89 protein-coding genes, 1 pseudogene and 1 riboswitch (2 of these 91 cut by a window edge) are annotated in these 115,343 nt (G+C 71.7%); of the genes and pseudogenes, 65 read left to right on the forward strand and 25 right to left on the reverse strand.

Going from position 1 to position 115,343, the window contains the following annotated elements; translation table 11 throughout:
• The 3 genes from ACFYZB_RS28615 to hflX all read left to right on the forward strand — a co-directional run.
• Positions 1 to 2,067: the 3' portion of a RelA/SpoT family protein gene (locus ACFYZB_RS28615; RefSeq protein ID WP_388763579.1), read on the forward strand. The gene continues 189 nt to the left of window position 1, outside the view; 2,067 of the gene's 2,256 nt are visible here — the last part of the coding sequence; its start codon lies beyond the left edge, outside the window; the stop codon is at positions 2,065 to 2,067.
• A 211-nt stretch (positions 2,068 to 2,278) separates the two neighbouring features.
• A complete protein-coding gene (locus ACFYZB_RS28620; RefSeq protein ID WP_388763581.1) occupies positions 2,279 to 3,817 on the forward strand; it encodes a M1 family metallopeptidase in 1,539 nt (512 codons plus the stop codon).
• 162 nt (positions 3,818 to 3,979) lie between these two features.
• Entirely contained in the window at positions 3,980 to 5,470 is a 1,491-nt protein-coding gene (gene hflX / locus ACFYZB_RS28625; RefSeq protein WP_351209014.1) for a GTPase HflX, read from the forward strand.
• Between the two features lie 86 nt (positions 5,471 to 5,556).
• Here the strand turns inward: hflX and ACFYZB_RS28630 are convergent, their stop codons facing one another.
• On the reverse strand, positions 5,557 to 6,780 hold the full coding sequence (locus ACFYZB_RS28630) for a hypothetical protein (RefSeq protein ID WP_351209013.1): 1,224 nt from the start codon (positions 6,778 to 6,780) through the stop codon (positions 5,557 to 5,559).
• A gap of 400 nt (positions 6,781 to 7,180) precedes the next feature.
• Between ACFYZB_RS28630 and ACFYZB_RS28635 the strand changes: the two genes are divergently transcribed.
• The 4 genes from ACFYZB_RS28635 to ACFYZB_RS28650 all read left to right on the forward strand — a co-directional run bounded on the left by ACFYZB_RS28635 (position 7,181) and on the right by ACFYZB_RS28650 (position 13,802).
• Positions 7,181 to 8,647, forward strand: a complete 1,467-nt coding sequence (locus tag ACFYZB_RS28635) for a diaminobutyrate--2-oxoglutarate transaminase family protein (RefSeq protein WP_388763583.1) — start codon at positions 7,181 to 7,183, stop codon at positions 8,645 to 8,647.
• A gap of 176 nt (positions 8,648 to 8,823) precedes the next feature.
• Entirely contained in the window at positions 8,824 to 10,779 is a 1,956-nt protein-coding gene (locus ACFYZB_RS28640) for an IucA/IucC family protein (RefSeq protein ID WP_388763585.1), read from the forward strand.
• Positions 10,780 to 10,846: 67 nt separating this feature from the next.
• The gene (locus tag ACFYZB_RS28645; RefSeq protein WP_388763587.1) at positions 10,847 to 11,641 is read left to right on the forward strand and encodes a GNAT family N-acetyltransferase; all 795 of its coding nucleotides are present in this window, start codon (positions 10,847 to 10,849) and stop codon (positions 11,639 to 11,641) included.
• A 169-nt stretch (positions 11,642 to 11,810) separates the two neighbouring features.
• Complete coding sequence (locus tag ACFYZB_RS28650) at positions 11,811 to 13,802, forward strand: ATP-dependent DNA helicase (protein ID WP_388763588.1); 1,992 nt, start codon at positions 11,811 to 11,813, stop codon at positions 13,800 to 13,802.
• 150 nt (positions 13,803 to 13,952) lie between these two features.
• Here the strand turns inward: ACFYZB_RS28650 and lexA are convergent, their stop codons facing one another.
• Positions 13,953 to 14,732, reverse strand: a complete 780-nt coding sequence (lexA, locus tag ACFYZB_RS28655; RefSeq protein ID WP_055710152.1) for a transcriptional repressor LexA — start codon at positions 14,730 to 14,732, stop codon at positions 13,953 to 13,955.
• 576 nt (positions 14,733 to 15,308) lie between these two features.
• Between lexA and nrdR the strand changes: the two genes are divergently transcribed.
• Together nrdR and ACFYZB_RS28665 are read left to right on the forward strand one after the other, a co-directional pair.
• Positions 15,309 to 15,860 (forward strand): transcriptional regulator NrdR, encoded by a 552-nt coding sequence (nrdR, locus tag ACFYZB_RS28660; protein WP_388763590.1) that lies wholly within the window; start codon positions 15,309 to 15,311, stop codon positions 15,858 to 15,860.
• A 164-nt stretch (positions 15,861 to 16,024) separates the two neighbouring features.
• Positions 16,025 to 18,919 (forward strand): vitamin B12-dependent ribonucleotide reductase, encoded by a 2,895-nt coding sequence (locus ACFYZB_RS28665; RefSeq protein ID WP_351209008.1) that lies wholly within the window; start codon positions 16,025 to 16,027, stop codon positions 18,917 to 18,919.
• A 68-nt stretch (positions 18,920 to 18,987) separates the two neighbouring features.
• Here the strand turns inward: ACFYZB_RS28665 and ACFYZB_RS28670 are convergent, their stop codons facing one another.
• Entirely contained in the window at positions 18,988 to 19,524 is a 537-nt protein-coding gene (locus ACFYZB_RS28670) for a TerD family protein (RefSeq protein ID WP_351209007.1), read from the reverse strand.
• A 155-nt stretch (positions 19,525 to 19,679) separates the two neighbouring features.
• On the opposite strand from ACFYZB_RS28670, the gene ACFYZB_RS28675 reads away from it, so the two are divergent.
• From ACFYZB_RS28675 to ACFYZB_RS28685, 3 genes are all read left to right on the forward strand, one after another.
• The gene (locus tag ACFYZB_RS28675) at positions 19,680 to 20,285 is read left to right on the forward strand and encodes a YdbC family protein (RefSeq protein ID WP_388763592.1); all 606 of its coding nucleotides are present in this window, start codon (positions 19,680 to 19,682) and stop codon (positions 20,283 to 20,285) included.
• Between the two features lie 152 nt (positions 20,286 to 20,437).
• A complete protein-coding gene (locus ACFYZB_RS28680; protein WP_388763593.1) occupies positions 20,438 to 21,121 on the forward strand; it encodes a histidine phosphatase family protein in 684 nt (227 codons plus the stop codon).
• Positions 21,111 to 22,016 (forward strand): ADP-ribosylglycohydrolase family protein, encoded by a 906-nt coding sequence (locus tag ACFYZB_RS28685; RefSeq protein WP_388763594.1) that lies wholly within the window; start codon positions 21,111 to 21,113, stop codon positions 22,014 to 22,016. The genes ACFYZB_RS28680 and ACFYZB_RS28685 overlap by 11 nt, the downstream gene beginning before the upstream one ends.
• A gap of 359 nt (positions 22,017 to 22,375) precedes the next feature.
• On the opposite strand, the gene ACFYZB_RS28690 is transcribed toward ACFYZB_RS28685, so the two are convergent.
• Complete coding sequence (locus ACFYZB_RS28690) at positions 22,376 to 23,908, reverse strand: hypothetical protein (protein WP_388763596.1); 1,533 nt, start codon at positions 23,906 to 23,908, stop codon at positions 22,376 to 22,378.
• A 196-nt stretch (positions 23,909 to 24,104) separates the two neighbouring features.
• On the opposite strand from ACFYZB_RS28690, the gene ACFYZB_RS28695 reads away from it, so the two are divergent.
• From ACFYZB_RS28695 to ACFYZB_RS28725, 7 genes are all read left to right on the forward strand, one after another.
• Positions 24,105 to 24,491, forward strand: a complete 387-nt coding sequence (locus tag ACFYZB_RS28695; protein ID WP_351209002.1) for a hypothetical protein — start codon at positions 24,105 to 24,107, stop codon at positions 24,489 to 24,491.
• Between the two features lie 132 nt (positions 24,492 to 24,623).
• Complete coding sequence (locus tag ACFYZB_RS28700) at positions 24,624 to 25,118, forward strand: nucleotide exchange factor GrpE (RefSeq protein ID WP_388763598.1); 495 nt, start codon at positions 24,624 to 24,626, stop codon at positions 25,116 to 25,118.
• A gap of 112 nt (positions 25,119 to 25,230) precedes the next feature.
• Entirely contained in the window at positions 25,231 to 26,805 is a 1,575-nt protein-coding gene (locus tag ACFYZB_RS28705) for an Hsp70 family protein (RefSeq protein WP_388763599.1), read from the forward strand.
• A 27-nt stretch (positions 26,806 to 26,832) separates the two neighbouring features.
• Positions 26,833 to 29,460: a hypothetical protein gene (locus ACFYZB_RS28710; RefSeq protein ID WP_388763600.1), complete on the forward strand. Its 2,628-nt coding sequence runs from the start codon at positions 26,833 to 26,835 to the stop codon at positions 29,458 to 29,460.
• A gap of 12 nt (positions 29,461 to 29,472) precedes the next feature.
• On the forward strand, positions 29,473 to 30,564 hold the full coding sequence (locus ACFYZB_RS28715; RefSeq protein WP_388763601.1) for a hypothetical protein: 1,092 nt from the start codon (positions 29,473 to 29,475) through the stop codon (positions 30,562 to 30,564).
• A gap of 5 nt (positions 30,565 to 30,569) precedes the next feature.
• The gene (locus tag ACFYZB_RS28720) at positions 30,570 to 32,027 is read left to right on the forward strand and encodes a hypothetical protein (protein WP_388763603.1); all 1,458 of its coding nucleotides are present in this window, start codon (positions 30,570 to 30,572) and stop codon (positions 32,025 to 32,027) included.
• Between the two features lie 3 nt (positions 32,028 to 32,030).
• Positions 32,031 to 34,286, forward strand: a complete 2,256-nt coding sequence (locus ACFYZB_RS28725; protein WP_388763604.1) for a hypothetical protein — start codon at positions 32,031 to 32,033, stop codon at positions 34,284 to 34,286.
• Between the two features lie 30 nt (positions 34,287 to 34,316).
• Here ACFYZB_RS28725 and ACFYZB_RS28730 read toward each other — a convergent pair whose 3' ends face one another.
• Both ACFYZB_RS28730 and ACFYZB_RS28735 read right to left on the reverse strand, forming a co-directional pair.
• Positions 34,317 to 36,905: an NACHT domain-containing protein gene (locus ACFYZB_RS28730; RefSeq protein ID WP_388763606.1), complete on the reverse strand. Its 2,589-nt coding sequence runs from the start codon at positions 36,903 to 36,905 to the stop codon at positions 34,317 to 34,319.
• A 67-nt stretch (positions 36,906 to 36,972) separates the two neighbouring features.
• The gene (locus ACFYZB_RS28735) at positions 36,973 to 37,875 is read right to left on the reverse strand and encodes a hypothetical protein (protein WP_388763608.1); all 903 of its coding nucleotides are present in this window, start codon (positions 37,873 to 37,875) and stop codon (positions 36,973 to 36,975) included.
• Between the two features lie 229 nt (positions 37,876 to 38,104).
• On the opposite strand from ACFYZB_RS28735, the pseudogene ACFYZB_RS28740 reads away from it, so the two are divergent.
• The 3 genes and pseudogenes from ACFYZB_RS28740 to ACFYZB_RS28750 form a co-directional block, all read left to right on the forward strand.
• Positions 38,105 to 38,534, forward strand: a pseudogene (locus ACFYZB_RS28740) (TetR-like C-terminal domain-containing protein); the annotation flags it as partial.
• Positions 38,535 to 38,631: 97 nt separating this feature from the next.
• Positions 38,632 to 39,333 (forward strand): ribonuclease HII, encoded by a 702-nt coding sequence (locus tag ACFYZB_RS28745; protein WP_388763609.1) that lies wholly within the window; start codon positions 38,632 to 38,634, stop codon positions 39,331 to 39,333.
• A gap of 68 nt (positions 39,334 to 39,401) precedes the next feature.
• Positions 39,402 to 40,034, forward strand: coding sequence for a hypothetical protein (locus ACFYZB_RS28750; protein ID WP_351208991.1), 633 nt, complete (start codon positions 39,402 to 39,404; stop codon positions 40,032 to 40,034).
• Positions 40,035 to 40,517: 483 nt separating this feature from the next.
• Here ACFYZB_RS28750 and ACFYZB_RS28755 read toward each other — a convergent pair whose 3' ends face one another.
• Together ACFYZB_RS28755 and ACFYZB_RS28760 are read right to left on the reverse strand one after the other, a co-directional pair.
• Complete coding sequence (locus tag ACFYZB_RS28755; protein ID WP_351208990.1) at positions 40,518 to 41,138, reverse strand: hypothetical protein; 621 nt, start codon at positions 41,136 to 41,138, stop codon at positions 40,518 to 40,520.
• A gap of 266 nt (positions 41,139 to 41,404) precedes the next feature.
• Positions 41,405 to 43,561: a RecQ family ATP-dependent DNA helicase gene (locus ACFYZB_RS28760; RefSeq protein WP_388763611.1), complete on the reverse strand. Its 2,157-nt coding sequence runs from the start codon at positions 43,559 to 43,561 to the stop codon at positions 41,405 to 41,407.
• A 143-nt stretch (positions 43,562 to 43,704) separates the two neighbouring features.
• Here ACFYZB_RS28760 and ACFYZB_RS28765 point away from each other — a divergent pair, with 143 nt between their 5' ends.
• From ACFYZB_RS28765 to ACFYZB_RS28795, 7 genes are all read left to right on the forward strand, one after another.
• Entirely contained in the window at positions 43,705 to 45,273 is a 1,569-nt protein-coding gene (locus tag ACFYZB_RS28765) for a DUF4192 domain-containing protein (protein ID WP_388763613.1), read from the forward strand.
• 752 nt (positions 45,274 to 46,025) lie between these two features.
• Positions 46,026 to 47,993 (forward strand): glycogen debranching N-terminal domain-containing protein, encoded by a 1,968-nt coding sequence (locus tag ACFYZB_RS28770; protein WP_388763692.1) that lies wholly within the window; start codon positions 46,026 to 46,028, stop codon positions 47,991 to 47,993.
• 131 nt (positions 47,994 to 48,124) lie between these two features.
• On the forward strand, positions 48,125 to 48,883 hold the full coding sequence (locus ACFYZB_RS28775; RefSeq protein WP_351208985.1) for an NUDIX hydrolase: 759 nt from the start codon (positions 48,125 to 48,127) through the stop codon (positions 48,881 to 48,883).
• Between the two features lie 163 nt (positions 48,884 to 49,046).
• Positions 49,047 to 51,620 (forward strand): ATP-binding cassette domain-containing protein, encoded by a 2,574-nt coding sequence (locus ACFYZB_RS28780; RefSeq protein WP_388763615.1) that lies wholly within the window; start codon positions 49,047 to 49,049, stop codon positions 51,618 to 51,620.
• Between the two features lie 162 nt (positions 51,621 to 51,782).
• A complete protein-coding gene (locus ACFYZB_RS28785; RefSeq protein ID WP_351208983.1) occupies positions 51,783 to 52,670 on the forward strand; it encodes a FadR/GntR family transcriptional regulator in 888 nt (295 codons plus the stop codon).
• A gap of 439 nt (positions 52,671 to 53,109) precedes the next feature.
• Complete coding sequence (locus tag ACFYZB_RS28790; protein ID WP_388763617.1) at positions 53,110 to 54,651, forward strand: RNA polymerase sigma factor; 1,542 nt, start codon at positions 53,110 to 53,112, stop codon at positions 54,649 to 54,651.
• 121 nt (positions 54,652 to 54,772) lie between these two features.
• Positions 54,773 to 55,633 carry a serine protease gene (locus tag ACFYZB_RS28795; RefSeq protein ID WP_388763619.1) on the forward strand — a complete coding sequence of 287 codons (861 nt, stop codon included), beginning with the start codon at positions 54,773 to 54,775 and terminating at the stop codon, positions 55,631 to 55,633.
• A gap of 98 nt (positions 55,634 to 55,731) precedes the next feature.
• Here ACFYZB_RS28795 and ACFYZB_RS28800 read toward each other — a convergent pair whose 3' ends face one another.
• Entirely contained in the window at positions 55,732 to 55,962 is a 231-nt protein-coding gene (locus ACFYZB_RS28800) for a hypothetical protein (RefSeq protein WP_014675476.1), read from the reverse strand.
• Positions 55,963 to 56,403: 441 nt separating this feature from the next.
• Here ACFYZB_RS28800 and ACFYZB_RS28805 point away from each other — a divergent pair, with 441 nt between their 5' ends.
• From ACFYZB_RS28805 to ACFYZB_RS28830, 6 genes are all read left to right on the forward strand, one after another.
• On the forward strand, positions 56,404 to 58,527 hold the full coding sequence (locus tag ACFYZB_RS28805; RefSeq protein WP_388763621.1) for a type IIA DNA topoisomerase subunit B: 2,124 nt from the start codon (positions 56,404 to 56,406) through the stop codon (positions 58,525 to 58,527).
• A gap of 640 nt (positions 58,528 to 59,167) precedes the next feature.
• Positions 59,168 to 59,689 (forward strand): DUF1453 domain-containing protein, encoded by a 522-nt coding sequence (locus ACFYZB_RS28810; protein WP_388763623.1) that lies wholly within the window; start codon positions 59,168 to 59,170, stop codon positions 59,687 to 59,689.
• A complete protein-coding gene (locus ACFYZB_RS28815; RefSeq protein ID WP_388763625.1) occupies positions 59,686 to 60,837 on the forward strand; it encodes a histidine kinase in 1,152 nt (383 codons plus the stop codon). Before ACFYZB_RS28810 ends, ACFYZB_RS28815 begins: the two co-directional genes overlap by 4 nt.
• Positions 60,834 to 61,532 (forward strand): response regulator, encoded by a 699-nt coding sequence (locus ACFYZB_RS28820; protein ID WP_388763626.1) that lies wholly within the window; start codon positions 60,834 to 60,836, stop codon positions 61,530 to 61,532. The genes ACFYZB_RS28815 and ACFYZB_RS28820 overlap by 4 nt, the downstream gene beginning before the upstream one ends.
• Positions 61,533 to 61,592: 60 nt before the next feature.
• On the forward strand, positions 61,593 to 62,141 hold the full coding sequence (locus tag ACFYZB_RS28825) for a DUF485 domain-containing protein (protein WP_388763627.1): 549 nt from the start codon (positions 61,593 to 61,595) through the stop codon (positions 62,139 to 62,141).
• Positions 62,138 to 63,730 carry a cation acetate symporter gene (locus ACFYZB_RS28830; RefSeq protein ID WP_388763629.1) on the forward strand — a complete coding sequence of 531 codons (1,593 nt, stop codon included), beginning with the start codon at positions 62,138 to 62,140 and terminating at the stop codon, positions 63,728 to 63,730. Before ACFYZB_RS28825 ends, ACFYZB_RS28830 begins: the two co-directional genes overlap by 4 nt.
• Before the next feature lie 27 nt (positions 63,731 to 63,757).
• Here the strand turns inward: ACFYZB_RS28830 and ACFYZB_RS28835 are convergent, their stop codons facing one another.
• Positions 63,758 to 64,450: a response regulator gene (locus ACFYZB_RS28835; protein ID WP_388763630.1), complete on the reverse strand. Its 693-nt coding sequence runs from the start codon at positions 64,448 to 64,450 to the stop codon at positions 63,758 to 63,760.
• 158 nt (positions 64,451 to 64,608) lie between these two features.
• Between ACFYZB_RS28835 and ACFYZB_RS28840 the strand changes: the two genes are divergently transcribed.
• The 3 genes from ACFYZB_RS28840 to ACFYZB_RS28850 all read left to right on the forward strand — a co-directional run bounded on the left by ACFYZB_RS28840 (position 64,609) and on the right by ACFYZB_RS28850 (position 67,416).
• Entirely contained in the window at positions 64,609 to 65,424 is an 816-nt protein-coding gene (locus tag ACFYZB_RS28840) for an ABC transporter ATP-binding protein (protein ID WP_388763632.1), read from the forward strand.
• Positions 65,414 to 66,292, forward strand: coding sequence for an ABC transporter permease (locus ACFYZB_RS28845; protein ID WP_388763634.1), 879 nt, complete (start codon positions 65,414 to 65,416; stop codon positions 66,290 to 66,292). The genes ACFYZB_RS28840 and ACFYZB_RS28845 overlap by 11 nt, the downstream gene beginning before the upstream one ends.
• A gap of 65 nt (positions 66,293 to 66,357) precedes the next feature.
• Positions 66,358 to 67,416: an ABC transporter substrate-binding protein gene (locus ACFYZB_RS28850; RefSeq protein ID WP_388763635.1), complete on the forward strand. Its 1,059-nt coding sequence runs from the start codon at positions 66,358 to 66,360 to the stop codon at positions 67,414 to 67,416.
• A gap of 21 nt (positions 67,417 to 67,437) precedes the next feature.
• Here ACFYZB_RS28850 and ACFYZB_RS28855 read toward each other — a convergent pair whose 3' ends face one another.
• The 4 genes from ACFYZB_RS28855 to ACFYZB_RS28870 form a co-directional block, all read right to left on the reverse strand.
• A complete protein-coding gene (locus tag ACFYZB_RS28855) occupies positions 67,438 to 68,118 on the reverse strand; it encodes a response regulator (RefSeq protein ID WP_351208970.1) in 681 nt (226 codons plus the stop codon).
• Complete coding sequence (locus ACFYZB_RS28860; RefSeq protein ID WP_388763637.1) at positions 68,115 to 69,794, reverse strand: ATP-binding protein; 1,680 nt, start codon at positions 69,792 to 69,794, stop codon at positions 68,115 to 68,117. The genes ACFYZB_RS28855 and ACFYZB_RS28860 overlap by 4 nt, the downstream gene beginning before the upstream one ends.
• 120 nt (positions 69,795 to 69,914) lie before the next feature.
• Positions 69,915 to 70,856 (reverse strand): sucrase ferredoxin, encoded by a 942-nt coding sequence (locus ACFYZB_RS28865; protein WP_388763639.1) that lies wholly within the window; start codon positions 70,854 to 70,856, stop codon positions 69,915 to 69,917.
• A 69-nt stretch (positions 70,857 to 70,925) separates the two neighbouring features.
• On the reverse strand, positions 70,926 to 72,203 hold the full coding sequence (locus ACFYZB_RS28870) for a citrate synthase (RefSeq protein ID WP_388763641.1): 1,278 nt from the start codon (positions 72,201 to 72,203) through the stop codon (positions 70,926 to 70,928).
• Between the two features lie 113 nt (positions 72,204 to 72,316).
• Here ACFYZB_RS28870 and ACFYZB_RS28875 point away from each other — a divergent pair, with 113 nt between their 5' ends.
• Together ACFYZB_RS28875 and ACFYZB_RS28880 are read left to right on the forward strand one after the other, a co-directional pair.
• Positions 72,317 to 73,483: a citrate synthase gene (locus ACFYZB_RS28875; RefSeq protein ID WP_388763643.1), complete on the forward strand. Its 1,167-nt coding sequence runs from the start codon at positions 72,317 to 72,319 to the stop codon at positions 73,481 to 73,483.
• A gap of 65 nt (positions 73,484 to 73,548) precedes the next feature.
• Positions 73,549 to 74,661 (forward strand): CobW family GTP-binding protein, encoded by a 1,113-nt coding sequence (locus ACFYZB_RS28880; protein ID WP_388763644.1) that lies wholly within the window; start codon positions 73,549 to 73,551, stop codon positions 74,659 to 74,661.
• Here ACFYZB_RS28880 and ACFYZB_RS28885 read toward each other — a convergent pair.
• A complete protein-coding gene (locus ACFYZB_RS28885) occupies positions 74,658 to 77,117 on the reverse strand; it encodes a DNA topoisomerase (ATP-hydrolyzing) subunit A (RefSeq protein ID WP_388763646.1) in 2,460 nt (819 codons plus the stop codon). The genes ACFYZB_RS28880 and ACFYZB_RS28885 overlap by 4 nt on opposite strands.
• Before the next feature lie 259 nt (positions 77,118 to 77,376).
• On the opposite strand from ACFYZB_RS28885, the gene ACFYZB_RS28890 reads away from it, so the two are divergent.
• The 4 genes from ACFYZB_RS28890 to ACFYZB_RS28905 all read left to right on the forward strand — a co-directional run bounded on the left by ACFYZB_RS28890 (position 77,377) and on the right by ACFYZB_RS28905 (position 82,176).
• The gene (locus ACFYZB_RS28890) at positions 77,377 to 78,771 is read left to right on the forward strand and encodes a pitrilysin family protein (protein ID WP_351208963.1); all 1,395 of its coding nucleotides are present in this window, start codon (positions 77,377 to 77,379) and stop codon (positions 78,769 to 78,771) included.
• On the forward strand, positions 78,768 to 80,156 hold the full coding sequence (locus tag ACFYZB_RS28895; RefSeq protein WP_388763647.1) for a M16 family metallopeptidase: 1,389 nt from the start codon (positions 78,768 to 78,770) through the stop codon (positions 80,154 to 80,156). Before ACFYZB_RS28890 ends, ACFYZB_RS28895 begins: the two co-directional genes overlap by 4 nt.
• 217 nt (positions 80,157 to 80,373) lie before the next feature.
• A riboswitch (cyclic di-AMP (ydaO/yuaA leader) is annotated at positions 80,374 to 80,537 on the forward strand.
• Between the two features lie 12 nt (positions 80,538 to 80,549).
• Positions 80,550 to 81,293, forward strand: a complete 744-nt coding sequence (locus tag ACFYZB_RS28900; RefSeq protein ID WP_388763648.1) for a M23 family metallopeptidase — start codon at positions 80,550 to 80,552, stop codon at positions 81,291 to 81,293.
• A gap of 196 nt (positions 81,294 to 81,489) precedes the next feature.
• Positions 81,490 to 82,176, forward strand: a complete 687-nt coding sequence (locus ACFYZB_RS28905) for a GntR family transcriptional regulator (protein WP_388763650.1) — start codon at positions 81,490 to 81,492, stop codon at positions 82,174 to 82,176.
• A 149-nt stretch (positions 82,177 to 82,325) separates the two neighbouring features.
• Here ACFYZB_RS28905 and ACFYZB_RS28910 read toward each other — a convergent pair whose 3' ends face one another.
• Positions 82,326 to 82,607, reverse strand: a complete 282-nt coding sequence (locus tag ACFYZB_RS28910) for an HPr family phosphocarrier protein (RefSeq protein WP_003993478.1) — start codon at positions 82,605 to 82,607, stop codon at positions 82,326 to 82,328.
• Positions 82,608 to 82,785: 178 nt separating this feature from the next.
• On the opposite strand from ACFYZB_RS28910, the gene ACFYZB_RS28915 reads away from it, so the two are divergent.
• The 5 genes from ACFYZB_RS28915 (at position 82,786) to ACFYZB_RS28935 (ending at position 88,722) form a co-directional block, all read left to right on the forward strand.
• A complete protein-coding gene (locus tag ACFYZB_RS28915) occupies positions 82,786 to 85,620 on the forward strand; it encodes a GNAT family N-acetyltransferase (protein WP_388763652.1) in 2,835 nt (944 codons plus the stop codon).
• A 35-nt stretch (positions 85,621 to 85,655) separates the two neighbouring features.
• A complete protein-coding gene (locus ACFYZB_RS28920) occupies positions 85,656 to 86,069 on the forward strand; it encodes a hypothetical protein (protein ID WP_388763653.1) in 414 nt (137 codons plus the stop codon).
• Position 86,070: 1 nt separating this feature from the next.
• Positions 86,071 to 86,667, forward strand: a complete 597-nt coding sequence (locus tag ACFYZB_RS28925; protein ID WP_351208957.1) for a DUF5998 family protein — start codon at positions 86,071 to 86,073, stop codon at positions 86,665 to 86,667.
• On the forward strand, positions 86,667 to 87,857 hold the full coding sequence (locus tag ACFYZB_RS28930) for an alkaline phosphatase family protein (protein WP_388763655.1): 1,191 nt from the start codon (positions 86,667 to 86,669) through the stop codon (positions 87,855 to 87,857). The genes ACFYZB_RS28925 and ACFYZB_RS28930 overlap by 1 nt, the downstream gene beginning before the upstream one ends.
• A gap of 214 nt (positions 87,858 to 88,071) precedes the next feature.
• Positions 88,072 to 88,722, forward strand: coding sequence for a thymidine kinase (locus tag ACFYZB_RS28935; RefSeq protein WP_351208955.1), 651 nt, complete (start codon positions 88,072 to 88,074; stop codon positions 88,720 to 88,722).
• A 621-nt stretch (positions 88,723 to 89,343) separates the two neighbouring features.
• On the opposite strand, the gene ACFYZB_RS28940 is transcribed toward ACFYZB_RS28935, so the two are convergent.
• The gene (locus ACFYZB_RS28940) at positions 89,344 to 90,135 is read right to left on the reverse strand and encodes a VOC family protein (RefSeq protein WP_388763657.1); all 792 of its coding nucleotides are present in this window, start codon (positions 90,133 to 90,135) and stop codon (positions 89,344 to 89,346) included.
• Positions 90,136 to 90,456: 321 nt separating this feature from the next.
• Here ACFYZB_RS28940 and ACFYZB_RS28945 point away from each other — a divergent pair, with 321 nt between their 5' ends.
• The gene (locus ACFYZB_RS28945; RefSeq protein WP_388763659.1) at positions 90,457 to 91,308 is read left to right on the forward strand and encodes a sulfurtransferase; all 852 of its coding nucleotides are present in this window, start codon (positions 90,457 to 90,459) and stop codon (positions 91,306 to 91,308) included.
• Positions 91,309 to 91,406: 98 nt separating this feature from the next.
• Here ACFYZB_RS28945 and sepH read toward each other — a convergent pair whose 3' ends face one another.
• The 4 genes from sepH to ACFYZB_RS28965 form a co-directional block, all read right to left on the reverse strand.
• The gene (gene sepH / locus ACFYZB_RS28950; RefSeq protein ID WP_388763661.1) at positions 91,407 to 92,447 is read right to left on the reverse strand and encodes a septation protein SepH; all 1,041 of its coding nucleotides are present in this window, start codon (positions 92,445 to 92,447) and stop codon (positions 91,407 to 91,409) included.
• A 764-nt stretch (positions 92,448 to 93,211) separates the two neighbouring features.
• A complete protein-coding gene (locus ACFYZB_RS28955) occupies positions 93,212 to 93,553 on the reverse strand; it encodes a hypothetical protein (protein ID WP_388763662.1) in 342 nt (113 codons plus the stop codon).
• A gap of 23 nt (positions 93,554 to 93,576) precedes the next feature.
• On the reverse strand, positions 93,577 to 94,896 hold the full coding sequence (locus ACFYZB_RS28960; RefSeq protein ID WP_388763664.1) for a D-arabinono-1,4-lactone oxidase: 1,320 nt from the start codon (positions 94,894 to 94,896) through the stop codon (positions 93,577 to 93,579).
• Entirely contained in the window at positions 94,856 to 96,094 is a 1,239-nt protein-coding gene (locus tag ACFYZB_RS28965) for an MFS transporter (RefSeq protein WP_388763666.1), read from the reverse strand. Before ACFYZB_RS28965 ends, ACFYZB_RS28960 begins: the two co-directional genes overlap by 41 nt.
• Positions 96,095 to 96,266: 172 nt before the next feature.
• Here ACFYZB_RS28965 and ACFYZB_RS28970 point away from each other — a divergent pair, with 172 nt between their 5' ends.
• Positions 96,267 to 97,394 (forward strand): ferrochelatase, encoded by a 1,128-nt coding sequence (locus ACFYZB_RS28970; RefSeq protein ID WP_388763667.1) that lies wholly within the window; start codon positions 96,267 to 96,269, stop codon positions 97,392 to 97,394.
• An 8-nt stretch (positions 97,395 to 97,402) separates the two neighbouring features.
• The gene (locus ACFYZB_RS28975) at positions 97,403 to 98,218 is read left to right on the forward strand and encodes an inositol monophosphatase family protein (RefSeq protein WP_351208944.1); all 816 of its coding nucleotides are present in this window, start codon (positions 97,403 to 97,405) and stop codon (positions 98,216 to 98,218) included.
• Between the two features lie 102 nt (positions 98,219 to 98,320).
• On the opposite strand, the gene ACFYZB_RS28980 is transcribed toward ACFYZB_RS28975, so the two are convergent.
• Positions 98,321 to 98,494: a hypothetical protein gene (locus ACFYZB_RS28980; RefSeq protein WP_023546087.1), complete on the reverse strand. Its 174-nt coding sequence runs from the start codon at positions 98,492 to 98,494 to the stop codon at positions 98,321 to 98,323.
• A 418-nt stretch (positions 98,495 to 98,912) separates the two neighbouring features.
• Here ACFYZB_RS28980 and ACFYZB_RS28985 point away from each other — a divergent pair, with 418 nt between their 5' ends.
• The 4 genes from ACFYZB_RS28985 to ACFYZB_RS29000 all read left to right on the forward strand — a co-directional run bounded on the left by ACFYZB_RS28985 (position 98,913) and on the right by ACFYZB_RS29000 (position 102,527).
• Entirely contained in the window at positions 98,913 to 99,566 is a 654-nt protein-coding gene (locus ACFYZB_RS28985) for a response regulator transcription factor (RefSeq protein WP_351208943.1), read from the forward strand.
• A 6-nt stretch (positions 99,567 to 99,572) separates the two neighbouring features.
• On the forward strand, positions 99,573 to 100,820 hold the full coding sequence (locus tag ACFYZB_RS28990; RefSeq protein WP_388763670.1) for a sensor histidine kinase: 1,248 nt from the start codon (positions 99,573 to 99,575) through the stop codon (positions 100,818 to 100,820).
• Positions 100,821 to 101,302: 482 nt separating this feature from the next.
• On the forward strand, positions 101,303 to 101,599 hold the full coding sequence (locus tag ACFYZB_RS28995) for a DUF4193 domain-containing protein (RefSeq protein ID WP_003997302.1): 297 nt from the start codon (positions 101,303 to 101,305) through the stop codon (positions 101,597 to 101,599).
• 13 nt (positions 101,600 to 101,612) lie between these two features.
• Positions 101,613 to 102,527, forward strand: a complete 915-nt coding sequence (locus tag ACFYZB_RS29000) for a hypothetical protein (protein ID WP_388763672.1) — start codon at positions 101,613 to 101,615, stop codon at positions 102,525 to 102,527.
• A gap of 17 nt (positions 102,528 to 102,544) precedes the next feature.
• Here the strand turns inward: ACFYZB_RS29000 and ACFYZB_RS29005 are convergent, their stop codons facing one another.
• Positions 102,545 to 103,009 carry a DUF3093 domain-containing protein gene (locus ACFYZB_RS29005; RefSeq protein WP_388763674.1) on the reverse strand — a complete coding sequence of 155 codons (465 nt, stop codon included), beginning with the start codon at positions 103,007 to 103,009 and terminating at the stop codon, positions 102,545 to 102,547.
• A 58-nt stretch (positions 103,010 to 103,067) separates the two neighbouring features.
• Here ACFYZB_RS29005 and ACFYZB_RS29010 point away from each other — a divergent pair, with 58 nt between their 5' ends.
• The 7 genes from ACFYZB_RS29010 (at position 103,068) to ACFYZB_RS29040 (ending at position 109,755) form a co-directional block, all read left to right on the forward strand.
• Entirely contained in the window at positions 103,068 to 103,652 is a 585-nt protein-coding gene (locus ACFYZB_RS29010) for a PaaI family thioesterase (protein ID WP_351208939.1), read from the forward strand.
• Positions 103,649 to 104,200: a dUTP diphosphatase gene (gene dut, locus ACFYZB_RS29015; RefSeq protein ID WP_351208938.1), complete on the forward strand. Its 552-nt coding sequence runs from the start codon at positions 103,649 to 103,651 to the stop codon at positions 104,198 to 104,200. Before ACFYZB_RS29010 ends, dut begins: the two co-directional genes overlap by 4 nt.
• 1 nt (position 104,201) lies before the next feature.
• Positions 104,202 to 104,966: a DUF3710 domain-containing protein gene (locus ACFYZB_RS29020; protein ID WP_351208937.1), complete on the forward strand. Its 765-nt coding sequence runs from the start codon at positions 104,202 to 104,204 to the stop codon at positions 104,964 to 104,966.
• Positions 104,967 to 105,253: 287 nt separating this feature from the next.
• A complete protein-coding gene (locus ACFYZB_RS29025; RefSeq protein WP_388763677.1) occupies positions 105,254 to 107,812 on the forward strand; it encodes an ATP-binding protein in 2,559 nt (852 codons plus the stop codon).
• Entirely contained in the window at positions 107,809 to 108,495 is a 687-nt protein-coding gene (locus ACFYZB_RS29030; protein WP_388763678.1) for a response regulator, read from the forward strand. Before ACFYZB_RS29025 ends, ACFYZB_RS29030 begins: the two co-directional genes overlap by 4 nt.
• A 90-nt stretch (positions 108,496 to 108,585) precedes the next feature.
• Positions 108,586 to 108,984 (forward strand): OB-fold nucleic acid binding domain-containing protein, encoded by a 399-nt coding sequence (locus ACFYZB_RS29035; protein WP_079048543.1) that lies wholly within the window; start codon positions 108,586 to 108,588, stop codon positions 108,982 to 108,984.
• A gap of 3 nt (positions 108,985 to 108,987) precedes the next feature.
• The gene (locus ACFYZB_RS29040; protein WP_388763680.1) at positions 108,988 to 109,755 is read left to right on the forward strand and encodes a DUF3159 domain-containing protein; all 768 of its coding nucleotides are present in this window, start codon (positions 108,988 to 108,990) and stop codon (positions 109,753 to 109,755) included.
• Positions 109,756 to 110,270: 515 nt separating this feature from the next.
• On the opposite strand, the gene ACFYZB_RS29045 is transcribed toward ACFYZB_RS29040, so the two are convergent.
• Together ACFYZB_RS29045 and ACFYZB_RS29050 are read right to left on the reverse strand one after the other, a co-directional pair.
• Entirely contained in the window at positions 110,271 to 110,948 is a 678-nt protein-coding gene (locus ACFYZB_RS29045) for a TrkA family potassium uptake protein (RefSeq protein ID WP_153543699.1), read from the reverse strand.
• Positions 110,948 to 111,619 carry a TrkA family potassium uptake protein gene (locus ACFYZB_RS29050; protein ID WP_055704256.1) on the reverse strand — a complete coding sequence of 224 codons (672 nt, stop codon included), beginning with the start codon at positions 111,617 to 111,619 and terminating at the stop codon, positions 110,948 to 110,950. The genes ACFYZB_RS29045 and ACFYZB_RS29050 overlap by 1 nt, the downstream gene beginning before the upstream one ends.
• A 404-nt stretch (positions 111,620 to 112,023) precedes the next feature.
• Here ACFYZB_RS29050 and ACFYZB_RS29055 point away from each other — a divergent pair, with 404 nt between their 5' ends.
• Both ACFYZB_RS29055 and ACFYZB_RS29060 read left to right on the forward strand, forming a co-directional pair.
• The gene (locus ACFYZB_RS29055) at positions 112,024 to 114,075 is read left to right on the forward strand and encodes an APC family permease (protein ID WP_388763683.1); all 2,052 of its coding nucleotides are present in this window, start codon (positions 112,024 to 112,026) and stop codon (positions 114,073 to 114,075) included.
• 148 nt (positions 114,076 to 114,223) lie between these two features.
• Positions 114,224 to 115,343 carry the 5' portion of a class I SAM-dependent RNA methyltransferase gene (locus ACFYZB_RS29060; RefSeq protein ID WP_388763685.1) on the forward strand. Its footprint extends 209 nt past the window's final position, so 1,120 of the gene's 1,329 nt are visible here — the first part of the coding sequence; the start codon lies at positions 114,224 to 114,226; the stop codon falls past the right edge of the window.

A 115,343-nucleotide genomic window follows, 5' to 3' on the forward strand; every position in this document is an offset into this window, starting at 1 on the left:
CATGTCGTGGAGGCGCACCGGGCCCACCATCCCGACGCGAACCTCGACCCGCTGCGCCGCGCCTACGTCCTCGCGGAGTCCTCGCACCGCGGTCAGATGCGCAAGAGCGGTGAACCGTACATCACCCACCCGCTCGCCGTGACCCTGATCCTCGCCGAACTCGGCGCCGAGACAACGACCTTGACGGCCTCCCTGCTCCACGACACCGTCGAGGACACCGATGTGACGCTCGACCAGGTGCGGGAACAGTTCGGCGAGGAGGTTCGTTATCTCGTCGACGGCGTCACGAAACTGGAGAAGGTCGACTACGGAGCCGCCGCCGAACCGGAGACCTTCCGCAAGATGCTCGTCGCCACCGGCAGCGACGTGCGCGTGATGTCGATCAAACTCGCCGACCGCCTGCACAACATGCGCACCCTCGGCGTGATGCGCCCGGAGAAACAGGCGCGGATCGCCAAGGTCACCCGCGACGTCCTCATCCCGCTCGCCGAACGCCTCGGCGTGCAGGCCCTGAAGACCGAGATGGAGGACCTGGTCTTCGCCATCCTGCACCCCGGGGAGTACGAGCACACACGCCGGCTCATCGCCGACAACGCCGCCCGCCCCGACGACCCGCTCGCCGAGGTCGCCGACGAGATGCGCGGGGTGCTGCGCGAGGCCGGCATCCAGGCCGAAGTGCTCATCCGGCCGCGGCACTTCGTCTCCGTGCACCGCGTGGCCCGCAAACGCGGACAGCTGCGCGGCACCGACTTCGGCCGCCTGCTCGTGCTGGTGAACGAGGACGCCGACTGTTACGGCGTCCTCGGCGAACTGCACACCTGTATGACGCCGGTCGTCTCGGAGTTCAAGGACTTCATCGCCGTACCGAAGTTCAACCTGTACCAGTCGCTGCACACCGCCGTCGCCCGCCCCGACGGCCAGGTCGTCGAAGTCCTCATCCGCACGCACCAGATGCACAAGGTCGCCGAGGCCGGCGTCGTCGCCCTCGGCAACCCCTACGCCCCGGCCCCTGACGCCCCCGCCTCCGACGTCCCGGCCTCCGGCACGCCCGCCGACGGCGAGCGCGCCGACCCCACCCGCCCCGGCTGGCTCTCCCGACTCCTCGAGTGGCAGCAGGCCGCCCCCGATCCCGACACCTTCTGGTCCACCCTGCGCGAGGACCTGGCCCAGGACCGCGAGCTCACCGTCTTCCGCCCCGACGGCGGCACGCTCGGCCTGCCCGAGGGCGCCACCTGCGTGGACGCCGCGTACGCCCAGTACGGCGAGGACGCGCACGCCTGCATCGGCGCCCGCGTCAACGGCCGACTGGCCACCCTCAGCACCGTGCTGAAGGACGGCGACACCGTCCAGCTCCTCATGGGCCAGGACCCGGCTTCCGAGCCCTCCCGCGAATGGCTGGAGCACGCCCACACCCCGGCCGCCCGCATCGCCATCCAGCGCTGGCTGGCGACGCACCCCGGCGGCGGCACCAGTACGGAGGACATGACCGGCACCCGCGCCGAAACCGCCGAGGGGACGGCCCCCGCGCGGCGCGCCGATGCGCCACCGGGCACCCTTGCGGCCCGCCCGGCGGACGCGGCCCCCGTCGAGGGCGGCCCGACGGCCCGGTCTCGCGGCGCCGACGTCCTCATGGACCGGCCAGGAGCCTCCGTACGGCTCGCCCGGTGCTGTACGCCCGTGCCGCCCGACGAGATCACCGGCTTCGCGGTACGCGGGGGAGTGGTGACCGTGCACCGGATGGAGTGCGCCGCGGTGGCGGACATGAAGGGCAGGGGACGCGGGGAGATCGGCGTGCGCTGGGGGGACACCACCGAGTGCCGGGTCACCCTGGTCGCTGAATCGTTCGGCCGCCCTCATCTGCTCGCCGACCTCACCGAGGCGATCTCCTCGGCGGGCGTCGACATCGTCTCGGCGACCGTGGAACCGCCCAGCCAGCAGCGGGTACGGCACACGTACACCCTGCTGCTCCCCGACGCGGCCCGCCTCCCGGCCCTGATGCGCGCCATGCGGGACGTCCCGGGCGTGTACGACGTGGCCCGTGCCCAGCACCAGGCCCCGGGCTCCTGAGGGCGCGGGGTGCGAGCGTGGAGCGCCGGACGCGAGTGAGGACCTCCCGCGCGATGGAGGAGCTCAGGCGCGATGGAGGAGCTCAGGCCGCCGCACCTGGGCCATGGAGCCCGCCGGGCTTGGATCAGAAGGCCCTCGGAGCCGGACCCGTTCGGGTGGGCCGGGCGCGCGTCGCCGTCGTCGTGCGGGAACGCACTGGTAGCGGTGGTGCATGCTGCTCAACCCCCGCGTCTGCCTGCGCGCCTGCTCCGAGTCCCGGACCCCGTCCCGGACCCAGCCCCGGGTCTCCTGGCACCGGAAGGCGGCCCTGCTCGCCTCCGCCGTCTCCGTCTGCCTCCTCGCCGCCGCGGCCCCGCCCGAGCCCCTCGGCGTCGGCGACCGGCTCTTCCCGTACCTGGGCAACCCCGGCTACGACGTGACGTCGTACGACCTGTCGTTCACCTACCCCGGCAGCAACGACAAGCCGCTCCAGGCCGTCACCACCATCGATGCCCGGACCACCGCCGACCTGGACCGGATCAACCTCGACTTCACGCACGGCAGCGTGCAGTCCGTCGAGGTCGACGGGCATCCCGCGGCCTTCACCAGCGCCGGCGAGGACCTGGTCGTCACCCCGGCCCGAAGCCTCGCGGAGGGCAGCCGGACCCGGATCACGGTCAGGCACACCAGCGATCCCGCCGGCGGCAAGAACGAGGACGGCGGGTGGGTGCGCACCTCCGACGGCCTGGCCATGGCCAACCAGGCCGACGCCGCCCACCTGGTCTTCCCGTGCAACGACCACCCGTCCGACAAGGCGATGTTCACCTTCCACATCACCACCCCGAACGGCTACACCGCCGTCGCCAACGGGCTGCCCGCCGGAGTGCACCGGGCAGGCCGTGCCACCACCTGGACCTACCGCACCGAGCACCCCATGGCCACCGAACTCGCCCAGGTGTCCATCGGCCGGTCCACCGTGCTGCACCGCGAGGGACCGCACGGGCTGCCGGTGCGCGACGTCGTGCCCAGCGCCGATGCCAAGGCCCTCGAACCCTGGCTCGCCAGGACGCCCGACCAGATCGCCTGGATGGAGAGCAAGGTCGGGAAGTTCCCCTTCGAGACCTACGGCGTGCTCATGGCGCAGGCGTCCACCGGGTTCGAACTGGAGACACAGACCCTCTCCCTCTTCGAGAAGAACCTGTTCACCGAGCCCGCCTACCCCAAGTGGTACGTCGAGTCGATCATGGTCCACGAGCTGTCCCACCAGTGGTTCGGCGACAGCGTCAGCCCCCGCACCTGGTCCGACGTCTGGCTGAACGAGGGGCACGCCACCTGGTACGAGGCGCTCTACGCCGAGGAGCACGCGCACCGGTCCATGGCGGACCGCATGAAGACGGCGTACGGCGCCTCCGACCGGTGGCGCGCGGCCGGCGGGCCGCCGGCCCTGCCCAAGGTGCCCGACGCCGGCCAGAAGATCAGCATCTTCCGGCCGAACATCTACGACGGCGCCGCGCTCGTGCTCTACGCCCTGAGGCAGGAGATCGGCCGTCCGGCGTTCGAACGCCTGGAGCGGATGTGGGTCGGCGAACACCGGGACTCCACCGCCACCACCGCCGACTTCGTCCGGCTCGCCTCCGCGGTCTCCGGGCGTGACCTGAGCGGCTTCTTCAAGGCCTGGCTGTACGGCGACAAGACCCCGCCGATGCCCGGCCACCCGGACTGGAAGCCCACGTCACCGCCCAAGGCGGCCAAGCCGCGAACCCACCGATAACACGGTGACGAGACGGGCCGCCTCGTGCGACCATCTTCGGGTCGGCGCGGGACGGGCGGCACGGGAATCTCCCGGGGTACTCGTACGTTGACGACATAAGCGCAGTCCGTCAGGACCGCCCCACCGACGCCCCAAGCGGCATCCCATCGACGTAAGGATCCAATGACCTCCTCTTCTTCCCCTTCCCAGGACACCAAGCGCCTCGCGTACGACTATCCCGAGGGTCTTCGGGCCGATGCCCTGATGGAAGAGGACGTCGCCTGGAGCCACGAGATCGACGGCGAGCGGGACGGCGACCAGTTCGACCGCTCCGAGCGCGCGGCCCTGCGCCGTGTGGCGGGTCTGTCCACCGAGCTGGAGGACGTCACCGAGGTCGAGTACCGACAGCTCCGCCTGGAGCGGGTCGTGCTCGTCGGGGTGTGGACCACCGGCACCGCACAGGACGCCGACAACTCCCTCGCCGAGCTCGCCGCCCTCGCGGAGACCGCCGGCGCGCTCGTGCTCGACGGCGTCATCCAGCGCCGCGACAAGCCCGACGCGGCCACCTACATCGGCTCCGGCAAGGCCCAGGAGCTGCGTGACATCGTCCTCGAAACGGGCGCCGACACGGTCATCTGCGACGGTGAGCTGAGCCCGGGCCAGCTGATCCAGCTGGAGGACGTCGTCAAGGTCAAGGTCATCGACCGTACGGCCCTGATCCTGGACATCTTCGCCCAGCACGCCAAGTCCCGGGAGGGCAAGGCGCAGGTCGCGCTCGCGCAGATGCAGTACATGCTGCCGAGGCTGCGAGGCTGGGGTCAGTCGCTGTCCCGGCAGATGGGTGGCGGCCGCGGTGGCCTCGCCACGCGTGGCCCCGGTGAGACCAAGATCGAGACGGACCGGCGCCGGATCCGCGAGAAGATGGCGAAGATGCGCCGGGAGATCGCGGACATGAAGACCGGCCGCGAGATCAAGCGCCAGGAGCGCCGGCGCAACAAGGTGCCGTCCGTGGCCATCGCGGGCTACACCAACGCCGGCAAGTCCTCCCTGCTCAACCGCCTCACGGGCGCCGGTGTCCTGGTCGAGAACGCCCTGTTCGCGACCCTGGACCCGACCGTCCGCCGCGCGGAGACCCCGAGCGGGCGCCTGTACACGCTGGCGGACACCGTCGGGTTTGTACGCCACCTGCCGCACCACCTGGTCGAGGCGTTCCGTTCCACCATGGAGGAGGTCGGCGACTCCGACCTGATCCTGCACGTGGTGGACGGCTCGCACCCGAACCCGGAGGAGCAGCTCGCCGCCGTGCGTGAGGTGATCCGGGACGTCGGCGCCACCGACGTGCCCGAGATCGTCGTGATCAACAAGGCGGACGCGGCCGACCCGCTGGTCCTCCAGCGGCTGCTCAGGGTCGAGAAGCGCTCCATCGCCGTCTCGGCCCGCACCGGCCGGGGCATCGAGGAACTGCTCGCCCTGATCGACAACGATCTGCCGCGCCCCTCGGTCGAGATCGAGGCCCTCGTGCCGTACACGCACGGCAAGCTCGTCGCCCGCGCCCACACCGAGGGCGAGGTGATCTCCGAGGAACACACGGCGGAGGGCACCCTGCTCAAGGTCCGGGTCCACGAGGAACTGGCGGCGGACCTGGCGCCGTACGCTCCGGTCTCGGCGGCCTGACCACAGCTGCACCAAGGCCCGCCCCCTGTCGAGGGGGCGGGCCTTCGGTGCTCCTTCAGGGGCGCGGGGAGGCGTGCTCCCCGCCCTTACTGCCCGGCGAACTTCTTGCTGACCGACTCGTACACGCCCTTGGCCACAGGACCGAACCGAGGACCGGCCAGCCATCCCGAAGTCACCGGGCCGATCGACGTGTTGGACACGAGCGCCGGCTTGCCGTCGGAACCCGTCTCCACCCAGCCACCGCCGGAGGACCCGGCCGTCATCGTGCAGCCGATCCGGTACATCGTCGGGGCCGACTGGTCGATGGACAGCCGACCCGGCTTGTCCTTGCACTGGTACAGCAGCTGACCGTCGAACGGAGCCGCCTCCGGGTAGCCGGACGCGGTGATGCTGCTGACCTTCGGCACCGCCGGGGCGTCGAAGTTCACCGGCAGTGCCCCGCCGACCGTCTCCTCCAGCGACTTGCCGCCGTTGCCCTGCTCCGGCGTCACATGGATCACCGCGTAGTCGTACGGGGCACCGTCGCCGCCGGTCTCCCCGCCCTGGTCGATCCACTGCTGCGAGGTCCGCGCCGCATCGGCCCACCAGACGCCGTACGGGGCGATCTCGGACCGGCTGGCGCCCTGCAGCTGAGCGACCGACTTGGCGGAGTTGTTGTACGACGGCACGAAGGCCATGTTGCGGTACCAGCCGCCGTTCTTGCCGGCGTGCACACAGTGCCCGGCCGTCCAGACGAGGTCGGACTTGCCCGGGTGCGCGGGGTCCTCCACCACCGTGCCCGAGCACACCATGTGGCCCTCGGGGGAGTCGAAGAACAGCTTGCCGAACGGGGCCGCGTTGGTGTGGTACGGCGACGCGACCGCCTGGGCCTTCACCGGCTGCGGGGTCGGGTCCGTCACGCCCTGGTCACCGGAGATGTCGTTGTCGTTGACACCCTTGTTCGGGTCGTTGGCGTGGCGCATCCGGTTGGGATCCCACAGGCCCTTGATGATCGGGTTGATGAAGTCGTTGGCCTCGCGCAGCCAGTCGTCCTTGTTCCAGTTCTTCCAGGCGCCGTTCTTCCACTTGTCGATGTCGATCCCGTGTTCCTTGAGCTTCTGCTTGAGGTCGTCCGGGATCTTGATCTTGCCGTCGCCGGTGTCGGCCGCGGCGGCCGAGGCGGTCGGCTTGTCGTCGGCCTTGTCGCCGCCGTTGCAAGCGGTGGCGGTCAGCGCCAGCGCCGAGGCGAGGGCGACCGCCGCCAGTGCGGGGGAGGCGCGGCGAGGGCCCCTCCCTCGCCGAACGGTGAACGACGGCCGTATGGATCGCATGCTGTGACTCCCCCTGCTGTAAAGGTACTCGGCGCTTCGGCCCTGGCACCGGCCGAGAACTCATGGGGAGTTCATGCCGGTCTCACGACCGTCTAGGAACGGCATCACACACTATGCGCTCGCTGTGGGGGACTTCCGACGGAACGGCAACGGTTCGGCTACAAGCCGTCTGACCAGGTCAACCGTCTCCGGATTGCCCGATTTGACGTCCACTCACCGAGACGGCCCGCCAAGCTGCCGCCTCCCGGCACCGAGCCCGCCACCGTCCCGTCATGGCAATGATCTTGCACCAACCCGTAACCCGCCGAACGGTCCACGGTTGTAGCGGTGGGGGGCCGGATGCCTGCGCGCGGTCCCCGCGGATCAACTCGCCTCTGGACAGCGGGGAGGACAGCGAGCCGTGGCCGTTACGGAGTCGATGGCTGGAGGCCTGCACGGGGAAGCCCGTGCCGTGCACGAGGGGATCCTCAGGCGCCAGTCGGCGCGTGAATCCTCCGCCCGCACCTATGCCCGGGCCCTGCCCATCGTCCCGGTCCGGGCCCGAGGGCTCACCATCGAGGGCGCCGACGGCCGCCGCTACCTGGACTGCCTCTCCGGAGCCGGCACCCTCGCCCTCGGACACAACCATCCGGTCGTACTGGAAGCCATCCGCAGGGTCCTCGACTCCGGTGCTCCCCTCTCCGTCCTCGACCTGGCCACCCCGGTGAAGGACGCCTTCATCACCGAGCTGTTCCGTACCCTCCCGCCCGGCCTCGCCGACCGCGCCCGCGTCCAGTTCTGCGGCCCGGCCGGTACGGACGCCGTCGAGGCCGCCCTCAAACTGGTCCGGGCCGCGACCGGCCGCACCGGGATCCTCGCCTTCACCGGCGCCTACCACGGCATGACCGCCGGCGCCCTGGCCGCCTCCGGCGGAGCCCGTGACGTCCAGGTCGCCCGCCTGCCCTATCCACAGGACTACCGCTGCCCTTTCGGCGTCGGCGGACCGCGCGGCGCCGAACTCGCCGCCCGCTGGACCGAGTCCCTCCTCGACGATCCCAAGTCGGGCGTGCCCCTGCCCGCCGGGATGATCCTCGAACCCGTCCAGGGCGAGGGCGGGGTGATTCCCGGTCCCGACGGCTGGCTGCGCCGCATGCGGAAGCTCACGGCGGACCGGTCCATTCCGCTGATCGCGGACGAGATCCAGACCGGCGTCGGCAGGACGGGCGCCTTCTGGGCCGTCGACCACAGCGGCATCACCCCTGACGTGATGGTCCTGTCCAAGGCGATCGGCGGCAGCCTCCCGCTGGCCGTGATCGTCTACCGCGATGATCTCGACGTCTGGCAACCCGGCGCTCACGCGGGAACCTTCCGAGGCAACCAGCTTGCCATGGCCGCGGGCACCGCGACGCTCACCCATGTCCGGGAGAACGGCCTCGCCGAACGAGCGGCCGACCTCGGCTCCCGCATGCTGAACCAACTCCGCGAACTGGCCGACGCCTTCCCCTGCGTGGGCGAGGTGCGGGGGCGCGGACTGATGCTCGGGCTCGAGCTGGTGGACCCGACGGCCGCCGGACCCGGGCCCGTCGACCGCCCTTCCGACCAGCACGCCTGCGCCATGGATCAGGAGCCCTGCCACGCCCCGTATCCGGCCGCGCCCGAGCTCGCCGGGGCAGTACAGCGGGAGTGCCTCCAGCGCGGTTTGATCGTCGAGCTCGGCGGCCGCCACTCGGCCGTGGTCAGGCTGCTTCCACCGCTCACGATCAGCGAGGAGCAGGCCGCGGCCGTTCTCGACCGCCTGTCGGACGCGGTGGCCGCGGTCGCCCGCAGCCACGAGGAGCACGGCCCCCACCGTGGCAGACAGCACGGCTCCGCCCAGCGCGCGGGCTGAGGCCCGCACCCGCGATGCCCGCCCCTCGCATCCGGCACGAGCCTCCCCAACCCGTTCCTTGCCCATTCGGCTGCACCCCGTTCCAAGGACGTTCAGGCCGAACGGCCTCCCATGACACACCCACAGCCGGCTCGGCACGAGCCCAGCACCACCCCAGCCAGCCACGAGGAGCCGTCATGAACGCCACTCCCCCTCCCGACGGCAGCTCCGGCGCCCCCGACGAACAGGGCGACTCCGCCACCCCGGCCTCCGCCGTGCCGCTCGCCGAGGCCGTTCCCCAGCAGAAGAGGCGCACCGCGGACCTCACCCGAGTGACCGAGCCCGGCGCCGACCTGCTGGAACACCCCGACCCGCGGATCGCGGCACAGGCCGCCGCCGTGGAGAACCTGCTGCGGTGCTGGGTACGCGAGACCAACCTCGCCGCCCCCACCGGTGGCACCCTCAGCCTGCCGCTTCCGGCGAGCGGCACCTCGCTGCTCGTGCCCGTCCGCTACTGGTCGCCGACCGGCTCACACCGCTTCGGCCCGGCACGCCTGGCCGGGGCCCCTGACGCCGCCCCGGCCCTCGACGCCGTCACCCTGGCCGCGCTGCTCGCCCGGGAGACGTCCGGTGACACAGGCGGCACCTCCCGCGCCCAGACCTCCGGTGCAGCCGGCCCGCACGACGACGGCGATCTCGTGGCCAGGGTGGCGGACTCCCTCCGTCGCACCGCGACGTTCATCCGCGACCGGCGCGCACACCCCACCGATGCCCCCGACCTCTTCCTCTCCGCCGAGCAGGCCCTCCTTCTCGGACACCCCCTGCACCCCACCCCCAAGAGCCGGGAAGGGCTGACCGAGGCAGAAGCCCGCCTCTACTCACCGGAGCTGCGCGGCTCCTTTCCCCTGCACTGGATGGCCGTCGCCCCCTCTCTCCTCGCAACCGACTCGGCCTGGACCGAGCGCGGCCGCCCCGTCCCCGCCGACCACCTCACCCGGCGCCTCGCCGAAACCGACCTCCCTCTGCCCCACGGCCACGTCGCCCTGCCCCTGCACCCGTGGCAGGCCCGCGAGCTGCGGCATCGCGCACCCGTCGCCGCACTGCTCGACTCCGGTCTCCTCCGCGACCTCGGCCCCCTCGGCACCGGCTGGCATCCCACCTCCTCCGTACGCACGGTCCACCGAACCGACGGCCCCGCGATGCTCAAACTGTCGCTGGGCCTGCGCATCACCAACTCCCGCCGGGAGAACCTGCGCAAGGAACTCCATCGGGGAGTCGAGGTGCACCGGCTGCTGCGCACCGGCCTCGCCAAGCAGTGGCAGGCCGTACACCCCGGCTTCGACATCGTCCGCGACCCGGCCTGGCTCGCCGCCGACGACCCGGACGGCCGTCCCGTGCCCGGACTTGACGTGGTGATCCGGCACAACCCGTTCCGGCCGACCGACGACGTCGGCTGTGTCGCCGGACTCGTCTCACCCCGGCCCGTCCCCGAACCCGGAAGCGACCCATCGATCCACGAGACGGCATGGCCCATGCGCTCCCGGCTGGCCCGGCTCGTGGCGAGGCTCGCCGCACGCACCGGGCGGCCCGTCGGGGCCGTTGCCGCGGAGTGGTTCCTCCGCTACCTGGAGCACGTCGTCTGCCCCGTGCTCTGGCTGGACAGCGAGGCCGGCATCGCCCTCGAAGCCCACCAGCAGAACACCCTGCTCCTGCTCGACGACCACGGCTGGCCGGCCGGCGGCTACTACCGCGACAACCAGGGCTACTACTACCGCGAGTCCCGGCGAGCCGAACTGGACGCCCGGCTGCCCGGTATCGGTGAGCGCAGCGACACCTTCGTCTCGGACGAGGTCACCGACGAGCGCTTCGCCTACTACCTCGCCATCAACAACGTGCTGGGACTGATCGGTGCGTTCGGCTCCCAGCGCCTGGCCGACGAACGACTCCTGCTCGCCGCCTTCCGCCGGTTCCTCACCGACGTCGCCGCAGGACCCGACGCCCCGCGCACCTCCCTGCCCCGGCGCCTGCTCGACTCACCCGTGCTGCGCTGCAAGGCCAACCTGCTGACCCGGCTGCACGGGCTCGATGAACTCGTCGGCCCGGTCGACACCCAGTCCGTCTACGTCACCATCGCCAACCCCCTTCATTCCTGAACGAATCGACCTTCGCCCCGCACTTCCGAGGACCATGACCCACCTCGTCTCCTGAGAGGAGCGCACCATGCCTCCCACCGACGCGAACGCCGGCCCCGGTCCTGTCCGTCCGGGAGCCCGCGCCGACACGGGCGCCCACGAGCGCACCGTTGGCCCCCGAGCGGACAGCACGGGGATCCGGAGTGCCCCGTTCACCGGGTTCGCCATCGAGGACGACGAGGGGGACTGCGAGGACACGCTGGACCTGCATCTGCCCGCCGAGTTCCTGGCGTTCTTCACGGGAGGCGCGGCCTACCTCCTGGACCAGCTTCACACCTGGGGCCCGGTGATCACTGGTGTCGGCTCCTTCCACCTGGTTCCTGTCCGCATCGAGGAAGACCTGCCACTCGTCCATCGCTGGATGAACGACCCCGCCGTCGCGGAATTCTGGGAGCTGGCCGGCCCCCGGAACCGGACGGAGGACCACCTGCGCGCCCAGTTGGACGGCGACGGACGCAGCATGCCGTGTCTCGGTGTACTGGACGGCACACCGATGAGCTACTGGGAGATCTACCGGGCAGACCTGGATCCGCTGGCCCGCCACTACCCGGCCCGCCCGCACGACACGGGTATCCACCTCCTCGTCGGCGGAGCGGCGGATCGAGGGCGGGGGCTGGGATCCGCGCTGCTCCGAGCCGTGGCCGACCTGATCCTCGACCGGCGCCCCGCGTGCGCACGGGTCGTAGCGGAACCCGATCTTGGCAACACCCCCTCCGTCGCAGCGTTCCTGAGCGCCGGTTTCCGGTACGCGGACGAGCTCGACCTGCCCGGCAAGCGGGCCGCGCTCATGATCCGGGACCGAGCCCTGCGCGCTGTGCTGTAGCAATGCGTAACTGTGCGTACACATGTAGTACGAGGTGCGGGGCGCTGGAGTTCCCACGTTCCGACGAATTCTCGATGCGCACCTCCCCCAGGAGTCCGGCCGTGATCCCGCCCTCCCTCCCCCTCTTGACCGCCGGTCTGTCAGTGCCGGGCCGTAGGCTGGTCGGGCTATGACGAAGCCCTCACTCCCCGAACTCCTGCATGCCGCTGTCACCGCCGTCGGCGGCACGGAGCGTCCCGGCCAGGTGACCATGGCCGAAGCGGTCGCCGAGGCGATCGACGACGGATCCCACCTGCTGGTCCAGGCCGGCACCGGCACCGGGAAGTCGCTCGGCTATCTGGTGCCCGCGCTCGCGCACGGGGAAAGAGTGGTCGTCGCGACGGCCACCCTGGCACTCCAGCGCCAGCTCGTGGAACGCGACCTGCCGCGCACGGTCGACGCCCTGCACCCGCTGCTGCGCCGCCGCCCGGAGTTCGCGATGCTCAAGGGCCGGTCGAACTATCTCTGTCTGCACCGCCTGCACGAGGGCATGCCGCAGGACGAGGAGGACGGCCTCTTCGACCAGTTCGAGGCCGCCGCGCCCACCAGCAAGCTGGGCCAGGACCTCCTGCGGCTGCGGGACTGGTCGGACGAGACGGAGACGGGCGACCGGGACGACCTCACTCCGGGCGTGTCGGACCGCGCCTGGGCGCAGGTGTCGGTGTCGTCGCGGGAGTGCCTGGGCGCGTCGAAGTGCGCCTACGGCGCCGAGTGCTTCGCCGAGATGGCCCGCGAGCGCGCCAAGCTCGCCGAAGTCGTGGTCACGAACCACGCGCTGCTCGCCATCGACGCCATCGAGGGCGCGCCGGTGCTGCCCCAGCACGAGGTGCTGATCGTGGACGAGGCCCACGAACTGGTCTCCCGGGTCACCGGCGTCGCGACCGGCGAGCTCACGCCAGGCCAGGTCAACCGGGCGGTGCGGCGCGCCGCCAAACTGGTGAACGAGAAGGCCGCCGATCAGCTCCAGACCGCCGCCGAGGGCTTCGAGCGGCTGATGGAGCTGGCCCTGCCGGGCCGTCTGGAGGAGATCCCGGAGGACCTCGGCTATGCCCTGATGGCGCTGCGGGACGCCGCCCGGACGGTCATCTCCGCCATCGGTGCGACCCGCGACAAGTCGGTGCAGGACGAGGACGCTGTCCGCAAGCAGGCGCTGGCCTCGGTGGAGACGGTGCACGACGTGGCGGAGCGGGTCCTGAACGGCTCGGAGTGGGACGTCGTCTGGTACGAGCGGCACGATCGCTTCGGTGCGTCCCTGCGGGTCGCTCCCATGTCGGTGTCGGGCCTGCTCAGGGAGAAGCTCTTCGCCGACCGCGCCGTCGTGCTCACCTCCGCGACCCTCAAACTGGGCGGTGACTTCAACGGTGTCGGCGCGTCCCTGGGTCTGGGCCCCGAGGGCGCGGAGGGCGAGGACCTGCCGAAGTGGAAGGGTGTGGACGTCGGCTCGCCCTTCGACTACCGCAGGCAGGGCATCCTCTACGTCGCCAAGCACCTCTCGCGCCCCGCGCGTGACGGTGAGCGTTCCGACATGCTCGACGAGCTGACCGAACTCATCCAGGCGGCCGGTGGCCGGACCCTCGGGCTGTTCTCGTCCATGCGGGCCGCGCAGCTCGCCGCGGAGGAGCTGCGCTCGCGGATTCCCGAGTTCCCGATCCTGCTCCAGGGCGAGGAGACCCTCGGTGAGCTGATCAAGAACTTCGCGGCCGACCCGAGGACCTGCCTGTTCGGCACCCTGTCCCTGTGGCAGGGCGTCGACGTCCCCGGCCCGAACTGTCAGCTGGTCGTCATGGACAAGATCCCGTTCCCCCGTCCCGACGATCCGCTCATGAGTGCCCGCCAGAAGGCGGTGGAGGACGCGGGCGGCAATGGCTTCATGGCGGTGGCCGCCACCCATGCGGCCCTGCTCATGGCCCAGGGCGCCGGCCGGCTCGTCCGCGCGTCGGGGGACCGGGGCGTGGTCGCCGTACTGGACCAGCGGCTGGCCACGGCGCGGTACGGCGGCTATCTCAAGGCGTCACTGCCGGACTTCTGGTACACCACGGACCGTAATCAGGTGCGCAAGTCGCTCTCGGCGATCGACGCGGCGGCGAAGACGGTGGAAGCGGAGCAGGCCGAGGCGAAGTGATGGTGGGGTGGCTCGGCCGGTGCCGGTCGAGCCACCCGATGCGATCACGCTGGTGAGCCCCCTGGACACAGCAGGACCCCGGAACCGGCGCAGGGGTTCCGGGGCCCGGTCTGGGGGCGAGCCGGCCGTACGGCCCGCCCGCCGCAGGCGTCACACGCGCCGCAGCACCGCGACGACCTTGCCCAGAATGGTCGCGTCGTCGCCGGGGATCGGCTCGTAGGCCGCGTTGTGCGGGAGAAGCCAGACATGCCCGTCCTCGCGCTTGAAGCGCTTGACGGTGGCCTCGCCGTCGAGCATCGCTGCCACGATGTCGCCGTTCTCGGCGACCGGCTGGCGGCGGACGGTGACCCAGTCGCCGTCGCAGATCGCGGCTTCGATCATGGAGTCGCCGACGACCTTGAGGACGAACAGTTCACCGTCGCCGACGAGCTGGCGGGGGAGGGGGAAGACGTCCTCGACGGACTCCTCAGCGAGGATGGGGCCACCGGCGGCGATGCGGCCGACCAGCGGGACGTACGACGCGGCGGGCTTGCCGGCGGTGTCCGTGGGCTGCACGGTCACGGCCTGGTCCGAGCCGCGGACCTCGTACGCGCGCGGGCGGTGCGGGTCGCGGCGCAGGAAGCCCTTGCGCTCCAGCGCCATCAGCTGGTGTGCGACCGAGGAGGTGCTCGAGAGGCCGACGGCCTGGCCGATCTCCCGCATCGACGGCGGGTAACCGCGCCGCTGCACGGAGTCCCGGATGACTTCGATCACGCGGCGCTGGCGGTCGGTCAGTCCGGAGCTGTCCGCCCGGATGCCTGGAGGTCGGCCCGGCAGGGAGCGCTTGTGTCCCTCGGGATTCGTGGCTTCGTTCATCACGTGTACCGGCTCGACTCGTCCCTGGGAGCGGTCCTGGGCGGTGATGGTGGCACTGTCTGCGGTGGTGGTCACGTCGGCCCCTCTCGATGGTCTCCCTGCTGGACAACGGTAGTTGCTTTCGAAAGGTTGCGCCAAACACACGTTCGAGTGAAAAAGTGCGATTCACCTGACGCGATCATGTGTCTGGGTGTATTGCCAACGCACCACCTGGCGGCCAAAAGCGCCCATTGTTGTACTCTTCGCCGCTGGGATTGCCGACCTCGTGGGTCGCCACACCAGTCTGCCATCCGGAACCTGCTCGTCCGGGCTCCGGGTCCCTTCTGTGCCGGAGTCCCACGTCTCCTCCGTGCGGCGCCCACGGTATCTCCGTAAGCCCCACAGCGATACGCCTCTGCGTCCGCGTGTCTCCGCGGCCTCCGGACGGGGCGTCCGCAGGTCGGGCCTCTGCTTTCCCTCCTCGCGACACGCGAGTTGGCCTCGATGTATGAGCCAATCCCCACATCTAGTGGTTGGATGGCGGCACTGGCCCAGAAGTTGTGGTCCCCCCGGTCCGAGGTGGCTCCACGATCGCCTATGCTTAGGGCTGCTTCGCGGGGCTCATGTGGCCCAGTGGGGTTGTTGAGTCTGCTGTGAGGAGGGTTGGAGATCATGCACTGCCCCTTCTGCAGGCACCCCGACAGCCGTGTGGTCGACAGTCGTACGACCGACGACGGCACGTCGATCCGCAGGCGCCGCCAGTGCCCCGACTGCTCCCGTCGTTTCACGACCGTGGAGACCTGCTCGCTCATGGTGGTCAAGCGGTCCGGGGTCACCGAGCCCTTCAGTCGTACCAAGGTCATCAACGGCGTGCGCAAGGCATGCCAGGGACGGCCTGTCACCGAGGACGCACTCGCCCAGCTCGGCCAGCGGGTCGAGGAGGCGGTGCGGGCCACCGGAAGCGCCGAGCTGACCACCCACGACGTGGGGCTGGCCATACTCGGCCCGTTGCAGGAGCTCGACCTCGTCGCCTATCTGCGATTCGCCTCCGTCTACCGGGCGTTCGACTCGCTCGAGGACTTCGAGGCCGCCATCGCGGAGCTGAGGGAGGCGACGCGAGGCCCCGCCGCGGACGAGGAAGACGCGGGAGCGGGGAGCCAGGAAGACGAATGCGGGCCCGGCGGGACCACTGAGGTCCCCGTGCCCGCCCGCGCCGCCGACTGACCGGCGGGCCGGGAACCGGGGGAGAGCCGGGTTCCGGCCGCCAGGCGGCGACCGAAGACCTGTTGCGGGTGGCAGCTGAGGGTGCCCGCAACACAAGACAGAACACCGTGCCACGGGAACAAACGGGGCACTTCAGGGCGTTTTTGCCCGTACAGGGAGGCGGCATGACAGAGACGGCGAGCGGTCCGGCACGAGGTTCCCGAGCCAAGGGCGCCAAGGCCACCAAGGGGCTGCGTATCGAGCGCATCCACACCACCCCCGGCGTACACCCGTACGACGAGGTCTCGTGGGAGCGCCGTGACGTCGTCATGACCAACTGGCGCGACGGCTCGGTCAATTTCGAGCAGCGTGGCGTCGAGTTCCCCGACTTCTGGTCGGTGAACGCGGTCAACATCGTCACCAGCAAGTACTTCCGCGGTGCCGTCGGCACCCCGCAGCGCGAGACCAGCCTCAAGCAGCTGATCGACCGCATCGTCAAGACGTACCGGAAGGCCGGCGAGGACCACAGGTACTTCGCCTCGCCCGCCGACGCCGAGATCTTCGAGCACGAGCTGGCCTACGCCCTCCTGCACCAGATCTTCAGCTTCAACAGCCCCGTCTGGTTCAACGTGGGCACCCCGCAGCCCCAGCAGGTCTCCGCCTGCTTCATCCTGTCCGTCGACGACTCCATGGAGTCGATCCTCGACTGGTACAAGGAAGAGGGCATGATCTTCAAGGGCGGCTCCGGCGCCGGCCTGAACCTCTCCCGCATCCGCTCCTCCAAGGAGCTGCTCTCCTCCGGCGGCAACGCCTCCGGTCCCGTCTCCTTCATGCGCGGCGCCGACGCCTCCGCCGGCACCATCAAGTCCGGTGGTGCCACCCGCCGCGCCGCCAAGATGGTCGTGCTCGACGTCGACCACCCCGACATCGAGGACTTCATCGAGACCAAGGTCAAGGAGGAGGAGAAGATCCGCGTCCTGCGTGACGCGGGCTTCGACATGGACCTGGGCGGCGACGACATCACCTCCGTCCAGTACCAGAACGCCAACAACTCGGTCCGTGTGAACGACGAGTTCATGAAGGCGGTCGAGGACGGCGGCCAGTTCGGCCTGCGTGCCCGTATGACCGGCGAGGTCATCGAGGAGGTCGACGCCAAGGCGCTGTTCCGCAAGATCGCCGAGGCCGCCTGGGCCTGCGCCGACCCGGGCATCCAGTACGACGACACCATCAACACCTGGCACACCTGCCCCGAGTCCGGCCGGATCACCGCGTCGAACCCGTGCAGCGAGTACATGCACCTGGACAACACGTCCTGCAACCTGGCCTCGCTGAACCTGATGAAGTTCCTGAAGGACGACGGCAAGGGCAACCAGTCCTTCGAGACCGAGCGCTTCCAGAAGGTCGTCGAGCTGGTCATCACCGCGATGGACATCTCGATCTGCTTCGCGGACTTCCCGACCCAGAAGATCGGCGAGAACACGCGCGCGTTCCGCCAGCTCGGCATCGGCTACGCCAACCTCGGCGCCCTGCTGATGGCCACCGGCCACGCCTACGACTCCGACGGCGGCCGCGCCCTCGCCGGCGCCATCACCTCCCTGATGACGGGCACGGCCTACCGCCGCTCCGCCGAGCTCGCCGCGGTCGTCGGCCCGTACGACGGCTACGCCCGCAACGCCGGCGCCCACCAGCGCGTCATGGCGCAGCACGCCGACGCCAACGGCAAGGCCGTCCGCATGGACGACCTGGACACCCCGGTGTGGGCCGCCGCCACGGAGGCCTGGCAGGACGTCGTCCGCCTCGGCGAGAAGAACGGTTTCCGTAACTCCCAGGCGTCCGTCCTCGCCCCGACCGGCACCATCGGTCTCGCGATGTCCTGCGACACCACCGGTGTCGAGCCCGACCTGGCGCTGGTGAAGTTCAAGAAGCTGGTCGGCGGCGGCTCGATGCAGATCGTCAACGGCACCGTCCCGCAGGCCCTGCGCCGCCTGGGCTACCAGGAGGAGCAGATCGAGGCGATCGTCGCCCACATCGCCGAGCACGGCAATGTGATCGACGCCCCCGGCCTGAAGCACGAGCACTACGAGGTGTTCGACTGCGCCATGGGCGAGCGCGCCATTTCCCCGATGGGCCACGTCCGCATGATGGCCGCCATCCAGCCGTGGATCTCCGGCGCCATCTCCAAGACGGTCAACATGCCCGAGACGGCGACCGTCGAGGAGGTCGAGGAGATCTACTTCGAGGCCTGGAAGCTGGGCGTCAAGGCGCTCGCGATCTACCGCGACAACTGCAAGGTCGGCCAGCCGCTCTCCGCCAAGACCAAGGAGAAGGAGAAGGCCGAGGTCACCGAGAAGACCGAGGCGACCATCCGCGAGGCGGTCGAGAAGGTCATCGAGTACCGCCCCGTCCGCAAGCGCCTGCCCAAGGGCCGCCCGGGGATCACCACGTCCTTCACGGTCGGCGGCGCCGAGGGCTACATGACCGCCAACTCCTACCCGGACGACGGTCTCGGCGAGGTCTTCCTGAAGATGTCCAAGCAGGGCTCGACCCTCGCGGGCATGATGGACGCCTTCTCCATCGCCGTCTCCGTCGGTCTGCAGTACGGCGTGCCGCTGGAGACGTACGTCTCGAAGTTCACCAACATGCGCTTCGAGCCGGCCGGCATGACGGACGACCCGGACGTGCGGATGGCGCAGTCGATCGTCGACTACATCTTCCGCCGCCTGGCGCTGGACTTCCTGCCCTTCGAGACCCGCTCCGCGCTCGGCATCCACTCCGCCGAGGAGCGCCAGCGGCACCTGGAGACCGGTTCCTACGAACCGTCCGACGACGAGGTCGACGTCGAGGGCCTGGCCCAGTCGGCGCCGCGCGCCCAGGAGCTGAAGGCCGTCGCCACGCCGCGTGCCGAGGTCGAGGCGGCCAAGCCCGCCCCGAAGCAGGCCCACACCAGCGCCGAGCTGGTGGAGATGCAGCTGGGCATCCAGGCCGACGCCCCGCTGTGCTTCTCCTGCGGTACGAAGATGCAGCGGGCCGGTTCCTGCTACATCTGCGAGGGCTGCGGCTCCACCAGCGGCTGCAGCTGACGACGCGCGGATCGTGAAGTGAAGTAAGGGGCGCCGGCCAATGGCCGGCGCCCCTTACCGCTGCCGGACTACGGCTGCTGGGCCCTGCCCATGACCCGTGTGAAGGCGGCGGGGTCCTCCTCGAAGCCGTGCACGCCCGGCCGGAAGATCCACTCCCCGGAGGCGTCACGGACGAATTCCGCGATCGTGGCCGCCGTCGCCCCGAGGACCGAGCCGAAGTCGTCCTGGGCGAGCACGGTGTAGCGGTCCACCCGGATGCGCATGGCCGGATTCAGTACGTTGACGAACGTCCTGTGGCCGTACTGCTGTTGGATGACGACACCGACCACCACGCGCGCGTACCGGCCGTCCAGCCGGTCCAGCTCCAGCGTCATGACCTCGTCCCAGCCGAAGCCCCTGCCGTCGGTGCTGTCCCGGTTGAGGAAGATCGTGCCGTCCGGTGAACGGCTGTCGAAGTGCACGAGATAGGCCGGGGTCCCGTACGGATCGCCGGACACGAACGTGGCAGCGATGAGGTCGAGATCGGTGGGCGGCCGGCCCGCCGGACTGGGGTCCCACTTGAGCCCGACCTCGACCTTGCGGATTCCCTTGCTGACGCCGGTCAACAGGCTTCCCCTTCCCCCCAGTGGTTGCCTCACTCCCCAACTCCCGTTGCGGTCAGGGCTCTTTGTCCATCGTGCCACGCGCGCGGGGGCGCACGCGCGGGCGATCTCCGCCGGAGCGTGACCGACGCCACGCCCGGTGGCCTTACGATGGCGCGGTGCTGGTCAAGTGGATTCGCTGCACCGTGGTGGACCGCCGCGGCTTCGAGCGGGGGCAGCGGAAATGGGCGGGGCTTCTGGGGGAGCCGGGTTTCCGGGGGCAGGGCGGGGGCTGGAGCCGGCAGCGGCCGGGGGTGGCGCACATCTTCGCCTTCTGGGAGAGCCGTGCCTTCTACGACTCCTTCATGGCCCGCTCGCACGACCGCCTGGCGGCCGCCCAGTCCGGCACGTTCAAGGACGCGCAGGTCAAACTGTTCGAGTACCGCTTCGACGTGAAGACGGGCTTCGAGCCGCGGTTCACCGACACCGATCTGATCCGGGTGGCCCTGTGCCGGATCCACGAGGAGCGTGTCGAGCACTTCACGCTCATGCAGGAGAAGGTGTGGAACCCGGCGATGGCCGGTTCGCCCGGTATGATCCGCGGCATGTTCGCCGAGGCGCCCGGGCAGGAGTTCCTGGTTCTGTCGATGTGGCGGTCGGCGGCCGAGCACGGCAAGTACCGCACCGAGCGTGTGGAACGTCTCGCCCTGCGCGCCCAGACCGAGGCCGACGTCGCCGCGCTCTCCGGTGACATCGTGGACCTGGAGCCCCCCTGGACGGTCTGAGACCATCGTCGTACGTTTGAATAACAAACTCACTGCTGAACCTGCGGCTCGGCGCGTCGGGGGAAGGCCCTGGAGGCGGGATTCGTGTGACCTACGCCGTATGGGGCCCGTACGGGTGCTCGACTTTCCCTCGCTCGATCTAGGGTTTCGGCATGGCACGACCACGGCGCATCGTCCTTGTCCGGCACGGCGAGTCCACGGGCAACGTCGACGACTCCGTGTACGAGCGCGAGCCCGACCACGCCCTCGCGCTGACCGAGCGCGGCCGGCAGCAGGCGGAGGAGACCGGCAAGCGGCTCCGGGAGCTCTTCGGCCGGGAACGCGTGAGCGTGTACGTCTCCCCCTATCGCCGCACGCACGAGACACTCCGCGCCTTCCATCTCGACCCCGACCTCATACGGGTCCGCGAGGAGCCGAGGCTGCGCGAACAGGACTGGGGCAACTGGCAGGACCGCGACGACGTGCGCCTGCAGAAGGCCTACCGGGACGCGTACGGCCACTTCTTCTTCCGGTTCCCGCAGGGCGAGTCCGGCGCCGACGTGTACGACCGGGTCGGCGGCTTCCTGGAGAGCCTGTACCGCAGCTTCGAGGCCCCGGACCACCCGCCCAACGTCCTCCTGGTGACCCACGGACTGGCCATGCGACTGTTCTGCATGCGCTGGTTCCACTGGACGGTCGCGGAATTCGAGTCTCTGTCGAACCCCGGGAACGCCGAGGTGCGCATGCTCGTTCTCGGGGACGACGGCAAGTACACGCTCGACCGGCCTTTCGAACGCTGGCGTGAGCCGGTCCCTTACTGGGGTGAACGGATAGAGTGGCAGAGCGATGACCGCTGACTCCTCTTCCTCCGGGCGCCTGGAGCGCGCCCTGACGAGCCTGCGCGGACTGGCCGTGGGCGATGCCCTGGGCTCCCAGTTCTTCGTCCCGGCGAACTACCCCCTGCTCAAGCGACGTGAGCTGCCCGCGGGGCCCTGGCAGTGGACGGACGACACCGAGATGGCCTGTTCCGTGGTCGCCGTGCTGGCCGCCCACGGCCGCATCGACCAGGACGCACTGGCCCGCTCCTTCGCCGATCACCACGACTTCGACCGGGGTTACGGCCCCGCGGTCAACCGGCTGCTGAGGCTCGTCCGGGAGGGCGAGGACTGGCGCGAACTGGCCGCCGCACTGTTCAACGGACGGGGGTCCTGGGGCAACGGGGCGGCGATGCGCATCGCGCCCCTGGGCGCCTGGTACGCGGACGATCCGGAGCAGGCGACCCACCAGGCGGAGATCTCGGCCTACCCCACCCACCAGCACCGTGAGGCCGTCGTCGGCGCCATGGCCGTGGCCGCCGCGGCGGCGCTGGCCGGCTCGCCGGACGGCCCGCCCAGCCCCGAGGCGCTCCTCGACGGTGTCATCGCCCTGGTGCCGAAGAGCGCCGTGGGCCAGGGACTCCGGCGCGCCCGGGACATGCTCGACTACGGCGACGCGGGCACCGTCGCGGCGGTGCTGGGCTGCGGACGCCGTACGACCGCCCATGACACCGTTCCCTTCGCCCTGTGGTCGGCCGCGCGGAGCCTGGGTGACTTCGAGGCGGCCTTCTGGACGACGGCCGGGGTCGGCGGCGACGTGGACACCACCTGCTCGATCGTGGGCGGTGTACTCGCCTCCGGCAAGGCGGGGACACCGCCCGCCGAGTGGGTGGAACGCTCCGAAGCGCTGCCGGACTGGGTGCCGACCGGGCTCTGACGGGTCCTGCGGGTCCGACGCCCATGGCCGGAGCGCCATCCGGTCGTGCCTTGTGGCTCGTGGCCGGCGCCGGTGCGCTCCGCTCCCGGGCAGGCTGCCGAGGGCTCTCCGCGACGGGCGGGAACTCTCAGTGACCGCCTGCGCCAGAAGCCGTACCCGGTGGGCACCTTGCCCTCGGCGTCGGCGGGCACCCGCGTGAACGAGGCGTCCAGCCCTGCCTGACGCCGGTGAGACCAGCGGGTCTCCGGCCGCGGCGGCCCGGGCCGGAGTCCTTGAGGAGCAACCCGCGGGCGCCGCTTCACCCTTGGGAGCCGCAGGAACGGGGCGCCTCAGGGGGCGGCATCCGCGAACAGTGCTGCTCAGCTCACGGCGTACGCGTTGTACACCGTGGTCGTCGAGGTGTCGCCGTGGGTGTCGGTGACCGTCGAGCGCAGGCCGACGCGGCCGGAGACCGGGTTGTGGACGGCGATGGTCCAGTTGCCGCCGGACGGCGTCGCGCTGGCGGCGTGCCAGGTGGCGCCGTCATCGGTGGTGTACCAGGCGTGCACGGACTTCACGCTGTCCGGGAGCTGGCTCACTGTGCCGTCGTCCGTGCCGTTGCGCTGCATGCCGAGGACGACGGTCGTGGTTGACCCAGGAGCCGCCTGGTTCCTGGCGTTCAGCGCGTCGGGCCAGAACCGGGTGATGTAGTCCCGGATCTGGTCGTTCTTGCCGGGGTCCGCGTAGAAGTGCAGGCTGAGGCTGGAGGTGGTCGACAGTGAACCGGACGGCAGGCTGCGGCGGCCGACTTCACTGATCGTGTACCAGCCCGCATCGGGGATCCGCGGATGCGCGTCGATGCCGTCCGAGTGGGCGTAGGTGTGCGAGTAGAGCGTCCTGCCCGCGTGGGTCAGCGTCACGGTGCCGCCGGCCAGTGTCCCGCCGTCCGGGAGGGTCGGGTCGGCGAACGGGTTGATGGAACCGAAGTACAGCTGGTGGTACCAGGTGTTGGGCAGCCGCCCGCCGGGCCCCCAGACCGCGTGGCCGAGGGTCAGCGAGGTCGTCCTGCCGGCCACGTAGTTGTGGAACCCGTCGAAGACGAAGTCGTGGCTCTGCTGGCCCACCTCCCATTGGCCGGGCGGGAGGTGAGCGGTGAAGTAGTTGGGCAGCTCCCGCTGGAACCGGAGTGAGTTCGTGGACATCGAGCAGCTGTCGGTGCTCGTCGTCGCCTGGTAGTCGAACGAGAACCGCGCCTGTCCGCTGTCGGGGCCCGAACGGGCGGACAGCTTCAGGGCCGTCAGCCCGGACTGCTTGAGCGTCGCGGACATCCCGGACGGCACGCCGCCCGTGTGCGTGGCGGACGCCAGCCAGAAGTCCCCGCCGGTCGCCGATTGCGGCTGGTACGTGGTGCCGTAGGACAGCTCGTAGGCCCTGCTGCTCGTCGGGATGACGTACAGGTCACCCGCCGGCGCCGACGTGCCCATGGCGGCCGGGCCGTTGTCGGAGGTGCAGACGTACGCGCTGACCGTGTGGTCGTATCCGTTGCCCGGGTTCGGGCTGAGCGAGACGTCGACCGGGCGGCCCTGCCGGGCGTCGAACGTGGTCTTCGTGGGCCCGGAGACCGTCACACTGTGACCGCCGACGGTGACACGCTCGTCTCCGGTGTCACCGAAGGACGTGACGAGCTCGTAGCTGCCGTCGGGCAGCGAGGTCGCCTTGTTGCCCTCGATGATGCGGAAGTCGAACGTTCTCGGGTTGTAGACCTCCACTTGGGCGTAACTCGGTTTGCCGCTCCGGTCCAGCGTCGTGACCGTGAGCGACCCGGTGCCTGTGGCCGACGCCGTCGAGGCGCCGGCCAGGAGAAGTGACGCGAGTACGGTGACGACACTCGCGGCTGCTGTGGTTCGCCGCATCAAACCCCCCACAGGTGCGCGACAAAAAGTGAGTCACCGTAGCGCACGGGGGACACATCGCCATCACCGGCCTCCCGCCCATGGGACGTCAACCGTCCGGCGAGGGAGATCGGTTGTCCCGGATTCGGGTCTCCGTACGCCCACCGTGCCTTACGCTCGACCCACGACCTGTGCGTGGGAAAAGGTGGAGGGCCTCGTGGACCTGATTGCCCCCGAACTGCTCATGGCCCTGGCCAGCGGCACCGCGGGTGCGGCGGGGGAGCAGATCTGGACGTCTCTGCGGGATCTGGTCAGACGATGGCGTTCAGGAGCGGAGCAGAGCGGCGACCAGCGCGAGTTGACCGCCCTCGCCGAGGCGCCCGACAACCCGGAGCGTGCTGCCGAGCTGGCCGAGGTACTGGCTCGCCGTGCCCGGCAGGACCCCGCATTCGCCCAGGCTCTCGCGGCCTGGCGGCGGGAGGCCGAAGCCCTGGAGGGTACGCGGACCGGCACGGGCGATGTGCACAACACGATCTCCGGGGGCACCCAGAACACCGTCGTCCAGGCGCGGGACGTTCACGGGTCCATCAACCTCGGTGGCTGACGGGGTCGTTCACTGCCGGACGGCGCACGGGACGAGCGGGCGCCGACCGGGGAACGCGATGGTGACGGTCCGGCAGGCGACCGTGACGGGCTCCGCTGACGCGTCGTGCCCCGGTGGTCTACTGTGAGCGATGTGTCCGAACGAGTCGAACCCTGCGCACTCGCAAGTGAGTTCACTGCGGCGCTCGCTCGTCAGCAACAGCTCGCCGAGCGCCGCGAGGAGGTCGTCACCAGGCTGCACGACGAGGTCGAGCGGCTGCGCCGGGGCGAGATGGAGATGGCGCTCGACCTCGTGCGCCACTCCCTGATCCGGCTCCACGACCAGATCCTGCGCCAGGCGGAGCACGTCACCGCACCGCTCGGCGCCGAGGAGCTGCGTGCCCTGCTGACCGCGCTGGCCGACGAGGCGGCGGACACCGTGTCCAGGACCGGCGTGGAGCGGTACGTCCCCCGGCCCGGCGAGGCGTTCGACATGGCGTTGCAGCGTCCCGTGGGCCGCGTCGCCGCCGAAGGTCCCGAGGCGGACCGGACGGTGGCGCGCGTCGTGGCGGCCGGATTCGTCCAGGGGGAACGGGTCGTGCGCAAGGCCGACGTCGTGGTGTCCCGGTTCGAACCGGATGCCTCGTGAACACCTCCCTCTCCGGCGGGCCCACCGGGCACGACTCACCAGGACACAGGACAACCGACGAACAGCAGACGGGACGGGTGCGAGCGCGGCCGTCCCGGTGGCGGGAGACCGTATGGCCGTGTACGGCATCGACCTGGGAACCACCTACTCCTGCGTCGCACGGATCGACGACGTCGGCAGACCGGCCGTGCTGCGCAATCTCGAAGGGGCGGACACCACGCCGTCCGTCGTCTACTTCGAGAGCGCCGACAGCGTCGTCGTGGGACAGAGCGCGAAGGACGCCACCGTCCTCGACCCCGACCACGTGGTGCAGCTCATCAAGCGGGACATGGGCGATGTGGTGCCGCGCGAGTTCCACGGCCGCAGCTACACACCCGAGGAGATCTCCGCTCGCATCCTGCGCAAACTCGTGGAGGACGCGAAGGCCACCGGGGGCGAAGAGCCGCGCGACGTGGTGATCAGCGTGCCCGCCTACTTCGGGCTCGCCGAGCGGGACGCCACCCGCAAGGCGGGCGAGATCGCCGGCCTGCGCGTCCTCGACGTGGTGGCCGAGCCCGTCGCGGCGGCGCTCGACTACGGGTCCCTGGACGGAGACGAGGAGCGCGGGGACCGGGCCGTCCTCGTGTACGACCTGGGCGGCGGCACCTTCGACACCACCGTGCTCACCCTGCGCGGGCGCGAGCTGACCGTGCTGTGCACGGACGGTGCGAAGGAGCTGGGCGGCAGCGACTTCGACGACCGCATCGTCGTGCACCTGGTGGAGCGGTTCCGCGAGCGCTTCCCGGACGTCGACGACCCGCTGTCCGACCCCCAGTCCGAGACCCAGCTGCGCAAGGACGCCGAGGAGGCGAAGAAGGCGCTGTCCTTCCGGGAGCGCTACACCGTCCGCGTCATGCACCAGGGCCGGGTCGAAGCGGTGGAGCTGACCCGGCACAAGCTCCAGGAACTCACCGGCGACCTGCTCGACCGCACCATCGACATCACCCGCCGCACGGTCGAACTCGCCGCCGAGCGCGGGGTGTCGCACTTCGACGAGGTGCTGCTGGTCGGCGGCGCCACCAAGATGCCCGCGGTGGCGGAGGCCCTGCGCACCCAGTTCGGCTTCGAACCCAGGCTGCACAACCCGGACCTCGCGGTGGCCCGCGGCGCCGCGATCTACGCCCTGGACCGGGCCGCGTACATCGTCTCCAGCGGTGAACTCCCCGCGGACCAGGTGCCGGACGTGCCGGAGACGGGACTCACGCACCGCCCGTACCAGATCTCCACCGTGGCCTCGCGCGGCTACGGCATCCAGCTCCTGGAGCGGGCCACGGACCGGCACTACGTCTTCCACCTGGTGCACGCCAACGACCCCCTGCCCGCGTCGGTGACCGACGAGTTCTACACCACGCACGCGGGACAGCGCAGCGTGCGCATCCGCGTGATGGAGCAGGCGGGCGTGGAGGAGTCCGAGGAACTGGCACACAACACCTGTGTCGCCGAGGGGAACCTGGCCATTCCGCCGGGCAAACCCGAGAACTGGCCCATCCAGTGCGTCTACACGCTGGACTCCTCCGGACTCCTCGGCGTCACCGCCATCGAGAAGGAGAGCGGCGAGAAGCTCGAACTGACCGTGCAGATCGGGGGCATGACGCCCGACGCGGTCGCCACCGCGCGCGACGCTCTGAGCCGCCAGCGCTTCAGCTGACGCGGGGGAAGGACGGGGGACCACGCCGTGGCGTTCGACGAGCAGCGCTACCGGCGCGAGGTGCTCGACGCCGGACTGCCGGTGACCGACGACCTGCGCACCCGCTACCAGTTGCCGCGGCGCCTGGACGGGCCCGCGGTCACCGAGACGGTCGCCGCGGTCCGCGCCTGCTGGCGCCGCAACCGCGCCCGCCTGAAGTACCGCCCGGTCATCGAGGAGCTCGAGGCCGGGCACCTCGTCCACCGGCCGCTGTTCGACGCCGCGGCCGACGGCGACCTGGGCCCGCTGCGGGCCGCCGTGGCCGAGCACGACCGGCAGGCAGAGTCCGGGCAGACCGCCCTGCGCGTGACCCTGCAGGAGGCCGCGGGCGGGCTCGGCCTGCTCGCCGAGGCCACCGTCGCGGAAGCCGCCGCGGCACACCGGGTGAGCGAGGCTCAGGTACGGGACCTGCTGCCCGGGCTCGGGCTGCGCATCGCCGAACCGGACCTGCTGCCCCGGGACGTGCCGCACCCCGCCTACGCCCGCTGCGCCCGCCACCTGGAGGTGCTCCGGCTGCGCCATCTCGACGACTTCCTGACGGCCGCCACCCCGGGGGGCCGCACCCCGCAGCCCGTACACCTCTTCGACGCGCCGCCCGTCGAGGCCGCGGCCGTGGACGAGGCGGCCCGCCGCTGGAGCCGGCTGCCGCACAGCGCCGCGCACACCGCCGCCCAGGCCGTGGCCGCCGCCGTACGCCGGGTGCTGGCCGACCAGGGCGCCGAGGGCCTCGCGCGGGTGCGGTTGCACGAGGTGGCCGTCCCGCTGCGGGAGCGGCTCGCCGCACGCGCCACCCCCTCCAGCCTTCTCGCCCACGCCACCGGGGAGTTGTCGATCGCCGAACCGGACGCGCGGCGACTGGTGTTCGCGGTGCTCCACGAGGAGGCCGGGAATCCCCTGGTGGGACGGCTGCGGCGGCTGACTGCGGACGGGCGGCTCGCGGAGGCGGCGGCCGTCGCCGACCGCCTGCCCGCCGACGCGCTGCCCGAGGACGCCCGCGCCCTGGTCGCTCACGTGCGCGGGAAGCTCGCCGAGGCACGTGCCCTGGTCGACCGCGCCCGGGGGCTGCCGGCCCGGGACGCCGACCTGGCCTGGGAGCTGCTGGAACAGGCGGAGGCCGTCGCCCGCGACGTGCCGGGCGCCGACGCCGTTCGCCGGGCCCTCACGGTCTACCCGGTCTCCGGCCTGACGGCCACGCCCGACGGCACGGGCGTCGTTCTGACGTGGCGGCCCAGCCCGTCCACGGCGGGCGAGCCCGAGTACGTGCTGCTGCGCGCCGAGCGCCGCCCGCCGCACGACCCGGCCGACGGAACCGGGCTGCCGTTGCCGTCGCCGCGGGCCACCTCGTTCACGGACCGCTCGGCCCCCGCCTGCGTCCCGCTGTACTACGCGGTCGCCGTGCGCCGGGCCGCCGAACCCGACAGCGTGCCCTCGCCGCTCGCGGTGTGCGGACCCGTCACGCACTGGCCCGACGTCGGCGGCGTGCAACTGCACCCCGAGGACCGCGTGGTCACCGCCGCCTGGACCTGCCCGGCGCAGGCCCGGTCCGTCGAGGTCGTCCGCGCCGGGCCGGACGGCGAGGACGTACGGGTCGCGGCCCGCCGTGACGGCTTCAGGGACGGCGGGCTCACCAACGGCACGACGTACCGCTACCGCATCCGCGTCGTCTACCGGACCGACGACGGGCGGCCCGTGCGCACCGGCGGCGTCTCGCTCACCGCCACACCCCTCGGGCCGCCCGAGCCGGTCACCGACCTGGAGATCCGCCGCGTGGACGGCGACCTCCTGGCCGCCTTCGACCCGCCGCCCGGTGGCGAGGTGCGGCTGTACGGCTTCGGCGGCGTGCCCCCGTGGCCGCCCGGCACCCGGCTGCGCACGGCGGAACTGCACGGGCGGCCGATCACGGCCCGGCACGCCCCCGCGGGGCTGCGGTTCCCGCCGCCGGACCGGCCCACGGTGGTGCTGGCGGTCACTGTCGCCGGGGAACGCGCCGTCACCGGAGCGCACGCGGTCGCCGCCGTGCGGCCGCTCGGCACCCTCACCCTCACCCGGCACGGCGGCACGGGCGTGGCCGTCGTCCTCGACTGGCCGCCCGACGCCGGCGACGAGGTCGAGGTCACCTGGCGGACCCCCGGCGAGCAGGACGAGCGACGGCGCACCGTCGGCCGGGCCGCCTACCGGCACGAGGCGGGCGTACGGCTGCCCACCCCGGACGGTGCCGGGGTGGAGGTGGAGGTCCGGCCGGTGGCCGTGCTCGGCGGGCTGCGCGCGTACGGCCCGCCGAGCACGGCGGAGCTGCCCCCGCGCACCGACGTCGGCTACCGGCTCGAGCGGCACGGCATGCCCGGACGGCGCACGGTCACCGCCGTGTTCACCGCGCCCGCCCCCGCACGGGCCGAGCGCCTGCTGCTGGTGCGCTCCCACGGCCCCCTCTGGCCACTGGAGCCCGCCGACGGGAACGTCCTCGCGGATCTCGCCGGGGCGGAGCTCGGCCCGGGGCGGGACGTGCGGCTGTCGGCGCGGCTGTCCCGCGGCCCGGGCGGCTGGCTGCGCTGCTTCGCCGTCGGTGAGGGGCTCCTCCTGCGGGACCCTCCGCACCACACGCTCAAGGTCACCTAGAGGGCAGGGGAGATGAGACCGACGCGCCGCCGCACCTGGGTGTGCCCGCACTGCTTCCGGAACGTCACCAGGGCGCAGATCGCGTACGTCTGCGTGAGCGGCGCCGCTGCCTGCGCCGAGGGCAGTGGCCTGAAGTCCGCCGACCCACGGGCCGGTTCGGCGCTGTGCCGCACCTGCGGCCGCACCGCCACCCGGCTGCGCTGCACGGCCTGCGGGTGCCGGCTGCCGGAGGGCTATCTGCGCGCCCCCGGGAAGCTGGTGGCGCTCGCGGGCCCCGTCAGCTCGGGCAAGAGCACCTACATCGCCGTCCTCGTGCACGAGCTGCTGCACCGCCTCGGCGCCGAACTCGACGCGGCCCTGCTGCCCTGCGACGACGACACCATGGCCGACTACCACGAACGGTACGAGCGACACCTCTACGAGGAGCAGCACACCGTCCCCAAGACCGCCGAGCACGACGGCGGCCGGCCCCTGGTGCACCGCCTCGGCCGCACCCGCCGGGGCCGCTTCGGGCACGCCCGCGAGCACGTGCTGACCCTGGTGTTCCTCGACACCGCGGGCGAGCACTTCACCTCACGGGACCGCATGGAGACCCAACTGCGCTACCTCACCGCGGCCGACGCCGTCGTCGTCCTCGTCGACCCGCAGGACCTGCCCGGAGCCCCACTGAAAGACGGCGACGGTGTGCCGGGCAGGTCCGGCGAGGTACTGGCGCGGGTGCTCGGCCACCTGGGCGGCGGCGGGAAGGTGACCGTTCCGGTCGCCGTCGCCCTCACCAAGGCCGACCTGCTGTGGCCGCACCTGCCGGACAACTCCCCCCTGCACCGCACCCGCCGCCCCGGGCCCGTCTTCGACGCCGACGACCGCGCCGCCGTCCACGCCGAACTCCAGGCCCTGCTGAACCGCTGGCAGGAACACCAACTCGACGCGCGGCTGCGCCGGTTCTGCACGGACTACCAGCTGTTCGCCCTCTCCACGCTCGGCACCGCGCCACAGCACGGCGGCGGCCTCGGCCACGGGGGCGTCGTACGGCCGCACCGCGTGGAGGACCCCCTGATGTGGCTCCTGCACCGCTTCGGCGCCCTCGACCGGGGTCGGGGGTGACCGGCATGGCAGGACAGGCGCACTACACCTCCGCCCCGCCGTCGGCCGCCGACCGCCACGGCGGCTTCCGCTTCACCGCCGTCTCCCCGGCGGCCCGCCCCGCCCTCGGCGTCCTGCGCCCCCTGACGGGGTACGCGCCCCCGCCGGGCGCCGTCGCACCTGCCGAACATCCCGTGGCGTTCGCCTACGACCGCCCCGACGGCGACACGGCCGTACTGGCCCGCACCCGCTACACCGGCCGGGACTACACCGGACGCCTGGGCAACCACTTCTGCCACGCCCTCTGCGCCGGCCCCGGCGAACTGCGGGGCCTGCGCCCCGTCGAACTGTGGGACACCCCGCAGTGGGCACCGTCCCCCGCGCCCGACGACGGCCATGCCCTGCCCGACCTGGCCGAACTCGTGCCCGGCAGCGCCGTCGGGCCCGACCGCGTCCGCCGGCTGCTGGACGCCACCGGTGAGACGGGAGTTCGTCTCCTGGCGCGGCTGCTCACCGTGGCCCTGCGAGCGCTGGCCGGCGAGGGCACGGGCGCGACCCTGGTCTCCGCGGACCCGGAACGTGTCGTCGACTGGATCGCCGCGGCCTCCTACGCCCTCCCGGCGGGCCTGACCACCCGTCTGACGTTCACGACGTACACCGCGCGACCGGAGACCGACCACCGTCATCTGACCGGGACACGGCCGGAGACGGGGGAGCGGGCGCCGGCCCCGGTGTTCGATCTCGACGGGCTGAGGGAGGACGGAGGCCCGGAGCCGTGCGCCACGGCGCGCGTCCTCGCGGGCGCGTGGGGCAGCGGGCGGCTGGACCTCGTGGACGCGGTGGCCGACCTGTGGGAGGCGGCCGGGGACGAGGGCACCGGAGCGGCGGCCGTACGGCGGCTGCGGGCGGCGTGCGCACTGCTCGCGCCGGACGGCACGGCAGGGCCACCGGTCGGAGAGGAGTCCGGGCTCGCGGGTTTCGTACGGGCGGTGGCGGAGCTGCGGCCGCAGGCGGCGGGTGTCCCGCCCGAGCGTGTGAGGGACGCGGCCGAACGGCACCTCGCCACCCTGACGGCACCGCTCGGCGACGTACGGGCTGCGCTCGCGCCGCTGCCCGAGCCCTACCGGCGCGCCGTCCTGGCGGGGCTGCTCAGCGCACTCGAGGCCGGCGCCGAGTCGCGGGCCGAGGTACTGGACGCCCGGGCGTGCGCCTTTCTCGCCTCCCTCGCCGACGCGGCACCGGGCGGAGCACAGGACGTGCTCGCCGAAGTCCCCGGCACCGCGCTGCACGTGCTGCGCCGGGCGACCGAAGATCCGCGCCGGGCCGGCTCGAGGATCCTGCGGCTGTACCGGCGGGGGCTGTGGGAAGAGACGGAGACCTACGAGGCCCTGCGCGACCTGGTGCGCGCCGAGGAGCCGGAGCCCGAGCGGGAACGGGGGCCACGGCTGCCGTGGCGGCGCGGGTCCGCCCGGGAGAAGGAGTGAGCCGTGGCCAACCCCGCCGTTCTGTTCCTGATGGTCGTCCTGCTGGCCGCCCTCGTCGTGGGCCACGGTGTGCTCGTGACCCTGCCACGTCTCGTGCTGTCCCAACTCCGCATCGTCTGGCGGTCGTTCGGGGCGGCCGCAGGCGTCGCGGCCGCCCCGAACGGCGAACCGGCCGTCCCCGCCTACTTCCGCGTCACGGCGCTGCGGGACCTGCGCGCAGCCTGGTGGGACGGTCTCGAGGAACACGAACGGCTGATGGGCGACGCCGAGCGGCTCATGGACCGCTGCGTGGCGGGGTTCGCCCGCCAGTCGCGGCACGGCGCGAGGTGGGGCCGGGGTTTCCTGACGGTCGTCATGGTCCCGGTCCTCGTGGTGACGATGACCGCCGTCGTGCTGACCGCGACCGCGCTGACCATCCTCCCGCTGCTGTTCGCGCTGCTGTTCTGGGCCCTGTGCTGCGCGCTGTGGACGCTGTGGTGGCTGATGTGGGCCGCGGTCGAGCGGGCGGGACGCGCTCTGCGCCACGGGCCGGCGCCGTGCCCGTACACCCGCTGCGGACGTACCGTCGTGCGGCCCGACCGCCTGTGCCCCCGCTGCGGCGCCCGCCACCGTGCGCTGGTCCCGAACCGGTACGGCGCGCTCTACCACCGCTGCCGCTGCGGCACCCGCCTCCCCGCCGTTCTCGGCGTCCGCCGCCTGGACGCGTGCTGCCCGCACTGCCGGAACCCACTGCCCGCCGGATACGAGCGGGCCCGGACCGTGGTGCTCGTCGGCGGCCCGCCCGCGCAGCGCAGCGGCGTCCACCGGCAGGGCCTGACCGAACTCGGCGCCCCGCCCGGCAGCGAACCGCCGCTGGTGCGCACGGGCCGGACGTCCCTGCTCTGGTACGACCCGGCCGGTGACGCGTACCGCAGTCAGGAGTCGGTCGCCGGGCTGGAGGTCCTGGGCCGGGCCGACGGACTGCTGCTGGTGGTGGACGACCCGGCCGCGCACAGTGCCGCCGTGCACGCCGTCACCCGTGTCCTGCACGTCGTGAGCGCCCTGCCCGCGCGCCGCCGCCCACGCCGTCTGGCGCTGCTGTACACCAGGGCCGCGCAGGGCGACGACACCGCCGTACGCGCCGAACTGGAAGCGGCCGACGGCGGCCATCTGCTGCGCGCCCTCGACGCCACCGGCATCCCGGTGCGGTGCGTCCCGGCCTCCACTCTCGCCGGAATCCCGCAGTGGCTGGCCGGGATGCGCGGTACGCCGGGCCGGGGCGAGAGCATCGCCCCACCGTCCGTGCGCCGCCCCGGAGGCGTCGCGGTCCGGCTGCCGCGCCACCGCGTGGCCCGCCACAGCCTCCTGCTCGCCCACCTCGCCGGGTTCCTGGCCGTGCCCCTCGCCCTGGTCCTCCTGCAGGCGGGCGCCCTGCCGCCGGGGGCGCTCTTCGGTCTGCCCGCCGCCTACGACAAGTGGCGGCATCCGCTGGGCGGTTCGGTCCACCAGGTCGACCTCATGGCCGCCGCGACCCGCAACTGGCCGACGCTCAGCGTCAGTTACGCGGACCGGGGGCATCCGCCCTCGGCGGCGCTGCCCGGGCACGCCGGATACTGGTCGGTCACCGGCTCCCCGCGCAAGGACGACTGGCTGCGCGTCGACTTCGGGATGCCGTTGCCGCTGAGCGAGGTCTCGGTGGACTTCGACCCGGACACCATCGACGGACCCTTCTCGCTGAGCGTCGACCTGGAGGGACAGGTCGGCGCCCGCACCGTCTGGGACAACTCCGGTAACTGGCACGGCCGCAGAGCGGGAGGCGGCAAGTACAGCATCGGCAAGACGTACGGCTACGACATCCCCTACCGGCACACCGTCGACTCCATCCGCATCGGCCTCGGGTCGCTGTTCAACAAGGACCAGGAGAAGAAGCTGCGCCTGCGCGAGTTCAACATCCGCTGGACCAGCTCCGACGCCCTGCGCCTGCACCCGGCGGACGACGGCCGGCTCCGCATCGAGAACACCACCGCCCGCGACCTCGCCATCGTCGTACGACCGCCCCTGCTGCCCGCCGGCTGGCACGCCACGCTCGTGGGACGCCCGCCCCGCGTGCTGCGGGCCCAGGACACGTACGAGGCACGCTGGCGGATCACGGCCCCGAGCGGTGCCACGGGCCACGCCCCGATCGCCTACGCCGTCGACGCCACCGAGGACGGGCACACGGTGACGTCCCGCTGCCTGGGCCTGCTCACGGCCGCCGGAGGGTCCGAGTCGCTCTGCTGAGCCTCATCGGTACCTCGGTATCCCAGTACCTCAGCGCGTCCAGCGCGGCCCGGCGAGACCGGCCAGCGCGTCGCCCAGCCGGTCGTCGACGTGCGGGGTGAGGCCGAGCGGCAGCACGAGGTACCAGCCGTCGCCCATGCGGGAGCGGCGCGGGGGGCGCGGGGCGCCGGGGAGCAGCCGGACCTGGAGCGCGTAGATGCCCACGTCCCGGCCCCGGAAGACCATCCGGCGCACGGTGATCTCCTCGACGTGCTGCCACGGGTAGGAGCGCCGCCTGCGTCCCGTCACGGAGGTCACGCCGTCCCGGGTCAGCTCCAGCTCGATCCGCCGACGCGGCATGAGGAAGCCGGTCACGGTGATCAGGACGCCGAGGAACGGCAGGAACAGCATCGCCACCCAGGAGGTGGCGTGCTCCCACTGGCCGGCCACGGTGAAGCGCACGAGGAAGACGGCCATGACGGGGCCCAGCACCGCCCAGTGGGCCAGCTGCAGCCTGCGGGAGCGGCCGCGGAGGTGGTAGTGGTCCGCGGTGTTCTCCACCGTGAAGTGCCGGGAGTCCGCGAGCGCGGTCAGGCGCGGCGGCTCGGGTGCGGCCGCCGAGCCCCGCTCCCGGGCGCGCCGCCCCGCCAGGTGCTCCTGGAGCCTGCGGTTGCGGAACCGGTACGTGCCGCCCGACAGCTGCAGCAGGCCGGCCGTCCGCGCGTCCCCGAGGAAGGTCATGAGCGTCCAGGGCACCCGGCCGGTCGCCGCCAGCGAGCACTTGGCGAGGATCCAGCGGCTCCATGGACTGAGCAGCACGAACATCGCGGAGGCGCCGGCCCAGGCCCCGAACGCAGGCCACCAGCTGCCCGGACCGTGCGGGTCGAGCCAGAAGAGGGAACCGGAGCCGACACCGATGAGGGGGGCCACGAGCGTCAGCGTCGTGACGAGCGCGGTCTGTTCGCCGCGCAGGAGTTCGCCGGGGGTGGCGGCGTCCTCGGTGTCGGCGGGTGCCGCGTACACGATCATCAGCAGGATCGGCAGCACCGCGCCGATCGCGAACACGACCAGGACCGGGTCCGGCGCCGCGAAGACGTACAGCGCGAGGAGGAGGACGACGAGGGCGGGACCGCCTGTGAGTGCCGCGAGGCGGACCCGCGGGCCGACCCGCGCGTGCCGGTCGACGGACCGCAGGGCGTGGATGAACAGCAGCGGGTTGGCGCTGCGCCGGGGCTCGGCGAGCCGCTGGCCGAACCAGCCCGCGGTGACGGACCGTGCGAGCGCCGCCAGGGCGATCCCGAACATCACGTCGGTCGTCACGCTGAGGTCGCCCAGCCCGGTGGTCCGCGCGTAACCGGACATGGCCGCCCGGATGACGAGGGACAGCAGGATGCCGGCCGTCATCAGCGCGGGCACCGCGAGCAGCCGGGGCAACGGCGCCGCGTACAGCCGCCACCAGGCCAGCTCGGACTCCTCACGGCGGCTGAGCAGCAGCGCCAGGTACGACAGCCAGGCATCGGCCCGTTCGGCGTCCCAGGCGCGGGGCGGGTGCAGTCGGCCGGGGTCCGGCGGACGTGCCGGAAACGCGGCGGGCACGATCCGGTCGAGCAGGTGCGCCTCGACGGCCGCCCGGGTGGGTAAGCGCTCCCGGTCCGTCAACTCGCCGGGATCTGCCGTGGGTTGCTCGTACGAGCGGCGCACCAGCCACACCATCAGGGGACTGGTCAGGGCCCACGAGACCGGTGCGGAGGGCTGATTGCGCAGGGTGTCCAGCAGGCCGGCCCAGGCCTTGACGCGAGCCCGCGGCGTGGCCCTGCGGAGGTAGTCCGCCACCTCGTCCGGGCGCAGCGGCAGCGACTCGATGACGGCGGCGTGCCGCAGGCCCTTGCCCTTCCCGTCGAGGTCGGCGTACTCGGCCGTGCGGGAGACGAGTACGGCCTCCCCGTCACCGCCGAGGCCGGTGTTGAGGACGTCGAGGACCTCGGCGCGGCGGTGCGCCGGGAGCTCGTCGAGACCGTCGAGGACGGGTAGCACCCGCCGGTCCAGGACGAGCCGGCGGGCCGGGTGGACGCCGTCCACCGGTGGCAGACCGGGGTGGTCCTGGTGCAGCCGGTCCACGAGCCACTCGGTCAGAGACTGCCGCCGGGTGTCCCAGGACTCCAGTGACAGCACGAGCGGGATCGGTACCTCGTGCTCGCCCTGGGTGAGGCGGCGGGCGAGGAGTTCGAGGGTGAGCAGGACGGACAGAACGGTCTTTCCGGACCCCGCGGTGCCGAGCACGACCAGCCGCCGCCGGGGGCTGAGCCTCAGGAACGCCCCGGCGATGGTGTCCGTCCCGGAGCCCGCGGGGATGTACTCCCCGGTGGACTCCACCCGTTGGCTGGGGGTCCAGCGCACGGGCAGTGGCTGGGGGTCGGTCATGTCCCAGGCGTCGGCCTCGGCCCGCCAGCGGCGCAGGAGGCTGCGCGCGAGACTCCGCTCGGCCGCGGCCAGCGGGGCGTCGTCATCGGGCGCGTCCCCCCGCACGGTGACATTGAGGTCGCCCTGGAGGATGCCGATCTGGATCAGGTACTCGGCGGTGCAGTCGACCGCGGTGTTGGTGATCTGCGGTCGACCGTCCGAGCCCGTCTGCCTCGTCATGTGCGTCCGCCCCCGTCGTCGCCGTTCCCACTGTACTCATCGGTGTCCCGCCGTCGCGGGACCCGGCTCAGGATCCCTTCGGCTTCCCGTGGAGGCGTACCGTGCTGAGGATCTTCATGATCGTCGAGTCCGGCAGCTCGTCCCTCACGCCCGTGGCGCCGAAGAGGTTCCACGCGACGAGGCCGCCCGCGGAGTTCCTGAAGCCGAAGGTGATGGCCTTGCCGTCGCTCGCGCACTTGCCCTTCTGGGGCGTGTTCCTGGACCGCGCCCAGGCGATGCTGCCCCTGACGCCGGACTTGGTCGTGTACGGCTTCGCCGTCCGGTCGGAGACGATGCTCTTCCTGTCGGGCTGCGTGTAACCGCCGTACACCCACCGCTCCGCCTGGCTCAGGGCGGCATCGCCGGTGCTCCTGGCGCCCTTGGCACCCTTGGTGCCCGCAGCGGCCAGCGCTGTGCTGCCCATGCGCCCGTCATTGTTGTCGTCGGACAGGCACCAGTTCTCCTGGAGGACCGCCGGTGCACTCATGATGATGACGACCTTGCCCCAGTTCTTGGGGTCGCTGTAGTCGACCTTGCTGTCCTCGAAGCCGAACATCATGCCCGGCGGCTTGACGTCCCAGTCCGGCGGCACGTCGAAGGCCGTGCCCCACTCGGGGTTGACGACGACCTTCCAGCCCGGCACGGTCGGCCTCTCGGTAGCGCCGCCCCCCGGCTTGCCGGACGCCGTCGCCGTGGCCGTCGCGCTGTGCGGGGCACTCGCCGACGCCTTCGTGTTCCTGCTGCCGCCGTCGGCGTTGTCCGCCTTGTGGCCGTCCAGGAGCAGTGAACCGGTGACGCCGACGGCTGCGATCACGGCCGCGGCCGCAGCGACCGCGACGGCCTTCGCCCGCCTCCCGCCGTAGGGGTTCCCGCCATAGGGGTTCCTGCTGTGAGGGTTCTGCTCGCCCTCGGGCGGCTCTCCTAACCACATGCTCCGTAACCATAGCCCCGGGCTTTCCCGAGGGTGCCGCTGTCGCCGGTGCGCACCCGCTGCGCTGGGCAGGAGAGCGACGGTGGGCTCTCGGTCAGCGCCCGGCTTTTGGTTCCTGAAGCAGCTGAGAGGGCGTCACCACGGGTCCCGCACGTCCGCGGAATCCCCGCTTCCCCTGCATGCCGGAGAGACGGAGGTGGTTAGCCCGCACGGGACGGCCGCTCCCGCTCGGGCGGATTCCCTGGAGGACCTTGTCGAGGACGCCCTGGTGGCCGGGCTGCCACGGGTGGAGTCGGCCCCCGACCCCGGCGGCGTGCGGGAGGACCTCCTCGCCCTGTGCCGGCAGGTGCGGCAGATCATGTACGCGCCTCCCGGTGCGGCGCTGCGGCCCATGATTCACGAGTGCGATCAGAGTCAGGCGGAGCGCTTGCGGGACGCGATCGTCGGGGGGAGTGGTGGAGCCGGCCGTCAGGCTCCTGCGTGAGGTCATCGCCCGCGGAATCGGGCGTGGAGAGGCACGTCCGGACGTGGTCGGCGGCTATGCCTTCGACGCCATCCCGGCCGCGATGATGTACCGCTCAAAGGTGTGCGCCGGCGAATCGAGTGATCAGGACCTCGAAGAGATGATCGACCAGTTGATGCTCCCGCTGCCGCGGCCGGCCCCACGGAAGGTGATTCCGCACGCCGCCGCTCCGTGTGGCGGTGGGGCGACCGGGGTGTCGGCCGACGGTCCGCGCGGCGTACGCTAAGGGCGCCATGCCGTACGAACCACCTACTCACACCGTCGAGCGCTCCCTGCGCGCCACGACCGGAGCGAAGGTCATTGCCGGTCTCGACGAGGTGGGTCGCGGCGCCTGGGCCGGACCTGTCACCGTCTGCGCCGCGATCACCGGTCTCCGCCGCCCGCCCGAGGGGCTGACCGATTCCAAGCTGCTGACGATCAAGCGGCGCACGGAGCTGGCGGCGATCCTGCAGGTATGGGTGACCGCCTATGCACTGGGGCATGCTTCCCCCGAGGAGATCGACGACCTGGGGATGACGGCCGCGCTGCGGCTCGCCGCGGGCCGCGCCCTGGACGCCCTGCCGGTCCGCCCCGACGCCGTGATCCTCGACGGGAAGCACGACTACCTCGGCGCGCCCTGGAAGGTGCGCACGGTGATCAAGGGCGATCAGTCGTGTGTGGCTGTCGCGGCGGCATCGGTGATCGCCAAGGTTCAGCGCGACAAAATGATGGCCGAACTGGGTGTCGACCATGCACACTTCGGATTTGCGGACAACGCCGGGTATCCGTCGCCCGTGCACAAGGCCGCACTGGAGGAGTGGGGGCCCACCCCGCTCCACCGCTTGTCGTGGGCGTATCTTGATGCGTTGCCTCAGTGGCGGCACCTCAAGAAGGTCCGCAGCTGGGCGGATGGAAGCGTTCCGGAAATCGAGGGTCAGCTCGGCTTCGATTTCTGACGGTTCCGCTCGCACTGATGTGCCACCCGGTCACCCGCGCCGCACCAACGTTTGATAAATATCAGCTCATGCCTCTCATTCCCGAGGAGCCTCAGATTCACGAGAGTGCCCAGGGTCCCCGCGCCACTCCGGCCAGCGGCCGTACCGCGCCGACCCCCCGCCCCGTACCCGGCCCCCGCCCCGCGGCTCCGTCCCGCCCCGGTCGTCCTGGCCCTCCGCGGCCGGCGCCGCCGGTGCAGCGCACGCCGCGTGACGCGGCTCCGGCCAAGCCGGGCCCGTCCGGCCCGGCCGCTCCCGCCGCCTCGGCGGCCACCCCGCAGATCCAGCTGATCCCGGCCTCGGCCGAGGGTGCGCTCGACGCCGCCGAGGAGGCGGTGGACCTGCTGCTGGACTCGGGCCGTGCCCCCGGCGACGTGCTCGTGATCACCACCGGGTCCCAGCACCCGTGGGCGGAGCACGAGCTGTCCTTCGGCGAAGTTTCCTACTGGGCGCAGCACGACGCCGGTGACGACGTCTTCTATGCGGACGCCGCCGTCGCCTCCCGTGCCGCGGTCCGGCCCGTGGTCGTCGTGGCTGTCAACGGAGGTCCCGCTTCCGCTGCCGCCTCGGCCCTTCCGCTGGCCCACACCCGAGCCGGTGCCCTGCTGATCGTCTGCGGCGACCCGCAGCAGATCAACTCGGTGCTGGGCGCAGGCGTCTGAGGCTCCTCCGGCGCCTCGGGGCACCGGGGTGGCAGAGGAACCGCCCGGGTGGATATCCGCACGGTGCGGCCTTCGGCATGCCCGCACGACCGGTGGCCGTTCCGCCGGCCATGGGGCGGCACCGCTCGTGCGCGGCTTCCCGGTGACGCCCCAGGACGGCATGTGCGGAGCAGCGCTTGCGGGGCGGAGGCCGGATCTCGGCGCACGCGTTTTGCCCCGCCGGGACCGGACCGTGAGGCCACCCGCCCGAATGGACCGGCCAAGGGCACCTGGGGTCCGGCACAGCCCCTGTGTCCCCGTCCCTCCGAGCTCGGTACGGCCCTGACGTCGCTTCGGCCGCGGGTGGCCCCTGTGTTCCTCGGAGTGCCGCACGGCTTCGTGTGCCGCGTCGCCCAGGCGGTGGGCGGTCGGCTCGCCGCCCGTGGGGGCAGGGCGGTGGGCCGGAAGACGGTCGGGTACCGGCCCGGCCTGCTGCCGTGTCCTTCAGCGAGCCGCCGCGCGGCGCAGGACCTCGGAGACCGGGCCGCCGGTGCGTGGCGGGAGCGGCGGGGTCTCGGACGTGGCGAAGGGTTCGGGTGCGGAGTCGGCGTTGGGGCGGCGGCCGCTGCGTCCTTCGCCGAGCACGTGCCAGCCGTCGTGGGTCAGCGTGATGTACGCCCCGCACCGCAGCCCGTGCAGGGTGCAGGCGTCACGCAGCCCCCACATCCAGGCGCCGTCCTCCTCCGTCCAACGGGCGTCCCCCTCGCGGCAGTAGACGAGGATGGCCGTGCGCACCGGCGTCCGGCGTCTCAGGTCGTGCGGAATCACCCGGCGCAGCTGCGCGAGCAGCGCGTTGCGGGACATCCAGCCGTCGGCCGAGGTCGGACGTCGCGTGAACGACGCGCTGGCGCACAGTCGCTCGTCCGGATCGAGGACCGCCACGATCGCCGTGGAAAGCCGCGGCCGATGACGGGCGTGCAGCCCGCTGACGACCTCACGCGGGTTGCGCAGCAGCGGGATTCCGGCGGCCGCCCATTCGGCAGGCTCGAGCAGGCGGCTGGCGGAAGCGGCGGACGCGGAGGTCGACAACGAGGCCGCCGAGGACGAGGCGAATCCGAAGGTCACGTTCCTCCCTTCGGCTACGCGCCCATACTGCGGGCGAGGTCGGATTCGAGGGACCGCGCACCGCAGCAGAGCCCAACCGATCACGGACGAGCCGTGCGGGGAGCGGACCTCAATTCTTCCTGCCGAACTGGGATGCGGCAACGAGCAATTGGGGCCACCGACGCTTATCTGGTGGTGCGTGGCTTATATCCCTACCCAAAGGTCGGCCCGATGACGCCTGGGGTGCCGGACCATGTCGGCGCAGGGCTGCCGCGGCGGCCGCGTGGTCAGCCCTGGACGGCCAGGACCAGCGGCGACACCGCCCGCGCGCCGGACCTTCTCAGCAGACGTGCCGCGACCGCGAGGGTCCAGCCCGTCTCCGTGAAGTCGTCGACCAGCAGCACCGGGCCGTCGGCCGCGGTGAGCGCCGACGCGAGGGCAGGAGATACCGTCAGCGCACCGTCGAGGGCCTTCAGCCGCTGCGCGCTGTTGCTGCGCGACACCCGCGGCACGTCCTCGGCGTACTCCACGGAGCCGAGCAACGGCAGCCGGCCGACCTCGGAGATCCGGGCGCCCAGGGAGTGGATCAGCAGGGGCCGGGTTCGAGAGGCGACGGTGACGACACCCACCGGCCGGGCCTGGGCGCCGGACACCCAGCCGCCGGGACCCTTCGCCCAGTCGGCCAGGACACCGACCACGGCCCGCGCCACATCGTCCGGCACAGCGGTGTCCGGCGCCTGGGGCGCGAGCAGCGGACGCAGCCGGTTGCCCCAGCCGATGTCCGACAATCGTCCCAGGGCCCGCCCCGGCGACGCCTGTTCACCGGCCGGAATGCGTCCCTTGAGATCGATGCCGATGGCCGGCAGGCCCGTCGGCCACATGCGGCGGGGTTCCACCTCGACGCCCGCCCGGCCGAGGTCGCTGCGCGCGGCGTCCACCGCCGCCGTGGACGTGTCGGCGGTGAAGCGCGGGCCGGCGCAGTTGTCGCAGCGGCCGCAGGGTTTGGCACCCTCGTCGTCCAGCTGACGCTGCAGGAACGCCATCCGGCACTCGCTGGTGGACGCGTAGGCGCGCATCGCCTCCTGCTCGGCCGCCCGCTGCCGGGCCACCCAGCCGTAGCGCTCGGTGTCGTACGACCAGGGCTGCCCGGTGGCGGTCCAGCCGCCCTTGACACGGCGGACCGCGCCGTCCACGTCGAGGACCTTCAGCATGGTCTCCAGCCGGGAGCGGCGCAGTTCGACCAGGGGCTCGAGCGCGGGCAGCGACAGGGGGCCGTCCGCCCGGGCCAGGACGTCCAGGGTGCGCCGGACCAGCTCCTCGGAGGGGAAGGCGAGCGACGCGAAGTACTGCCAGATCGCCTCGTCCTCCTTGCCCGGCAGGAGCAGCACCTCGGCGTGCTCGACACCGCGGCCCGCCCGGCCGACCTGCTGGTAGTAGGCGATGGGGGAGGAGGGGGAGCCGAGGTGCACCACGAAACCGAGATCCGGCTTGTCGAAGCCCATACCGAGCGCGGAGGTGGCCACCAGCGCCTTGACCCGGTTGCCGAGCAGATCGTCCTCGGCCTGCTGACGGTCGGCGTTCTCCGTCCTGCCCGTGTACGAGGCGACTGTGTGGCCGCGTTGCCGCAGGAACGCGGTGACCTCCTCGGCGGCGGCGACGGTGAGCGTGTAGACGATGCCGGAGCCCGGCAGGTCGTCGAGGTGGTCGGCCAGCCAGGCCATCCGGTGCGCGGCGTCCGGCAGCCGCAGCACGCCGAGGCTGAGGCTCTCCCGGTCCAGCGGCCCGCGCAGCACCAGGGCGTCCGAGGTGCCGCCGGTGCCCAACTGGTCGGCGACATCCGCGGTCACCCGGGCATTGGCCGTGGCGGTGGTGGCCAGCACGGGGACACCCGGCGGGAGGTCGCCGAGCATGGTGCGCAGCCGCCGGTAGTCGGGACGGAAGTCGTGGCCCCAGTCGGAGATGCAGTGGGCCTCGTCCACGACCAGCAGGCCGGTCGCGGCGGACAGCTTCGGCAGGACCTGATCCCGGAAGTCCGGGTTGTTGAGCCGCTCCGGGCTGACGAGGAGGACATCGACCTGGCCGGCCGCGATCTCGGCCTGGACGGCGTCCCACTCCTCGGTGTTGGAGGAGTTGATGGTGCGGGCGTGGATACCGGCCCTGGCCGCGGCCTCCACCTGATTGCGCATGAGCGCGAGCAGCGGCGAGACGATCACCGTGGGGCCGCTGCCTCTGGCCCGCAGCAGCGAGGTCGCCACGAAGTACACCGCGGACTTGCCCCACCCCGTGCGCTGCACGACCAGGGCCCGGCGCCGCTCGGCGACCAGCGCCTCGATCGCCCGCCACTGGTCCTCGCGCAGCCGGGCGGCGCCCGTGTCATCCCCGACGAGCCGGGCGAGGACGGCGTCCGCCTGCGCCCGGAGATCCGCGTTGCTCGTGTGCTCCATGCGTCCCATACAACAGGACGGGACCGACAAGCGGGCGGTCCACTGCCCGGGCCTGTGGACAACCGGGACGGTCTTGTCGTGTCCCTGATCTGACTTGTCCACAGGCTCAACCGGAATTTCAAGATCCGCGAGATCGTCTGCGCATGACGAATCACAGCGAAACCACCGGACCGTTCGAAAACAGCGACATCTCGGGACAGGAGCCGTTCACCGGCTCGTCCGCGCACGACACGCAGGTCACGCTGCGCACCCCGGCCGAGCTGGCCGACGCCCTGCCGTACCTTCTCGGCTACCGGCCGGAGGACAGCATGGTGCTGGTGGCCCTGCACGACCGCGAAGGCGGAGGCAGGTTCGGCGGCCGGGCCCGGCTCGGCATCCCGGCGAACGAGGAGGACTGGGAGGCGGCCGCACACCAGCTGGCCCACGGACTGGTGACCGGCAGTGAACGGCGAGGAGCCCGGCCCGAACAGATGGTGGCCTACATCTGCCAGGAACCGGCTCCGGGAGAGCGCGGCCGCGACGTCAAGCGACGGCTCGAGCGGCTGGCCCATCTGCTGCGCACCCAGTGCGGCGAGCTCGACGTGCCGGTCATCGAGGCACTGTGCATCTCCGACGGTCGTTTCTGGTCGTACTGCTGCCCGATCGAGAGCTGCTGCCCCGAGGACGGCTCGCCGATGGGCCTCCCCGGCACCTCGGTCCTGGCCGCCGCGGCCACCTACGCCGGCATCCAAGTGCGCGGCACGCTCAAGGAGTTGCGTGCCAGGCTGCAGCCCTGGGAGACGACCGCCGCCCTGGAGCAGGAGATCGCCCTGGACGCGGCCGGTATGACCCTGGTGCCCCGCATTCTCGACGAGGCGTCCCGCGCGGAAGTGGCGCAGGAGACCCTGGATCTCGCCGAGCGGATCATCCACCGCTTCGCCGCCGCGGCACCGGTGTCCGGCACGCATCCGGCGGACCTGCGCGACGACCGCCTGCTCGCCCACGACGAGGCGGCGACTCTGATCCTCGGGCTTCAGGACCGCACGACCCGCGACCGGGCGGCCGCGTGGATGGAGGGCGACGAGGCAGGTCCGGCCCTCCGGCTCTGGCGCGCCCTGGCCCGCCGCTGCGTCGGCCCCTACGGCGAACACGCCGCGGCCCCGCTGACCCTGGCCGGCTGGGTCGCCTGGTCGACAGGTGACGAGCTGGAGGCCCGCGAGGCGCTGGCCATGGCACTGGGCGCGGATCCGGACTATCTGTTCGCCCGGCTCCTGCACCAGGCCTGCAACGAAGGCCTCGACCCGGAATCGATCCGCCGCTGCCTGCGGGCGGGTCGTACCGATCGCGCGAGGCAGGCGTCGGCGGAGACCGGCGGCCGGCCGCACGCGGAGGAGCAAACGGTTCGGGACGAGCTCCCGGCAACCGAAGACGCGCAGCACGGAGCGGGCCCCCGAGCGGACGACCAGGGCGCCGAACCGGGTCGCGGGACGGGCACGCGCCGACGGCGCCGTGTGCGGCCGGCCGACGGCGGCGATGCCCCCCGCACGGCCGGGCCCACGGGCGGACGGCGAAGGCCGGCCGGATCCCGCCCCGGCCCGTCGGCGGCCGAACCCTCGCGCCCCGGCCGCCGCGGCCCCGGCGGCACGCGCACGCGCACGGCGGAAGCGGGCGGTACCACGACCGGCGCAACCCTGTCGCAGAACGACCACCACGAGCCCCGAGGGGAAGGGTGATCGTCGTGCGGGAGAGCACCGGCGGGTACGGAGACCTGGTCGAGTGGGCCGCGTCCAAGAGGACATCTGGCGTATCGACGGAGTCTGCTGGATGCGGCGCACGCCCCCGGAGCCTGCTCCGGAAGGACTCGCGCGCGAGCCGGTTCGGCTGCCGTGGCGATGGTGCACTTCTGGGCCGCCTGGCCGGCCGGGCCCGTCGGCTCGTGGGCGGTCCGAGCGCCACTCTCCTCCTGCGTCGCCATTCGATCGGCTTCCCCGAGACGGGCCGTGACCTGGACAAGTCCCCTTCCGTTCACCTGAGTGGCGGAACACCCGGACGGGCCCTGCCGCCGTACGACCTTTGTCAGCACGCGCGTCCCACGGGCAGCCCAGCATGTTCGAGGCGCCTGGAGCGCAGAGGAAGCCACCCCATGCACCAGCAGCCGACTCAGCCCGCCGCCGACGACGCACGTACGCCCTGGGGCAGGCCCGAGTGGTCGCCGCGCGACGGTGCCGAGATCACCGCACGGCAGCCCATGGGCGCCCCGCCACCGCCGAAGGACCTCGGCGTGAACTCCTCGGCAGGCCACGGCCGGTCGTCAGTGCCGCCACCGGTCCGAAACCAGGCCAGGTCATCAGCGCCCGTGCCCGTCCCAGGACAGGCCAGGTCACCGGCACCGGCCGCGGCCTCGCCTCCGGGCCCCGGCAGGCCGCAGACGGCGGGGCCTGTCCCACAGCGCAGCCGCCGGCCCACCGTGGCCTCGTCGGTGCGCATGCCGCAGGGCGGTCGACCCGCGCCCGAGTTGCCACCCACCCACACCGCCTTGATCTGTGTCGCCCTGCCCGGTCTCGCCATCTCCGAGGGCGGCCAACTGTCCGGCCGGGGACTGGACGGGTTCTACCGTGCCGGCAGGCGGCTGCTCTCGCGGTGCCAGGTGCGCGTGGCCGGCCGCGAACCACTGGCCGTGCTGGCCAGGATGACCGGCGCCGACAGCGCCCGATTCGTGGGAACACTGCGCCTTTCCCCCACCGGGGGTCCCGATCCGGATGTCGTGGTCGAGCGGACCCGTCGTGCCGACGGAACAGAGCGGATCACGCTCCGCAATGCCGCCGTGCGACCGCTGAGGCTGCCTGTCGAGGTCGCCCTCGGCACGGACCTCGCCGACCTCGGCACCATTGCCTCCGGCAGGGCAGGCCCCGAACTCCCGGCCACCGTCCACGCCTCCGGCCTGCGCTGGGCCACGGCCGGTGCCGCCGCCTCCGTCATCGCCGACCCACCGCCCTCGGACGCCCTCGCGTCCGCCGGGCTGCTGCGCTGGGAAGTGGAACTCCCGCCGGGCGGTGGGGCAGCCCTGGAACTGAGGGTGCGGCTCGACGGAGCGGGCCCCTTGCGGGCGGCGGGACAGGCCACGACCAGCCCGTTCGCCCCCGTCCGGGCGACAGGCGACGACCCCCGCGTGGCCCCGCTGCTCGACTCGGCGGTGGCCGATCTCCAGGCGCTGCTGCAGCGGGACCCCGCCCACCCCTCCGACACCCATCTCGCGGCGGGCGCGCCCTGGCGCTGCGCAATGGCCCCTGCCGAGGCCCTGGCCGCGGCCCGCATGGCCCTGCCGCTCGGCACCCGGCTCGCCGTCGGCACACTGCGCACCCTGGCCCGCACCCAACTCCCGGACCGGAGCGTACAAGCCGGCCTGATCCCCGGGCCACGACGCGACGCCGGCCCGCTGCTGCCACCCGGCTGCACGGGTACGGAGGCCACACTGCTCTTCCCCGTCCTGCTCGCCGAGGCCCGCCGCTGGGGGCTGCCCGAGCAGGAGACGAGGGAACTGCTGCCCGTGGCAGAACGCTGCCTCGCCTGGCTGCGGACGACCGTGGGTAAGGGCCCCTACCTCCGCGACCCCCAGCCCGGGGGCCCGGCCCGCTGCGAGACACAGGCCCACGCCTATAGGGCAGCCCTGCTCGGCGCCGATCTCCTCGACGCCTACGGCCGGCCCGGCGCCACGGAGTTACGCCAGTGGGCCCAGGCCCTGCAGGCGGCATTCCGGGCCGACTTCTGGGTCGAGGACCGCGGTGGCGGACGTCCGGCCGCGGCCCTGACGCCGGACGGCCGGCCCGTGCCGTACCTGGGCTCCGCCGCGATCCACCTTCTCGACACCGGCCTGCTCGGTTCCGGCCGGCTCGCCCCGGGCCTGCTCGACTCCGTTCAGACCGAACACCTCGCCCGGCTGCTCGGCAACCCCGCCATGGACGCGGGCTGGGGACTGCGGAGTCTCGGTGCCAAGGAGGCGGGACACAACCCGTTCGGCCACCGCACGGGAGCCGTCCGGGTCCACGACACCGCACTCGCCGTCGCCGGACTGGCCGCCGCCGGCTACGAGAAGGAAGCGAGCGGCCTGCTGAGAGGACTACTGGCAGCGGCGGAACACTTCGGCCACCGGCTGCCGGAGATGTTCGCCGGTGAACAGCGCACCGCCGGGAGCGCTCCCCTCCCGCATCCCGCGGCGTGCCGGCCGGCGGCCACGGCGGCGGCGTCCGCGATCCTGGTGCTCACCTCGCTCGCGGGCATCCGTCCGGACACCCCCGCCCGAACGGTCACCCTGCGCCCCGTGCGCAGCGCGCCGCTCGGTGAACTCGGCTTGACCGGTCTGCGTGTCGCCGCCGCCCCGTTCGCCGTGCGCATCAGCCGGCTGGGGCTCGCCATGGTCGAGGAGGCGGCGGACGGCCTGCAACTGGGAGTGTGACCTCGTACGACGCCAGGCAAGCGAAGAACAGGAGCCGATCCTGCGCCCTCGTACCAGAACGAACCGGAAGCACCATCGATGCGGCCGGGGAAGGGAGTGTTTATCGTCAGGCAGACGACTATGATCGCGGCATGCCCTACGACCCGTCAGCCTTTCCGCCCTTTGCCGTCACCGTGGACCTGGTCGTGCTGACCGTGCGCCGCCATGCCCTGTGTGCGCTGGCGGTCCGCAGGGGCGAGCCGCCGTTCCAAGGGCGCTGGGCGCTGCCCGGTGGCTTCGTACGGGCCGACGAGGACCTCTCCCAGGCAGCGGCACGCGAGCTCGCCGAGGAGACCGGGCTGTGTGCACACGACCCCTCGGCCCCGGCCCAGGACAACGGGGCTCATCTCGAACAGCTCGCCACGTACGGCGACCCCAAGCGGGACCCGCGCATGCGCGTGGTGAGCGTCGCGCACCTCGCGCTCGCGCCCGACCTGCCCGCCCCGCGTGCGGGAGGCGACGCCAGCAACGCGCGCTGGGCACCGGTGGAGGAACTGCTCCAGCAGGGCGGTTACGGCCGCGACGGCGAGCCCGTGGCACCGCTGGCCTTCGATCACGCCCAGATCCTGGCCGACGGGGTGGAACGAGCCCGGTCCAAGATCGAGTACTCGTCGCTGGCCACCGCGTTCTGCCCGAGCGAGTTCACCGTCGGCGAATTGCGCCGGGTGTACGAGGCGGTCTGGGGAGTGGCCCTCGACCCGCGCAACTTCCACCGCAAGGTCACCGGAACCCCGGGATTCCTCGTCCCCACCGGGGGCACGACGACCCGCCAGGGCGGCCGGCCGGCACAGCTCTTCCGGGCGGGTGGGGCCACCCTGCTCAACCCGCCGATGCTGCGCCCCGAGGTCTGAGGCGCGCACCGGGCCGGCCGCCCGGGCGATCAGGTGGGCCGACCACATGGGCGGGGTGCCGTTCCCTCGAACGGCGTATGCGAACCGGGTCGATCGGCGGTACGTGTGGTATTAGGTCGCGTGATACCCGAAAAACCGGACATCGCACGCTATCTTGCTGCAAGTGATCGAGGCCTTCGGACTGACCAGCAATCCCCGCAAGGCGCACCCGCCCGCCGTCGACGACGTCTCCTTCGAAGCACGCGCGGGACATGTCACCGTGCTCCACGGGGGCGTCGGCGCGGGCAAGACGACGGCGCTCAGACTGATGCTCGAGCTTCAACCGGGGCGCGGCATGACCTACTTCAAAGGGCGGCCCCTGCACCGGATCCCCCATCCCTCGCGGGAGGTCGGCGTGCTCCTCGGCGATGTGCCGGGGCATCCGGCCCGCTCGGTCCGCGGACATCTGCGCATGTTGTGCGCGGCCTCGGGAGTTCCGGCACGACGGGCCGACGAGGTCCTCGAAGTGATCGGCCTCGTCAGCTTCCGCGAGGAACGCCTCGGCACGCTCTCGCGCGGGATGGACCGCAGGCTCGGCCTGGCCTGTGCCCTGCTCGCCGATCCGCACACTCTCGTCCTGGACGAGCCCACCGCCGGCCTCTCCGCCGGTGAGGCGCAATGGCTGCACGACACGCTGCGAGCCCACGCCGGCCAAGGTGGCACGGTGCTCTTCACCACGGCCGACTCCAAGGAGGCCGCGCGCACGGCCGACCGGGTCGTGACCCTCGACGGCGGCAGACTCGTGGCCGACCAGGAGGCCAGGGAGTTCGCCCGCACCCGGCTGCGTCCGCGGGTCGCCGTCCGCAGCCCGCACGCAGCACGCCTCGCGACCCTGCTCGCCCACGAGGCACGCACCGCACGCCGGTCCGTCGAGGTCGTACGGGAGGGAGGCAATCGCCTCTCGGTGTACGGGTCCACGACCGCCGATGTCGGCGAGACGGCGTTCCGCCACGGCATCCTCGTGCACCAACTCGCGGACGAGCTCGGCGACATGGGACCGGTATCCGGTACCGGGCTCGGGATCTCGTCCGGGGAGGCGGCCGCGGAAGCGGTGAGCGAGCCACAGGCGGAGCCGGAAGAGGACTCCGGGCCCTGTTCGCCGCCCCTGCCGCCCGAGTCGAGCGCGACGGTGTGTGACCTGCTGGCGGCGGAGCCGTGTCCCTCGGGGGCCGGACTGGCCGTGTCCGCGTCCGGTGTCCCGGCGCCCGGTTCGTCTCCGGCTGAATCCGGCGCGACGGCGTTGGACACGTCCCTGTCGGAGCAGGCCCCCGTGGCGGCCGGCCTCTCGTCGGGGGAGCCGGGCGCCACGGCGTCGGTTTCCTCGGGGAGGGAGCGGGGCGCCGTACCGTTCGGCTTCTCGGTGGGGGAGCGGGAGAACGCCCCGGCGGACACCCCGGCGCCGCAGCGTGGCCTGCCCGGCGTCCCCTCGGTCGAGGAACCGTCGGCGGGCGAGCGGGCACAGGCCCTGAGCGGCGAGGAGCCCTCGCACGGGGAAAAGCCCGACGCCCGGCCCGGAACGGAGCCGGCCGAGCCCGTCCAGCACGTCCCGGCCGACGATGTGCCGCCGGAAGACGCGGTCCGGGAAACCGGCGGTACGGCACACGGTGAGGCCCGGCCCGCAGGTGAGGAGACGCTCGACGCAGGCGCCGAAGCAGCCCCCGCCGAGGTGCTCACCGAAGCCGACGGCGGCCGGACCGCCGAGGCCCGGGCCACCACGGGTGTCCGCAGCGATGCGGCCCCGGCTGCCGAGGAACCGCACAGAGGCCGTGCGGGCACCGGGGCAGCGGGCCTCTCCATCCTGCGCACCCTCCCCGGCGCCAGGAAGCCCGGCTCCGGTCAGCCGCAGACCGCCCCCGCCGACCGCACCGACGGTGTACGGTCTTTCGATCTCCTCTCGCCCCTCCCGCCCCCCATCTCCGTCCGTCCCGCCCCCAGCCCCCTCCGCCCCCTTCGCTACGAGATCCGGCGCGCCGCCGGGATCGGCGTCGGCTTCCTCACCTGCGGTGCCGTCCTGGTGGTGTCCGCGCTCACCGCCGTACTCCTGGCCAGGATCGGGCACACCCCCCAGGCGCGGCTGTTCGCCGCCTGGCCGCGGGAGCTGCCGCTGCCGCCCTCGGCGCTCGCGGCGGGGCTGCTCGGCGCGCTGGCCTTCGGAGACGAGTTCCGCCACCCCGCCCTCGCCGCGGACCGTGGCACCGTGCCCCGCCGGCTGGGGCTGCTCACCGCGAAACTGCTCGTCTCCGGAGCCACCGCGGCCCTGCTGGCCTTCCTCACCGTGGGCTGCGACGCCGAAGCGCTCTACATCGTCTACGGACCGGAGCTGACGAGAGTTCCCGCGGACTGGCTCTCGCTGGGCGCCAGTTGGTTCGGTCTGGTCGTCGGCTGTGCCTGGGCCGGTGTGCTGGCGGCCGGTGTGTTCCGGTCCACCGCGGGCGGGCTGGCGGCCGTACTCGCCGTACCCGTTGTCGTCGTCCCCCTCGTGCACAAGGCGCTGCAGGGGCCCGCCCTGCGCATGGCCGCCGGGTTCCCGGTGCGGATGCAAGAGGTCTACCTGCTGCAGTGGCCCTTCGGCGGGGAGCGCTACCTGCTCGGGCTGGCGCGGGTGCTGGCCCAACCCGTGGGCAGCGCACTGGCGTTGTCGCTGTCGGCGCTGCTGTGCGCGTACGTGTTCACGACACTGCGGGCCCGGTTCCGGTGACGAGCCCGCGTCCACTTCCGATCCCGCCGTGTGCACAACTCCCCGGGGAAAGCCCATTTCTTTCCGATAAGGCGTCAATTGCGACGGGGTGAGCGATCACCCTTTCGTGTGCTTTTCACCAAAGACCTCAAGGGAGTTGGAGACGGCGCCGACAAAGGATCCGTGAGTACCCTTGCGCACACCATGATGACCGCCGCCCGCTCCACCGACTCCGGTCTGGCCGGCCCGGGCGAACTCGACCGCTACCCCTACGCAGAGCCCCAGGTGGCCGATCGCGTCGGAGCGCCCTCCTGGGAGGGCGCGGACCCCGAACTGGGCCGCGTCGGCCGGCGTGCCGCGGGCAGCCGCGGACGCGGACTGCACGGCCAACTCGTACAGCAGCTGGGGCAGATGATCGTCTCCGGCGACCTGGGCGCGGACCGTCCGCTGGTGCCCGAGGAGATCGGCCAGCGCTTCGAGGTCTCCCGCACCGTCGTCCGCGAGTCCCTCCGTGTCCTCGAGGCCAAGGGCCTGGTCAGCGCCCGCCCGAACGTCGGCACGCGCGTGCGTCCCGTCAGCGACTGGAACCTGCTCGATCCGGACATCATCGAGTGGCGGGCCTTCGGGCCCCAGCGCGACGACCAGCGACGCGAGCTGAGCGAGCTGCGCTGGACGATCGAGCCGCTCGCCGCCCGCCTCGCCGCCGGGCACGGCCGGGAGGACGTGCAGCAGCGCCTCTGTGACATGGTCGAGATCATGAGTCACGCCATGGCACAGGGCGACGCGCTGACGTACTCGCGCGCCGACAACGAGTTCCACGCGCTGCTCATCCAGATCGCCGGCAACCGCATGCTGGAGCACCTCTCGGGGATCGTCTCGGCGGCCCTCCAGGTCTCGGGCGGTCCGGTCACGGGTTGTGACCGGCCGAACGAGGCGTCGCTCGCGCAGCACGCGCGGATCGTCGACGCCCTCGGTACCGGCGACGGCGCCGCCGCCGAGACGGCCATGCGTCAACTGCTCACGGTCCACCCCGAGGTCGAGCGCGTGGTGCCCGCCCCGCGCGAGCACTGACCTCGCGCGGACAGGGCGGCGCGGTCGCCGGTGTGCGGCATCCTCGTGGTGATCGTGGCGGCACCGGGCTCGTTGCCGGCCGCCGCTGGACTCCGCCGGACCCTGTGCGGTCCGGCGGAGTCCAGCGGCGGGACGAGCCGCCAGGGGCGTGCGCATGACCGGGCAGGACGCGGCAACGTGAACTGCTTTGCCCGCACTCGACCGCTTTTGACCGCTTACGGGGTGTGACTCGGGCCACGCAGATTGGGCGTAACGCTCGTGGGAACAGCGCGATGACCTAAGAGGCGACAGCCGCGGAGGGAATACGGACGCCATCACAGGCGCTGTGACCCTTCCCGGCCCCCGCCCGCGCCGTCGGCCCATCCCCAGGCCGGTGGTCGGCTCCTGTCCGCAGTGGACGGTGCCGGAAGCCGTTTTCCAACGTTCCGAGAGGTTGTTCGTGTCGGCCAGCACATCCCGTACGCTCCCGCCGGAGATCGCCGAGTCCGTCTCTGTCATGGCGCTCATTGAGCGGGGAAAGGCTGAGGGGCAGATCGCCGGCGACGATGTGCGTCGGGCCTTCGAAGCTGACCAGATTCCGGCCACTCAGTGGAAGAACGTACTGCGCAGCCTCAACCAGATTCTTGAGGAAGAGGGTGTGACGCTGATGGTCAGTGCCGCAGAGCCCAAGCGCACCCGCAAGAGCGTCGCAGCGAAGACTCCGGCCAAGCGCACCGCCACCAAGACGGTCGCGGCGAAGACGGTGACGACGCGGAAGGCCACCGCCACCACGGCCGCTCCCGCGATGCCCGTCGCTCCGGCCGCAGCCGATTCCGCCGAGGAAGCCGCACCCGCCAAGAAGGCCGCGGCCAAGAAGACGACCGCCAAGAAGGCGGCGGCCAAGAAGACCGTCGCCAAGAAGACGGCGGCCAAGAAGACGGCGGCCAAGAAGGACGACGCCGAGATTCTCGAGGACGAGGTTCTCGAGGACACCAAGGTCGCCGACGAGCCCGAAGGCGCCGAGAGCGCGGGCTTCGTCCTGTCCGACGAGGACGAGGACGACGCGCCCGCGCAGCAGGTCGCCGCGGCCGGCGCCACCGCCGACCCGGTCAAGGACTACCTGAAGCAGATCGGCAAGGTCCCCCTGCTCAACGCCGAGCAGGAGGTCGAGCTGGCCAAGCGCATCGAGGCGGGTCTGTTCGCCGAGGACAAACTGTCCAACGCCGACAAGCTGGCGCCGAAGCTGAAGCGCGAGCTGGAGATCATCGCCGAGGACGGCCGCCGCGCCAAGAACCACCTCCTGGAGGCCAACCTCCGTCTGGTGGTCTCCCTGGCCAAGCGCTACACCGGCCGCGGCATGCTGTTCCTGGACCTCATCCAGGAGGGCAACCTCGGTCTGATCCGCGCGGTGGAGAAGTTCGACTACACCAAGGGCTACAAGTTCTCCACGTACGCCACCTGGTGGATCCGGCAGGCCATCACCCGCGCCATGGCCGACCAGGCCCGCACCATCCGTATCCCGGTGCACATGGTCGAGGTCATCAACAAGCTCGCGCGCGTGCAGCGCCAGATGCTCCAGGACCTGGGCCGCGAGCCCACCCCGGAGGAGCTGGCCAAGGAACTCGACATGACCCCGGAGAAGGTCATCGAGGTCCAGAAGTACGGCCGCGAGCCCATCTCGCTGCACACCCCGCTGGGTGAGGACGGCGACAGCGAGTTCGGTGACCTCATCGAGGACTCCGAGGCCGTCGTCCCCGCCGACGCCGTCAGCTTCACGCTCCTGCAGGAGCAGCTGCACTCCGTCCTGGACACCCTGTCCGAGCGCGAGGCCGGCGTCGTCTCCATGCGGTTCGGTCTCACCGACGGTCAGCCGAAGACCCTCGACGAGATCGGCAAGGTCTACGGCGTGACGCGTGAGCGCATCCGCCAGATCGAGTCCAAGACCATGTCGAAGCTGCGCCACCCGTCGCGTTCCCAGGTGCTGCGCGACTACCTCGACTAGGTCGCGGTCGTACGACGACGAAGGCCCGGCTCTCTCGTGGGAGCCGGGCCTTCGGGCTGCGAGCGACGGCGGTGTGGATCACTCTGGGTGTCCCGGTAGCACCCGAGAGTGAGGAGTCCGCATGCGCCGTTCCTTTGCGCGAGCACTGGTCGGGCCGCTGGCGCTGGCCGCCGCCGTCGCCGCCATACCCCTGGTGAACGCGGCTCCCGCGGCCGCCGACGGTGTGGTGGTCGGGGGCTTCCCGATCGACGTCTCGCAGGCCCCGTGGACGGTCGCGCTGTCCAGCCGTGACCGGTTCGGAGGTACGCGGGCGGGCCAGTTCTGCGGCGGAGTGGCGATCGCACCGACGGCGGTGCTCACCGCGGCCCACTGCCTGGCCGAGGACGTCCTCGGGGCACCCCCGAACCGCGTGCGGGACTTCCGCGTCATCGCGGGCCGTACCGACCTGCTGTCCGGCGAGGGCCAGGAGGTCGCCGTACGCGACGCCCGGATCAATCCCGGGTACGACAGCGTGACCAACGCCGGCGACTTCGCCGTGCTCACCCTCGCCAAGCCGCTGCCGCAGAGCGCGGTGATCGGCATGGCGGGCCCGGGCGATCCGGCCTACAAGCCGGGGACGCAGGCCCTGGTCTCCGGATGGGGTGACACGACCGGCGGGGGCGCCTATGCACACAGGCTGTACGCCGCACACGTGCGCGTACTGCCGGACGACCTCTGCGCCCGCGCCTACAAGGGCGGCTCCGACGGCGCCTACCGGCCCGGGAGCATGCTGTGCGCGGGAGAGACCGCCGGCGGCCGGGACGCCTGCCAGGGGGACAGCGGTGGACCGCTGGTGGCCCAGGGGCGGCTGATCGGGCTCGTGTCATGGGGGAGCGGCTGCGGCAGGCCGGGCAGTCCTGGCGTGTACACACGCGTCTCCGACGTCGTACGCGCCCTGGAGGCGGCCTCGGGGAGCCGGAAGAGCCCCCAGGGGCGCTCCTGAAGCGCCCACGCGGGGCATGAGCACGGGCGGCCGCTCCTGAAGGAGCGGCCGCCCGTTCACCGGCCTGTGCCGGCGCTGGCTCGTCGTGTGTGCGAGATTCAGCGCTCTTCGTCGGAAGCGGTGTTCGGAACGGACGTCAGCCGCTCCGTCTCGTCCTGTATCTCAGCGGCGATCTTCTTGAGTTCCGGCTCGAACTTGCGACCGTGGTGGGCGCAGAAGAGCAGTTCTCCGCCGCTGAGCAGGACGACGCGCAGGTATGCCTGGGCGCCGCAGCGGTCGCAGCGATCGGCGGCCGTCAGTGGGCTCGCGGGGGTCAGAACAGTAGTCACGTCGCCTCTTCTCTAGCTCGACGAGCTGTCGTACCAGGGTCAACATCCAACCAGCCCGAAAACGTTCCCGCTCGTGGCTTTTCCTCGAAAAAATCTTCCGGGGCGGCTGTTTGCTGCCGGTTGGCGGCGAATGTGCCGTAGTGCGTCTCTTGTGTGCTTACGGTTTCGCGCAGTTTGTTGTGTTTCGGTCCTCCAGGCCGGGTTGCCTGTTGTTCATGAGGACGTGCCCGGAGCCTAAATGGTTCATGCCTCCAAGGGAACGTGATATGTACTTCACTCCATCGAGGGATCGAACATGCATGCGAGCCTGGACTAGTCTGAGTTCCCGACGAGGGTGGCGTTACACCGGCTCTACCAGGCCTCGGTACCCTCTGAGCGGCGACCGAAGCCGCCCCCTTACCCAGTAGGGGGTCAACTGAAATTCAGCGAGGAGCGAACCGCGTGACCGCCGATACGTCCGTGCCGTCCACAGCGCTGCTGGCAGGAGCAGACCGGGACGGTTCCAACTACACCGCGCGGCACCTGCTCGTCCTCGAGGGCCTCGAGGCCGTGCGCAAGCGCCCGGGCATGTACATCGGCTCGACCGACAGCCGCGGTCTGATGCACTGCCTGTGGGAGATCATCGACAACTCCGTGGACGAGGCCCTCGGCGGCTACTGCGACCACATCGAGGTGATCCTCCAGGACGACGGTTCCGTGGAGGTGCGCGACAACGGCCGCGGCATCCCCGTGGACGTGGAGCCCAAGACCGGCCTGTCCGGCGTCGAGGTCGTCATGACCAAGCTGCACGCGGGCGGCAAGTTCGGTGGCGGCTCGTACGCCGCCTCCGGCGGTCTGCACGGTGTCGGCGCCTCCGTGGTCAACGCCCTCTCCGCCCGGCTCGACGTCGAGGTGGACCGCGGCGGCCACACGCACGCCATCAGCTTCCGGCGCGGCGTGCCGGGTGCCTTCGCGGGCGACGGCGCCGACGCGAAGTTCGAGGCCAAGAGCGGCCTGCGCAAGGCCAAGAAGATCCCCAAGACCCGGACCGGCACGCGCGTGCGCTACTGGGCCGACCGCCAGATCTTCCTCAAGGACGCCAAGCTCTCCCTGGAGACGCTGCACCAGCGCGCCCGGCAGACCGCCTTCCTGGTGCCGGGCCTGACGATCGTCGTCCGCGACGAGTTCGGCCTGGGCGAGGGGGGCAGCAAGGGCGAGGAGTCCTTCCGCTTCGACGGCGGCATCAGCGAGTTCTGCGAGTACCTCGCGGGCGACAAGCCGGTCTGTGACGTCCTGCGTTTCTCGGGCAGGGGCACCTTCAAGGAGACGGTCCCGGTCCTGGACGAGCACGGCCAGATGACGCCGACCGAGGTCACGCGCGAGCTGGGCGTGGACGTCGCGCTGCGCTGGGGCACGGGCTACGACACGACTGTCCGGTCCTTCGTCAACATCATCGCCACCCCCAAGGGCGGCACCCACGTCTCCGGCTTCGAGCAGGCCGTGACGGGCGTGTTCAACGACGTGCTCCGCGCCAAGAAGCTGCTGCGGGTGGCCGAGGACAACATCGTCAAGGACGACGCCCTCGAAGGTCTCACCGCTGTCGTGACCGTGCGCCTGGCCGAGCCGCAGTTCGAGGGCCAGACCAAGGAGGTCCTGGGTACCTCGGCGGCCCGCCGCATCGTGAACAACGTGGTCACCAAGGAGCTGAAGGCGTTCCTGACCAGTACGAAGCGGGACGCCGCAGCGCAGGCCCGGGTCGTCATGGAGAAGGTGGTGGCCGCCGCCCGCACACGCGTCGCGGCCCGCCAGCACAAGGACGCCCAGCGCCGTAAGACCGCCCTGGAGTCCTCGTCCCTGCCGGCGAAGCTCGCCGACTGCCGCAGCGACGACGTCGACCGCAGCGAGCTGTTCATCGTCGAGGGCGACTCCGCGCTCGGTACGGCCAAGCTGGCGCGGAACTCCGAGTTCCAGGCCCTGCTGCCGATCCGCGGCAAGATCCTGAACGTGCAGCGGTCGTCGGTGACCGACATGCTCAAGAACGCGGAGTGCGGCGCGATCATCCAGGTCATAGGAGCGGGTTCGGGCCGCACCTTCGACATCGACCAGGCCCGCTACGGCAAGATCATCATGATGACCGACGCCGATGTGGACGGCTCCCACATCCGCTGCCTGCTGCTCACGCTGTTCCAGCGCTACATGCGGCCGATGGTCGAGGCCGGCCGGGTCTTCGCCGCGGTGCCGCCGCTGCACCGTATCGAGATCGTCCAGCCGAAGAAGGGCCAGGACAAGTACGTCTACACGTACTCCGACCGCGAACTGCGGGACAAGCTCATGGAGTTCCAGAGCAAGGGCATCCGGTACAAGGACTCCATCCAGCGCTACAAGGGCCTGGGCGAGATGGACGCCGACCAGCTGGCCGAGACCACGATGGACCCTCGTCACCGCACGCTGCGCAGGATCAACCTGTCCGACCTGGAGGCCGCCGAGCAGGTCTTCGACCTGCTGATGGGTAACGACGTGGCGCCGCGCAAGGAGTTCATCTCCAGCTCGGCGGCGACGCTGGACCGGTCGCGCATCGACGCGTAGCCGCTGCGCCGGGCCTCGGCCGACGGGCTTGCCCGAGGTGGGCCGACCAACTGGTCGGCCGAGGTGCCCGAGGAGGGCTGACGTCGGCGGCCGGGGCGGGCGACGGGGATGGGCGGCCGCCGGAGCGGGCGGGTGGGCCCGCACCTCGGGCTGGGTGGTCCTGTGCTTCCCCGGGGTGCCGAGGTCGTCCTGACGAGCTCCGGCGACGGCCGGATGGGCTTTCGCCGGCAGACGGATGGTCTTCCTTCGCCGGTCGGACGCGGCGGCCGGTGGGTGGAGGCCTGGACGCGGCGCCCGCCCTTCGGCTGTGACGACGGTGGCTGGTGCCGGGACCGCGGCCCGCAGTGCCACATGGCCGGGCTGGATGAGGTCCTGGTCCGGCGTCGGTGGGTCGGGGCTCGTGGGTGCGTTCGGGGGCGCTTCCGTCAGCCCCGCGTACGTCCGCCCCGACCGACCTTCGCGTCCCGCCGTGGTCCGCGGACGCACCCGCCGGATCTACACCCCTGGGTGGAGACGAGCCGCTCCGGGTTTCCACCCGTGATCCACCCCGGCTCCGATCTCCCGACCTGCGCTTTTCCGTAGCTTCGTAGTGTCGGCAGCACCTGCTCCCGGCACCACCTTCTCGCTCACGGAGGCTTTGATGTCCGGGCTCGTCAACGCGCTGGTGATCGTGGCCGTCGCCGCCCTGGTGATCGCGCGGCAGTTCCGTGCCCGCGCGATCAGCACCGACCGGCGCTGGTGGCTGATCCCCGCGGTCCTCGCCGTCGTCGCGCTGCGCGAACCCGGCATCCTCGACGCCCACCACCGTGCGGAATCCGCTGTGCTGCTCGCGGTGGAACTGTTCGTCGGCGTGGCCACCGGCGCCGGCTGGGCCTGGACGACCCGCATCTGGACGGAACCGGACGGCGCCGTGTGGACCAAGAGCACCAGGGCGAGCGTCGCGGTATGGATCGTGGGCATAGCCCTCCGCATCGGCATCTACGCCGTCGGCACCGTGCTCGGCCTGCACCAGGGCAGCTCCGCCCTGATGTGCGCTCTCGCCGCCACCCTGCTGGTCCGCGGCGGAATCCTGGTCTGGCGGGCGCAGTCCCTGGGCGCCGCGGACCGCCCCGCCCCGGCGTACGGTGACGGCATGCGGTCGGTCAGGAGGGAGCGCGCGTGAAGGAGAACGCCTGGACACGCTGGCCGTCACGGGAGGCGCTCGGCCGCGAGGGAACGTCCCGGCCGCGGCGCATGATCGCCTGGTCCGTCAGGTGCCTGGTGATCGCCATGCTCCTGTGGAGCGCGTACAACCAGAGTCGTGTCGGCCTCTGGGGCGCACTTGCCGCGGTGATCGGAGTCCTGGCCACGGCACTCTTCTCCTGGGCCTTCTTCCGGACCACCTACCAGCACCGGCTGGTGCCCTCCCTGATGCTGATGGCCGCGCTCATGGGCATCGCGGTCGCCGCTGAGGCCACGGGGTTCAGAGGACCGGCTCTCCTGATCTTCTGCGGCTGTGGGATCGGTGCCCTGGAGCGGCTGCCGCTCGCGGCCGCGGCTCCGGTGACCTCGGTGGGCCTGGCCGCCTACTCCGCCTTCAACAACGACGTCTGGCTGACCACGGCCGCCTCGGCCGCGGGCATGGCCCTCGCCGGATACGTCCTGCGGCTGGATGCCGAAGCCCGCGGCCACGCGCAGCAACTGCTCGCTCAGGAGCGCGCCGCCCGCGTGGCCGAGGCGGAGTCCGCGGCGCTGGCCGAGCGTGCCCGCATCGCACGGGAGATCCACGACGTGCTGGCCCACAGCCTCTCGGCGCAGCTGGTGCATCTGGAGGCGGCCCGGCTGCTGATCGAGAAGGGGGCGGATCGTGAACGCATCCTGGAGCGGGTGGTGGCCGCCCGGGGCATGGCCCGCGACGGACTCGCCGAGACCCGGCAGGCCCTGTCCGCGCTGCGGGGCGAGCTGACCCCGCTGGAGGACTTCCTGAGCGAGCTCGTCAGCCGGGCCGACCGCGCCGAGGTCACCGTGACGGGTGAGCGCAGACCCCTGCCGGCCGAGGCCTCCCAGGCCGTGCGCAGGGTTGCCCAGGAGGCGCTGACGAACGTCCGCAAGCACGCACAGGGCGCCAAGGTGCACCTGCGACTCGACTACAGCGAGCACGAAGTGACGCTGGACGTACGGGACACGGGCGGGCGGCCGGGCGAACTCACGGGGGCGGGAGCCGGGTACGGTCTGCTGGGGATGCGCGAGCGGGCCGAGCTGCTGGGCGGCTCGCTGGACGCGCGGCGGGACGAGGAGGGGTTCGTGGTGACGCTGAAGGTGCCTGTATGACGGAGACGGAGGGGGAGAAGAAGCCCGCACGGGTGGTGGTCGCCGACGACCAGACCGTGGTCCGGGAGGGCATCGTGATGCTGCTCGGCCTGCTGCCGGGTGTCGAGGTGGTGGGTGCCGCCGGAGACGGCGAGGAGGCGGTGCGACTGGTCGGGGAACTGGCCCCGGACGTCGTCCTGATGGATCTCAGGATGCCCCGCTGCGACGGCGTGGAGGCCACCCGCCGGATCCGGGAACAGTACCCGGGGACCCAGGTCGTGGTGCTCACCACGTACGCGGACGACGAGTCGCTGTTCCCCGCGCTGCGCGCCGGCGCCCGGGGGTATCTGACCAAGGACGCGGGCGGTGACGAGATCGTGCGCGCCGTGGAGAGCGTGCTGTCGGGGGACGCGGGTCTGTCGCCGAGTGTCCAACGCCGGTTGCTGGAGCGGCTGTCCCAGCCCGAGCCCGGCCCGCCGGCGACCGCCGAGGCACCGCCCGACGGACTGACCGCGCGGGAGACCGAGGTGCTGCTGCTGATCGCCGAAGGGCTCAGCAACCAGGAGATCGCCCGCAGGCTGCATGTGTCGACCGCGACCGTGAAGACACACATCAACAACCTCTTCTCCAAAACGGGCCTCAAGGACCGTGCGCAGGCGGTGCGTTACGCTTACAGCAAGGGACTGGTACGGCCGCCCACACAGGGAATCACCTGATGGGGTGAAGAGCCGGAGGAAGGAGAGCCGGGGATCTGCCCGATCTGTCCATCCTTGGGCATGCAGTCAAGCAACGGTCGTGCCCGTGGAGCCGGGGACGGTCCCGAGAGTTCGGCCGAGAACCAGCAGGACCACGGCGTGCCCTTCCGCGACGTCACGTATGAAGACCCCTGGTACGACCCGGTGGCCTCCGGCTGGGGCGAGCTGGACGGCGCCGGTGTCCCGGCGCAGGCGGTGCCGCCCGACCGCGGGGAGCCGAGCGGAGCGGCGGTTCGCGCACGCGATGTGTATGTCGAGGTGCAGCGCAGCGCGGCCTTCCAGGAGGTGCGCACCAGGTACCGGCGGTTCGTCGTGCCGGGAGTCGCCGCCTTCCTCGCCTGGTACGTGGGCTATGTGGTCACCGCCACGACCGCGCCGGGGCTCATGGCCCGGCCCGTGGCGGGCGCGGTGAACGTGGCCATGCTGGCCGGGCTGGGGCAGTTCCTCACCACGTTCCTGCTGACCTGGGCCTACGCCCGGCACGCGCGGCTGCGGCGGGACCGGGCGGCGCTGGAACTGCGCTGGGACACCCAGGAACTGGCCCGCGAAGTACGGGGAGGTGCCTCGTGACCGGTGATCATCAGGCGCCGGCGCTGCTGTTGTTCAGCGGTTTCGTGGCCGTCACCCTCGGGATCACGACGTGGGTGAGCCGTCGCCGGCATGGTTCGGCGGAGGAGTTCTATGCCGGGGGGCGGCTGTTCTCCCCCATGGAGAATGGTTTTGCCATCGCGGGTGACTACATGTCGGCCGCATCCTTCCTCGGGGTCACCGGGCTCATCGCGCTGTACGGGTACGACGGGATGCTGTACGTCGTGGGCTTCCTGGTGGCCTGGTTGGTGGTGCTGTTCCTGGTGGCCGAACTGGTGCGCAACTGTGGGCGGTTCACCCTGGCCGACGTGGTGGCCGCGCGGATGAGCGAGCGGCCGGTGCGGATCGCGGCGGGAACTTCCTCGGTCACCGTGTCCGTTCTGTATCTGGTGGCGCAAATGGTCGGCGCGGGCAGCCTGGTGGCGCTGCTGCTGGGGCGGACGAGCGGGGCCGTGCAGGCCTGGGCGGTCATCGGGGTCGGCGCCCTCATGGTGGTCTATGTGTCGTTGGGAGGGATGCGGGCCACCACCTGGATCCAGATCGTGAAGGCGGTGCTGCTGCTGAGCGGCACGATCGCGCTGACCGTCCTCGTCCTGCTCCGGTTCCACGGCGACGTCGACCGCCTGCTGCTCACGGCCGCGGAGCGCAGTGGTCATGGAAGGGCGTTCCTGGCGCCGGGGCTGAAGTACGGCGGGACCTGGACCGCCCGCCTGGACTTCATCAGCCTGGGACTCGCCCTCGTACTCGGCACGGGGGGACTGCCGCACATCCTGTCGCGCTTCTACACGGTGCCCACCGCGCGGGCCGCCCGCCGTTCCGCGGTGTGGTCCATCGGGCTGATCGGCGGCTTCTACCTGATGACGATCGTCCTCGGCTTCGGGGCGGCGGCAGTGGTGGGGACGGATGCGGTGCGCGGCTCGAACGCGGCCGGGAACACGGCGGTGCCGCTGCTCGCCCTCGACCTGGGCGGTGGTGCGGGCTCGACTGGTGGAACGGTTCTGTTCGCGGTGGTCGCCGCGGTCGCCTTCGCCACGATCCTCGCGGTCGTCGCCGGTATCACGCTCGCCTCGTCGGCATCGGTGGCGCACGATCTGTACGCGTCGCTGCGGCGCTCGCGCGGCAGGGCACGCAGCGAGGTGGCGGTGGCGCGCTGGGCGGCGGTCGGCATCGGTGTCGTGGCGATCGCGCTCGGTCTGCTGGCCCGTGACCTCAACGTCGCCTTCCTCGTCGGTCTCGCCTTCGCCGTCGCCGCGTCGGCGAACCTCCCGGTGCTGCTGTACTCGCTGTTCTGGCGCGGCTTCACCACCCGCGGCGCGGTGTGGGCCGTCTACGGCGGGCTGATCCCGGCGCTCGGACTGGTGCTGCTGTCCCCGGTGGTCTCCGGCAGCCCGGCCTCGCTGTTCCCGGACGTCGACTTCCAGTACTTCCCGCTGCAGAATCCGGGCATCGTCTCCATCCCGCTCGGCTTCCTCGCCGGCTGGCTCGGCACGATCACCTCCGACGAGGTCGCCGACGAGGCCAGGTACGCCGAAACGGAGGTCCGGTCGCTCACCGGCGCCGGCGCCGTGTAGCCGGTCACCGGCCGTCCGGCACGCCCCCTACGGCGCGACCCAGGCGTACCGGTGCTCCGGCCGTCCGGTGTCGCCGTACTTCAGGGAGAGCCGGAGGCGGCCGGCCTGCTCCAGACGGCGGAGATAGCGCTGGGCCGTGGAGCGGCTCAGGCCGGTCCTGGCGGCCACCTCGTGGGCGGACAGCGGCCGGCCGGCGCGGTGCAGGACGCCGCAGATCAGATCGGTCGTGGGCGCCGAGTGGCCGCTCGGCAGGCCGGGCGCGGACGGCGCGGGGGACGTCCGCAGCGCCCCGAAGATCCGGTCCACCTGATCCTGGCCGGTCAGGCCGTGGCCGCCGACCCGGTCCACCGTGCGACGCAGCGCGGCATAGGAGTCGAGGCGGGCGCGCAGGGCGGCGAAGGTGAAGGGTTTGACCAGGTAGTGCAGGGCGCCCAGGCGCATCGCCTGCTGCACGGTCGTCACATCGCTTGCCGCGGTGATCATGATGACGTCCGTGCCGTGACCCTGCTCCCGCATGCGGTGCACGAGATCGAGACCTGTCTGGTCCGGCAGATAGTGGTCGAGCAGGACCAGGTCGATGCTGCCGCGTTCCACCGCCGCCAGAGCCTGGGCGGCGCTGTGCGCGCGGGCGGTCACCCGGAAACCGGGAATCTTTCCCACGTACTTGGCGTTGATCTCGGCGACGCGGAAGTCGTCGTCCACGACCAGGACGTCAATCATCAGGCCTCTCCTTCAAGGCCGACGAGCGTTGAGCCCGTGTTTCGGCTCCGCAGTTGTAGCGCGAGCAAAAAGAGCACAACAGGCTCTTGCGAGCAAAAGAACGGCTTGCGCTCACAAGACTCCTCGTGTGGCCGGGGCCACACCTACCGTCCCCGGCCATGAGCGCACACACCAGCCCCGCCATCGAGCTGCGGGGCGCGAGCAAGACCTTCAGAACCCCGTCAGGGGGACTGCACACGGCCGTGCGCGGTCTGGACCTCACCGTCGAGCGTGGCGAGTTCGTGGCCGTCGTGGGACCGACCGGCTGCGGCAAGTCCACCACGCTGACGCTCGTCAGCGGCCTGGAAGAGCCCTCCGAGGGCGAGGTGCTGGTGGCCGGCGAGCCGGTCGGCGGTGTCGGCGACAAGGTCGGCTTCGTCTTCCAGCAGGACGCCACCTTCCCCTGGCGCACGGTCCTGTCCAACGTCATGGCAGGCCCCCGCTTCCGGGGCGTACCGAAGGCCGAGGCCAAGGAGAAGGCCCGGGAGTGGCTGGCCCGCGTCGGCCTTGCCGCCTTCGAGGACCGTTACCCGCACCAGCTCTCCGGCGGTCAGCGCAAGCGCGTCGCCCTCGCCGCCACGTTCGTCAACGATCCGGGGATCCTGCTGATGGACGAGCCGTTCTCGGCGCTGGACGTGCAGACCCGGGCACTGATGTCGGACGAGCTGCTGGAGCTGTGGGAGGGCACGGGCGCCTCCGTCGTCTTCGTCACCCACGACCTGGAGGAGTCCATCGCGCTCGCCGACAGGGTCGTCGTGATGACCGCCGGGCCCGCGACCGTGAAGCAGGTCTTCGACATCGACCTGCCCCGGCCGCGCAAGGTCGAGTCGGTGCGCCTGGAGCCGCGGTTCATCGAGATCTACCGCGAGATCTGGGAGTCCCTCGGCGAAGAGGTCCGCATCACCCGTGAGAGGGGTGCCGCTCATGTCGCCTGACGTCATGCCCGAGGCCCAGGTCGCACCGACGATGTCCGAGCCGGCCGGCAAGACCAACCGCGCGCAGGCCCGGGCCCGGGCCGCGCGTCGGCACAGGGCCTTCGTCCTCGCCGCGCGGGTGCTGCTGCTGGTGGCCGTCCTCGGGCTGTGGGAGGGACTGTCCCGGGCGAAGTTCATCGATCCGTTCAACTTCTCGATGCCGTCGAAGATCTGGGACCAGATCTGGACCTGGGTGATGCACGGAACCGCCCTCGGCTCGCTGGGCGAACAGATCTGGTACACGCTGCACGAGGCACTGCTCGGCTGGGTCATCGGTGTCGTCGCCGGTGTGCTCCTGGGTATCGTCCTCGGGCGGGTCAGATTGCTCGCCGAGGTCCTTGGTCCATACATCAAGGTGCTCAACTCGATCCCCAGGATCGTGCTTGCGCCGATCTTCCTGATCTGGTTCGGGCTCGGGCCGTCCTCCAAGGTCGCCTCCGCCGTCGTGCTCGTGTTCTTCCCGGTGTTCTTCAACGCCTTCCAGGGCGCCCGGGAGGTGGACCGCAACCTGGTGGCCAACGCCCGCATCCTGGGCGCCGGCGACCGCCGTGTGACGCTCCAGGTGGTCATCCCGTCGGCCACCTCCTGGATCTTCACCAGCCTCCACGTCAGCTTCGGCTTCGCCCTCATCGGCGCCATCGTCGGCGAGTACATCGGCGCGACCAAGGGCATCGGCCTGCTCGTCGCGCAGTCGCAGAACACCTTCAACGCCGCCGGTGTCTACGCCGCGATGGTCATCCTCGCCGTCGTCGCCCTGGCCGCCGAGGGGCTGCTGACCTTCGCCGAGCGCCGCATCTTCCGCTGGAGGCCCACCGGTTCCGACAGATGACCGGCCCCTCTCAGGACAGCCCCCACGCCTTCCCCGCACCGCCCTCTCACAAGGACGTGAACCGCATGCGCAACACCGCCAGACACGCCTCCCTGGCCGCCGCCGGCCTGCTCGCGCTCTCCTCCCTCACCGCCTGTGCCAACGACGCGGCCCGTTCCACGGCCGACACCGGGAGCGACTCCGGCGGCGGCAAGGGAGAGTCCGTCAAGATCATGGTCGGCGGCCTGGACAAGGTCATCTACCTGCCCGCGATGCTCACCCAGCGCCTCGGCTACTTCGACGCCGAGGGTTTGAACGTCCGGCTTCTGAGCGAGCCCGCCGGTGTCCAGGCCGAGACCGCGCTCGTCTCCGGCCAGGTGCAGGGGGCGGTCGGCTTCTACGACCACACTCTCGACCTGCAGGTGAAGGGCAAGTCGGTGGAGTCGGTCGTGCAGTTCTCGCGTGCGCCGGGCGAGGTCGAGGTGGTGTCGAACAAGGCGGCAGGCAGCCTCACGTCGCCCAGGGACTTCAAGGGCCGCAAGCTGGGTGTGACCGGGCTCGGTTCCTCCACCGACTTCCTCACCAAGTACCTGGCGGTCAAGAACGGTGTGAACGTCAGCTCGTTCACGCCCGTCGCCGTAGGTGCCGGACCGACGTTCATCGCCGCCCTGCAGAACGGGGCGATCGACGGCGGTATGACCACGGACCCGACCGTCGCCACGATCCTGGACAAGAAGGCGGGCAAGGTCCTCATCGACATGCGCACCCCCGAGGGCTCGCAGAAGGCGCTGGGCGGGCCGTACCCGTCGTCAAGTCTGTACATGCAGACGGACTGGGTGAACGGGCACAAGGACACCGTCCAGAAGTTGGTCAACGCATTCGTCAAGACACTCAAGTGGATGTCCGCCCACGGCGCCGACGAGATCGCCGCCAAGATGCCCGCCGACTACTCCCAGGGTGACAAGGCGCTCTACGCACAGGCCATCAAGAGCACCCTGCCGATGTTCACCGACGACGGCGTGATGCCCCAGGGCGGCCCCGAGACCGTCGAGAAGGTCCTCAAGTCGTTCAACCCCAACATCAAGAACGCCAAGGTCGACTTGAGCAGGACCTACACGACCGAGTTCGTCGACGCTGCCAAGTAGCCGCCGAGCAACCGAGTCCGCTCAGCCGCGGGTCGCCCACACGTAACGGTGTTCCGGGCGGCCCGCGTCGCCGTACTTGAGCGTCAGCCGCGCCCGTCCGGTGCGCTCCAGGAGCTTCAGATACCGCTGGGCCGTCTGCCGGCTCACCCCCGTCCGCTCGGCGATCTCCTGGGCGGACAGCGGCCCTTCGGAGTTCATCAGCGCCTGGCGCACCAGCTCGGCCGTCGTCGGGGAGTGCCCCTTGGGCAGCTCCGGCTCCGACGGCGCGGACAGGGCGCCGAAGATGCGGTCCACCTCCGCCTGCTCGGCCTCGCCGCCGCCGTCCAGGGTCCGCCGCAGCCGGGCATACGCCTCCAGCTTGGCGCGCAGACCCGCGAAGGCGAACGGTTTCACCAGGTACTGCAGCGCCCCTTGCCGCATCGCGGCCTGGACGGTCGACACGTCCCGCGCCGCCGTCACCATGATCACGTCGGCCTGGTGGCCGCGCCGGCGCATCTCCCGTACCACCGCGAGACCGGTGTCGTCGGGCAGGTAGTGGTCCATGAGGACCAGGTCCAGCCGCGGCAGCGTCTCCACCTGCCGCAGCGCCTCGGCGGCGCTGTGCGCCTCGCCGGCCACACGGAAGCCCGGCACCTTCTCCACGTACGCGGCGTTGACCCGGGCGACGCGGGTGTCGTCGTCCACGACCAGGACCTCGATCATCGGGTCTCCTCCTCGGTGACGGCAGTGGGCTGCAGGGACCTCTCGAGCACCGCGGGTTCCAGCTCCGGCTCGGTGAGCGCCTCCGGCAGGACCACGGTGAACTCCGCGCCGCCACCGGCCGCCTCGCCCACCGTCGCGCTCCCGCCCTGCCGTTCGGCGAGCCGGCGCACCAGCGAGAGCCCGAGGCCCCGTTTGCCGTGCGCGGGCGGCTCCTTGGTGGACCAGCCGTCCCTGAAGACCAGCTCCCGCTGACCGGCCGGGATTCCGGGGCCCGTGTCGTGCACCCTGAGGACGACCGTACGGCCCTCGGTGCGCAACTCGACCTCCACGCGCGCGTGGAGTGTGCCGGCGACCGCGTCGAGGGCGTTGTCCACCAGGTTGCCCACGACGGTGACCAGACCGCGCGGATCGATCAGCCGGTCGGGCAGCCGGGTGCGCTCCGACACCCACAGCGCGACGCCCCGCTCGGCGGCCACGGTCGCCTTGCCCACCAGCAGCGCCGCGAGCAGGGGATCCTGGATCTTCTCGGTCACCTGCTCGGCGGTGACCCGGTGGTCGCCGACCACCTCGCCGACGAACTCCACGGCGTCGTCGTACATCTCCAGTTCCAGCAGTCCGAGCAGGGTGTGCATGCGGTTGGCGTGCTCGTGGTCCTGGGCGCGCAGGGCGTCGATCAGCCCGCGCGTGGAGTCGAGTTCGCGCCCCAGCTGCTCCAGTTCGGTGCGGTCGCGCAGGGTGGCCACGGCGCCGCCGTCGTCGGTGGGCATGCGGTTGGCGACCAGCACGCGCCGGCCGCGCACGGTGAGCAGGTCCGTGCCGGTCACCCGGCCGGCCAGGACGTCCGTCGCACGGCCCGCGCCGAGCGCCTCGTCCGGGGTACGCCCGACGGCCTCGTCGCCGATGCCCAGCAGCCGTCGTGCCTCGTCGTTGAGGAGGCGGACGCGCCCGCCGCGGTCGAGGGCCACCACGCCCTCACGGATGCCGTGCAGCATCGCCTCGCGCTCCGCGAGCAGCGCCGAGATGTCGGAGAAGGCCAGGTCCCGGGTCTGCCGCTGGACCCGCCGGGAGATCAGCCAGGCGGCCAGCGCGCCCACCGCGAGAGCGCCGCCGGCGTAGGCGAACAGACCTGGGATCGCGCTGATCAGCCGCGCCCGCACGCTGTCGTAGGCGATACCGACCGAGACCGCACCGATGATGCGGTGGTGGGTGTCGTAGAGCGGCACCTTGCCGCGGGCCGAACGGCCCAGGGTGCCCTGGTCGATCTCCATGACCTCCTTGCCGCCCAGGGCCTCGCTGGGGTCGGTGGAGACGTGCCCGCCGATCTCCGAGAGGGTGGTGTGCGACCAGCGCATGCCCCGGCTGTCCATCACCACGACGTACTCGGCGTGCGTGGCCTTCCGTATGCGCTCGGCCTCCTTCTGCACCGGGCCGTTCGCGGTCGCCGGCGTGGTCAGCACGCCCTCGGCGATCTGCGGGTCCTGGGCCGTGGTCTCGGCGATGGCCAGCGCGCGGCGCATCGCCTCCTGGTCCAGTTGCTTGCTCAGCGGCGCCAGGAACAGCCCGGTCGCGAGCACCGCGACCCCCGCGGCGATCGCCACCTGCATCAGCAGCACCTGCGAGAACACCCGCCGTGGCAGACCGAGGCGCAGGCGGCGTGCGGGCGGAGTGGGGCTCATGCCCACGACGGTACGTGGGGTGACCCGACGCGCCCCAGAGGGTGTGATGGGGATCTCTTGACCAGTTCTTGAATGAGTGAGGAGTTCTTGAACGAGCAGGTCGCTGCCGGAAGGGGGCGCTCAGCTCGCCGGCGCCGTCGGCCTCAGCTCGCGCACGGCCACGACGTCCATCCGCGCCGGCGTGCCGAGCGCCGTCGCGCCGCAGCTCTCCGGGCGGGGCGGCAGCGACGCCCCCTGCCCCACGGTCACCCGCCAGCGGCGGCCGTCGGCGTGCCCCACGGTGACCTCCCAGCGCGGGGCCGAGCCCTCGGTCCGTACGACGCTCAGCAGCCCCGCCCGGTACTCACCCGCCGCCGACCGGACGGCCAGCTCGGCCGCCTGACCGGGCCGTTCCCAGGCGGAGCAGCCGCGGCACCCCTCGACCACCACGCGCCCTTCCTGCGCGCCGTGCAGCGCCTCCTTGATGGTGTGCGCCTCGGCACGGCCGTAGGCGTAGCCGTGCGGCAGGACGAGCACGGTCGGCGAGAAGCGATGTCCACCCAGATGGGTGACCTCCCAGACTCCGCGCACCCGCGAGGCGGACAGTTCGGCGGCGAGGGGGCGGCCCAGGAGGGCGCAGCAGCGGTCGCGTTTGCCGTTGGTGCACACGAACGCGAGAGGGCCGCCGCGGTGCGGCCGCCCGCCGAGAGCGGCGCCGAAGGAACGGTGGTCACCCGCTCCGAGGGCGGCGAGGTCAAGGCCGAGCAGGCGGCGGGGATCGCGGGTCGTGGCGCTGTGCAGCCATCCGCGGCCCGGCACGGTGTGCGCGGCGTACACCTGGCGGACGGCGGGCCTGCCGGGGTCGGCGTGGCGTCCGGGGCGCCGGATGAGCGCGACGCGTACGCCGGTTCCCTCGGCGGCCGCCTCCAGCGCCCGCCCCACGGCGGGGTCCAGGTGGCTCGACGTGAGGGCCTTGACGCCCCACGGGCCGGGCTGCTCCAGCAGCAGCCACGTCGTCGCCGTGGCCGCCGTACCGGAAACCGGCTCGTCGAGACTCCGGGAGACGGTCGCGCACCTACTCACAGAGGTGAGCCTAACCTGACTCTCCCTGGGGCGACTTCCGGCCACGGTTGTGTCCTGCGCCGTCGGCTGTCACGCAGGGCCTCGGGGCGCCTGCTCCGGGAGCGGCTGTGGGGGCCGCGGGCCGACGTAGTGGCCCACCGGGCGCATGCGCAGAGGGCGCTCGCCGTACTCCTCCAGGGCGTGGGCGATCCAGCCCGCCGTGCGTGCGACGGCGAAGATCGTCTCGCCGGCCGTCGCGGGCATGCCGCTGGACGCGGTGAACACCGCCAGGGCCAGGTCGACGTTGGCGTGCAGCGGGGTGTGCCGGGCGGTGGTGGCGACGATGTCCCGGGCGGCGAGCAGGGCGGACTCCGCGCCCGGAACCCGTTCCAGGAGGCCGAACAGCACGCTCGCGCGCGGGTCCTCACCGCCGTAGAGCCGGTGGCCCAGCCCCGGGACCCGTCGGCCCGCGCGCAGTTCGTCGGCGATCACCGGGACCGCCGTGCCCTGGTCGAGCACGTCGAGCAGCATGCGATGGGCGTCACCGCTCGCGGCGCCGTGCAGCGGGCCCTCCAGGACGCCGAGCCCGGCCGAGACGGCCGCGTAGGCGTGCGCGCGGGCCGAGGCGGCGACCCGGACCGCGAGCGTGGAGGCGGCCAGATCGTGGTCGGCGAGCAGGGCGAGCGTGGTGTCCAGGACGCGCAGGGACGCCTCGTCGGCGGCGTGGCCGGTGAGCCGGCCCCAGAGCCGGTGGGCGAGCGGACCGTCGTCCTTGTGGTCGCGCCGGACCGGCGGCAGCGCGGCGACGAGCGTGGGGATCAGGATCCGCGCGGTGTTCAGCACGGCGGCCTCGGACAGGTCGAAGCGCAGCGGATCCTCGGCCGCCGCGGCGACGGCCGCCACGCGCAGCCGGTCGGTGGGGGACGCGTGCTCGGACAGCGCGCTGACCGCGCGGCGCGCGACCTCGACGGTGGGGGCGGGCGCGGAGAAGGAGACGCCCGGGGTGAGCCGGCCCGTCCACAGCCACTCCGCGACCTCCTCGTAGGAGTGACGCAGCGCCAGCTCGACGGCGTCCACGCCGCGGAAGTAGTACCGGTCCTGCTCGATCAATGTGATGTGGGTCCGGACCGACAGGTCCCCGCCGGAGCCCGGGGTGCCGGCCGCCTCCCGGCGGTGGCGCCGGGCGAGGGCCTCGACCTCCTTCGCCTCGAAGGTGCTGGCACGGCCGCCGGGCTCGCGTCTGCTGCTGAGCAGGCCGCGGCTCACGTACGCGTACACCGTCTCCGGCTTCACGCCGAGCAGTTCGGCGGTCTCCTTGGTGGTCAGCCTGCGCCCGGAACGGCCGGGAGCGGGTTCGTGATCGCGCATGGGGGTCACCGTAGCCGCCTCCGGACATGTTGATCGGACTGCATTGACTGAATCAATATTGACAAGGAATTAGTCAAGCATGGACAGTCGGGTCAAGTCCAGGGAGGAGAAACATGACCGTCAACAGGACCGCAACCCCGCTCATCGACGCACCGCGCGGCCTCGCCGGCGTCGTCGTCACCGAGACCGAGATCGGTGACGTCCGGGGACGCGAGGGCTTCTACCACTACCGTCAGTACTCGGCCGTCGAACTCGCGCGCACCCGGGGCTTCGAGGACGTCTGGCACCTCCTGGTCCACGGCGCGCTCCCGGACGCCGAGCGCCGCGCCGCCTTCACCGCCGAGACCGCGGCGCTGCGGAGACTGCCCGAGGAGGTCCGCGCGGCCCTCCCCATGATCGCCGCGGCGAGCCGCGCCTCCGGCCCGCTGTCCGGGCTGTGCACGGCCCTGTCCCTGCTGGGCTCGGCCCGGGGGCTGCGACCGGTGTACGACATCGACGCCGACCGGCGCCGCGCCGACACCCTGGCCGTCTGTGCGGCCGTACCCACGCTGCTCACCGCCCTGTACCGGCTCGGGCAGGGCCTCGCCCCGGTCGAGCCGCGCGAGGACCTCCCGTACGCGGCCAACTACCTGTACATGCTCAACGGTGAGGAGCCGGAGCCGCGGCGGGCGCGTGCGGTCGAGCAATACCTGATCTCAACCATTGATCATGGATTCAATGCATCAACCTTCACGGCCCGCGTCATCGCCTCCACCGGCGCCGACGTGGCCGCCTGCCTGACCGGAGCCGTGGGCGCCCTGTCCGGGCCGCTGCACGGCGGCGCGCCCAGCCGGGCCCTGGACACCCTGGACGCCATCGGCACCCCGGACCGGATCGACCCCTGGATCCGCGAGCGGGTCCTCGCCGGCGACCGGATCATGGGCTTCGGACACGCCATCTACCGTACGGAGGACCCGCGTTCGCGGATGCTGCGGGAGATCGCCCTCGGCTTCGGCGGTCCGCGCGTCGACTTCGCGGTGGAGGTCGAGCGCCGCGTCGAGGCGATCCTCGCCGAGCTGAAGCCCGGCCGCGAACTCCACACCAACGTGGAGTTCTACGCCGGCGTGGTCATGGAGCTCTGCGGACTGCCCCCCGAGATGTTCACCCCCACCTTCGCCGCGGCGCGGGTGGTCGGCTGGAGCGCCAACATCCTGGAACAGGCGGCCGACTCGAAGATCATCCGTCCGGTCGCGCGGTACGTGGGACCGACGCCGCCGGTCGCGGTGCCGGCCGCCGGCTGACGCGCCCGCCCCGGGGCCCCTCCTATCCTGGACCGGCAGCCGGTCCACACGAGAGAGGTCACCCGTTGGGGAACAGCCTGGCGAACAGCCCGGACAGCAGCCGCAGCCCGCAGCAGATCCCGGTCGTCGTGCTCGCCGGTTTCCTCGGCTCCGGCAAGACCACGCTCCTCAACCACCTTCTGCACCGCAGCGGAGGCAGCCGGATCGGAGCGATCGTCAACGACTTCGGGGCCATCGAGATCGACGCGATGGCCGTCGCGGGCGCCCTGGGCGACTCGACCGTCTCGCTCGGCAACGGCTGCCTGTGCTGTGCCGTCGACGCGGGTGAACTCGACCTCTACCTGGAGCGGCTCGCCGACCCGGGCACCGGCACCGACGTGATCGTCATCGAGGCCAGCGGGCTCGCCGAGCCGCAGGAACTCGTGCGGATGGTGCTGGCCTGCGAGCATCCGAGGGTCGTCTACGGCGGTCTGGTCGAGGTCGTGGACGCCGCCGAGTTCGACGACACCCGGGCCCGGCACCCCGAGATCGACCGTCACCTGGCCCTCGCCGACCTGGTCGTGGTGAACAAGCTCGACCGGGCCGCCGACGGCGACCGGGTGCTCGCTCTGGTGCGGTCCCTCGCGGACCGTGCCGCCGTGGTCCCCGCCACCTACGGCCGGATCGACCCGGAGTTCCTCTTCGACTGCAGGCCGAGCGGGGAGCGGATCGGGCAGCTGTCCTTCGACGACCTGCACGAGCACACCGAGGGCGACGCGTACGAGGAGCACGCCGGTCATCTGCACACCGGCTACGACAGCCTCGCCTTCACCTCCGAGGCCCCCCTGGAGCCCCGTCGGCTCATGCGGTTCCTGGACAGCCGGTCCGAGGGGCTGTACCGGATCAAGGGGTACGTCGACTTCGGGCCGTACGACCCCCGCAACCGGTACGCGGTGCACGCCGTCGGCCGGTTCCTGCGCTTCTACCCCGAGCCCTGGGGCGCAGCCGGCGAGCGCCTCACCCAGCTCGTGCTGATCGGTTCCGGCATCGACACCGAGTCCCTCGGCCGGGAGCTCAAGGGGTGCGAGAACGACGCCCCACACGCCGATGAACACGGCATGTGGGGCGTCCTGCGCTACGTCCAGGGCTCCGAGGAGGAACCCGTCCCGGAGCCGTACGAGATGCCCTACGAGGCCTAGAACACCGGTCCCGCGATCACCGCCACCGTCTTCGGCAGCGACGTGCCCGAACCGTCCCGGCGCGGGTCCGGCTCCGGCAGCTCCGCCGGGGTGCCGTTCTTCTGCGCCGCGCGCGCGGGAGTCGGGCCCGCCCAGGCCAGCGACAGGCAGTCCTCGCCCTTCAGGAACCGCTGGCAGCGCACGCCGCCCGTGGCCCGGCCCTTGCGCGGGTACTGGTCGAACGGCGTCAGCTTGGCGGTCGTCTGCACCGAGTCGTCCAGCGTGCCGCGCGAGCCCGCGACCGTGAACACCACCGCGTCGGCCGCCGGGTCGACGGCCGTGAAGGAGATGACCTTCGCTCCCTCGGCCAGCTTGATGCCCGCCATGCCGCCGGCCGGGCGGCCCTGCGGACGCACGATGGACGACTGGAAGCGCAGCAGTTGGGCGTCGTCGGTGATGAAGACCAGGTCCTCCTCACCGGTGCGCAGCTCCACCGCGCCCACGATCCGGTCGCCCTCCTTCAGCGTGATGACCTCCAACTCGTCCTTGCTGGACGGGTAGTCGGGCACGACGCGCTTGACGACGCCCTGCTCGGTGCCGAGCGCCAGGCCCGGCGACGACTCGTCCAGCGTGGTCAGGCAGACCACCGTCTCGTCGTCCTCCAGGGAGACGAACTCGGCCAGCGGTGCCCCTCCGGAGAGGTTCGGCGCGGTCGTCGTCTCCGGCAGCCGGGGCAGGTCGACCACGTTGATCCGCAGCAGCCGGCCCGCCGAGGTCACCGCGCCGATCTCCCCGCGCGCGGTCGCCGGGACCGCCGAGACGATCACGTCGTGCTTGACGCGCTTGGCGCCCTCCTGCTCCGGGAACGGCTCGGCGGTCGCCGTACGGGCCAGCAGACCCGTCGAGGACAGCAGCACCCGGCACGGGTCGTCGGCCACCTGCAGCGGCACCGCGGCCACCGGGGCACCCGCGGACTCCAGCAGGACCGTGCGCCGGTCGGTACCGAACTGCTTGGCGACGGCGGCCAGTTCGGCCGAGACCAGCTTGCGCAGCTCCGCGTCGGAGTCGAGGATCCGGGTCAGCTCCGCGATCTCCGCGGTGAGCTTGTCCTTCTCCGCCTCCAGCTCGATGCGGTCGTACTTGGTGAGCCGGCGCAGCGGCGTGTCGAGGATGTACTGCGTCTGCACCTCGCTCAGCGAGAAGCGCCGCATCAGGCGCTCCTTGGCCTGCGCGGAGTTCTCGCTGGACCGGATCAGCCGGATGACCTCGTCGATGTCCACCAGTGCGGTCAGCAGACCCTCGACCAGGTGCAGCCGGTCGCGCTTCTTGCCGCGACGGAACTCGCTGCGGCGCCGGACCACGTCGAAGCGGTGGTCGAGATAGACCTCAAGCAGCTCCTTCAGGCCCAGCGTGAGCGGCTGGCCGTCCACCAGCGCGACGTTGTTGATGCCGAAGGACTCCTCCATCGGGGTCAGCTTGTACAGCTGCTCCAGGATCGCCTCCGGCACGAAGCCGTTCTTGACCTCGATGACCAGGCGCAGGCCGTGCTCGCGGTCGGTGAGGTCCTTGACGTCGGCGATGCCCTGGATCTTCTTCGCGTTGACCAGGTCCTTGATCTTCGCGATGACCTTCTCGGGGCCGACCGTGAAGGGCAGTTCGGTGATGACCAGGCCCTGCCGGCGGGCCGTCACCGTCTCCACCGACACCGTGGCACGGATCTTGAACGTGCCGCGGCCCGTCGCGTACGCGTCCCGGATGCCGTCCAGGCCGACGATCCGGCCGCCGGTGGGCAGGTCCGGTCCCGGGACGTGCTTCATCAGCGCGTCCAGGTCCGCGTTCGGGTGCCTGATCAGGTGGCGGGCGGCCGCGATGACCTCGCGCAGGTTGTGCGGCGGCATGTTCGTCGCCATGCCCACCGCGATGCCCGAGGAGCCGTTGACCAGCAGGTTCGGGAAGGCGGCGGGCAGCGCCACCGGCTCCCGCTCCTGGCCGTCGTAGTTCGGCGCGAAGTCGACCGTGTCCTCGTCGATCGACTCGGTCATCAGGCTCGTCGCCTCGGCCTGCCGGCACTCGGTGTACCGCATGGCGGCCGGCGGGTCGTCGTTGCCCAGCGAGCCGAAGTTGCCGTGGCCGTCGACCAGCGGCACGCGCATGGAGAACGGCTGGGCCATGCGCACCAGGGCGTCGTAGATCGACGCGTCGCCGTGCGGGTGCAGCTTGCCCATGACCTCGCCGACGACACGCGCGCACTTCACATAGCCGCGGTCGGGGCGCAGGCCCATCTCGTTCATCTGGTACACGATCCTGCGGTGCACCGGCTTGAGGCCGTCACGGGCGTCCGGCAGGGCGCGCGAGTAGATGACCGAGTACGCGTACTCGAGGTAGGAGCCACGCATCTCGTCCACGACGTCGATGTCGAGGATCTTCTCCTCGAACGAATCGTCGGGCGGCGGGGTCTTCGTGCTGCGGCGGGCCATCGCTGCCGGCTCCTTGCTCAACGGATGGACGGATCTGACGCGGACCATTGTGGACCGAGGCACTGACAAGCCGTGCCACGACCCGGTCCCGGCGGCCTTCCCGGGCGTCCCCGGGCGGGTCCGACGCAGGCTACGGGATCCGCTGTGGGCGTACGTCCCGCGGGAACTTCGCCGACGCCCCGCACGCTTTGCATACAGTGGCTGGAACGGCAGGAAAACCGCGGTTTCCACAACCGCCTCCGCTCGCGAAGGGACGTACATGCCCATGGGTCACACGACCACAGCCGAGGCAGGCTCCGGGGGCCTGACAGCGACCGAGCACCGCCTGGCCAACGGTCTGCGCGTGGTGCTCTCCGAGGACCACCTGACCCCCGTGGCGGCGGTCTGCCTCTGGTACGACGTCGGCTCCCGCCACGAAGTCAAGGGACGTACCGGCCTGGCTCACCTTTTCGAGCACCTGATGTTCCAGGGCTCGGCGCAGGTCCCGGGCAACGGTCACTTCGAGCTCGTGCAGGGCGCCGGCGGCTCGCTCAACGGCACCACCAGCTTCGAGCGCACCAACTACTTCGAGACCATGCCCGCCCACCAGCTGGAGCTCGCCCTCTGGCTGGAGGCCGACCGCATGGGCTCGCTGCTGGCCGCCCTGGACGACGAGTCCATGGAGAACCAGCGGGACGTCGTCAAGAACGAGCGCCGCCAGCGCTACGACAACGTGCCCTACGGCACCGCCTTCGAGAAGCTCACCTCCCTGTCGTACCCGGAGGGGCACCCCTACCACCACACGCCGATCGGCTCGATGGCGGACCTGGACGCGGCCACCCTGGAGGACGCCCGCCAGTTCTTCCGCACCTACTACGCGCCGAACAACGCGGTGCTCTCCGTGGTCGGCGACATCGACCCCCGGCAGACCCTCGCCTGGATCGAGAAGTACTTCGGGTCGATCCCGTCCCACGACGGCAAGCCCGCGCCCCGCGACGGCTCCCTGCCGGAGGTCATCGGCGAGCAGAAGCGCGAGGTCGTCGTCGAGGAGGTCCCGGCGCGTGCCCTGATGGCCGCCTACCGGCTCCCGCACGACGGCACGCGCGCGTGCGACGCTGCCGACCTCGCCCTGACCGTCCTCGGCGGCGGCGAGTCCTCCCGCCTCTACAACCGGCTGGTCCGCCGCGACCGTACGGCCGTCGCCGCCGGCTTCGGCCTGCTGCGCCTGGCCGGCGCGCCCTCCATGGGCTGGCTGGACGTGAAGACCTCCGGCGACGTCGAGGTGCCGGTCATCGAGACCGCCATCGACGAGGAGCTGGCCCGGTTCGCCGAGGAGGGCCCCACGCCCGAGGAAATGGAGCGCGCCCAGGCCCAGTTGGAGCGCGAGTGGCTGGACCGGCTCGGCACGGTCGCCGGCCGCGCCGACGAACTGTGCCGGTACGCCGTCCTGTTCGGCGACCCGCAGCTCGCCCTCACCGCCGTCAAGCGCGTCCTGGAGGTGACCGCGGAGGAGGTCCAGGAGGTCGCCAAGGCCCGCCTGCGCCCCGACAACCGCGCGGTCCTGGTCTACGAACCGAAGTCCCCGGAGCCGGCCCCGGACGCCGACGTCCCCGAGGACCCGGAGCAGGAAGCCACCGTAGAGGCCGGCAACGAGAACGAGGAGACGGCCAAGTGACCCAGCTCGCCAGCATGGACTTCCACCCCCAGCCGCAGCCCGGCGAGGCCAGGCCGTGGGCGTTCCCCGCCCCCGAGCGGGGCACGCTCGACAACGGCCTGACCGTGCTGCGCTGCCACCGCCCCGGCCAGCAGGTCGTCGCCGTCGAGGTGCTGCTGGACGCGCCCCTGGACGCCGAACCGGCCGGCCTGGACGGCGTCGCCACGATCATGGCGCGGGCCTTCTCCGAGGGCACCGACAAGCACTCCGCCGAGGAGTTCGCCGCCGAGCTGGAGCGCGCGGGCGCCACCCTGGACGCGCACGCCGACCACCCCGGCGTCCGGCTCAGCCTGGAGGTCCCGGCCTCCCGCCTGGCCAAGGGCCTCGGCCTGCTCGCCGACGCGCTGCGCGCGCCCGCGTTCGCCGACAGCGAGGTGGAGCGCCTGGTCCGCAACCGCCTGGACGAGATCCCGCACGAGCTGGCCAACCCCTCCCGCCGGGCCGCGAAGGAGCTCTCCAAGGAGCTGTTCCCGGCGGCCTCGCGCATGTCGCGCCCGCGCCAGGGCACCGAGGAGACGGTCGAGAAGATCGACGCCGCCGCCGTACGCGCCTTCTACGGCCGGCACGTACGCCCCGCCACGGCCACCGCGGTCGTGGTCGGCGACCTCACCGGCGTCGACCTCGACGCGCTGCTCGCCGGCACCCTGGGCGCCTGGACCGGCACCCCGGGCGAGCCGCGGCCCGTGCCGCCGGTGACCGCCGACGACACCGGGCGCGTGGTCATCGTGGACCGGCCCGGCGCCGTGCAGACGCAGCTGCTCATCGGCCGCGTCGGCCCCGACCGGCACGACCGCGTGTGGCCCGCCCAGGTGCTCGGCATCTACTGCCTCGGCGGCACCCTCACCTCCCGCCTGGACCGCGTCCTGCGCGAGGAGAAGGGCTACACCTACGGTGTGCGCTCCTTCGGCCAGGTCCTCAGGTCCGCGCCGGACGGCACGGGCGCCTCGATGCTCGCCATCAGCGGCTCCGTGGACACCCCCAACACCGGGCCCGCTCTGGAGGACCTGTGGAAGGTCCTGCGCACCCTCGCGGCGGACGGCCTGACCGACGCCGAGCGGGACGTGGCCGTGCAGAACCTCGTCGGGGTGGCGCCGCTGAAGTACGAGACGGCGGCGGCCGTCGCGAGCACGCTGGCCGACCAGGTCGAGCAGCACCTGCCCGACGACTTCCAGGCGACGCTCTATCAGCAGCTCGCGGCGACGGGCACGGTGGAGGCCACGGCGGCCGTGGTGAACGCCTTCCCGGTGGAGCGCCTGGTGACCGTCCTCGTCGGTGACGCCGCCCAGATCAAGGCGCCCGTGGAGGCACTCGGCATCGGTGAAGTGACCGTGGTGGCGGCCGAGTAGCAAGACAGCGGCACGCGCGCGTGGGGCCCTGACGGACTGCACACCGTCAGGGCCCCGCTGTTCCACTCCCTTCCCCAGATGCCCGATTTGAGGCGGAGGTTGCCCGTCTGGCCTGTGGGATGTGCTACAAACGCCCGGATCCGTTTGGGATTCCGAAGCGGCCTTCCGTAGCGTCTTCCGGGCTGTTCGTCGGGCAGTGCGCCGCACCCGCGGCACCGGACAGCCATCGCCGAGTCCCCGTACGGCGCGAGCCAGGGGAGCCGGGGACCCACGCAGTCCCTGGGGTGAATCGGGCGCCCGCGCGAGCCGCGAGGGGGTCCGTAGGAGACCTTCCTGCTCCGAACCCGTCAGCTAACCCGGTAGGCGAGAGGGAAGGAAAGGACCAGCCACTTCATGGCGTTCATGTGCGCCACCGGGAAGCACCGCAAGCCCGGCCGGGTCAAGCGCACCACCGCTCAGGCGGCGGGCATCGCGGCCCTCACCACCACCGGTGTCGTCGGCGCCCTCGCCGCCTCCCCGGCGCTCGCCGCCGAGCACACCGTGGAGCAGACCGGTCTCACCCCGGTCCTCACCGTGAGCGACGACGTCGCCGAGCACATCGACGCGCAGGCCGCCGCGCAGAAGCGGGCCGCGGAGCAGAAGGCGGCCGAGGAGGCCGCGGCGAAGAAGGCGAAGGAGGAGCGCGAGGCCAGGGCCCGCGCCGCCCGGGAGGCCGAGCGCAAGCGCCTGAACGCCTTCGTCGCCCCGATAGCCGACTCCTACGTCTCCACGGGCTACCAGGCCAGCAGCTCCCTGTGGTCCTCCGGCCACCACACGGGCATCGACTTCCACGCGGCCGAAGGCACCCCCGTCCACGCGGTCGGCTCCGGCACCGTCGTCTCCACCGGCTGGGGCGGCGCGTACGGCAACCAGATCGTGATCCGCATGGCCGACGGCATGTACACCCAGTACGGCCACCTGTCGTCCATCGGCGTCTCGGTGGGCCAGCAGGTCACCCCGGGCCAGCAGATCGGCCTGTCCGGCGCCACCGGCAACACCACCGGCCCGCACCTGCACTTCGAGGCCCGCACGACCCCCGACTACGGCTCGGACGTCGACCCCGTCGCCTACCTCCGCAAGCACGGCGTGAACGTCTGACGCCGCATCGCACGGCCTGCGAAGCCCCGGCTCCCGAGCCGGGGCTTCGCCTTATTTCACGGGCCCTGACCGGCCCGCTGACCAAAAAATATCCATGGATTCCGGCCCGCCGTCGGAAATTCCGGCTCATTGGAATAGAGTCACGGAACACGCGTCCATCGTCGACGTTTCACGGGGATTAAGGCGGAGGTCGGTCATGCGTATTCCGGCGCACTCGGTGTGCACGGCCATCCGGGACGACATCGTCGCGGGTGTCTACGAGCGCGGCGGCCGGCTGACCGAGGAAGTCCTGGCCCGTCGCTACGGCGTCTCGCGCGTCCCCGTCCGCGAGGCCCTGCGCACCCTGGAGGCCGAGGGCTTCGTGGTGACCCGCCGGCACGCGGGCGCGTGCGTGGCCGAGCCGACCGAGCAGGAGGCCGCCGACCTGCTGGAGATGCGCATGCTGCTGGAGCCGCTGGGGGCCGCCCGGGCCGCCCAGCGGCGCACCGAGGCTCATCTGAAGGTGCTGCGCGGCCTCGTCAGGCTGGGCCAGGAGCGGGCCCGCACGGGCAACAGCGGCGATCTGCGCTCGCTGGGCGGCTGGTTCCACGAGACGCTCGCCCAGGCCTCCGGCAGCCCCTCGCTGACGACCATGCTCACCCAGCTGCGGCACAAGATCGCCTGGATGTACGCGGTGGAGGTACCGGCCAGCCCGGTGGACCACTGGGCGGAGCACGGCGCCATCGTCGACGCGGTGGCACGCGGCGACGGTGAGCGCGCGCGGGCGGTCACGGCGCTGCACGCCGAGCGAGCGACGGCCGCGCACCGGCTGCGTTTTTCCCGGGGCGGTGAGCGTGTGAGGACTTCGCAACACGCCGTAAACATGTCGGGTCTCCGGCATTAACATGGGCGCCGTATACAAAGAAGAGTAATTCGGCTGCAGTGTATTTCCGCTGCCCGAATTCAGGTGTGCGCGCAATGAGCCCGGAAAGGGTGGAGCCGCGCCGCCCGAAAACAGGCGACGCGGCTCCGGTGTTATCGCTGTGCCGGGGTTCAGACCGTCTCGGGCAGTTCCTCGAGACCCTCGGAGACCAGCTTGGCCAGACGGTCCAGGGCGGCGTCCGCGCCCTCTGCGTCGGAGGCCAGGACGATCTCCTCGCCACCCTGGGCGCCAAGCCCCAGGACAGCCAGCATGGAGGCCGCGTTGACGGGGTTGCCGTCAGCCTTGGCGATCGTCACCGGGACGCCTGCGGCCGTGGCGGCTCGGACGAAGATGGAGGCGGGGCGGGCGTGGAGGCCCTCGGCCCAGCCGACGTTGACGCGGCGCTCAGCCATGTGTTGCTGCCCTTCAGTCTTCAGGGTTGTCTAGACCAGTTTCCCATATCGTGAAGCATGCCCGGAGCGCACCGTCGTCCGCTCCGGTGTGGCGTCGGAACCGCGGCCTCGGTTCCGGCTTTCGTCCTCCACAGACTGCCCCGCGCCGTTGTCGGACGCGAGCCGTACTCTGGGGCCCATGCAGACCTCGGCGGACCGGCAGGACCGGCACCTCTACCCCGCCCACTGGGAGGCGGACGTGGTGCTGCGCGACGGGGGTACCGCGCGCATCAGGCCCATCACCATTGATGACGCCGACCGCCTGGTCAGCTTCTACGAGCAGGTCTCGGACGAGTCGAAGTACTACCGCTTCTTCGCGCCGTACCCCAGGCTCTCCGCCAAGGACGTCCACCGCTTCACGCACCACGACTTTGTGGACCGGGTGGGACTCGCGGCCACCATCGGCGGCGAGTTCATCGCCACCGTACGCTATGACCGCATCGGCGCCGACGGCATGCCCGCCTCCGCACCCGCCGACGAGGCCGAGGTCGCCTTCCTGGTGCAGGACGCCCACCAGGGCCGCGGGGTCGCCTCCGCCCTGCTGGAACACATCGCGGCGGTCGCCCGGGAACGCGGCATCCGCCGTTTCGCCGCCGAGGTGCTGCCCGCCAACACCAAGATGATCAAGGTGTTCACGGACGCCGGCTACACCCAGAAGCGCAGCTTCGAGGACGGCGTCGTCCGCCTGGAGTTCGACCTCGAACCCACCGACCGGTCCCTCGCCGTGCAGCGCGCCCGGGAACAGCGCGCCGAGGCCCGCTCGGTGCGGCGGCTGCTCATGCCCGGCTCCGTGGCGGTCGTCGGCGTCGGCCGCGCCCCGGGCGGCGTCGGCCGCAGCGTCCTCGGCAACATCCGGGACGCCGGCTACGGCGGCCGGCTGCACGCCGTGAACAAGGCCTTCCCGGAGGACCCCGGTGAGGTCGACGGGGTGCCGGCGTACCGGAGCGTGCGGGACATCGGCGATCATGTGGACCTCGCCGTGGTCGCCGTACCGGCCGAGCACGTGCCCGCCGTGGTCGCCGAGTGCGGGGAACACGGAGTGCAGGGGCTCGTCGTGCTCTCCGCCGGGTACGCCGAGAGCGGTCCCGAGGGGCGCGAGCGGCAGCGGGCGCTCGTCCGCCAGGCACGCGCGTACGGCATGCGGATCATCGGCCCGAACGCCTTCGGGGTCATCAACACCGCGCCCGGCGTCCGGCTGAACGCCTCCCTCGCCCCGGAGATGCCCCGCCCCGGCCGCATCGGCATGTTCGCCCAGTCCGGCGCCATCGGCATCGCCCTGCTGTCCCGGCTGCACCGGCGCGGGGGAGGGGTCACCGGGGTCACCGGTGTGTCCACCTTCGTCTCCGCCGGCAACCGCGCGGACGTCTCCGGCAACGACGTCCTCCAGTACTGGTACGACGACCCCGAGACGGACGTCGTCCTCATGTACCTGGAGTCCATCGGCAACCCGCGCAAGTTCACGCGCCTGGCCCGCCGGACGGCGGCGGCGAAGCCGCTGGTCGTGGTACAGGGAGTCGGTTCGGCGCCGCAGGGACACGCGGTACGGGCCACCCGGCTGCCGCACGCCACGGTCTCCGCGCTGCTGCGACAGGCCGGGGTGCTCCGGGTCGACACGATCACCGAACTGGTCGACACGGGTCTGCTGCTCGCCCGGCAGCCGCTGCCGGCGGGGCCGAGGGTGGCGATCCTGGGGAACTCCGAGTCGCTCGGGGTGCTGACGTACGACCGGTGTCTGGCGGAGGGGCTGCGGCCCTCGCTTCCGCTGGACCTGACGACCGGGGCGACGGCGGAGGACTTCCACGGGGCGCTGGCGCGGGCCCTGGCCGACGACACGTGCGACTCCGTCGTGGTGGCGGCGATACCCGCGATCGGGGAAGCGTCACCGGGGGATGCGGAGCTGGCCGAGGCGCTGCGGTCGGCGGCGGCCGCGGTTCCCGGGAAGCCGGTGCTTGTCGTGCATGTGGAGCTCGGGGGGCTGGCCGAGGCGTTGTCGGCTGCGGCCAGTACTGCACCTGCCGCCGTGGAGAAGGCACCCGCGACCGAGGGCGGTGCGCACCTGGTCCGCCCGGCAGAACCGCCGCCCACCGCACTGACCACCCCTCCGGAAGGCACCCGGCTCATCCCCGCCTACCCCGCCGCCGAGCGCGCCGTGCGGGCGTTGGCCGAAGCCGTCAAGTACGGGCAGTGGCGGCGGGAGGCCACGGACCCGGGGAAGGTGCCCGAGTACGACGACATCGACGAGAAGGGTGCCGCGCGGCTGATCGGTGAGCTGCTCGCACGCGGCGAGGGGCTGACGATCTCGGACGCGGAGACCTGCGAACTGCTCGGCAGGTACGGCATCCCCGTACGGCGCGCGCTGCCCGCGCCCAGCCCCGACGCCGCCGCCGAAGCCGCCCGCGCCCTCGGCTACCCCGTCGCCCTCAAGGCCACCGCCCCACACCTCAGGCACCGCGCCGACCTGGGCGGCGTACGCCTCGATCTCGCGGACGAGGAACAACTGCGCCGTGCCTACGCCGAGTTGACCGATCTGTTCGGCAAGCCGGAGGAGTTGCGGCCGGTGGTGCAGGGCATGGCGCCACGCGGCGTCGACACCGTCGTACGGGCCGTGATCGACCCGGCGGCCGGGGCCGTGCTGTCCTTCGGGCTCGCCGGGGCCGCCTCGCAGCTGCTCGGGGACATGGCGCACCGCCTCGTCCCGGTCACCGACCGGGAGGCGACCTCGCTGGTGCGGTCGATCCGTACGGCACCGCTGCTGTTCGGCTGGCGCGGCTCCACGCCGGTCGACACCCCGGCGCTGGAGGAACTGCTGCTGCGGGTGTCCCGGCTGGTCGACGATCACCCGGAGGTGGTCGCCGTCACCCTGGAACCGGTCGTCGTCGCCCCGCACGGCGTGAGTGTCCTCGGCGCCACGGTACGGCTCGCGCCGCCGCCCGCCCGCGACGACCTGGGCCCGCGCACGATGCCGGCCTACTGAGCGGAAGAGCCGACTGGGCGGACGAAGGGGGCCGCATGGAGATCGCCGGCCGCGAGCTGCCCGAGGGCGGTCGGCGGGACCGGGAGGTGATCGGCCGGGACGAGGGGGAGCTGCGCCTCGCCGCCGGGTACGACCTCACCTACCACCACGGTCTGGAGGCCGTCTTCGTCGCCCCGCTCCTCGTGTCCTGCCCGTTCGCCTTCCAGGACCCCGCCTTCCGCGCCCCCACGGCCGAGGAGACGGCACGGCTCGTGCGCACCCTCGGGGAGGCACCGGCCCTCGTGGTCGCGTTCGAGGCGGACACCGGCGGCCCGGAGCCCCTCTCCTGCCTGATCGCCGCCGAACGGCTGGAGATCCGGCAGGGGCTCGTTCGAAGACGGCCACGCGCGCGTGCGCAGGCCGCCCGCGGTCTGCGCGACTGGCCCGGACCCCCCTTGCCCACGGATTAGGATGGACGCCATGGCCAAGACCAGTACGACGACCCAGGGGCTGCGCGCGGCGATCGAGCGCAGCGGCTACTACCCGGCCCTCGTGGCCGAGGCGGTGGAGGCCGCTGTGGGCGGCGAGCCCATCCGGTCGTACCTGGTCCACCAGGAGACCACCTTCGACCAGAACGAGGTGCGGCGGCATGTGACCGTGCTCGTTCTCACCGGCAACCGGTTCATCGTCAGCCACACCGACGAGCAGGCCGCCGACAGCACCTCCCCGACGCCGTACGCCACCACCTCCACCGAGTCCGTGAAGCTCAGCAGGATTTCGTCGGTCGTGGTCAGCCGGGTGGTCGCGAATCCCGAGCAGTACGCGCCGGGCACGCTGCCCCGTGAGGTCGTGCTGACCATCGGGTGGGGCGCGGTCAACCGCATCGACCTGGAGCCCGCCGCCTGTGGCGACCCCAACTGCGACGCCGACCACGGCTACACGGGCAACTCCACGGCGGACGACCTCAGCCTGCGCGTCAGCGAGGCCGGGGACGGCCCGGACACGGTGCGGCAGGCGCTCGCGTTCGCACAGGCCATCTCGGAGGCGACCGCGGACATCGCCCGCTGATGTCCCAGCTCTCCGCCTGGGACCACCCAGAACCCCTCGCCCTGGACACCGCGCCGCTGCCCGAGTACGGCACCGGTTCCCTCGCCGACCTGCTGCCCACCCTCGCCGCCGGCATGGGCGTCCCCGGCCTGACCGCCACGATCCAGGAACTGACCGCGGCCGACCGGGTCTGTGTCCTGCTGATCGACGGGCTCGGCTGGGAGCAGCTGCTGGCCCACCGGGACGAGGCTCCCTTCCTCACCTCGCTGCTCGGCAGCTCGCGCGGCGGCACCGGCCGTCCGCTCACCGCCGGCTACCCGGCGACCACCGCCGTCTCCCTCGCCTCCGTCGGCACCGGCCTGCCGCCCGGCGTCCACGGCCTGCCCGGCTACACCGTGCGCAACCCGGACACCGGCGAGCTGATGAACCAGCTCCGCTGGCAGCCGTACACCGATCCGCACTTCTGGCAGCCGTACCCCACCGTCTTCCAGCTGGCCCAGGCGGCGGGGGTGCACGCCGCCCAGGTGACCTCGCCGATCTTCGAGCACACTCCACTGACCAGGATCGCGCTCAGCGGCGGCAGCTTCCACGGACGGCTGAGCGGCGAGGAGCGCATGGACCTGGCGGCAGAGCAACTGGCGGCTGGGGACCGCTCACTGGTCTACACGTACTACTCCGAGCTGGACGGCGCCGGACACCGCTACGGCGTCGCCTCGGACACCTGGCGCGGCCAACTGATGTACGTCGACCGGCTCGCCCAGCGCCTGGCCGAGCAACTGCCGCCGCGCAGCGCGCTCTACGTCACCGCCGACCACGGCATGGTCGACGTCCCCTTCGACGACGAGCACCGCATCGACTTCGACACGGACTGGGAGCTGCGCGCCGGGGTCGCCCTGCTGGGCGGCGAGGGCCGGGCGCGGCACGTGTACGCGGTGCCGGGCGCCCAGAACGACGTACTGACCGTCTGGCGCGAGGTGCTCGGCGAGCAGTTCTGGGTGGCCTCGCGGGACGAGGCGATCGCGGCGGGCTGGTTCGGTCCGCACATCGACGAGCGCGTGTACCCACGGCTCGGGGACGTGGTCGCGGCCGCCCACGACGACGTCCTGATCATCGCGTCCGAGCGGGAGCCGAAGGAGTCGGCGCTGGTCGGCAACCACGGTTCGATGACGCCCGCCGAGCAGCTGGTCCCGCTGCTCGAAGTACGCTCCTGAAGCCCCCTGCCCCGACCGTCCGCCGAAAGGTGCTCAACTCCTCATGCCCGAGCTGGTGTTCTTCTCCGGAACGATGGACTGCGGGAAGTCGACCAACTTTCTTGGGTATCCACCATCATTCGGCCGTGCCGTGTCCGGAGCCGTGTGCAGCGGCACCGCTGCTGTCCATGTCGGATAAGTCCGTCGTTTTGATGTGAAAGGTCCTGTTTCCGCCATGTCTGAACTGGCGTTCTTTTCCGGAACGATGGATTGTGGGAAGTCGACTCTGGCGTTGCAAATTGCGCACAACCGTTCGGCTCGTGGTCTGCAGAGCGTGATCTTCACGCGGGAGGACCGTGCGGGGGCCGGCAAGCTGTCGTCGCGTCTGGGTCTGGTGACCGACGCGGTGGAGGCCGCGCCGGAGCTGGATCTCTACGCGTTTGTGGTGGAGCGTATGTCGCGTGGCGGCAGGGTCGACTACATCATCGTGGACGAGGCCCAGTTCCTGTTGCCGGAGCAGATCGACCAGCTGGCCCGGATCGTTGACGATCTGGATCTCGATGTGTTCGCGTTCGGGATCACCACGGACTTCCGCACCAGGTTGTTCCCTGGTTCGCAGCGGCTGATCGAGCTGGCGGACCGCATTGAGACGCTCCAGGTCGAGGCCATGTGCTGGTGCGGGGCACGGGCCACTCACAACGCTCGCACGGTGGGCGGCGAGATGGTGATCGAGGGTGAGCAGGTCGTGGTCGGGGACGTGGGTGCGGCTGAGGAGGCCGTCGGGTACGAGGTTCTGTGCCGCCGTCATCATCGCAGGGGGATGACGAGCGCGGCGGCACGAGCGGCGGCTCTGTCGCCTGACGTGTTGCCGGTCACGGCGGGCTGACCATGCGCCAAGGTGGCATGGGGAAGCCCTTCGGAGCAAGAGTGCCTTTGTCGCGATACGACGTGGCTGGACGACCGGGTGACCGACTCAGGGGACGCCGGTCAGAGGACTGGGCGGCACAAGACGCGGAACACGGAACCGCTGGACGCGCCTGGACCCGGCGTACAGCCCCGACTCGTCTGTCATCAGGGCCCTGACCAGGGGAAACAACCTGGTCAGGGCCTTGGTGTGTCTGGCGGGGGTTCCCGGCTGTACCTGCGGTTTCCTGGGAGTTCCCGGGTGACCGTGCATGGGGTGTGCACGCTGCCCGGTGCCCGGACTTTGTCTCCGGGCTCTACATGCCGCGCCTGATAGCCCCCGGGGCGGTACCGCTTGCTCCCGAGGGCCGGCCGTATCCGCTCCCCGGGACTGCTTGCCCCCCCCCCAGGGGCGGCCGGACCCGTCCCCGCGGGATCTCTCCTCCCTCCCGAGGGCCGGACGAACTCGGCCCGCGGTGAGTGCGAACCCGGCCGGATCGCGGAGCGCTCAGGGCGAGCCCGGCCGAACCGCGGGGCGCTCAAGGCGAGCCCGGCTGAACCCGCGGAGCGCTCGGGGTGAACCCCGGCTGAACCCGCGGAGCGCTCAGTGGGGGTTCTGGATCACCGAGAACTCCGCGCCCTCCGGGTCCGCCACCGTCGCCACCCGGCCGTGCGGGCTGTCGGCGGGCTGCCGGATGACGCGGCCGCCGAGATCCGCCACCTGCCGCACGGTCGCGTCGGCGTCGCCGACCTCGAAGTACGTCTGCCAGTGCGGTCCGCGATCGCGGGGCAGGCCATGGCCCACGCCGTGCAGTCCGGCCACCGGACGACCGGCGAGGTGCAGGGTCACGTAGTCGAAGTCGGCGGAGACCACCGGCTCCCGCTCGTAACCGAACACGGTCGCATAGAACTTGGAGACGCTGTCGGTCTCGAAGGTCACCAGCTCGTTCCACGCGGGCGTGCCGGGCACCCCGGTCAGCGTGGTGCCGAGGTGCGCGGAGCCCTGCCAGATGCCGAACACGGCCCCGGAGGGGTCCGCGGCGATGGCGAGCCGTCCGGCCTCCGCGGCGTCCAGTGGTCCGACCGCCACGGTGCCGCCGCACTCCCGTACCGTGTCGGCCGTCTGGTCCACGTCGTCCGAGGCGAGGTACGGCGTCCAGGCGATCGGCAGCCGGCGGTCCGGCGGCAGCTGGCCCATGCCCGCCACCTCGTGCCCGTCCAGCAGCGCCCGCACATACGGGCCGAGCTGCTGCGGGCTCGGCCGGAACTCCCAGCCGAACAGCTCGCCGTAGAACTCCTCGGTGGCGGCCAGCCCGTGCGCCATCAGGCTCACCCAGCAGGGCGTGCCGGGCGCACGCCGCGCGTGCGGGCCGGCCGGCTCCCGTGCCTCGGTCATCGATCACTCTCTCCCCGGCCCCTCGCGGTGGCCGTGTCGCTTCCGCTCCCCGGAAGGGGTGTCCACGCCGGCGGTCGGGCACGCCCGTGCCGGTGTCCGCATCCTCCACGCCGCAGCGGGGCTTACCGCGCCGACGCTCGGCGACACCTCCGGGAGGATGCCCGGTCTGCCGTCTCTCGCCGCTTCCTGACGATGGCCGGCGGGTGTCCGTCGGCTGTACAGCACGTGCTCGATCCCGTACGCCAGGTGATCGAGCCTGTCCGGCCGAGCAGAGTAGCCGTACCTGGACGCCGCGGCCACCCCTGGCGTATGCATGGCGCCATGACAGCCATCATCACTGCATCCGAACTCGCATCCGACTTGACCCGGGACCGGCCCCCGGTGCTGCTGGACGTCCGCTGGCAGCTCAGCCTGGCCAAGGCGGCGGGTGCGCCGGCCTTCGACGGGCGGGCCGAGTACGCGGCCGGGCACATCCCCGGCGCGGTCTTCGTCGACCTGGACCGGGAACTGGCCTCAGAGCCCGGGGCGAACGGCCGGCATCCGCTGCCGGACCTCGCCGAGTTCGGCGACGCGATGCGCCGTGCGGGCGTGTCGGCCGACCGGCCGGTCGTCGTGTACGACGGCGGCCAGGGCTGGGCGGCGGCGCGCGCGTGGTGGATGCTGCGCTGGACGGGTCACCCGGACGTGCGGGTCCTCGACGGCGGATTGCCGTCCTGGGAGGGCGAACTGTCGAACGAGGTGCCGGAGCCGGCCGAGGGCGACTTCCGGCCGGTTCCCGCCCCGGCGGAGCTGCTGGACGCGGACGGGGCCGCGGCCCTGGCCCGCGCGGGGGTGCTGCTGGACGCGCGTGCGGGGGAGCGGTACCGCGGTGAGGTCGAGCCGGTCGACCGGGTCGGCGGGCACATCCCGGGCGCGGTCTCGGCGCCGACGACGGAGAACGTGGGCCCCGACGGCCGCTTCCTGCCCGCGGCGGAGCTGCGGGACCGCTTCAAGGCCCTGGGCGTGTCCGGGGACACCGAGGTGGGCGTGTACTGCGGCTCGGGCGTCTCCGGAGCCCACGAGGTCCTGGCCCTCGCGGTGGCCGGCATCCCGGCGGCCCTGTACGTCGGTTCCTGGTCCGAATGGTCCTCCGACCCGTCCCGTCCGGTGGCGGTGGGCGCGGATCCGCAGTAGCGGATGCCGGAGGCCTTTGAGGCACCGAAAAGTGGGGCCACGCACGCGTGCCCCCACTTTTCCACCACTTCGTACGGCGGTTACGGCGGTTACGCCGGTTACTCCTGCTTCTTGCGCCGTGTGCCGAACACGATCTCGTCCCAGCTCGGCACGGCGGCACGGCGGCCGGGGCGGACCCCGTCGGCCTCGGCCTGGCGGTCGGTCGCGCCGATGAGCCGGTCGCGGTGGCTGCCGACCGAGCGGGGCATGAGGACGTCCGCGTAGGCCGAACCGGCCGAGGCGGCGGGGGCCGGTGGCTCCTCGGCGGCCGGTTCGTCGGCGGGCTCCTCCGGCGTCTCCGCCGGACGCTCCGGGACCACCAGGTCACCCCGGAAGCTCGGTACCGCCTCCAGCAGGCTGGTCAGCGAGTCGCGTTCGCCCGTGCTCTCCTCGGCGGGCTCGGACGGCTGCGCGGGCAGGCCCGGCCGCTCCCGCTCGCCCCGGTCGAGCGCGCGGTCCATCGAACGCTCACGTGGCAGGCGGGCGATGCGCGGCACGAACGGGAAGCTCGGCTCGGGCACGGCGAGGTCGTCGGACTCGCCGATCAGCGAGCGCGCCTCGTCGTCCACGGCCTGTACGAGCCGCCGGGGCGGGTCGTACGTCCAGCTCGCCGAGTGCGGTTCGCCCGCGACCCGGTAGACGAGGAGCACCTCCCAGGTGCCGTCGTCGCGGCGCCAGGAGTCCCACTGCACGGTGTCCTTCTCGGCGCCGCGCAGCAGCAGCCGCTCCTGCACGGCCTCGCCGAGCAGCGGGCCGGAGTTCTCGCCGGGGCGGCGGACCGGGGTCTTGCGGGCGCGCTCGGCCATGAAGGCGCGCTCGGCGAGCACGGGGCCCTCGAAGCGCCGGACCCGGTCGACGGGGATGCCGGCGAGCTGTGCCACCTCTTCCGCGGTGGCACCTGCGCGTATCCGCGCCTGGATGTCACGCGGGCGCAGATGGCTTTCGACCTCGATCTCGATCTGGCCGAGGCGCGGCCGGTCGCCGCGCACGGCGGCGCGGAGCCGTTCGTCGATCGGAAGGGTGTACTCCGTTGCGTCGGCAGCCTTGAGCACCAGCCGTGTGCCGTCATTCGAGACGGCCACGACACGCAGTTCGGGCATGGGGACCTCCCGGGTGGTGCCTGCCGACGTCACGTGCGTCGCTGCTTCCGCTAGTCGAGTGTGGCCTGCCCGGGTGCAGCCTGCCACAACCTTGCCGAGTTGCCCGGCGTGTCGGGCACGGGCCCTGGGTCGCCGTTATGGCACGGTTACCTATTCGCAACGCTAAGTGACCAAAACTGTCACCCTGTGCAACTAGCCCCCTCCCGGCGGTCCTTCAAGGCCGCGGACACCCTGGTGGGAGACCGGACCCAGGGCTCGCAACAGTACTCCATTTGGACCATGTGCGTGGATGGGCGCGCCGCCCAACTTCTGGCAAGGCCTGCGACTTGGCCCTTGGCGACCGGTTCTGCCGATCATGAAGGTGGCGAACTTCACGTAATCCCCAGAAACGGAACTAATGGTTTCCGTCTCACGTCCCTCTCTCGTGCAGTCGGTCGGTCAATGTCGATCAAGCACGGGAAAGGCAGGCAGGTTCCGGGTATGCGTGAAACGCCCGACGCGGGTCGCAAGCGGATCGACCTGAGCGTCCCCCAGGTCGCGGGCAGTGCCCTGGCGGCCGTCGTGGCGGCCAAACTGGCGTCGTACTTCGGGGTGTACGGCACGATCCTCGGCGCGGGAGTCGTCAGCGTGGTCGCCACCTGCGGGGGCACGCTGTTCCAGCACTTCTTCAAGCGGACCGGGGAGCAGCTGAGGGAGGCGACGGTCGCGCCCCGTCCCGGGGGACACGTGCCACGGGCTCCGGGTGAGTTCACCGAGGGCACCGTCTACCGCGCGGGGGCGAGGGGCCGGCGGTGGCCGGTGGTGGCGGCCGCCCTCGTCTTCGGGGTGACCATGGCCGGCGTCACGACGTACGAACTGGTGTCCGGCAACGCCTTCAGCGGTGGCACGGGTACGACGGTCGGCGACGCCGTCACCGGCCGGAGCCACCCCTCCTCGACGTCCGACGCGCCCGCCGGGTCCGAGGAGACACCGGTCCCTTCGGGTCCTGCGTCCCGCGGGCACGCACCCGGGGCCGGCGGCGGTACGACCCACGGCGCGACGCCGGCGCCCGGCGCCTCCCCGGGCGGGGAGGCGAGCGACGGCCCGGGCCCTTCGCCGACCCCCACGCCCGGCGGGTCCGCCCCGGCGCCTATGACCCCAGAACCCTCCGCAAGTAGTCGTTCTGGAACAGCCGTTCCGGGTCAAGACGGTCCCGCAGCGCAGTGAACTCCCCGAAGCGCGGGTAGACGCGCGCGAAGTACTCGGCGTCCCGGGTGTGCACCTTGCCCCAGTGCGGCCGCCCGTCGTGCGCGGTGAAGATCCGCTCGGCGGCGGTGAAGTACGCCTGGTAGGGCGTACCCCGGAACATGTGTACGGCGACGTAGGCGCTGTCGCGGCCGGAGGCGGTGGACAGGGTGATGTCATCGGCCGGGGCGGTGCGCACCTCGACGGGGAAGCTGACGCGCAGCCCGGAGCGCTCGACCATGCTCTTCAGCTCGCGCAGCGTCTGGGCCAGGGCCGCGCGCGGGACGGCGTACTCCATCTCCACGAAGCGCACCCGGCGCGGAGAAGTGAAGACCTTGTAGGGGATGTCCGTGTACGTGCGCGCGGACAGGGCCTTGCTGGAGACCTGGGCGATGGCGGGAACGGCGGCGGGGGCGACGCGGCCGACCCACTGGGCCACCTGGAAGACGCCGTTGGAGAGGAACTCGTCCTCGAACCAGCCGGCCAGCTGCCCCACGGGCTGCTCGGGACCGGCGCTGCGGTTGTTCCGCTTGGTGTTGGTGCTGCCGGTGTGCGGAAACCAGTAGAACTCGAAGTGCTCGTTCTCCGCCCAGAGTTGATCGAACTCGGCGAGGACCCGGTCGAGGGGCATCGGCTCCTCGCGCGCGGTGAGCAGGAACAGCGGCTCCACGGCGAAGGTGATCGCGGTGACGACGCCGAGGGCGCCGAGGCCTATTCGGGCGGCCGCGAAGACCTCGGGGTTCTCCTTCTCGGAACAGGTCAGCACCGAACCGTCCGCAGTGACGAGTTCGAGCCCTTTGATCTGGGCGGCGATCGAGGCGGACTCGCGGCCCGTGCCGTGCGTGCCGGTGCTGGTGGCCCCGGAGACCGTCTGCTCCATGATGTCGCCCATGTTGGTGAGCGACAGACCCTCGCGCGCCAGCGCCGCGTTGAGTCGCTTGAGCGGGGTGCCGGCCTCGACCGTGACCGTCATGGCTTCACGGTCAATGTTGCGGATACCAGTCAACAGTTGAGGGCGGATCAACACACCGTCGGTGGCCGCGATCGAGGTGAAGGAATGCCCGGTCCCGACCGCCTTCACCTTCAGGCCGTCCTCGGCGGCCCGGCGCACCGCCGCCGCCAGCTCCTCCACCGATGCCGGCGCGACCTGCCGGACGGGCCGGGCGGAGACGTTCCCGCCCCAGTTACGCCAGGTGCCGTTCTTCCCGCTCGCTGTGCTGCTCAACGGTGCCTCCCCGACCCGCGGCCGGCCTGCGCAGCCGGCGGTACCCGAGGAAACCGGCCGCGACCGCGACGGCCCCGGACACGGCCGGAACCCCGTACCCGGCCCGCGCCCCGGCTGCGTCGATCACCCAGCCGGCCACGGAGGAGCCGAGCGCGACACCGACCGCTAGGCCGGTGCTCACCCAGGTCATGCCCTCGGTGAGCTGCGCGCGAGGTACGTGCTCTTCGATGAGGGACATCGTCGTGATCATCGTCGGCGCGATGGACAGCCCCGCAACGAACAGCGCCACGGCCAGAAGCGGCAGGTTTCCGACCAGTAGGAGGGGGATCATACTCACGGCCATCGCCGCCACGCCCAGCAGCCAGCGGCGTTCCGGCGCCCCGCCGAACCGCAGCAGCCCGAAGACCACCCCGGCCACACAGGAGCCGGCCGCGTACAGCGCCAGCACGATGCTCGCGGCGCCCTTGTGGCCGCGCTCGTCGGCGAAGGCGACGGTGACCACGTCCACCGACCCGAAGATCGCGCCGGTCGCCGCGAAGGTCGCCACCAGCACCTGGAGCCCGCCCGAGCGCAGGGCCGTACCGCCGCCGTGCTTCTCGCGCGGGTGCGGCTCGGGCTCGGTGGCGCGCTGGGCGGTGAGCCAGAGGACGCCGGCGGCCAGGAAGCAGGCGGCGAGCAGCGGCCCGGCCTCCGGGAACCAGGCCGTCGACAACCCGATGGAGATGATCGGGCCGAAGATGAAGCAGATCTCGTCGACGACCGACTCGAACGAGTAGGCGGTGTGCAGCTTGTCGGTGCCCCGGTACAGCGCCGCCCAGCGGGCCCTGATCATCGCTCCCAGGCTCGGCACCGAGCCGATCCCGGCGGCGCAGAGGAACAGCACCCAGTCCGGCCACCGGAAGTGCGCGGTGAGGAGCAGCCCGGCCGCCGCCGTGACGGCCACCAGGGTCGCGGGACGCAGCACCCGGCGCTGTCCGTGCCGGTCGACCAGCCGCGATATCTGCGGCCCGATCGCCGCGGCGGACAGCGCGATGGTGGCCGACAGCGCGCCGGCGAGCCGGTACCGCCCGGTCAGCTGCGAGACCATCGTGACCACACCGATGCCCATCATCGACAGCGGCATCCGGCCGAGGAACCCCGCGGCGGAGAACGCCTTGGTGCCGGGTTCGCTGAACAGGGCTCTGTAGGGGCTGGGCACGGGGTCTCCGAAGCGGCTCGGTAAGGCGCGAATGCGGCTGGGACAGATTACGAGTTAGGAGACCCTAATTGCATCTGGTTTGATCAGGGGAAAAACCGGCATAAACCGACTGGAACCCGACTCGTCACCCCGCCGTTGCCCGGCTGTCAGCACCGGGTGGCAGGATCGAGACATGCCAGACGCGCTCGATGCCACCCCGTACGACGCCCTGCTCCTGCTCTCCTTCGGCGGCCCCGAAGGCCCGGACGACGTGGTCCCGTTCCTGGAGAACGTCACGCGCGGGCGCGGCATCCCGAAGGAACGCCTGAAGGAAGTCGGGCAGCACTACTTCCGGTTCGGCGGGGTGAGCCCCATCAACGGCCAGAACCGCGCCCTGCTGGACGCCCTGCGCAAGGACTTCGCCGAACACGGCCTGGACCTGCCGGTCTACTGGGGCAACCGCAACTGGGCGCCGTACCTGACGGACACCCTGCGCGAGATGGTCACCGACGGACGCCGCCGCATCCTGGTGCTCGCCACCAGCGCCTACGCCTCCTACTCGGGCTGCCGTCAGTACCGCGAGAACCTCGCGGACGCGCTGGCCGCGCTGGAGGCCGAGGGCCTTCAGCTGCCGAGGATCGACAAGCTGCGGCACTACTTCAACCACCCCGGCTTCGTCGAGCCCATGACCGACGGCGTGCTGCGCTCCCTCGAAGACCTCCCCGAGGACGTCCGCGCGGGCGCCCACATCGCCTTCACCACCCACTCCATCCCGACCTCCGCCGCCGACACCTCCGGCCCCGTCGAGGCCCACGGCGAGGGTGGCGCGTACGTCGAGCAGCACCTGGACGTGGCCCAGCTGATCGCCGACGCCGTCCGCGAGCGCACCGGCGTCGACCACCCCTGGCGGCTGGTCTACCAGTCGCGTTCCGGCGCCCCGCACATCCCCTGGCTGGAGCCGGACATCTGCGACCACCTGGAGGAGCTGCACGGCGCCGGCGTCCCGGCCGTCGTCATGGCCCCCATCGGCTTCGTCTCCGACCACATGGAGGTCCTCTACGACCTCGACACCGAGGCCACGGCCAAGGCCGAGGAGCTGGGCCTGCCGGTGCGCCGCTCGGCCACCGTGGGCGCCGACCCCCGGTTCGCCGCCGCCGTCCGCGACCTGATCGTGGAGCGCGCCGCCGTGGAGCGCGGCCAGGAGGTCACCCCGTGCGCCCTGGGCGCGCTGGGCGCGAGCCACAACCTCTGCCCGGTCGGCTGCTGCCCCGCCCGTGCGCCCCACCCGGCCGCCGCCGGTGCCGACAGCCCCTACGCGTGAGGAGAGCCGTGACCGACCCCCTGCACCGGGAACTGCTGGACCTGGCCCGGGAGGCCGCCCGCCGCGCCGGTGAGCTGCTGCGGGACGGCCGCCCGGCCGACCTGGCCGTGGCGCGGACCAAGTCCAGCCCGATCGACGTCGTCACCGAGATGGACATCGCTGCGGAGAAGCTGATCACGGACCTGATCTCCGGTCGGCGGCCCGACGACGGCTTCCTCGGCGAGGAGGGCGCCTCCGTGGCGGGCACCAGCGGCGTCCGCTGGGTGATCGACCCGCTCGACGGCACGGTGAACTACCTGTACGGCCTGCCGACCTGGGCGGTGTCCATCGCGGCCGAGCAGGACGGGGAGACGGTCGTCGGGGTGGTCGCGGCCCCGATGCGCGGCGAGACATACCACGCGGTACGCGGGGGCGGGGCGTGGGCCACCGGCGCATGGGAGGGCGAGCGAGCGCTCGACTGTCGCCCCGCGCCCCCACTCGACCAGGCCCTGGTCTCCACCGGCTTCAACTACGTCGCCGAGGTCCGTACCCACCAGGCCGAGGTGGCGAGCCGGCTGATCCCGCTGCTGCGGGACATCCGGCGCAGCGGCTCGGCCGCGGTCGACCTGTGCGACGTGGCCTGCGGCCGGCTCGACGGGTACTACGAGCGGGGGCTCAACGCGTGGGACTTCGCGGCGGGTGACCTGATCGCCCGGGAGGCGGGCGCGCTGGTCGGTGGAAGGCCGGGAGAGCGCCCGTCACGCGATCTGACCGTCGCCGGGTCACCGGGAGTGTTCGAGCCCCTCCAGCGGCTCCTGGAGGACCTCGGGGCGTGGCACGACTGAGCGGACCGGCCCCCACCGGTGAACGCAACCGCCCCCACCGGTGAACGCAAAAGGACCCCGGCGCTGGATTCGCCGGGGTCCCTTCTTGCGCTTTCGGGCCGATCAGACGCGTGACGCGCCGACCTCCACACCGTGTTCGGCGGCGAGGCGTCGCAGGTCGTCGAGCTCTGCCTGCTCCACTTCGACGAGGAAGTCGTCACCCTCGTCACGAGCCCGCGACAGGTCGGACTCGGTCGCCCTTATGCGCTGCAGAAGTCCTGCGGTGAAAGCGTCCATGCTGCGCCCCCTCGTCCTGGGTCGTGGGTCGGTGGCACGGGGGTGTGCCTGTTTTGGGAAAGGGGCGATCACGTCTCTCACGGGTGCCCAGCGCTGCCCTGCTGGGCGGCGACGGTGCCGGACACCCGCGCCCACTCTGCGGAAGCGGATAGCGGAGTACCGCATGGTGCTGCGGCACATGCAGAGCGTGATCGCGGGGTGTAAAGCCGTCCTCCCCCCGCTCCCTCACCCGGAAACCTCAACCGGAGGAGAAAATCTCGTATTCCCTCCCCGGAGAGCCGATCCCTTCGGTCCACAACCCGCCTTACAGCCGACTTACGGCCGAAAAGGGCAGGATGGAGGTCACACCCCACGAACACCCCTGCCCGCACGCGCCCACGGCGCGCTACGCGGGTGGACATGAGGAAGGACAAGCGACGTGCGCGTACTCGTCGTCGAGGACGAGCAACTGCTCGCCGATGCGGTGGCCACCGGACTGCGCCGGGAGGCCATGGCCGTCGACGTCGTGTACGACGGTGCGGCCGCCCTGGAGCGCATCGGCGTCAACGACTACGACGTGGTCGTCCTCGACCGCGACCTCCCGCTGGTGCACGGGGACGACGTCTGCCGCAAGATCGTCGAGCTGGGCATGCCCACGCGCGTGCTCATGCTCACGGCGTCCGGCGACGTCAGCGACCGGGTCGAGGGCCTGGAGATCGGCGCCGACGACTATCTGCCCAAGCCCTTCGCGTTCAGCGAGCTGATCGCGCGCGTGCGCGCCCTCGGCCGTCGTACGAGTGTTCCCCTGCCGCCGGTCCTGGAGCGCGCCGGCATCAAGCTGGACCCGAACCGGCGGGAGGTGTTCCGCGAGGGCAGGGAGATCCAGCTCGCGCCCAAGGAGTTCGCGGTGCTGGAGGTGCTCATGCGCAGCGAGGGCGCGGTGGTCTCGGCCGAGCAGTTGCTGGAGAAGGCCTGGGACGAGAACACCGACCCGTTCACCAACGTCGTGCGGGTGACCGTCATGACCCTGCGGCGCAAGCTGGGCGAGCCGCCCGTGATCGTCACCGTCCCCGGCTCCGGCTACCGGATCTGATCCGCCATGGCCGCCACCCCAGCGCCGCCCCAGGCGCCACCGAAACCCACCTGGGACCCCAGGAGGCCGCAGCCCCCCTTCCCATGGCTGCGCCCGACCATCCGCATAAGGCTCACGCTGCTGTACGGCGGCATGTTCCTGATCGCCGGCATCCTGCTGCTGTCGATCATCTACCTGCTGGCCGCGCAGGCGATCAGCACCGGCAACCAGCCCCTGTTCAAGATCGTCAGTGGTACGTCGATCCGGGTCTCCAGCGACAACTGCCCGGCGATCAACACCACCAGCCTGCCGCTGTCGGAGTTCAACGACGCGATCGCCCAGTGCGTGGACCACCAGCGCCAGGCGGCCCTGGACGACCTGCTCAGCCGCTCGCTGCTGGCTCTGCTGGGCCTCGCCGTGATCGCGTTCGCGTTCGGTTACGCGATGGCCGGCCGGGTGCTGTCCCCCCTCGGCCGGATCACCCGTACCGCCCGCCAGGTGGCCGGTTCCGACCTGTCGCGCCGGATCGAGCTGGACGGCCCGGACGACGAGCTGAAGGAGCTGGCGGACACCTTCGACGACATGCTGGAGCGGCTGCAACGGGCCTTCACCGCCCAGCAGCGCTTCGTCGGCAACGCCTCCCACGAGCTGCGCACCCCGCTCGCGATCAACAGAACGCTGCTCGAGGTGCATCTGTCGGACCCGAACGCGCCGGTCGAGCTGCAGCAGCTGGGCAAGACGCTGCTGGCCACCAACGAGCGCAGCGAGCAGCTGGTCGAGGGCCTGCTGCTGCTCGCCCGCAGCGACAACCAGATCGTCGAGCGCAAGCCCGTCGACCTGGCCGAGGTCGCCACCCAGGCCATCGACCAGGTGCACGCCGAGGCCGAGGCCAAGGGCGTGAAGATCCGCGGCGAGCGCAAGCCCGCCGTGGTGCAGGGCAACGGCGTGCTGCTGGAGCGGATCGCGCTGAACCTGGTGCAGAACGCGGTGCGCTACAACGTTCCCGAGGACGGATGGGTCGAGGTGGACACCGAGACCCAGCACGGCCAGGCGGTCCTGACCGTCACGAACACCGGGCCGGTGGTGCCGGCGTACGAGATCGACAACCTCTTCGAGCCCTTCAGGCGGCTCCGTACGGAGCGCACGGGCAGTGACAAGGGTGTGGGCCTCGGGCTGTCCATCGTCCGGTCCGTGGCCCGCGCGCACGGCGGCCACATCGTGGCGGAGCCCCGCGAGGGCGGCGGCCTGGTGATGCGGGTCACCCTGCCGTTGTGATCTCTGGTCCGCGGGCTGTGATCCGCGATCCGCGGACGGTGACGTGTGATGCGCGGGCCGTGACCGGGCCGCCCGACCGGGTGGCCGGGCCCCGGCCTGACACACGCGAGAGATGTTCGCTTTACGCGGAATTTTTCAGCCGCCGAATGAGCTTGCCCCTGTGTGATCGATCACATGGGCGGATTTTCAGCCATGTACTCTGCGTGATCATGAAACATGGCGGAAAGCCGGGAAAGTCCTGGTTTTCAGGGCACTTGATCACGGGAAGTACACGGTGAGGCGCCTTTGAGGTGTGACATTCGAACCGTGTACGGTCCTCACCGCCATCCAAGCCGATCACTCTTGAGGGGTCGGGTTGGGTGTCGATTGAGTAACAGACCTTGATGTGAGGCAAAATCTCCGCCTCAGGTCGGGCACAAGTCCGGCCTCTCACGCGTTACGTGCGCTGGAGACACCGCAGACACCCAGAGGGGGAGAGCGATATGGCAACCGATTACGACACTCCACGCAAGACCGACGACGACGTCGACTCGGACAGCCTCGAAGAGCTGAAGGCCAGGCGGAATGACAAGTCCACCTCCTCGGTGGACGTCGACGAGTTCGAGGCCGCCGAGGGGCTCGAGCTGCCCGGCGCCGACCTCTCGAACGAGGAGCTGGCCGTCCGCGTGCTGCCGAAGCAGCAGGACGAGTTCACCTGCATGAGCTGCTTCCTGGTGCACCACCGCAGCCAGCTGGCCCGGGAGAAGAACGGTCAGCCGATCTGCCGCGACTGCGACTGAGGTCGGGTCGGCCGTGTCTGGCTCGACCCCTCCACGGAAGCGCCGCTCCTCCCCCGGGGAAGCGGACGAAGGGCCGTCCCACGGCCCGCACGGCGCGCGTGACGACGAGCGGGGCGCACCCGAAGTGGTGGCCCCGCTCGAACCGGCGACCGACCGGGCGGACCACCCGGCGCCGGTGAGGCAGCCCGCGCCCGTCGCTCGGCGGCGGGCCGCGGTGATGCGTGACAAGGCCCGGGACCTGGCCCGGGAAGGGGCCCGCAGGGGCGGCAGCCGCGCTCGCGCGGGGCTGGCCTATCTCGCGGACCGGATCATCGAGATCGCCCCGCGTGTCCCCGTGCGCGACCTCGCGACCCTGCGCCGGCAGTTCCCGGGCCTCGGGCCCGAAGAGCTCGCCGACAAGCTGGTGGCGGGTGCGGCGGCCGGCACCTCGACGGTCGGAGCCGGGATCGGGGCGGCGGCGATGCTGCCGGTGCCGCCCGCGATGCCGACCGAACTGGCCGCGGAGATCACCGGGGTCGCCGCGATCGAGCTGAAGCTCGTCGCCGAACTGCACGAGGTCTACGGCGTACGGCCGCCCGGCAACCTCAAGACCCGCAGCACCGCGTATCTGTCCTCCTGGTCGGGGGAGCGCGGGATCGACGTGATGAAGCCGTCGACGTACGACACCGCCCTCGGCGGCCGCATGAAGCGCGAACTGCGCCAGCAGATCATGAAGCGGATGGTCCGGGACCTGCCGAACCTCATGCCGTTCATGGTGGGTGCCGCGGTCGGGGCGGTCATGAACCGCCGGGACACCAAGAAGCTCGCCGCGCACGTCCGGGCCGACCTGCGCAAGATCCAGGTCCCCTGGGAGGAGCTGAAGGAGCTGCCGCCGCTGGAGGAACCCGCGGAGCCCCTGAAACTGCGCGACCTTCCCGAAGAGCTCTAGATCTTCCGCGAGCGCCGTCAGGCGTTCGTGCTGCGCGCGGCCTCGATCGCCGCCGCCAGCCGCTCCGGCTCCCGCGTCGACAGGTACAGGTACGGCGTCGGGTCCTCGGGGTCGGTGACCTCCACCCGCAGCGCCGTGGGGATGTAGGCGCGCAGCAGCAGGAAGGCGCGGGTGTCGGCCTTGTACGTCCGCCAGGCGCGGGCCTCCTCCGCGTCCAGCACCTCCGAGTCGCCCAGCGCCGACACCGGGATCTTCGCCTCGCCCGCGATCAGCTGGTCGCCCACGACCCGGATGCGCGGCGAGCCGTAGGCGCTCGCGACCACCGACGCCGCTGCCGTACCGCCGACCAGGCCGCCGAGCAGCGGCAGGGTGCCGAACGGGAGCAGGATCAGGGCGAAGGAGACGCCCACGAGGAAGCTGATCAGCCACCACGAGCGGGGGGCGGTGAGGCGTTCTTCGTAGGGGGTGGCGGAGAGCTGCATGGAGCCAAGCTTGGCACGGGATCCGCAACCCCCGGACGCGCGGGTAAGGTCTGCGGCTGTGAGTGGTAGTTCCGCAAGCCTTCAGCCTCCTGCCGACGCGGTGAAACCGGTACGGCACCCCGACGCGCCCGCGCCCGGAGAACTTCTCGGCGCCCACTACGAACACTGTTTCGGCTGTGGCCCCGGGCAGTCGCACGGACTGCACCTGGAGGCGCGGGCCGGCGAGGGTGTCTCGCTGACCGCCGAGTTCACCGTCCAGCCCGCCCACCAGGGCGCCCCGGGCCTCGCGCACGGCGGGGTGCTGGCCACGGCCCTCGACGAGACCCTCGGCTCGCTGAACTGGCTGCTGCGGACCATCGCCGTCACCGGCCGGCTGGAGACCGACTTCGTGCGGCCCGTGCCCGTCGGCACCACGCTGTACCTGGAGGCCGAGGTCGCCGCCGTCGCCGGTCGGAAGATCTACTCCGCCGCCACCGGACGCATCGGCGGTCCCGACGGCCCCCTCGCGGTCCGGGCCGAGGCCCTCTTCATCGAGGTCAAGGTCGACCACTTCGTCGACCACGGCCGCAAGGAGGAGATCCGGGCCGCCATGAGCGACCCGGACCAGGTCCGGCGTGCCCGCGCCTTCGAGGTGAACCCGTGAGCCGTGGCCACCTGAACGTGCTGCTCCGGCGTGTCGACCCCGACGTACCACTTCCGGCGTACGAGCATCCGGGGGACGCCGGAGCCGATCTGCGCACCACCGAGCCGTGCGAGCTGGGGCCGGGGGAACGGGCCGTGCTCCCCACGGGTGTGTCGATCGCCCTGCCCGAGGGGTACGCGGCCTTCGTGCACCCGCGCTCCGGTCTCGCCGCTCGCTGCGGTGTCGCCCTCGTGAATGCCCCAGGGACGGTTGATGCCGGGTACCGTGGGGAGATCAAGGTGATCGTGGTGAATCTCGACCCGCGCGAGAGCGTGCGGTTCGAGCGCTTCGACCGGATTGCCCAACTGGTCGTCCAGCAGGTCGAGAGGGTCCGCTTCCAGGAGGTCGCGGAGCTTCCCGACTCGGCGCGGGCCGAAGGGGGCTTCGGGTCCACCGGTGGCCATGCCGCGGTGGGCGACGAGAGCGGCACAAGCGGTCAGGCCGCCGATGGCGGTCCGACGGGTGGGAATCGATACGCTTCGGTCGTATCCGACCGGGAAGGACAGTGACGTGTTCGGACGTCGCAACAAGAAGGGTGCCGCCGAGGACGCGGCCGGCGAGGCCGAGCAGGTCGTCGACAGCGTCGACACCGAGGCGGACGAGGAAGAAGAGGCCGAGCGCGAGCGCGTCCGGCTGGAGCCCGGGCCCCGGCCCGACGGGCCGTGGGACAGCGGTGAGGTGCGTGACCCGGCCGAGGGCCGTGTGGACCTCGGCGGACTGTTCGTACCGGGCGTCGACGGCATGGAGCTCCGGGTCGAGGTCGCCGGTGACGCGATCGTCGCCGCCACCGTCGTGCTGCGGGACAGCGCCATCCAGCTCCAGGCTTTCGCCGCGCCCAAGCGCGAGGGCATCTGGGGCGAGGTCCGCGACGAGATCGCGGGCGGCATCACCCAGCAGGGTGGCATCGTCGACGAGGTCGAGGGCCCGCTCGGGTGGGAACTGCGCGCCCAGGTGCCGGTGCAGCTGCCGGACGGAACCGGCGGCTTCCAGGTCGTGCGGTTCGTCGGAGTCGACGGCCCGCGCTGGTTCCTGCGTGGTGTGATCTCCGGCCAGGGCGCGGTGCAGCCGCAGGCCGCCGGGCTGCTGGAGCAGATCTTCCGCGACACGGTCGTGGTGCGCGGCGAGGGTCCGATGGCGCCCCGCGACCCGATCGTCCTGAAGCTGCCGAACGACGCGCAGATGGTGCCCGAGGGCGTCCAGCAGGAGGAGGGCTCGCGCTTCTCCGGCGGGATGGGGCAGCTGCAGCGCGGTCCGGAGATCACCGAGGTCCGCTAGGCGCTCCGCCGGGTTCAGCAGAGATACACGGGCCGTGCCTTTGAGGGGCGCGGCCCGTTGTGCGGGGTCCCGTCGTCGGGGCGTTCTCCGTTTCCGGGTGCGGGTTCGTTGTGGTGCCCGCGCCCACGGGCGGTAGCCGCATGTCCGACACGGCCCCGCGCCCCTTCGAGGCGCCATCAGGGTTGCGTCAAAGTTGGCCGCAGCCCGGCTCACGGGGTCTTTTGTCGTGATTGTTGGCCGTAAGGTCGACGCTGCGTAGGCGGCAGTCACGGGAAGAGAATGGAGCCATGGCACGCGGCAAGCTTCGGATCTACCTCGGTGCGGCACCGGGCGTGGGCAAGACCTACGCGATGCTGTCCGAGGCGCACCGCCGGGTGGAGCGGGGCACCGACTGTGTCGTGGGCTTCGTGGAGCACCACGACCGGCCGCGCACGGAGGTGATGCTGCACGGCCTGGAGCCGGTGCCGCGCAGGGAGTTGGAGTACCGGGGCACCCGCTTCGGCGAGATGGACGTCGACGCCGTGCTGCGCCGGGCTCCGGCCGTCGCCCTGGTGGACGAACTCGCCCACACCAACATTCCCGGCTCCCGCAACGCCAAGCGCTGGCAGGACGTGGAGGAACTGCTCGCCGCGGGCATCGACGTCGTCTCGACCGTCAACATCCAGCACCTGGAGTCACTCGGCGACGTGGTCGAGTCGATCACGGGCGTGCGGCAGCGCGAGACGGTCCCGGACGAGGTGGTACGGCGGGCCGACCAGATCGAACTGGTCGACATGTCGCCGGAGGCGCTGCGCCGCCGGATGGCGCACGGGAACATCTACCAGCCGGACAAGGTCGACGCGGCCCTGTCCAACTACTTCCGCCCCGGAAACCTCACCGCCCTGCGCGAGCTGGCGCTGCTGTGGGTGGCGGACCGGGTCGACGAGTACCTGACCGCCTACCGCAGCGAGCACCGGGTCTCCAAGATCTGGGGCTCTCGCGAGCGGATCGTGGTCGGCCTGACCGGCGGTCCCGAGGGGCGCACCCTGATCCGGCGCGCCGCCCGGCTCGCGGAGAAGGGCGCCGGCGGTGAGGTGCTCGCCGTGTACATAGCCCGCAGCGACGGGCTGACCTCGGCCTCCCCGAAGGAACTGGCCGTACAGCGCACCCTCGTGGAGGACCTGGGCGGCACCTTCCACCACGTCGTCGGCGACGACATACCGGCCGCCCTGCTGGACTTCGCACGCGGCGTGAACGCCACCCAGATCGTGCTGGGCTCCTCGCGCCGCAAGGCCTGGCAGTACGTCTTCGGGCCGGGCGTCGGCGCCACGGTCGCCCGGGACTCGGGCCCCGACCTCGACGTCCACATCGTCACCCACGAGGAGGTCGCCAAGGGCCGCGGACTGCCCGTGGCCCGGGGCGGACGGCTCGGGCGGGCCCGGATCATCTGGGGCTGGGCGGTGGGCCTGGTGGGCCCGGCGGTCCTCGCGGTGCTGCTCAACACCGTCGACCTCGGCCTCGCCAACGACATGCTGCTGTTCCTGTCCGTCACCGTCGCGGCGGCGCTGCTCGGCGGCCTGCTGCCCGCACTCGCCTCGGCGGCCTTCGGCTCGCTGCTGCTGAACTACTTCTACACCCCGCCCCTGCACCGGCTGACCATCGCCGACCCCAAGAACATCGTCGCCATCGCGATCTTCTTCGGCGTCGGCATGTCCGTCGCCTCGGTGGTGGACCTCGCCGCCCGGCGCACCCACCAGGCCGCCCGGCTGCGCGCCGAGTCGGAGATACTCTCCTTCCTCGCCGGGAACGTGCTGCGCGGCGAGACCAGCCTGGAGGAGCTGCTGGAACGGGTCCGGGAGACCTTCGCGATGGAGTCGGCCGCGCTGCTGGAGCGGGCGAGCGACGTCGAGCCGTGGACCTGCGCCGGGCGGGCCGGATTCGGGCGCCCGCTGGAGCGGCCCGAGGACGCCGACGTCGACATGCCCGTCGGCGACCACATGGCGCTCGCGCTCACCGGACGGGTGCTGCCCGCCGAGGACCGCCGGGTGCTCGCCGCCTTCGCCGCGCAGGCCGCCGTCGCCCTGGACCGCCGGCGCCTGCAGGAGGAGGCCGACCGGGCCCGCGCGCTCGCCGAGGGCAACCGCATCCGTACCGCGCTGCTCGCCGCCGTCAGCCACGACCTGCGCACCCCGCTGGCCGGCATCAAGGCGGCGGTGTCGAGTCTGCGCTCCGACGACGTGGACTGGTCCGAGGAGGACCGAGCGGAGCTGCTGCAGGGCATTGAGGAGGGCGCCGACCGGCTGGACCACCTCGTCGGCAACCTCCTCGACATGTCCCGTCTGCAGACCGGCACGGTCACCCCGCTGATCCGCGAGATCGACGTGGACGAGGTCGTGCCGATGGCGCTCGGGGGCGTCCCGGAGGGCAGCGTCGAACTGGACGTGCCCGAGAGCCTGCCGATGGTCGAGGTCGACCCCGGGCTGCTGGAGCGGTCCGTGGCCAACCTGGTGGAGAACGCCGTCAAGTACAGCCCGAGGGGCCGGCCCGTGCTGGTCTCCGCCAGCGCCATAGCCGACCGGGTCGAGGTACGGGTGGTGGACCGCGGGCCGGGCGTGCCGGACGAGGCCAAGGACCGGATATTCGAGCCGTTCCAGCGGTACGGCGACGCCCCGCGCGGCGCCGGGGTCGGGCTCGGCCTCGCGGTCGCCCGGGGCTTCGCGGAGGCCATGGGCGGCACCCTCAACGCCGAGGACACGCCGGGCGGCGGACTCACCATGGTTCTCAGCCTCCGCCCGGCAGGATCGCGTCCCGAGTCCCTCGCAACGGCCCGGGACCTCGCGGAACCAGAAAGGCAGACGACTCTATGACCCGGGTGCTCGTGGTCGACGACGAGCCGCAGATCGTGCGCGCCCTCGTGATCAACCTCAAGGCACGCAAGTACGAGGTCGACGCGGCGCCCGACGGCCGTACCGCCCTGGAACTCGTCGCCTCCCGGCACCCCGACGTGGTGGTGCTCGACCTGGGTCTGCCCGACATGGACGGCGTCGAGGTGATCAGGGGTCTGCGCGGCTGGACCCGGGTGCCCATCCTGGTCCTGTCCGCCCGGCACTCCTCGGACGAGAAGGTCGAGGCGCTGGACGCGGGCGCCGACGACTACGTCACCAAGCCCTTCGGCATGGACGAGCTGCTGGCCCGGCTGCGGGCCGCCGTACGCCGGGCCGAGCCGGTCGGGCCCGGCGAGGACGACCTGACGACCGTCGAGACCGAGGGCTTCACGGTCGACCTGGCCGCCAAGAAGGTCAACCGCGCCGGCAAGGACGTCCGCCTCACCCCGACCGAGTGGCACCTGCTGGAGGTGCTGGTCCGCAACACCGGCCGCCTGGTCAGCCAGAAGCAGCTGCTGCAGGAGGTGTGGGGGCCGTCGTACGGCACGGAGACCAACTACCTGCGGGTGTACATGGCCCAGCTGCGCCGGAAGCTGGAGACGGACCCCTCGCACCCGAAGCACTTCATCACCGAGCCGGGGATGGGCTACCGGTTCGAGAAGTGAGCGGGTGAAGTGGGCCGGGTGGTGAAGTGGGCCGGGGGGTGAAGTGAGCTTGGCTACGGCGCCGTCGGTGGGCCCCGGTACGCTTCAGGTATGAGTGCTGTTCCTCGTTCCGAAAAGCCGGCCGGCCGGTTCCGGCGCATGCTCGACCGGCTTTCCTCGTCGCAGGAGGACCTGGAGTCCGAGGAACTGCGTGAGGATGCCGAGACGGCGGGCTGTACCAGGATCGGCGACTGCCACGACCGGCAGATCGTCACCGTAACTGGTACCTTGCGCACGGTCACCTTGCGACCGCGCGCCGGGGTCCCCGCCCTGGAGGCCGAGCTGTTCGACGGCTCCGCCGCGCTGGACGTGGTGTGGCTCGGCAGGCGCTCCATCGTGGGCATAGAACCGGGGCGCAAGCTGATCGCATCGGGCCGGATCTCGATGAGCCGAGGCCGCCGGGTGCTCTTCAACCCGAAATACGAACTGCGACCCCTCGGACGGGAGTAGCCGGTGACGTCCCTCGACAAGCCGACCGAAGGCACCGACCAGAACCCGTCGGAGGACGCCCGTGCGGTGACCGAGGCCGCGCTGTTCGATGCGTTCGGCGGTGTCCGCGGCATGGTCGAGACGGTCGTGCCGGGCCTGCTCTTCGTGGCGATCTTCACGGTCGACAAGAACCTGCACGTGTCGGCGATCGCCGCGCTGGTCGTGGCCCTGGTCCTGGTCGTGGTCCGGCTCGCGATGAAGGACACCGTCAAGCACGCCTTCAGCGGCGTGTTCGGAGTGGCCTTCGGTGTCGCGTTCGCGATGTTCACCGGAAACGCCAAGAACTTCTATCTGCCCGGCATGCTCTACACGCTGGGCCTGGCGCTGGCGTACATCGTCACGGCTCTCGCCGGGGTGCCCCTGATGGGTCTCATCCTCGGGCCGGTCTTCAAGGAGAACCTCTCCTGGCGCACCCGCAACCCCGGCCGCAAGAAGGCCTACACCAAGGCCAGTTGGGCCTGGGGGCTGATCCTGCTGGCCAAGTGCGCGATCCTCTTCCCGCTCTACTGGTGGTCCGACACCACCAAGCTCGGCTGGGTCCTGGTCGCCCTGAAGATCCCGCCGTTCCTGCTGGCGGTCTGGCTCACCTGGGTCTTCCTCGCGAAGGCCCCCACGCCCATCGACGTCTTCGCCGAGATGGAGGCCGAGGAGAAGGCCGAGAAGGAGCGCCAGGCCGCGCTGGCCGCCGAGGGCGGCGAGGCGACCGGGGGACGCCACCGCCGGGGGGCCTAGGTGTACTCGGTCATGACTTTGGTGACAGTCGGCTGATCGGGGGCCGGCCTGCGAGCGCGGTGCACGGGGCCGGCCTTCGGCGTCCTCGCCGCGACGGCAGCCTGCGTACGACGACGGCACCGCCCGCCCGGGGCGGTGCCGCCGCACATGACCCGAGGGTGCGCCGCACACCTGCTCTGCGGCCGCCGGACCCGACCTCTGTTCCCGGGACGGCGGGCGTACCGCGCCCCGCTGGTGGGCCCGTGACCCGGAGCGCCCGGGGACCCGGCGGGAGCCGTGGACGACCGGCCGGAACCGGGACCCGGATGCCGCCGCGATGGCCTCGGTCGGCGCCTACCGTGTGGTTCCCCGGGACTCCCGGGACCGCTCGCCCGGCGGTGTCCGGTGCCGCGGCACCGGCGTCGGCGGAGGCCCCGCGTGCCCGCATGCCGAGGGCCCGGTGGATCCGGTGATCCCCGGGCCCTCGGCACGGCAGCGCGCGAACCGGCCGGCCCTTCGGCGCGGCGGCGCCTCGGCTAGCTCGAGGTGTCCTCGCGCCGTACCGACAGCAGCTCCTCCAGCTGCTCCTCACGGGCCTGGGCGGCCACGAAGAGGAGTTCGTCGCCCGGCTCCAGGGAGTCCTCCTTGGACGGGGTCAGCACGCGGGTGCCACGGATGATCGTGACCAGGGAGGTGTCCTCGGGCCACTGGACGTCGCCCACCTGGGTGCCGGCCAGCGCCGACTCCTCGGGCAGGGTCAGCTCGACGAGGTTGGCGTCGCCGTGGCTGAAGCGAAGCAGCCGGACCAGATCGCCGACCGAGACCGCCTCCTCGACCAGGGCGGACATCAGGCGCGGGGTGGAGACGGCCACGTCCACGCCCCAGGCCTCGTTGAACAGCCACTCGTTCTTCGGGTTGTTGACACGGGCTACGACGCGCGGGACGCCGTACTCCGTCTTGGCGAGCAGCGAGACGACCAGGTTGACCTTGTCGTCGCCGGTCGCGGCGATGACGACGTTGCAGCGCTGCAGCGCCGCCTCGTCCAGGGACGTGATCTCGCAGGCGTCCGCCAGCAGCCACTCCGCCTGGGGCACCCGCTCCACCGAGATGGCGGTCGGGGCCTTGTCGATCAGCAGGACCTCGTGGCCGTTCTCCAGCAGCTCGCCCGCGATCGAGCGGCCGACGGCGCCGGCTCCGGCAATGGCGACCCTCATCAGTGACCGCTCTCCTCTTCCGGGCCCTGGGCGAACGCCGCCTCGACCTTCTCGACGTCGTCCGACCGCATCATCACATGCACGAGGTCGCCCTCCTGCAGCACCGTCTGCGAGGTCGGCAGGATCGCTTCGCCGAGGCGGGTCAGGAACGCCACCCGGACGCCCGTCTCCTCCTGCAGCTTGCTGATCTTGTGCCCGACCCACTTCGGGGAGGCGTGCACCTCGGCGAGCTGTACCCCGCCGGTGGGGTCGCGCCACAGCGGCTCGGCGCCGGAGGGCAGCAGCCGGCGCAGCATCTGGTCGGCGGTCCAGCGCACCGTGGCCACGGTGGGGATGCCGAGGCGCTGGTAGACCTCGGCGCGGCGCGGGTCGTAGATACGGGCGGCCACGTTCTCCACGCCGAACATCTCTCGGGCCACGCGTGCGGAGATGATGTTGGAGTTGTCACCGCTGGAGACGGCGGCGAAGGCGCCGGCCTCCTCGATGCCCGCCTCGCGCAGCGTGTCCTGGTCGAAGCCGACACCGGTGACCCGGCGGCCCCCGAAGCCCGGGCCCAGCCGACGGAAGGCGGTCGGGTCCTGGTCGATCACGGCGACCGTATGGCCCTGTTGCTCCAGGGTCTGGGCGAGAGCGGAACCCACTCTCCCGCAGCCCATGATGACGATGTGCACGACCGTCCTTCCGATGTCAAGACGTTCTCTCGAGGTTATTGACTTGGCCTTAACAGGTTCTCAGACCGAGGCCCAAAGCTACACACGAGCGCAGGGCGGTTGGCACCCCCCTGTACAGGGATCGGTGTCCGCGATCAGCGGGGGCGGGGGCCGGCGCGTGATGCTGCGCACGCTGCACAGGGTCAGGATTCCGAGGCCGAGAAGGGCGACGGTCGCCCCGATGAGCTCCGCGGTGGCGGGCATGAGTCCTCCGAGGTGCGACGACGTGCGGGATTTGCCATCTAGGCACGGGGAGCGCGCGGACCACGGAATCCGCAGTTCAGTGCGCCCCTGAATTCACTCGTGAGGCAGATCTCGGACACCGGGTGGGCGGCTGCCTGTTCGAAGGCCTACGATCCTCTGTCGTGTCCAAACTGACCGACGTGCCCAAACGGATCCTGATCGGGCGCGCACTGCGCAGTGACCGGCTGGGCGAAACGCTCCTGCCGAAGCGCATCGCACTCCCCGTCTTCGCCTCCGACCCGCTGTCCTCCGTCGCCTACGCGCCGGGGGAGGTTCTCCTGGTCCTGTCCATCGCGGGCGTGTCGGCGTACCACTTCAGCCCGTGGATCGCCGTCGCGGTCGTGGTGCTGATGTTCACCGTGGTCGCCTCCTACCGGCAGAATGTGCATGCCTACCCGAGCGGTGGCGGCGACTACGAGGTCGCCACCACGAACCTGGGCCCCAAGGCGGGCCTGACCGTGGCCAGCGCCCTGCTCGTGGACTACGTCCTCACCGTCGCCGTCTCCATCGCCTCCGGCATCGAGAACCTCGGCTCCGCGATCCCCTTCGTGGTCCAGCACAAGGTGCTGTGCGCGGTCGCCGTGATCGTGCTGCTCACGCTGATGAACCTGCGCGGCGTGAAGGAGTCCGGCAAGCTCTTCGCGATCCCGACGTACGTGTTCGTCGGCGGCGTCTTCATCATGATCGCGTGGGGTGTCGTACGGGGCCTGGTCCTCGGCGACACCATGCGTGCGCCGACCGCGGACTACCACATCAGGGCCGAGCACCAGGGCCTGGCCGGCTTCGCGCTCGTCTTCCTGCTGCTGCGCGCCTTCTCCTCCGGCTGTGCCGCGCTGACCGGCGTGGAGGCGATCTCCAACGGCGTGCCGGCCTTCCGCAAGCCCAAGTCGAAGAACGCGGCGACCACGCTGGCGATGATGGGCCTGCTGGCCGTCACCATGTTCTGCGGCATCATCGCGCTCGCCATGTCGACCAAGGTCCGCATGGCCGAGAACCCGGCCACCGACCTCATCCACAACGGCCACCCGCTCGGCTCCGGCTATGTCCAGAACCCGGTGATCTCCCAGGTCGCCGAGGCCGTCTTCGGCAAGGGCAGCTTCCTGTTCGTCGTCCTGGCGGCGGCCACGGCGCTCGTCCTGTTCCTGGCGGCGAACACGGCGTACAACGGCTTCCCGCTGCTCGGCTCGATCCTCGCCCAGGACCGCTACCTCCCGCGCCAGCTGCACACCCGCGGTGACCGCCTGGCGTTCTCCAACGGCATCGTGCTGCTCGCGGGGGCCGCGACCCTGCTGACGGTCATCTACGGCGCGGACTCCACCCGTCTGATCCAGCTGTACATCGTCGGCGTGTTCGTGTCCTTCACGCTCAGCCAGACCGGCATGGTCAGGCACTGGAACCGCCACCTGGCGGTCGAGACCGACCCGGCGGTGCGCCGCCGCATGATGCGCTCGCGCGCGATCAACGCCTTCGGCGCCTTCTTCACGGGTCTGGTGCTGGTCGTCGTCCTGGTCACGAAGTTCACGCACGGCGCCTGGGTGGCCCTGCTCGGCATGTGCCTCTTCTACGCGACCATGACCGCCATCCGCAGGCACTACGACGGCGTGGCCGACGAGCTCTCGGCCCCCGAGGAGCCGGACGACGACCTGGTCCGCCCGTCCCGGGTCCACTCCGTCGTCCTGATCTCCAAGATCCACCGCCCGACGCTCCGCGCCCTGGCCTACGCCAAGCTGATGCGCTCGGACACCCTGGAGGCGCTGACGGTCAACGTCGACCCGGCCGAGACGAAGGCGCTGCGCGAGGAGTGGGAGCGGCGCGGCATCGACGTACCGCTGAAGGTCCTGGACTCGCCGTACCGCGAGATCACCCGGCCGGTGATCGAGTACGTCAAGAGCCTGCGCAAGGAGTCGCCGCGCGACGCGGTCTCCGTGATCATCCCCGAGTACGTGGTCGGCCACTGGTACGAGCATCTGCTGCACAACCAGAGCGCCCTGCGCCTGAAGGGCCGCCTGCTGTTCACCCCCGGCGTGATGGTCACCTCCGTGCCCTACCAGCTGGCGTCCTCCGAGGTGGCGCGGGCCCGTGCCCGCAAGCGGCAGGAGTGGAGCGCACCGGGTGCGGTGCGGCGCGGTCCGGCGGCGGAGCGGCCGAAGCAGCCGTCGGCGGCCAAGGAGTGAGACCGAGGTCCGGGTCCTGAGCCCCGGGTGCTGAGCCCCGGGCGCTGAGCCCGGGGCCCGGCCTGTGGTGAGCGGCCGGATGACAGCCACGTAGACTGGTGGGCTGTTGTCCGGCCGTTTCCCGTTTCCGATCTGGAGTCACCCCGCCATGCAGGCAGAACCGAAGAAGTCGCTGGTCGGGGAGGAGTACGAGGTCGAGATCGGCCCCGTCGCCCACGGCGGCCACTGCATCGCCCGCACGGCCGAGGGCCAGGTGCTGTTCGTCCGGCACGCGCTGCCGGGCGAGCGAGTGGTGGCGAAGGTGACCGAGGGCGAGGACGGAGCCCGCTTCCTGCGCGCGGACGCGGTGGAGATCCTGGAGGCGTCCAAGGACCGCATCGAGGCACCCTGCCCCTTCGCGGGCCCCGGCCGCTGCGGCGGCTGCGACTGGCAGCACGCCAAGCCGGGCGCCCAGCGCCGCCTCAAGGGCGAGGTGATCGCCGAACAGCTCAAGCGGCTCGCGGGCCTCACGCCCGAGGAGGCCGGCTGGGACGGCACGGTGATGCCGGCCGAGGGCGACAAGCTGCCGGCCGGCCAGGTCCCACAGTGGCGCACGCGCGTGCAGTACGCCGTCGACACCGAGGGCCACGCGGGCCTGCGCCGCCACCGCTCCCATGAGATCGAACGCATCGACCACTGCATGATCGCGGCGGAGGGCGTCAGCGAGCTGGGCATCGAGCGGCGGGACTGGACCGGCATGGAGGCGGTCGAGGCGATCGCGGCGACGGGCTCGCAGGACCGCCAGGTGATCCTCACACCGCGTCCCGGCGCCCGCCTCCCGCTCGTCGAACTGGACAAGCCGGTCTCGGTCCTCCGCGTCGACGAGAGGTCCGGAGGCGTACACCGGGTCCACGGCCGCCCCTTCGTCCGCGAGCGTGCGGACGGCCGTACCCACCGCGTCGGCAACGGCGGCTTCTGGCAGGTCCACCCGAAGGCGGCGGACACCCTGGTGACGGCGGTCATGCAGGGCCTCCTCCCGCGCAAGGGCGAGATGGCCCTGGACCTCTACTGCGGAGTGGGGTTGTTCGCGGGGGCGCTGGCCGACCGCCTCGGCGAGAAGGGCGCGGTCCTCGGCATCGAGTCCGGAAAGCGTGCGGTGGAGGACGCGCGCCACAACCTCGCGGACTTCCCGCGTGTCCGCATCGAACAGGGCAAGGTCGAGTCGGTCCTGCCGCGCACCGGCATCACCGAGGTCGACCTGATCGTCCTGGACCCGCCGCGGGCCGGCG

This window comes from Streptomyces sp. NPDC001852, assembly GCF_042891825.1.
In the GTDB taxonomy this organism is placed as follows: Bacteria; Actinomycetota; Actinomycetes; order Streptomycetales; family Streptomycetaceae; genus Streptomyces.

Excerpts from the sequence above, each read along its gene's own strand:
- ACFYZB_RS28620 (WP_388763581.1), top strand. The coding sequence starts at position 2,279 with ATGCTGCTCAACCCCCGCGTCTGCCTGCGCGCCTGCTCCGAGTCCCGG.
- hflX (WP_351209014.1), top strand. The coding sequence starts at position 3,980 with ATGACCTCCTCTTCTTCCCCTTCCCAGGACACCAAGCGCCTCGCGTAC.
- ACFYZB_RS28630 (WP_351209013.1), bottom strand. The coding sequence starts at position 6,780 with ATGCGATCCATACGGCCGTCGTTCACCGTTCGGCGAGGGAGGGGCCCT.
- ACFYZB_RS28640 (WP_388763585.1), top strand. The coding sequence starts at position 8,824 with ATGAACGCCACTCCCCCTCCCGACGGCAGCTCCGGCGCCCCCGACGAA.
- ACFYZB_RS28645 (WP_388763587.1), top strand. The coding sequence starts at position 10,847 with ATGCCTCCCACCGACGCGAACGCCGGCCCCGGTCCTGTCCGTCCGGGA.
- ACFYZB_RS28650 (WP_388763588.1), top strand. The coding sequence starts at position 11,811 with ATGACGAAGCCCTCACTCCCCGAACTCCTGCATGCCGCTGTCACCGCC.
- nrdR (WP_388763590.1), top strand. The coding sequence starts at position 15,309 with ATGCACTGCCCCTTCTGCAGGCACCCCGACAGCCGTGTGGTCGACAGT.
- ACFYZB_RS28665 (WP_351209008.1), top strand. The coding sequence starts at position 16,025 with ATGACAGAGACGGCGAGCGGTCCGGCACGAGGTTCCCGAGCCAAGGGC.
- ACFYZB_RS28680 (WP_388763593.1), top strand. The coding sequence starts at position 20,438 with ATGGCACGACCACGGCGCATCGTCCTTGTCCGGCACGGCGAGTCCACG.
- ACFYZB_RS28685 (WP_388763594.1), top strand. The coding sequence starts at position 21,111 with ATGACCGCTGACTCCTCTTCCTCCGGGCGCCTGGAGCGCGCCCTGACG.
- ACFYZB_RS28690 (WP_388763596.1), bottom strand. The coding sequence starts at position 23,908 with ATGCGGCGAACCACAGCAGCCGCGAGTGTCGTCACCGTACTCGCGTCA.
- ACFYZB_RS28705 (WP_388763599.1), top strand. The coding sequence starts at position 25,231 with ATGGCCGTGTACGGCATCGACCTGGGAACCACCTACTCCTGCGTCGCA.
- ACFYZB_RS28715 (WP_388763601.1), top strand. The coding sequence starts at position 29,473 with ATGAGACCGACGCGCCGCCGCACCTGGGTGTGCCCGCACTGCTTCCGG.
- ACFYZB_RS28720 (WP_388763603.1), top strand. The coding sequence starts at position 30,570 with ATGGCAGGACAGGCGCACTACACCTCCGCCCCGCCGTCGGCCGCCGAC.
- ACFYZB_RS28730 (WP_388763606.1), bottom strand. The coding sequence starts at position 36,905 with ATGACGAGGCAGACGGGCTCGGACGGTCGACCGCAGATCACCAACACC.
- ACFYZB_RS28735 (WP_388763608.1), bottom strand. The coding sequence starts at position 37,875 with ATGTGGTTAGGAGAGCCGCCCGAGGGCGAGCAGAACCCTCACAGCAGG.
- ACFYZB_RS28745 (WP_388763609.1), top strand. The coding sequence starts at position 38,632 with ATGCCGTACGAACCACCTACTCACACCGTCGAGCGCTCCCTGCGCGCC.
- ACFYZB_RS28750 (WP_351208991.1), top strand. The coding sequence starts at position 39,402 with ATGCCTCTCATTCCCGAGGAGCCTCAGATTCACGAGAGTGCCCAGGGT.
- ACFYZB_RS28760 (WP_388763611.1), bottom strand. The coding sequence starts at position 43,561 with ATGGAGCACACGAGCAACGCGGATCTCCGGGCGCAGGCGGACGCCGTC.
- ACFYZB_RS28765 (WP_388763613.1), top strand. The coding sequence starts at position 43,705 with ATGACGAATCACAGCGAAACCACCGGACCGTTCGAAAACAGCGACATC.
- ACFYZB_RS28770 (WP_388763692.1), top strand. The coding sequence starts at position 46,026 with ATGCCGCAGGGCGGTCGACCCGCGCCCGAGTTGCCACCCACCCACACC.
- ACFYZB_RS28775 (WP_351208985.1), top strand. The coding sequence starts at position 48,125 with ATGCCCTACGACCCGTCAGCCTTTCCGCCCTTTGCCGTCACCGTGGAC.
- ACFYZB_RS28795 (WP_388763619.1), top strand. The coding sequence starts at position 54,773 with ATGCGCCGTTCCTTTGCGCGAGCACTGGTCGGGCCGCTGGCGCTGGCC.
- ACFYZB_RS28810 (WP_388763623.1), top strand. The coding sequence starts at position 59,168 with ATGTCCGGGCTCGTCAACGCGCTGGTGATCGTGGCCGTCGCCGCCCTG.
- ACFYZB_RS28820 (WP_388763626.1), top strand. The coding sequence starts at position 60,834 with ATGACGGAGACGGAGGGGGAGAAGAAGCCCGCACGGGTGGTGGTCGCC.
- ACFYZB_RS28825 (WP_388763627.1), top strand. The coding sequence starts at position 61,593 with ATGCAGTCAAGCAACGGTCGTGCCCGTGGAGCCGGGGACGGTCCCGAG.
- ACFYZB_RS28835 (WP_388763630.1), bottom strand. The coding sequence starts at position 64,450 with ATGATTGACGTCCTGGTCGTGGACGACGACTTCCGCGTCGCCGAGATC.
- ACFYZB_RS28840 (WP_388763632.1), top strand. The coding sequence starts at position 64,609 with ATGAGCGCACACACCAGCCCCGCCATCGAGCTGCGGGGCGCGAGCAAG.
- ACFYZB_RS28845 (WP_388763634.1), top strand. The coding sequence starts at position 65,414 with ATGTCGCCTGACGTCATGCCCGAGGCCCAGGTCGCACCGACGATGTCC.
- ACFYZB_RS28850 (WP_388763635.1), top strand. The coding sequence starts at position 66,358 with ATGCGCAACACCGCCAGACACGCCTCCCTGGCCGCCGCCGGCCTGCTC.
- ACFYZB_RS28855 (WP_351208970.1), bottom strand. The coding sequence starts at position 68,118 with ATGATCGAGGTCCTGGTCGTGGACGACGACACCCGCGTCGCCCGGGTC.
- ACFYZB_RS28860 (WP_388763637.1), bottom strand. The coding sequence starts at position 69,794 with ATGAGCCCCACTCCGCCCGCACGCCGCCTGCGCCTCGGTCTGCCACGG.
- ACFYZB_RS28870 (WP_388763641.1), bottom strand. The coding sequence starts at position 72,203 with ATGCGCGATCACGAACCCGCTCCCGGCCGTTCCGGGCGCAGGCTGACC.
- ACFYZB_RS28875 (WP_388763643.1), top strand. The coding sequence starts at position 72,317 with ATGACCGTCAACAGGACCGCAACCCCGCTCATCGACGCACCGCGCGGC.
- ACFYZB_RS28885 (WP_388763646.1), bottom strand. The coding sequence starts at position 77,117 with ATGGCCCGCCGCAGCACGAAGACCCCGCCGCCCGACGATTCGTTCGAG.
- ACFYZB_RS28890 (WP_351208963.1), top strand. The coding sequence starts at position 77,377 with ATGCCCATGGGTCACACGACCACAGCCGAGGCAGGCTCCGGGGGCCTG.
- ACFYZB_RS28900 (WP_388763648.1), top strand. The coding sequence starts at position 80,550 with ATGGCGTTCATGTGCGCCACCGGGAAGCACCGCAAGCCCGGCCGGGTC.
- ACFYZB_RS28905 (WP_388763650.1), top strand. The coding sequence starts at position 81,490 with ATGCGTATTCCGGCGCACTCGGTGTGCACGGCCATCCGGGACGACATC.
- ACFYZB_RS28910 (WP_003993478.1), bottom strand. The coding sequence starts at position 82,607 with ATGGCTGAGCGCCGCGTCAACGTCGGCTGGGCCGAGGGCCTCCACGCC.
- ACFYZB_RS28915 (WP_388763652.1), top strand. The coding sequence starts at position 82,786 with ATGCAGACCTCGGCGGACCGGCAGGACCGGCACCTCTACCCCGCCCAC.
- ACFYZB_RS28920 (WP_388763653.1), top strand. The coding sequence starts at position 85,656 with ATGGAGATCGCCGGCCGCGAGCTGCCCGAGGGCGGTCGGCGGGACCGG.
- ACFYZB_RS28925 (WP_351208957.1), top strand. The coding sequence starts at position 86,071 with ATGGACGCCATGGCCAAGACCAGTACGACGACCCAGGGGCTGCGCGCG.
- ACFYZB_RS28930 (WP_388763655.1), top strand. The coding sequence starts at position 86,667 with ATGTCCCAGCTCTCCGCCTGGGACCACCCAGAACCCCTCGCCCTGGAC.
- ACFYZB_RS28935 (WP_351208955.1), top strand. The coding sequence starts at position 88,072 with ATGTCTGAACTGGCGTTCTTTTCCGGAACGATGGATTGTGGGAAGTCG.
- ACFYZB_RS28940 (WP_388763657.1), bottom strand. The coding sequence starts at position 90,135 with ATGACCGAGGCACGGGAGCCGGCCGGCCCGCACGCGCGGCGTGCGCCC.
- ACFYZB_RS28945 (WP_388763659.1), top strand. The coding sequence starts at position 90,457 with ATGACAGCCATCATCACTGCATCCGAACTCGCATCCGACTTGACCCGG.
- sepH (WP_388763661.1), bottom strand. The coding sequence starts at position 92,447 with ATGCCCGAACTGCGTGTCGTGGCCGTCTCGAATGACGGCACACGGCTG.
- ACFYZB_RS28970 (WP_388763667.1), top strand. The coding sequence starts at position 96,267 with ATGCCAGACGCGCTCGATGCCACCCCGTACGACGCCCTGCTCCTGCTC.
- ACFYZB_RS28980 (WP_023546087.1), bottom strand. The coding sequence starts at position 98,494 with ATGGACGCTTTCACCGCAGGACTTCTGCAGCGCATAAGGGCGACCGAG.
- ACFYZB_RS28990 (WP_388763670.1), top strand. The coding sequence starts at position 99,573 with ATGGCCGCCACCCCAGCGCCGCCCCAGGCGCCACCGAAACCCACCTGG.
- ACFYZB_RS28995 (WP_003997302.1), top strand. The coding sequence starts at position 101,303 with ATGGCAACCGATTACGACACTCCACGCAAGACCGACGACGACGTCGAC.
- ACFYZB_RS29005 (WP_388763674.1), bottom strand. The coding sequence starts at position 103,009 with ATGCAGCTCTCCGCCACCCCCTACGAAGAACGCCTCACCGCCCCCCGC.
- ACFYZB_RS29025 (WP_388763677.1), top strand. The coding sequence starts at position 105,254 with ATGGCACGCGGCAAGCTTCGGATCTACCTCGGTGCGGCACCGGGCGTG.
- ACFYZB_RS29030 (WP_388763678.1), top strand. The coding sequence starts at position 107,809 with ATGACCCGGGTGCTCGTGGTCGACGACGAGCCGCAGATCGTGCGCGCC.
- ACFYZB_RS29035 (WP_079048543.1), top strand. The coding sequence starts at position 108,586 with ATGAGTGCTGTTCCTCGTTCCGAAAAGCCGGCCGGCCGGTTCCGGCGC.
- ACFYZB_RS29045 (WP_153543699.1), bottom strand. The coding sequence starts at position 110,948 with ATGAGGGTCGCCATTGCCGGAGCCGGCGCCGTCGGCCGCTCGATCGCG.